Below are 114135 nucleotides of genomic sequence, written 5' to 3'. Positions count from 1 at the left end.
CTGCGCTGATTGCCATAGCCGTTATCGGCGGCGGGATCTGGATGATCAAAGATCTGATCGCTATTTTATCATCTAATCCGGATTCCGATGCTGTCTATCAGTTTGTACTCAATGCATTTAATCTTGTGATCTGCGTGGAGTTCATTAAGATGCTTTGCAGGCATACTGCGTCGACACTGGTAGAAGTACTGATGTTTGCGATTGCAAGACAGATGATCGCGCAGCATACCAGTCCGGTAGAAAATCTGCTCTGTATTTTTTCAATCGCGGTCCTCTTCATTATAAGAAAGTATTTTCTGGACCGTTTTGAGGACATTGACAAGACAGTATTTCTGCCGAACCAGAAGATTGCCAAAGTAAATGAGCTGGTCCATGTGAACATTCCGGAGGAATACAAAGGAGAGTCCATAGGAGAAGCAGTACTTAAGGGCATTGATTTGGAAAATGAAGAAGTAAAGTGCGGGCATTGTTATTATTTTCCGGGCGGGGCAGTCCGCGTATCTAAAGTTGCCGCAGGGCAGGTGAAGGAAGTGGAAGTCATCCGCAGCAGGAATGTAAATATCATGCCGAATTTATGATTTTAGATTGAAGCAGGTCCGATCAGTTCGGGCCTTTTTCGATATATATAGTTGCTGTACAGCAGAGCGAAAGGAGCACATAATGGAAAAAATATTATTTACATCAGAATCCGTAACTGAAGGACATCCGGACAAAGTCTGTGACCAGATTTCAGATGCTATTTTAGATGAACTGTTAAAACAAGACCCGATGAGCAGGGTAGCATGTGAGACTTGTACCACAACAGGACTCGTTATGGTCATGGGCGAGATCACAACCAATGCCTATGTGGATATCCAGAAAATCGTAAGGCAGACTTTGACGGATATCGGATATACGAGAGCCAAATATGGATTTGACGCGAGCACCTGCGGTGTCATTACGGCCATTGATGAGCAGTCCAAAGATATTGCCCTTGGTGTGGACAAGGCCCTGGAGGCAAAGGAATCTGATATGTCTGATGAGGAACTGGATGCGATTGGCGCAGGTGACCAGGGCATGATGTTTGGCTATGCCACAAATGAGACGGATGAGTATATGCCGTATCCGATTTCTCTTGCTCATAAGCTGTCCAAGAGACTTACGCAGGTGCGTAAGGATGGGGTTCTTCCTTATCTGAGACCGGACGGCAAGACGCAGGTCAGCGTGGAATATGATGAAAACGGCAAGCCTTTCCGTCTGGAAGCTGTAGTTCTGTCTGCACAGCACGATCCGGAAGTGGATCAGGAGCAGATTCACGAAGATGTGAAGAGAGAGATCTTTGATAAGGTTCTGCCGAAAGAAATGGTGGATGATCAAACAAAATTTTTCATCAATCCCACAGGACGTTTTGTCATCGGGGGACCGCAGGGTGATGCGGGACTCACGGGAAGAAAAATTATTGTGGATACCTACGGCGGATATGCACGGCACGGCGGCGGAGCTTTTTCAGGCAAGGACTGTACCAAGGTAGACCGTTCGGCTGCATACGCTGCGCGTTATGTGGCAAAGAATATCGTAGCTTCCGGACTGGCTGATAAATGTGAGATTCAGCTGTCCTACGCGATTGGTGTTGCACATCCGACATCCATCAATGTGGATACGTTCGGCACCGGGAAAATATCCAGCGAAGACCTTGTGGAACTGATCAGGAAAAACTTTGATTTAAGACCGGCAGGCATCATCAGGATGCTGGATCTGAGAAGACCGATCTACCGTCAGACATCAAATTATGGTCATTTCGGAAGAAATGATCTGGATCTGCCGTGGGAACGCCTGGACAAAGCCGATATGCTGAGAGAACAGGCCAGATAAGAGGATACAATAATGTCATACGACCTTGTGTTTAAAAACGGAACCATCGTAGATGTAAAGGCAAAGACAAGTTACAGGGCAGATCTGGCTGTGTCAGGGGGAGTGATCGCGGAGATCGGCGGACTTGACGGAGAAAGAGAAGTGGACTGCAGCGGAAAGGTGCTCTGTCCGGGATTCATCGATGCCCATGTCCATATTGAGTCCAGCATGGCATCACCGGCCGCGTTTGCAGAGGCAGTGCTGCCCCACGGGACTACGACAGTAATCGCTGATCCCCATGAGATGGTCAATGTCAGGGGAAATGAAGCTATGAAATATCTTCTGGATGTATCAGAGGATCTGCCGGTTTCCGTCTATGTGATGCTGCCGTCTTCCATTCCTTCCACACCATTTGAAACTAATGGGGCGGATTTCACGTCTAAAGATATGGAGGCGTGGATCGAACATCCAAGAGTGCTCGGCCTAGGTGAGGTTATGTGTTATCCGGATGTTCTTGCAGGGAGAAAGGAGATTATGGATAAGATCGCTCTCTGCAGGGGAAAAGTGATCGACGGTCATGCTCCCGGACTCTCGGGAACCGACTTGCATCGATATATACAGGCAGGGGTCATGACGGACCATGAGTGTACCTCCTTTGAAGAGGCAGAAGAAAAGCGGAGAGCCGGAATGAAAATTCTCATCCGGGAAGGAAGTGCGGCAAGAAATGTGGAGGCAATCGTTTCAGGAATCGTGAAGAAAGGCCTGGACACGGAAGGATTTCTTTTCTGTACAGATGATAAACATCTGGATACGATCGAGCACGAAGGTCATATCAGCTATAATATAAAGAAAAGCATCCGGCTGGGACTTAAGCCGGAGGAAGCAGTGGCCATGGGCACTTGGAATACGGCGCAGACATATGGTCTTGCCGGCGTCGGATGCCTGGAAAAGGGATTTGATGCAGATATCGCAGTCTTAGATTCTTTGGAGAATATGAAAGTGCTCGAAGTGTACAAAAAGGGTATCCCGTCCGGGCGTCTGCTGAAAGACAGGGCGGAACATGAATCGGATTACAGGGGAATGATGCACACAGTGAATCTGAAACCGTTCACTGAGGAACAGCTGAAACTGCACACAAAAGGAAAAGTGCCGGTAATCGGACTGGTGCCCGGACAGATTACGACAAGGTACCTAAAAGAAGAGGTGGCTGCTGAGAACGGTCTTTTTTGTCCCGATTCCACATATTCAAAGCTGTGTGTGTTTGAGCGGCACAGAGGTACAGGGAATATTAAGGCAGCTCCGCTGAAGGGATATGGGATCACTAATGGAGCAGTTGCCACATCGGTTGCCCATGACTCACACAATATTATTGCAGCAGGAGATAATGACAGAGACATTATGAAAGCTGTGGAGATGATACAAGAGATGCAGGGAGGCTATGCTCTGGTGCAGGACGGAAAAGATGTGGGGAGACTTCCCCTTCCGATTGCCGGACTCATGAGTACGCAGCCTGCAAAGGAGATACAGAGGCGTTTGGATGCCATGGTACAGAGAGCCAGGGAAATGGGAGTATCAGAGGACTGTGATCCTTTCACAACATTGTCATTTATGGCGCTCCCGGTGATACCGGAACTGCGCCTGACAGATAAAGGATTAGTGGATGTAAAAAACTTTCAGATGATAAAGGAAAAAGGTGAGTAGAATGAGCAGAAGAAGGAAAACAAGAAGGAAATGGAACAAAGCCGGTATTGCCGGATGGATTCTTTTACTGGCTGTAGTCATAGCCGGGGGTATCTGGTTTGTCCGTTCCGGAAAGACAAAATACACAAGTGTAAATGACGGGATCGGAGAGATGACTGCAAAGGCCAACGAAGGCGTCATGGACAAAGGAACAGGGGATGAATTAAAGGATTCACTTTATGTGCCGAGAAAAATTGATAAGACGAAGAAGCTGATCGCATTTTCTTTTGATGACGGTCCGGCCAGAGAGAATACGGACAGAATCGTCAAGGCTTTAGATAAAAATGACGCGAGAGCAACATTTTTTATGCTGGGACAGAATGCCAACCTGTATCCGGAATTGGTAAAGGAAGTCATGGATTCAGGAAATGAAGTGGCAGGACATTCATGGAATCATCCTCAGCTCACAAAAATCGGGGCTTCCGGAGTCCAGCTGCAGATGCAGAAGATGAACGCTGCCATCTCCAAGGTGACAGGAGCAGATGTGGGACAGCTTAGACCTCCTTACGGTGCCATCAATGACACAGTAAAAGCCAATGTTGATGCGCCTCTGATTTTATGGAGCATCGATACACTGGATTGGAAGACACTGAATACAAATGCCACGGTCAATACGATTTTAAAGCAGGCAAAGGACGGAGACATCGTATTGATGCATGATATCCATAAACCTTCGGTGGCAGCAGTGGAAAAGGTTCTTCCTCAGCTGAAAGCAAAAGGATTTGAAGTGTGCACGGTATCTGAACTGCTGGAAGCCAAGGGTATAAAGGTAGGCAAGGGCGATGTGGTCATAAGTGCAAACCAGATCAACAGGTATAAAAAATAGGTTACATAGGATCAGTGATTCACTCACCCGGGTGAGTGATTGACTGCAGAACTATTGCTTGAGCAGCAGAAAATTTTTATAATAGACCTATCACAAAAGACAGGTGTAGGTTGTAAGATTAAGGCAGGACCTTCTTTATGGTTTTGCCTTTTTCATTGATCCGAAATAATAAAAGGAGGCAAATGTATGAAAAAAGCAGTAATTTCAGTGGGCCACAGTATTTTGAAAAACGGTATGTGCACTTCAGCCAGCGGTGTTGTGAATGAATACCAGTATAACAAGGCGCTTGCCCCTCTTTTAAAGGTGTGCCTGGAGAAGAACGGGTGGAAAGCAGATGTTGTTGTATGTCCCGAAAAGAAATTTGCATCTAAGGAAGAGGAAAAATCATATAAACTACCTCTCATCAATCAGGGCGGCTATGATCTGGCTTTGGAACTGCATTTAAATGCCAGCGACGGAACAGGACATGGCGCGGAAGTGTACTACAAGACGGAGACAGGAAAAGCGTATGCACAGAGAGTTCAGAAAAAGCTGGCCGGTGTATTCAGGGACAGGGGAGCGAAAAAAGAGGATCATCTGTATTTTCTGAATGGAACAAAACCGGCGGCTATTCTTGTGGAAAGTTTTTTCTGCGATAATAAGGGTGACTGTGTATTGGGAAAAGATATGAAAAAGGTAGCGAAATTGATAGCAGACGGAATTGCAGGAAAATAGTCTGTGAGGCAGTTCTCTTTTTCGTGCACAGATTAAGAGGAATATTTTTTCATATGGCTGTATTCTTTTGTTGTAGGAGGGAGTTTAGAGATGGAATGGATGAAGCGGCTGAATCAGGCCGTATCGTATATTGAGGAACATCTGACAGAGGAAATCGATTATGGGGAACTTGCAAAGATTGCATGCTGTTCCACTTATCATTTCCAGAGAATGTTTTCTTATATTGCAGATGTGACGCTGTCGGAATATATCCGCCGCAGACGAATGTCTATGGCAGCGGCTGAGCTGAGCACCGGAAAGGAAAAGATCGTGGATATAGCACTTAAATATGGCTATGATTCACCGACCGCATTTAACCGCGCATTTCAAAGTGTTCATCACACAGCGCCTTCGGCGGCGAGAAAAAACGGTATCATATTGAAATCCTATCCTCCCATCAGTTTTCAGATCACAATAAAAGGAGATGCAGAGATGAATTACAGAATTGAGACAAAAGAGAGCTTCCGTATTATAGGGCCGTCTGCGCCGATGCACAAAGATGTGGAAAAAAACTTTCAGATGGTACCCGGACTGTGGACAAAAGCTGCCGCAGACGGATCTGTCCAGAAACTGGTTTCTAAGATTGGAAAAGAACCTCAGGGCATTTTGGGAGTCAGTGCATGTGACGATAAGTCAGAGCAGTGGAAATATCTCATCGCAGTTTCAAGCGATGATCCCGCAGAAGAAGGCTGGGATGAATATATGGTTCCGGCTGCCACCTGGGCAATCTTTGAAGGAGAAGGTACCATGCCGGAATCGATTCAGCAGCTGGAAAAGAGGATCGGGACGGAATGGCTGCCGAACTCAGGATATGAGTTTGGGGAAGCGCCGGACATTGAGGTATACTTGAATGCGGACCCTGAAAATGCAAAATATGAAGTTTGGGTTCCGGTAAAGAAGAAAAGTGAATAAACGGTAAATCAAAGATCCGGCAGCTGTAATAACTGCCGGATCTGCATTTTTACAGATCATCCACTAAGGCACTGCTTTTTGCATACGCAGTGCTTTTTGCCTCGAAAAAATCTGTTTTAATCATGTTGGCATTAGAGAACTGGCTGACCCAGGACATGGATTCCGGTTCAGTTTCACTGCCTGGATAGATGGGTTCAAAACCGAGATTTTGGCACCTCAGATTTCCAAGATAACGGATATATTCCTCCACCATTTCTTTTTTGAGACCCTGGATCTCATCGCCGATCACATAATGACCCCAGCGGATTTCCTGCTCACACCCCTTTTTAATCATCCGGCGGTAGTCATTGATACAGTCAGGATGGAACAGGGAGGGTTCTTCCTTCTTTAATTCCAGCAGAATATTTTTGAACAGCCACAAATGTGTATTTTCATCCCTGTTGATATACCGGATTTCCTGTACAGAACCAGGCATACGGTGATTTCTTCCAAGATTATAAAAAAACATAAAACCGCTGTAAAAGTAAATGCCTTCTAAGATGTAGTTGGCAACGAGTGTTTTTACGAATGTTTCTGTATTTTTATTAGTCTGAAAATCATTATAAAGGTCTCCGATGAATTGATTTCTCTCCAGCAGATGAGGGTCATTCTTCCACTGATACAGGATATCGTTTCTTTCCTGGGGCTCACAGATCGTATCCAGCATATAGCTGTAACTCTGACTGTGAACTGCCTCCTGGAATGCCTGGATCGACAGGCACAGATTGACTTCATTGGCTGTGATATATTCACTGATATTTGGAAGGTTTGCCGTCTGAATGCTGTCCAGGAAAATAAGAAAAGAAAGGATCTTATCATATGCCCGGCGTTCAGGCTCGGAAAGCTGCTTATAATCTTTGATGTCCGTCCCCAGATTGATCTCTTCAGGTATCCAGAAATTATTCATAGCCTGGCGGTACCAGCCGCTGACCCAGGGGTATTTCATATTGTTAAAATCATTCAGGTTCGTTGTATTTCCGTTGATCATCCTGCGCTTTCGGACATCCGTGTCACCGTAAGGATTAAATAAAGGTTTTTTTGTAAGTTCTGTCATCGTTTCTCTCTCTTTCTGTATTATGAAGAACAAACTTCGCAGTCTTCAACTTCAAGACTTTTGGACCGCGTGTAATAAATTGTTTTGACTCCCTGTTCCCATGCCAGAATATAGAGGTCCAGGACTTTTCGGAACGTGTATTCATTGGTGATATACAGATTCATGCTCTGTGCCTGGTCGATGTGTCTCTGACGGACACCGCATGCTTTCACAGACCAGGTCTGGTCAATATAGTGGGCATTTTTATAGTACCAGAATGTCTCCATGGACAGTTCAGGGGCAACTCTTGGGATCAGGCCGTATTTTTTTTCTTCAAGAAAGTAGCGGTTCATGACAGGGTCCAGACCTGCCGTGGTGCCGGCGATGATGCTTGTACTGCTTGTAGGTGCCGCGGCAAGCAGATAGCCGTTGCGCAGGCCGTGTTTTTTGATCCGGTCTTCAAGTGCTTTCCAGCGTCCTTTCGTGAGATCCCGCTTTCTGAAATAATCCCCGGTCTGCCAGTCACTGCCTGGGAAATACGGATAAGATCCTTTTTCTTCGGAAATTTTTGAGCTGGCTGCCAGTGCGGCATAATGGATATCGGAAAATACTTTTTCAGCAAATTTTAAATGTTCTTCGCTCTCCCATTGTATTTTATGCTTTGCCAGCATGTGGTGATATCCGCTGACCCCGAGTCCCACGGGGCGGTATCTTTTGCTGTTGATCTCGGCATAAGGTACGGGAAAAAAGTTCAGGTCGATCACATTGTCCAGGGCTCTTACCGCACTCTCTGTGACGTAGGACAGCTGTTCATAATCAGTGACACACAGATTCCCGAGGGAGAGGCTTGCAAGATTGCAGACGACAAAGTCTCCCGGTTTTGTGACAGTGACAACGACTTCTTCACCGCCGATCATTTCAATTTTCTGTTCTATCTGCCCTGAGGCACTCATATTCTGGGCGATCTCGGTACAGAGGTTGCTGCAGTAGATGATTCCTTTATGCCGGTTGGGATTTGCGCGGTTGACATGATCCCGGTTGAACGTAAAAGGCGTTCCAGTCTCTGCTGCACTTTTGATGATCATCCGTACAATATCTTTGATAGGGATCACACGCTTACTGATTCTTTCATCAAGGACACAGTCCAGATATTTTTCGGTCCACTCTGTTCCATAGCAGTCCTCCAGTGCATAGCCTTTGACTGTGAGTATCTCATGGGGGCACATCAGGTACCAGCTGCCTTCAATATTGTCTCTTGCCTGTTCCCAGAAATAGTCGGGATAGCAGACGGCAGGGAACACATCGTGGGCTTTCATCCGCTCATCTCCGTTGTTTGTCCGGAGACTAAGAAATTCGGGAAGGTCTCTGTGCCAGACGTCCAGGTAAACAGCCACGGCACCCTGCCGCATTCCAAGCTGGTCTACGGCCACAGCCGTATCATTTGCGAGCCGTATCCAGCGGATTACACCTCCTGCGGCTCCCTCAAATCCACGGATTGAACTTCCGCTGGCCCTGACTTTTCCAAAGTAAAGGCCCATGCCTCCTCCGAATTTGCTGACCTTGGCAAAGCTGTCGATACTCCGGTAGATTCCGTCCAGGCTGTCCGGAACCGTGTCGATGAAACAGGAAGAGAGCTGATGATAAGGTTTCCTGGCATTAGAAAGAGTCGGAGTGGCCATAGTGACCTGGAGGAGGCTTAACATATCATAAAATCGTTTGACCCATTGATTTCTGTCTTCTGTTTCCTTCATTGCCAGATGCATGGCGATGCCCATGAACATCTCCTGGGGAGTCTCCAGAGGATTCCCCTGCCGGTCCCGGATTACATACCGGCTGAGCAGAAGCTCCAGACCGGAATAATGAAACAGGCTGTTTCGTTCCGGCCGGATCCAGGATGAGAATAAATGAATCTCATCTTCAGCGTAATTTTTCAGGATATAATCTCCATATAAATTCTGCTGACTCAAAACGACAATTTTTTCATAGAAATTCCGGATCTGATATTCTTCTAAGTTGTTTTTAACCACAGATTCGAACTCCAGGATTTTGAGTCTTGCGGCAATATTCTCCCATTTGGGAGCCTCCTGGGAAGTGAGTTCGGCGGCTGCTTTAACAAGCAGAAGGAGTTTTTCATGATCCTCCATACCTTCCTTTAGAAAACTCTGAAACTTCTCATTCAGGATGTTTAAGCTATACTCCTCCTGTGGAAATTCATTCTGTATGGATTTGAGCAGGTCTCCGATCGGAAATTCCTCTGTCCGGAATGACTCAAGTATTGCCTGCCGTACGACGACAGCGTATTCGGAACCCTGTGCTGTTGTTATGTTTTTCATATAAATGTTCACCTTTCAACTATATGTAGGATGCTAAAAATTATATTAGCACAATATATTGATCTTGACAACGTATATCAAGAATAAAACTGATCCAAAAAGACACGGAAATTTATTCCTCCTGGGAAATTTCACAGGAATTGTGCAGCTTCATTGTTTGATAGCCCCTCTCCCTAAAGCCTTTGTATATATTGATTACATTTTCAAGGTCTGTTAGGATGAATTTGTTGAAAATAACAACACAGTAAAGACCATAAAATTCCGTCTGATGTGTTGTGCTCAATACCCAGGCGCCGGGCTTTGAGTCCAGTTGACAAAGAAAGGATGAAAAATTATGATGCAGAAAATTCAAAAATTCGGCGGGGCGATGTTTACACCGGTTCTCTTGTTCGCTTTCGCGGGAATTGTCATAGGGATCGGAACCCTGTTTACCACAGAGACTATTATGGGCAGTCTTGCCGCTCCGTCCAGCATGTGGTACAAATGCTGGAATGTGCTCTTACAGGGCGGCTGGACCGTATTTAACCAGCTCCCTCTCCTGTTTGTTGTCGGACTTCCGATTGGCATGGCGAAAAAACAGAATGCCCGGTGCTGTATGGAAGCTTTGGTTCTATATCTCACATTCCATTATTTCCTCAGCACGATCCTTTCCCAGTGGGGAGGAGTCTTCGGAGTTGACTTTGCACAGGAAGTCGGCGGTACAAGCGGTCTCACGATGATCGCAAATATAAAAACCCTGGATATGGGCATGATGGGAGCACTCGCTATTGCGGGAATCGTCATTTACTTACATAACCGTTTCTTTGACACGGAACTTCCGGAATGGCTGGGCACGTTCAGCGGCTCTACTTTCGTATTCATGGTCGGATTTTTTGTGATGATTCCTGTGGCAGTCCTCGCAGCATTATTATGGCCGAAAATCCAGCTTGGTATGTTTGCATTCCAGGGATTTGTCAAAGGAGCGGGAGCTCTCGGAATATGGGTCTTCGTCTTTTTAGAGAGAGCCCTGATTCCTTTTGGCCTGCACCATATCTTATATTCACCTTTTTATTACGACAATGTGGTGGTGCCAGGCGGACTTTATGCCTACTGGGCAACCAAGCTTCCTGAGATCGCAGCATCCAGTGCGTCTTTAAAATCGCTGGTTCCTATGGCAGGATTCACATCTACAGGGTTTTCCAAGATCTTCGGATGTCCGGGAATCGCACTTGCTTTCTACTCAACTGCGAAGAAAGAGAAGAAAAAGAAGATCTTAGGTCTGCTGATTCCGATTACTCTGACCGCGATATTCTGCGGTGTGACAGAGCCGATCGAGTTCACCTTCCTGTTTGTGGCGCCTGTACTCTTTGTAGTACACGCACTGCTGGCGGCAACCTTATCGACTACGATGTATCTGGCAGGAATCGTAGGAATTCACTCCGGAGGAGCGATCGAAATGGCTTCTTTAAACTGGATACCGCTGATGGGAAATCACTGGAAACAGTATCTGCTCCTGTTAGTCATCGGTCTTGCATTTACCGGAATTTATTTTGTGGTATTTAAATTCCTGATCCAGAAATTTGACTTTAAGACACCGGGACGGGAAGATGATGAAGAGATTAAATTTGGTTCCAAGGAAGAATTCAGAGAGAAGAAAGGTTCTAAGCAGGACCAGAAAATCGAGTTTGCGCAGCTGATTCTCGAAGGACTGGGAGGAAAGGACAACATTGAAGATGTGACCAACTGTGCCACCAGGCTCAGGGTCAACGTAAAGGATGAGACTCTTTGTAAAGATGACCCGTATTTTAAATCCATAGGAGCCCATGGCTGCTCTGTGAATGGAAAATCATTTCAGGTTATTATCGGCCTGAAAGTAGCAGGCGTCCGGGATGATTTTGAAAGTTTACTGTAATATATTGAGTTAAGAAAGCAGGGATGAAGATGATGAATGTAAAAAGCAGCAGATTAGACAGGTATTACAATATCGCCAAGGTCCTCCTTTGCCTGACGCCGTTTGTGTGTCTTGCATACCTTTCCATGGGGGCGGCCAGAGTGGGAGGCTCAGTCTCAGCCGCGATCGGGGAAGACCCGAAGCTTGCGGTGATGTTCTTGGTGTCTATGATCAATCCGTTTATCGCATACCTCATGACGTTTATGCAGAAGAAATTGCACATGGATGCTGCCTATGCAGCTGTCAATCTCACCCTGCTCATTGCAGCTGAAATCATGCTTCAGAATGTATGGTATATCCTGCTCCTTGGATTTATATTGTATAAGACTTTACGGGAGTATGGACTGACCATCAGGGAAAGTTTTAGGAAGGAATGGAGAGAAAACTTTCTGAGTATCATCTCGGGGAGCCTTGTAGTTATAGGACTTTGCTCTGTTTGTCTCTTCGCCACCATAAGAATTGCCCTGCACTGAACAGGAAAAGCCGCAGAACTTCTCTGATCTGCGGCTTTCCTTTATTATGATGAAATATCTGTTTACATATCTCCAATAGAGAAATTCACCAGACGAAAGTAGTCTTTTACATTCGGAATCTTCAGGCCAAGATGTAAACGTCCCCCATTCTCTCGGTGCTCTTGAAACAAATTCTTTTGAACACTGTAGCTGTTTCTGATATCCACAGACTTCCCGCCTTCAGACAAAAGATTCACAGGGCCGCTGCACCGGTCTGCAAGGCATAAAAATTCTTCCAGATTGAAAATATAAAGTTTTATCATTGTATCTGTCCTCCTTCCATAAGATCAAAGTTTTTAGGAGAGACAGAATCAGGGCCCTGTTTCTGTTCTGCTTATCTGTTAATATAATAATAACGAAAAAATACAGATAAAAATATAAGATTACCGCTGTTTTATATCAGGATTCTGCCATTTGCAGCGGTATTCCCTGGGCGTGCACCCCATGACTTCCCGAAAAGTTTTTCCAAAGTAGCTGCTGCTTCCGAGGCCGCAGGACTGGCCGATATAAGAAACAGACAGACTGGGATCAGAGAGCATGATACAGGCTTGCCGGATTCGGAAGTTTTTTACGTATTCTGAAGGAGTTATGCCAAGGCTCTGCCGAAATATACGGAAACATTCCCGCTCACTGATATAGGCGGCAAGTGCGATCCGGGGCACAGTAAGCTTCTCAGAATAATGATCCTGAATATATTCCATCATTGACTTTATCTTTTGGTCCGAACCGCTTTGCGGTTTCTTTTGGCCTAAAAGAGGCCGGGATAAAGAGAGCATAAGACACCAGAGTTTAGAGAGAGCCGACCGGAGCAGTATTTCATATCCAAATTCGTGGGGAGATAAGAAAAAGGAATCCCGGAGCAGCTTAAGAAGCCTCTTTTCTTTTGGAGTCCGGGGATAAAAGCTGAGTATTTCCGCCTGCGGGGAACCGGTGAACGGAAGAATATACTTTTGATCCAGCAGGCTGCCGTGTTGTCCGCTGATCAGTGAGGAATCAAAGATATGATCCAGCTGGATCGTATCTTTTTTTGGATCCAAAGACTTTGTGGAATGCAGAATATTGGAGTTGACCATGCCGCCGGAACCTTCCGGGAAGACTATTTTTCCCCCTGGAGTGTCATACTCCAGAGTTCCTTTTTCAATGTAAAATAATTCGATCTCTTTATGCCAATGCCACGGTATCTGTCCGCCGATGCACCGGTCAAACTCTACATAGGAACAGGTATATGGAAAATCCGGACCAAAATCGGGGAACAGTTCTTCTTTGGAATTGTTTTTATACTGGATTCCATGCACATGATTCATAGGTTCACCGCCTTTCTCTATTACTATATTAATACAGCTTTCTAAAGAACGCAAATCTCTGAAAAACAAGGAAATATCCCGTTTTCAGAGGCTGTGAAAATTCACAGCTTTTGTTCTGTGTCACGGAACCAATGACCACTCCCTAAACCCTGAAAATCTATTGTCACCGGATGCTTTTGGGGTGTACTATTTGGTCAGCGAAGAAAACAACAAAGCAAATAGCTAGGAGGATGTTGATTATGGCAAAGAAAAAATATGCAGTTACAGTGGCAGGCGGGGGCAGCACATTTACACCGGGAATCGCGCTGATGCTCTTAGAGCACATGGACCGCTTCCCGATCAGAAAGATTATGTTTTACGACAATGACGCCGAGAGACAGGAAGTAGTGGCAAAGGCATGTGAGATTTATCTGAAAGAGCACGCGCCGGAAATCGAATTCGGATATACGACAGATCCGGAAACTGCGTTTACAGATATTGATTTTGTCCTGGCACATATCCGTGTAGGAAAATATGCGATGAGAGAATTAGATGAGAAGATTCCGTTAAAATATGGAGTGCTCGGACAGGAAACATGCGGACCGGGAGGAATTGCCTACGGAATGCGTTCCATCGGCGGCGTTATCGAAATTTTAGATTACATGGAACAGTATTCTCCGAATGCCTGGATGCTGAACTACTCCAATCCGGCTGCCATCGTTGCGGAGGCGACCAGAAGGCTGCGTCCCGACTCAAAGATCCTGAACATCTGCGACATGCCGATCGACCTCGAAGAGAAAATGGCAGATATGTGCGGGCTGTCTTCCAGAAAAGAAATGCAGGTCGGATATTATGGGCTGAATCATTTCGGATGGTGGCATAAAATTTATGACAATAACGGAAATGATTTGATGCCGCAGATTAAAGAGCATATGAAAGCAAACGGTTTTGCAGATGCACTGTCCGATACAAACCAGCATGTGGATGAAAGCTGGGTACATACTTTCCAAAAGGCAAGAGATGTCTACGCAGTCGATCCGGAAACGATCCCGAATACCTACTTAAAATATTATCTTTTCCCTGATTATGTAGTAGAGACATCTGATCCGGATTACACAAGGGCCAATGAAGTCATGGACGGACGGGAGAAATTTGTGTTTGGAGAATGCAGGCGGATTGTAGAAAACGGCACAAGCAAAGGATGTGCGTTTGAGGCGGATGCGCATGCAACTTATATCGTTGACCTTGCCTGTGCCATCGCTGAGAATACACAGGAAAGATTCCTTCTGATCGTTCCGAATGAAGGGGCAGTGGAAAACTTTGACCGCACAGCCATGGTTGAGATTCCGTGTATCGTGGGCTGCAACGGTTATGAAAAGATCTGCCAGGGAGCGATTCCTCAGTTCCAGAAAGGATTGATGGAACAGCAGGTGAGTGTAGAAAAACTGACAGTGGAAGCGTGGATCGAGGGAAGCTATCAGAAATTGTGGCAGGCGCTTACTCTTTCAAAGACAGTTCCGAGTGCAAGAGTTGCAAAACTGATCTTGGATGATCTGATTGAAGCAAACAAAGACTTCTGGCCGGAACTGAGATAAGTCAAATGGGAGGTATGGGATGTTCGGATTTTTAAAGGGAAAAAGTAAAAAAGAGAAGGTATTTTATTCCATGGTAACCGGAAAGAGTATTGACCTTTCTGAGGTAGACGATGAAATGTTTGCAGGAAGGGTTCTGGGTGACGGAATCGCTGTCTGGCCGGAGGAGGATGTGTTTTCAGCTCCCTGCACCGGTACAGTGACTACGGTGACGGATACAAAGCATGCTATCGGACTTGAGAACGGTGACGGTGTTCAGGTGCTCATTCATATCGGTCTGGACACGGTAAAACTTGATGGAAAGGGCTTTGAAACTTATGTGGAGCCGGGGCAGAAGGTAAAAGCCGGTGATCCCCTTGTAAAGGTGGACCGTCAGATGCTCAGGGAAGAAAAAATTCCGGATGTCTCCATGCTGGTTTTCATAGAACCAAACGGACATAAGCTGACTAAATTTTATACAGGACAGACAGTGAAAGCGGGAACAAGTCCTCTGGTGGAATACGAGTAGGAAATTTCTCCATTATCGAAAGGCAGGTATCATGAGGATATCTGCCTTTCTGCATCAATGGACAAAATGTGGAAAATAGAGTAAAATTGGGGTAAGATTCAGGAACCAAAAGGCGGCGGACACATTTATGAGGTAGATGTCTTTATGAAATTAGATGAACTGGTGAACAAGCATTACGGACAGCTTAACGAGAATGATTTATACATATGGAATTACATATCTTCGCACAGGAAAGAGTGTGAAAAGCTTGCCATAGACCGGCTGGCATTTAAGTGCAGTGTGTCGAGGACAACCGTTCTGCGGTTTGCCCAGAAGCTGTCCTTAAAAGGTTATGGTGAACTAAAGGTCTTTTTAAAGCTTGATAATCAGGAGGCAAAGGAAAACATCGGGCATGTGGACATGGTCTGTGAGTCATACCGCCGGGTGATCGGCAGCATGAAAGAAAAGGACTGTACAGATATCTTTAGGAAGTTTGATCAGGCAAAGAATATCTACGTGTATGGGATCGGCATGATCCAGTCTTCCATTAAAAAAGAGTTAAAGCGGACCTTCATGATGAGCGGGAGGCTGATCTATGATCTGAGCGGATATGAGGAAGCGGAAAGGCTTCTCAGCATTGTTACGGAGGATGACTTGTTTATCATCATATCTGTTTCAGGAGAGAATGAATTTATCAACAATTTCACTAAAAATCTAAAGATCCGGGGCGTCTCTGTGCTGTCCATCACGAAGCTTCGGGAAAACACATTGGCACATATGGCAGATTATGCTCTCTATGTTACCGAGACAGTGTTTTCCCAGCCGTTCAGTCACATAGAGTATGATTCTCTCACATCATATTTCATTTTGATTGAGATTTTATTTTTAAAGTACATGGAGTATAAGACAAAAAAAGAGGAGATAGCGGATGAGGCTGGAAACCCTGATTGAAGAAAATTATGATAAACTGAATGAAAATGATTTGAGCATCTGGAACTTTATTCTGCGGCACAAGAAGGAGTGTCAGACTATGTCGATCCAGGAGCTGGCAAAACAGTGCCATGTGTCACACACAACCGTCTCAAGGTTTACTCATAAGCTGGGGATGGAAGGGTACGGGGAACTGAAGATTTTTCTGAAATGGGACAGCCGGGAGGAGGAATCCTTCGATGTAAGGGAGATCGAGCGGGTCTACCAGGATTACATAAAGACTCTGGATATGATGAAGGACAGGGACTGTTCGGATGTCTCAGAGATGCTCTCCAGGGCCGGAAGCATATATGTATACGGAACAGGAGCGGTCCAGAAAAATGCCGCGAGAGAGTTAAAAAAGAACCTGCTTTTTCTGGACTATCTTTGTAATCTGATCGAAGGCCGGGAAGAAATAAAGATGGTGCTGGAAATCGTAAAAGAGGGAGACGTATTTTTTCTGTTTTCTCTTTCCGGTGAAAATGCCTTTGTCAATGAACTTGCAGGCAGGCTGAAGGCAAAGGGTGTCAAAATCATCTCTGTGACAAAAGTGGGGAATAATGAATTGTCGAGGCTCAGTGATATCAGCCTTCAGTTTTATGCTCATCCGGTGCTGAAGGGAAGGTTTAATTCCGATGTATATATGACAGCTCAGTTTTTTGTGATCAATGAGTTCTTACTTTTAAAGGGATTGGAGTATGGAACAAGCGAAGAGTGATTAATGTAGATTTATTTTGTTTTGATATATGCGTGTCATAGGGTTAATAAAGGGAGTTTTATAACCTCCGATAAGAGAAAAATAACCAATATCCTTTAGTATTTGAAGAGCTTTCTCACGGTCAGTAATTATTAACTTTTTTTCGTTGGTAAGTTTGTAAAGTTGAGAATTATATGTTAGAAAAGGTTTTGTCAATTTACATATCTCCTGTAAAAGAAATGTTTGAAGAAAAAGGAGGGCCCTCAGGTCCTCCCCCGGTTTCAGTCCTCTCGAGTATCTGAAACCTGATCCCTGAAATTAGTTTAACATAATATTGTTTATAAGTAAATAAATTACATATTCTTCAAGACACTTTTTAAAAATAATCATAAGTAATCTTAACTTGCTTTATGTAAAGAGTGAATTTAAAAGGTACAATAGACGGTCTCTCTCTTTTCTGTTAAAATATAAAGAAAAATCAGGTGGTGACAGATCATGTTTGTAGAGGAAAGACAGCAAAAGATTCTTGAACTTTTGCAAGAAAACCAGAAAGTAAGAGTGAAAGAGCTGAGCCGGATGTTTGAGGTTACAGAGGACTGTATCCGGAAAGATCTGGCCAGTATGGAAGGACGCGGTCTTTTAAAGCGTGCCTATGGAGGCGCCGTTCTGACGGAAGGCATGCACCCCGGGCACAGCAACGCGGTTTCTTCCAGGAAAGAAAAAAACCTGAAAGAAAAGCAGAGAATTGCAAAAAAAGCGGTAAAGCTGATCAGTGACGGGGATGTGGTTTTTTTGGATACATCTACAACGAATCTGGAGGTTGCGAGGGAAATCATCCGTTCTAAACGAAACGTGACGGTCGTAAGCTGTATGCTGGATATCGCAAATTTGTTCGCAGCGGATGGAAACACCGGATTTATTCTTTTGGGAGGAGAGTTCAATCGGTCTCAAATTGGGTTTCTGGGTTCGCTGACCCTCTCTATGATGGAGAACTTCAGGTTTGACCTCTGCTTTATGGGAGTCGTCGGAGCGGACGTAAAAGGAAATGTGGTCACGACTTATGTTCCGGAGGACGGAGCTATGAAACAAAAAGCCATCAGTAAAAGCCGCAGAAGATATCTGGTCATGGAGACAAAAAAGTTTGATTTCCAGGCAAATTATGTCTTTACAGATTTTACACAGGTGGATGGGATAATCTGTGAGAAGGAGCCTCAGGAAGAGATAAGAGAAGTGCTGAGAGAATATGGAACAGAGATCATAGCATGACAGTTCCTGTATGATCTCTGCTCGATTTTTGAAATGTATGGATAGCAATACAAGGTTAAAATTATTTTTGGATTTGTATCATTCTGTCCACCCAGCCGCAGTAAAAATTCTCTTCATGAGATACAACCAGTACGGTTCCTGTAAAATCTTTCAATGCATTTTTCAATGCTTCTTTAGCCGCTGCATCCAGGTGATTTGTGGGTTCATCCATAATTAAAAAGTTACATGGTTTTAGTGTCAGCAGGCATAACTTTACCTTACACTGTTCACCTCCGCTCAATGATCCTATCTCCTGTCCGGCATGACAGCTGGAAATTCCGCACTGCGCAAGATGCTGCCGTACTTTTTTGATTGGGAGAGAGGGATAACAGTCAGACACGATCTGTAGCGGTGTCCTGGTTGTATCATCCCATATCAGATCCTGTTCAAAGTATCCGATGGTGACCTGTTCTGAAAATGAGAAACTGCCGTCTAAGGCAGGAATCTGATTCGTCAGAGTTTTCAAAAGGGTGGATTTGCCGATTCCGTTGAAACCTGTGATCACAATTTTCTGTCCTCCTTTTGCTGAAAATTGAAGGCCGGAGAGAAGCGGATATTGATACCCCACAGACAAATGTCTCACGGACAGGTGGTCAGCATTTGTCACCGGAAGCTGTGAAAAATTAAAACACGGTCGGTTCTCAGTTACGTCTGGATTTTCCATGCGTTCCATCCTGTTCAGCTGCTTCTTGCGTCCTCTGGCCATTTTTGACTTTCGCCCGGCCATGTTTTTTCTGATAAATTCTTCTGTTTCTTTAATCTTTTTCTGCTGGAAAGAATACCGTCGGATATATTCTTCCTGAAGAAACGTTTTCTTTTTTAAAAAATCAGAGTAGGTGCCGTAATATTTTGTAAGTCTGCCGTTATGAATATCGCATACGCGGTTGACACTCTGTTCTAAAAATTCATTGTCGTGGGAGACAACCAGAAAAGCGCTCGGAAGCCCTGAAAGGTAGTCTGCCAGCCAGGAGACGTGCTCCTTATCCAGAAAGTTTGTAGGTTCATCCAGCAGCAGGACAGAAGGCTGTTCCAGCAAAAGTTTAGCGAGGATGACTCTGGCTCTCTGACCTCCGCTGATTTTTTCTACCGGGCATTCAAGACCGATAGTGAGGAGTCCCAGTCCGGCAGCTGCCTGTTCAATCCTGGTGTCAATCTGATAAAAGTCATGGAGCTCTAATTGTTCCTGGAGCCGTGCGGCGGCAGGGAGGGCTTTTTCATCTCCGGCCGCTGCTTTTGAATACAGCAGATTCATTTGCTCCTCTTTTATAAAGAGAGACTGAAAAGCAGATTTTAAGAAATCTGAGATCGTTATATTTTCTTTCATCTGTGCGTATTGATCCAGACATCCGAAAGAAGCTGCAGGATGTCTGAAGATCTGTCCGCTGTCGGGAGTAATCTGTCCGGTGCAGATTTTGATAAACGTACTTTTTCCTGCACCATTTGGACCGACAATTCCTATATGTTCTCCTTTATTGAGCTGGAATTCTGTTTCTTTAAAAAGCTGTTTATCACCGAATGAATGTGATAAATCTTTAATATCTAATAAACTCATGATGATCTGATCCTTTCATATAAAAAAGACAGAAGACAAAATACATTTCTGTATCTGCCTTCTGCCGTATTGTCAGTGTGTTATAAAACAACAAAAGGCCGCGGACAAAACATTGTCCGCAGCCTTTTAGCATGGGATTCTTCGGGAAAACAGGTATCCAAATAAGGACTGCTCATGCAGCCGCAGATGATTCTGGATCTGTCTCCCGATGAAATCTTAAAGCGGATAAAATCCGCCGTACTCTGCACAATGTTTCATCGGTCTGAATTGTACAGAGTTTACTCGCCTTCTCGGCTGGTCTGATCTATATAAGCCCATGCTGGCTGCTCCTTTTGTTTCATAAAATTTTCTGAGTGGGTTTTGAGATTTCATTTTGCACACGCTTGTAGTGAGGCAATTCAAAGCCGAACAGAAATCGTGTGCAAAATGCCCTACATTCCCTCGTGGAACGTTCTTCTTACAACTTCTTCCTGCTGTTCTCTGGAAAGCTTATTAAAGTTTACCGCATATCCGGAAACACGGATCGTCAGTGTCGGATACTTGTCCGGATGTTCCATTGCGTCAATCAATGTCTCACGGTTGAATACGTTGACATTCAGGTGATGAGCGCCCTGCACAAAGTAACCGTCCAGAATGTTTGCAAGATTTTCTTCTCTCTGGTCCTGATCTTTACCTAAAGCTTCGGGCACGATAGAGAAGGTGTTGGAAACACCGTCCTGGCACACGTCGCGGTAAGGAATCTTGGCTACGGAATTCAGAGAGGCTAAAGCGCCGCTGTTGTCCCGTCCGTGCATTGGGTTTGCACCAGGAGCAAGAGGCTCCCCTAATTTTCTTCCGTCCGGCGTGGAGCCCGTTTTCTTTCCATACATAACATTGGATGTGATGGTGAGTGCAGATAATGTATGGATGGCATTTCTGTAGATCGGATGTTTCTTTAATTCCTCAGAGAATAAAGTGACAGTGTTGACAGCCAGGTCGTCTGCCCGGTCATCGTCATTGCCGTATTTCGGGAAATCTCCTTCAGTCTCAAAATCTACAGCCACACCGTTTTCGTTGCGCACCGGTTTTACAGTGGCATATTTGATTGCTGATAACGAGTCTGCCGCGATGGAAAGACCTGCCACGCCGTATGCTGCGATACGCTCCATATTGGTATCGTGCAGTGCAAACTGGCTCGCCTCGTAGGCATATTTGTCATGCATATAATGAATGATATTTACGGTATCAACGTATAATTCTGCTACATAAGCGAGAACTTTTTTGTAGTTAGCCCAAACTTTTTCGTAGTCCAATACTTCATCGGTGATCGGCTCGATACCCGGAATGACTTCAATCCCCTTTTTCTCATCGATGCCGCCGTTGATAGCATACAGCAGGGACTTGGCAAGGTTGCAGCGGGCTCCGAACAGCTGGGTCTGCTTTCCGACTTTCATGGCAGACACACAGCAGGCAATGGCATAATCATCTCCGTAGATCGGTCTCATGACATCGTCATTTTCATACTGGATCGAATCTGTGTCAATGGAAACTTTGGAGCAGAACTTCTTGAAGTTGGCCGGAAGCTTTTCAGACCAAAGCACGGTCAGGTTCGGCTCCGGAGCTGTTCCCAAATTATACAGTGTATGGAGATAACGGAAGGAGGTCTTTGTCACAAGCGGTTTGCTGTTGATTCCGATACCGCCGATGGACTCTGTGATCCAGGTAGGATCTCCCCCGAATAATTCATCGTACTCCGGTGTCCTTAAATGTCTCACGAGACGGAGTTTGATAATAAACTGGTCGATCAGTTCCTGAGCGTCTTTCTCTGTCAGCACGCCGTTTTCCAGATCACGCTGAATATAAATATCAAGGAAAGTGGAAGTACGTCCAAGGGATGTAGCCGCACCGTTGTTTTCTTTTACACCGGCAAGATAAGCCATATAGACCGCCTGGACCGCCTCTTTGGCATTGGATGCAGGTTTAGAGATGTCCACTCCGTAGGAAGCAGCCATTTCTTTGATTGCTCCTAAAGCACGGATCTGCTCGGAGACTTCTTCTCTTGCACGGATGCGCTCTTCGCTCATCGGTCCGTCTAAGGCATCCAGATCGCGTTTCTTTTCTTCCACGAGATAATCGATGCCGTAGAGGGCAGCACGGCGGTAGTCACCGATCACACGTCCTCGTCCATAGGCATCCGGAAGCCCTGTCAGAAGACCGGCTGTCCTTGCAAGCCTTGTGCGCTGCGGATAGGCATCAAAGACACCTTCGTTGTGTGTCTTGCGGTATTCATTGAAGTGACGGTCTATTTCCGGATTCAGTTTGTATCCGTACTGTTCCAGAGAAGAATGGGCCATTCTCTTGCCGCCGTATAAGTTTACGATGCGCTTTAAAGGAGCATCTGTCTGAAGACCTACAATGATTTCATTTTCTTTGTCGATATATCCGGGTGCAAAGTTAGTGATGCCGGAAATAATATTGGTCTCTACATCCAAAACACCGCCTTTTTTTGTCTCTTCAGAAAGCAGTTCTTCGCATTTGTTCCACACTTTTTCTGTTTTTTCTGAAACACCTGCCAGGAAAGAGTCATCTCCTTCATATAATGTATAATTCTTCTGGATAAAGTCTCTTACGTTGGTTTCCTTTGTCCATTTTCCTTCTTTAAAGCCGTTCCATTCTTTTAACATTGTTTTCCTCCATATTGATCAAAATAGGTTTTCTGAAGTTGTTTGGTGCGTTCCTTGTCCATTGCCGGAACTCCTTTGAGCGGGTAAGAAAGATTCATTACCTCATATTTGTTGGTGCCGAGCAGATGATAGGGGAGAAGCTCTACCTTTTCTACGTTCGGTATGCGGTCTATGTATTCTTTTAATTCCTGCATGTGCTCTTTGCTGTCTGTAAGTCCCGGAACTACGACATGGCGTATCCATAGTTTCGTGCCGTTTCGTTCCAATGCCTTTAGAAATTCGATGAACCGCTCCATAGGCCTTCCTGTCATAGACTCGTAAGCCGGCCCGGTTATTTCCTTGAGATCTAAAAGTACCAGATCTGTGTATGAAAGAATTTCATCGTAATCTCCCTGACCAAAGCCTGCGGTATCAATGCACGTATGGATGCCTTCCTGTTTACAGAGTTTCAGAGTCTTAAGCAAAAACTCTGGCTGCATCAGGGGCTCTCCCCCCGAAAAGGTCACTCCGCCGTTCTGTTTAAAGTAGGGCTTGAAGCGGGAAATCCTTTTCACCAGCGCCTCCGGAGTCATCTCTTCGCCGCCCTGAAATTCCCAGGTGTCAGGGTTATGGCAGAATTTACACCGAAGGGCACAGCCCTGGAAAAAAACTACGCTGCGGATGCCCGGGCCGTCGACTAATCCCATGGATTCCATGGAATGGATGTGTCCAACAATCATAGGAACCTCCTGTAAAAATGTTGATTGGCTGCCTGGGATACGAGTATCAGCGGCTCGTGGAAAGCCGTAGACTTTCCTAATGGAATAAAAAAAGCCGCACGTCCAGGCAGGGTGCCCAGACGGTCGGCTAAAAATTCGTTGTCATACTTCCTGTGGTAAACTCCACTTGTCCGTCAGTCATATGACTTATGACTTTAAAATACTATACATCGCACCGCAATGTCAACCCCGTAATTGAAATATTGTTTGTGAAATTTTTAGCCGGTTTCATCGTAACGTGAGGTTTCCTGCTTGTCTACCGGGTATGTGATAAAAGTTTTCATGTTTAAAATTCAGAAAATCCGGGCATGTTCATAGTATGAAGAAAAAATCAATCATCTGGATGTTTTTCCTTGCCGCCGCGGTAATCTTTTCTGTGGTATGGGCAAAAGAGAAAGACGGCAGAGCGGATCAGAAAATAAAACAGGGAGTCGTGCGGTTCCACATACGGGCAAACAGTGACAGCAGGAAAGACCAGGCAGAAAAACTCCTGGTCAGGGACCAGGTAGTGGCATATCTGAAGCCGTATATGGAACAGGCCAACACAAAAGAAGATGCAAAGAGAATTCTTAACAGCCGGAAAAAGGAGATTGCCAAAGTGGCAAAGTCCACGCTGCAAAAGAGGGGAAAGGATCTGCCGGTCAAAGTCTATCTGACCAGAGAGAAGTTTCCCGAAAAGGACTATGGCAGCTATGTGTTTCCCGAGGGAACCTACGATGCGCTGAGAATCGATCTCGGAAATGCCAGTGGACATAACTGGTGGTGTGTCATGTTTCCGGACCTTTGCATTACGAAAGAAAGCGAAGCGGCAAAAGACAAAAAGACCAGAAAAAAACTGGAGCAGCAGGTAGGAAAAAAAGGAGTGGAGAAGCTGGAAAAGAAGAAAGAGAAGCTGCCCTGGTTTTTGAAATGGCTGGAGTAATCAGGTAATATTTACTAAAAATCAGACATAAAAATTAACTAATTTATTCGTTGAAATTTGTTGCAAAAGAGGGTATAATAAAGTTACAAAAGTTTTAAAAATTTATAACAGTACAATTTATTTCCAACACGGCTGAGACGGGCAGAAAGTGAAGGAGATGGTATGGATGAAAAAGATTTCAAAGAGGCATACGGTCTGGGAGATTAATTATTTTTATAGGTCTCTGCTGCTCATAACAGCAGGGATTCTGATGATTTTGGTCTTCCTGCTGCTCCTCCGGTAACTGCAGACGATTACATATCAATAAAGAGGGAATTTTACAGGATAATTCTGTGAAATTCCCTCTTTCATTTTTCTTTGAACAAAGCAAAAGACATAAATTGTGCATCATCCGGGAACTATAAACAAATGATGGAACAGACACAACTTTTATGCTGTCCAAAACGTCTAATGATTAAATACAGATGTAAGGAGAACCTACGAATGAAGAGAAAAATAAGAAAAGACAAACTAAAAGAAATGAAGGACTTTTACCGTTCAGTCCTGCTGATTTCACTTGGCATTACTATGATCCTGATCTTCCAGGCAATGCTCATGTAGAAAAAAATAAAGACACGCCGCTAAAGCGTGTCTTACAGTATGTTTGGACTTTTTAATCCTCAGGCAAAGGTTTCTTAGCAGAGATCATCAGCAGTTTTTTCAGCTTATGTACACGAAACTTTGTGAGCCCCGCTGCCTTGAACATGCCAAGGATCTCATGGGTGGATGGCCGCTTCACCTTGCAGGAAGGAAGAAGCTTGTCCGCCACGTTGCCGGTGATCCTGATCACTTCAGGGAATGCAACGACACCGATGTAAAGCCTTCCGCCAGGAGTCAGGAGATCGGCCGCTTTCTGGATGAACTCCGCCTGATTGGGGAAGTGATGGAATGCGCTGCACACAGTTATGATGCGGAATGTATTGTCCTCAAAATCCAGATCATCACTGCTGCCTACCTGAAAATGCAGGTCAGGATAATCTTCACTGGCCCGGCGGATCATTTCTCCGGAGATGTCGACTCCATACCCTTCAGCATCTCTCCAGCGTGTGAGTCCGGCGAGCAGTGCTCCGGTCCCGCATCCCACATCCAGAATTTTATCATTGTCTCGGACACAGATCTTCTTGATCATCTCCTGCTCCAGAGAAGCCGCCATCCTGCCGCTGATGGTCTTTTCATACTTTTCAGCCTTTTTATCGTAAATTTTTGCAGAACGTTCTTTTACATTTTTCATAGGTACGTCCTCTCTTTCTTCATTTTACTCTATTATTCTTTACAATGATTATATCAGATAAACGAAAACATCCGCAACAGATAAACCCAAAATGTGAGACTGACAGATGAAAGTACGGTTGCGGCCACCACGATGCTGGAAGTCAGCACATGATCGTTGTCCATGGCCTTCGCCATTACATAGCAGCTCACGGTAGTCGGCGAGCCGAGCATGATCAGGATTGCGATCAGTCCTTCGTTCCGGAAACCGAAAAAAACGGCCAAGGGAAGAAAGATGAGCGGCAGTATAAAAAGTTTGATGACTGCGGCGGCCATCGTAGGTCGGATTTTCTTCAGAGCCTTTGCGCCTTCAAAACCTGCGCCGACACAGAGCAGCGCCACCGGCGTCGCCGTAACGGAAAGCTGATTTAGGCATTTATCGATGACCGGAGGAAAATCCACAGCCAGATAGGAAAACGGAAGTCCAGCAAGGATTCCCAGGATGATCGGGTTTTTTGCGATATTGATCAGGGCAGATTTGATACTGCCTGTGCCGGAACCCGGTCCCCTGACGGTCAGGACGATAACAGAAAAAATATTATACAAAGGCACGCTGGCAACGATCATCAGCGGTCCCATAGTGGAGTGTCCGTAAATATTCTCAATGAAGGCGATTCCCAGGATGGCGGCACTGCCCCGGAAAGAGGCCTGGACAAACGCTCCGGTCATGGATTTATCTTTTAAGAAAATTTCTGCAAGGATCCAGATGCCGGAAAACATCAGAGTGGTGACGATCATGCAGAACAGAAAGTATTTAAGATCAAAGGCCTGTTTCAACGGGGCGCCGGAAATATCCCGGAACAAAAGGGCCGGGAGAGCTGCGTTAAAGACAAATTTATTGGCCGTGTTTACAAAGTTTTCATTAAACCATCCCTTTTCCTTCAGAAACCATCCGAGAAAGATCATAAAAAAGATAGGGACTGTCGAATTTAAGCTGAAAATAAAATCATTCATAAGTATCCTCCGGGGGAGATTATAGCAAATAAAAAAGAACAATTCAAACATGCCAATTTTTCTTGCTAAATCCAAATTGAGGTGATATAGTACCCTTGGATGGTATTCCTTAGAGAAATCATACCAGTGAACGAATCTTATAAAGGACATCACCTCAGGAAAGCAGGTGATTATTCCGTATGAAAGCAGGGTTTATCGGGGCAGGCAAAGCAGGCTGTTCCCTTGGCAGGTATTTCGTACATTACGGCATCCCTCTGGCAGGGTATGCCAGCCGCAGCATGGCTTCAGCCCAGGCGGCGGCAGACGCAGCACACACACAAAGTTTTGATTCATTTGACAAATTATTATCAATGTGTGATGTTCTTTTCATTACGGCTCCTGACGGCCAGATCAAAGGCGTGTGGGAGCAGATCAGAGCTTTCCCGGTCCGGGGAAAGTTTATCTGTCACTGCAGCGGTTCCTTAAGTTCCGCTATTTTCTCTGAAATAACCGAAGCAGGGGCTTACGGCTATTCTATCCATCCAATGTTTCCATTTAACAGTAAAAAAACTTCATATGAGGATCTTTCCAAAGCCTTGTTTACCCTTGAAGGTGACAGGGAGCACAGAGATCAGATGCTCTCATTTTTAAGTGTTCTGCCCAACCCGGTCGTGGAGATCGGGGCAGAGGATAAGGTCCGCTACCATGCGGCGGCTGTCATGGCGTCCAACCAGATGGCGGCGCTGATGAACCGGGCTTTAAGAATTCTTGAAAGCTGCGGGTTCAGCGGGCAGGACGGCCTTACGGCACTTGCTCCGCTTGTTCGGACGAATCTTGAAAATATTCTTCGTTCGGGACCGAAAGAAGCTCTGACAGGACCGGTGGAGCGAAATGATGCAGCTACTGTGGAAAAGCATTTACGTGCTCTTTCCGGAGAAGAGAAGGAGATCTACCTTCCTCTGTGCAGGGAGCTGATAAGGATTGCAGAAAGTAAATATCCGATGAGAAGCTATGAACATATGGAGAGAATATTGGAGGAAGAACATTGAAGAACACAGTAAGTACATTTCAGAAGATGAAAGAAAACGGAGAAAAGATCTCCATGCTCACGGCTTATGACTATTCTACAGCCAAACTGTTTGATGAAGCCGGCATTCATTCAATTCTCGTGGGAGATTCCCTGGGGATGGTTATGCTAGGTTATGACACGACGATCCCGGTGACTGTGGAGGATATGATCCACCACGGCGCTGCAGTTGTGAGGGGAGCAAAGAATGCGCTTGTCGTAGTGGATATGCCGTTTATGTCCTACCAGACGTCTGTATACGATGCGGTGGTCAATGCCGGAAGGATCATGAAAGAGACAGAGGCCACGGCAGTCAAACTGGAAGGCGGAAAGGATGTGTGTCCGCATATTGAGGCCATCGTCAAAGCTTCCATCCCGGTTGTGGCCCACATCGGCCTCACGCCCCAGTCTGTCAATGCCTTTGGGGGATTTAAAGTGCAGGGCAAGAGCGAGGAAGCGGCGAAAAAGCTTTTGGAGGATGCCCTGGCAGTGGAAGCAGCCGGTGCATTTGCGGTCGTATTGGAATGTGTTCCCGCAAAACTTGCAAAGCTTATTTCTGAGAAACTCCGTATTCCGGCCATCGGCATCGGCGCAGGAGCAGACTGTGACGGTCAGGTCCTCGTTTACCAGGATATGCTGAATATGTACGGGGATTTTGTGCCGAAGTTTGTAAAGCAGTTCGGAAACGCAGGCCCGGTCATGAAAGAGGCGGTGCAGGAATATGTCAAGGCGGTAGGAGAAGGGACATTTCCGGAAGAACAGCACACATTTGCCATCAATGATGATATTATAGAGAAGTTGTATTAAGGAGAGGATCATGATAATTGTCAGTACAGTAGAGGAAGTCAGGAAACAGATAAAAGAGTGGAAGATGCAGGGGCAGAGCATCGGATTCGTGCCGACTATGGGATATCTCCATGAAGGGCATAAAAGTCTGATAGACTGTGCACGGAAAGAAAACGACAGAGTCGTCGTGAGTATTTTTGTAAATCCGATGCAGTTCGGTCCGGCGGAGGATCTGGCCGATTATCCGAGAGATCTGGAACATGATACACAGATCTGTGAGAGTGCAGGGACAGATCTGATCTTTCATCCGGAACCGGAGGAAATGTATGACGGTGACTTCTGCTCTTTCGTTGATATGAGCGTTTTGACGGAAGGGCTCTGTGGGAAAACAAGGCCGGTGCATTTCCGGGGAGTCTGCACGGTTGTCACGAAACTTTTCAATATTGTAACTCCGGACAGAGCCTATTTTGGGCAGAAGGACGGCCAGCAGCTGGCGGTGATCAGGCGCATGGTGAGAGACCTGAATATGGATATCTGTATTGTGGGCTGTCCGATTGTAAGAGAAGAAGACGGGCTCGCCAAGAGTTCCAGAAATACATATCTCTCACCGGAGGAGAGAAAGGCCGCGCTGGTTCTGAGTCAGGCGGTGCGGCTCGGCGCGGAGCTTGCCAAGACCGAAAAGGATGCCAAAAAGGTTGTTTTGGCCATGAAGGATAAGATACAGACAGAACCGCTGGCAAGGATTGATTATGTTGAGGCGGTGGACGCTCTGTCCATGCAGCCGGTGAAGACCCTGGAAGGCGGCTGTATGCTGGCGATGGCAGTTTATATCGGTAAAACAAGGCTGATTGATAATGTGTTAGTGTAAGGAGACGGACGATGAAGCTTACAATGTTAAAAGGAAAAATTCACAGGGCAACCGTAAGACAGGCGGAGCTGGACTATGTGGGAAGTATTACGGTGGACCCCGAACTTATGGAGGCGGCAGGCATTCTGGAATATGAAAAGGTGGCCATTGTTGACATCAACAACGGCAGCAGGTTTGAGACATATACCATTGCCGGAGAGCCGGGGAGCGGCATGATCTGTTTAAACGGGGCGGCGGCACGCTGTGTATCCCAGGGAGACAAGATCATCATAATGTGTTATGCTGAAATGACACCAAAAGAGGCAGAAGAACACAAGCCAAAAGTTGTGTTTGTAGATGACAATAACAAGATCACCCGCCTGACCAGCTATGAAAAACATGGCCGGCTGGAGGATATGTAGGAGAAGACTATGCTGAGTGGAAAAACAATCGTCCTGGGTGTCACGGGAAGCGTGGCGGCCTATAAGATGGCGAACATGGCGAGCATGCTCATAAAAAGGGGATGTGAAGTCCATGTGATCATGACAGAAAATGCAACCAACTTTATCAATCCCATTGCATTTGAATCACTGACCAATACAAAATGTCTGGTGGAAACTTTTGACCGGAATTTTCAATTTCATGTGGCGCATGTGTCACTGGCAAAGAAAGCAGACGCCATGCTGATCGCTCCGGCTTCTGCCAATGTGATCGGAAAGATCGCAGGCGGAATTGCGGACGACATGCTGACAACGACTGTGATGGCATGCAAAAGCCCTGTTCTGATCGCACCCGCTATGAATACAAATATGTATGAGAACCCTATTCTTCAGGACAATCTTGAGAAACTCAGAACCTACGGTTATACGGTCATTGAACCGGCCAGCGGACATCTGGCCTGCGGAGATACAGGCGCAGGGAAAATGCCCTCTGAGGAAGTTCTCATGGCTTATATTGAGCGGGCTGTGCACCGGCCAAAAGATCTTGCAGGGAAAAAGGTGCTGATTACTGCCGGACCCACGAGAGAAGCAATTTGCCCTGTGCGGTATATCACCAATCACTCCACAGGGAAGATGGGCTATGCCCTGGCAAAGACGGCAATGCTCCGGGGTGCTGATGTGACCCTGGTTACCGGCCCGACAGAGATTAAGCCGCCGATGTTCGTTACCACAGTGCCGGTTGTGAGTGCGGCCGATATGTATGAGGCTGTCATGAGCAGAAAAAAGGAACAGGACATCATCATTAAATCAGCGGCTGTGGCGGATTACACTCCGGCGCAGGTGAGCGATGAGAAGATGAAAAAGACCGATGGGGATATGTCTATTCCGCTCGTGCGGACAAAAGATATTTTACAGGAGCTGGGTCATACAAAAGAAGAAGGCCAGTTTATCTGCGGTTTTTCCATGGAGACTCAGAACATGCTGGAGAATTCCAGAAAGAAACTTAAGAAAAAGCAGATCGATATGATCGCAGCCAACAATCTGAAAGAGTCCGGAGCGGGATTCGGTACGGATACCAATGTTGTAACTTTGATCACCAAAGACCAGGAAAAACAGCTTCCGATGATGTCCAAAGAAGACGTGGCAGATGCCATTTTAGATTTTATTAAAACTTCATAAAACTTTATTCAAATACTCTTTTTCCCACTTTCCTATGATATAATAGAAGTACCAAAAGCAGCAGGAAGGTACGGGGTCATGAAAGTAGTGAACAAAGTAAGAATTATATTTTTGCCAGCGATTATACTGCCGATTTTCTTGATGGTAGTATCAATCGCTGCTTTAAGTGTAGGGTATATCCGGACAACCAACGAAAACATATATTCCAATGGAATCGAAGGATTCGCCAATCCGTTAAAGACGATGAACAATGAGACCAAGTCCTGTTTCAACGACTTGAAGAGGAGTGCCATTGAGAATCCCGCGGCCTTTGAGGATGCAGATTACTTAAAGAGGATCAATCAGAGGTTAAAAGAAAAAGAGTCCTATCTGGTCATCAGAAAGGGAAAGACGATCATATATAGGGGAACAAAAGAAGATCACACCGAGACGGAGAAGAAACTTCCCAGATTCGGGAGTGAAATCAGCAGCCAGGACAGCGGAGTATTTCTCGGGAAACCGGAAAATTTTCTTGTCAAGCAGCAGGACTTTCAGTATACCGACGGAAGCAAAGGCTCTGCGTTTATTCTGACAGATTTGGAGACGGTGCTGCCTCATTATAAGAATATCATAAGCCAGGTCTTCTTTTCGATTGTGGCCATCCTGATCCTCACCAGTTTTCTGCTCTCATGGTTTATGTACTCTGAGTTCATAAGGCCGTTAAAGAAACTCAAAGAAGGTGCAGACCGGATCAAGGAGGGCAACTTAGACGACGATGTGGAGATCAACAGCAAGGATGAGATCGGGGAACTCTGCGCTTCCTTTAATGCCATGCGGGCGGAATTAAAAGAGTCTATTGAGGCAAGAATTATCTATGAAAAGCAGAACCGCGATCTGATCAGCAACATTTCCCATGACTTAAAGACGCCGATCACGGCCATCAAAGGATATGTTGAGGGGATCATGGACGGAGTGGCGGACACGCCGGAGAAGATGGACCGGTACATTAAGACGATCTACAACAAGGCCAACGACATGGATGTGCTGATCAATGAGCTGTCCCTGTATTCCAAGATCGATTCCAACATTATACCTTATAATTTCAGGAAGATCGATATCAACGCCTACTTCAAAGACTGTGTGGATGAGATCGGTTCAGATCTGGAGCAGAAGGGAATGATGTTCTCATACAGCAACTACTGTTCCGCAAATGTAGCGGTCATGGCTGATCCTGAACAGCTGAAGCGGGTGATGAACAACATCATCAACAATGCCTGCAAGTATACTAATAAAGCAAAGGGCAAGGTCAGCATTACGTTAAAAGAGCTGGACCGCAAGATTCAGGTTGCGATCAAAGACAACGGTATCGGTATTTCCAAAGAGGATCTGCCGAATATTTTCCGCAGAACCTACCGCGCGGATATGTCCAGGAATTCTGCCGGAGGCAGCGGACTGGGCCTTTCTATCTGTAAGAAGATCATTGAAGAACATGGGGGAGAGATATGGGCGGAGAGCAGGCTGCGCTCCGGCACCACAATATTTTTTACATTAAATAAAATCGCAGACACCCAGGAGGAAGAGAGTAATGAGTAGAGTTTTAATTGTAGAAGATGAACTGGCCATCGCAGAGCTTGAGAAGGATTATCTGGAGCTGAGTTCTTTTGAAGTAGAGATTGAGACGGATGGAGAGAAAGGTCTGAAACTGGGCCTTACCGAGGATTTTGATATGATCATTCTGGACATTATGCTTCCAGGTGTGGACGGCTTTGAGATCTGCAAGCAGATCCGGGAGAAAAAAGATATTCCGATCCTGATGGTATCTGCCAAGAAGGAGGATATCGATAAGATCCGGGGGCTGGGTCTGGGAGCAGATGACTATATTACAAAACCGTTCAGTCCGAGCGAACTGGTTGCCAGAGTAAAGGCTCATCTTGAGAGATACCGCCGTCTGGTATCCAGCAACACCCAGGAAAATGATGTAGTGGAGATCCGGGGACTCAAGATTGATAAAACCGCACGAAGAGTCTACCTGAACGGAGAAGAAAAGGCATTTACGACGAAAGAGTTTGACCTTTTAACTTTTCTTGCCAGCCATCCAAACAGGGTATTTACAAAAGAGGAATTATTTAATAAAATTTGGGATATGGAATCTCTCGGAGACATTGCCACGGTCACTGTCCATATTAAAAAGATTCGGGAGAAGATTGAACTTAACACTGCAAAGCCGCAGTATATTGAGACCATATGGGGTGTCGGATACCGGTTTAAGATGTAGGAGCGGTCATGAGAAGAAAAAGAGAAGTAAAGGTACTTTACAAAGATCAGGATATTGCCGTCTGTGAAAAGCCGGCGGGGATGCCCACAGCCGATGACAAGAGCGGAGATATGGATGTATTTCACAGTCTTAAAAATCAGCTCTTTTTTGAGGAGAACCTTGACAGGGAGCCGGAGCTCTATGTGGTCCACCGGCTTGACCGTCCCGTGGGAGGCGTCATGGTGTTTGCCAGGACGAAGGAGGCTGCGGCAGAGCTGAGCCGCCAGATCAGAGAACATATATTTGAAAAGGATTATCAGGCCATTGTAAACGGCTGGCTCCCTGAAGAGGATGGGGTTTTTACGGATTATCTGCTGAAAGACGATAAGAAAAACACATCCTGCACCGTGCCGGAAGAAACGAAGGGGGCAAAGAAAGCGGAGCTGTCTTACGAGGTTTTGGATATGGTGGAGACAGGGGAAGGGAAACTTACCTACTGCCTGATTCATCTCATGACCGGGAGACACCATCAGATCCGGGTCCAGTTTGCCGTCAGAGGCTTTGGACTTTACGGTGACACGAAATACAATAAGAAGTTTCAAAAGACGAAGAAACAATATGAAGAGATAGGACTCTATGCTACCAGAATCAGTTTTCGGCATCCGGTGACCGGGGAGGCATGTACCTTTAAGGCGGAGCCGAAAGGGAAGGCGTTTTTTATGCTGGAAGAACTGGACGCCTGGTAGAAACACGAAAAGAGGGAAGGCGAAATGAAATTCAGGCCGTGCATTGATATTCATAACGGAAAGATTAAGCAGATTGTGGGAGGCAGCCTGCTGGACAAAGGAGACCAAGCAGATGAAAATTTTGTTTCGGTACATGACGGAGGCTTTTATGGTAAACTATACAGAAAGCACCGTTTATCCGGAGGCCATATCATCATACTGAATCCCAAAAGCTCAGAGTATTATGATGCGGATGTCCGGGAGGCATTGGCGGCACTGCGTGAATTTCCGGGAGGTCTTCAGGTTGGAGGCGGCATCACTGATGAGAACGCATCCTTTTTTATCGAACAGGGGGCATCCCATGTGATCGTCACTTCCTTTGTATTTTCCGCAGGTATGATCCGGCTTGAGAGACTGAAAAAGCTTTCGGATCTTGTGGGGCGGGAGCATCTGGTGCTGGATTTCAGCTGCAGGAAGAGGGACGGAGCGTATTATATCGTTACAGACCGCTGGCAGAAATTTACAGACACCATTTTTACAAAAGAGCGATTAGAGGAGATGGAAGAATACTGCTCCGAATTTCTCGTTCATGGGGTCGACGTGGAAGGAAAGGGACAGGGCATCGATGAGGAACTGGTCCGGATTCTTGGAAGCTACATGGGAAACCCTGTAACATACGCGGGAGGTATAAAAGATTTTGCCGACCTTGAACTAATCAAAAGAGAAGGAAGAAACAGAGTGGATGTGACCGTCGGCAGCGCTCTGGATTTATTCGGCGGACCTATGGAATTTGAAAGAGTCCTTGGCTATTGTGATTGATATTGGAGGAATATATATGAAACTATGGTATGAAGCCAGCAATTTTACGATACAGCCCCATTGGGTCATTCCGTTTGCAATTCTGGGAGTGATCGGGCTGATCCTTGTTTTAGCGTCAAAGAAATCTTTTTTTAAGCTGCTCGGAGGAGTCTGCCTTGTGATCTGTGCCGTGACGGCTCTCAGATTCTGCTATGGGTATGTGAGGATCATCCACACATATAAACAGGGGAATTACAAAACAGTCGAAGGTTATGTAGAGAATTTTGTTCCGGCGTCCAAGGGCGGAGAGACAAATGAAGATACGGAACAGGAGAGCTTCGACATCAAAGGGGTACATTTTTCCTACGGAGACCGCTTTATTAAGAAGTTTGGGTATCATCTGCCTTCTACTCAGGGAGGATACATTAAGAAAGATGGTCAGTATTTAAGGCTCGGCTACATTGACACCGAAGACCAGGGATATGTTATTGTAAAGATCGAAGAGCGCAGAGCAAAAAAATAAGAGAGTTAAGAAGCTGTGGCATCTGTAAAAAGGGTGACACAGCTTTTATATAATTATATGGGTTATTTCATGATCAGGAGGTGCTTATGAAAAAAGTAGTAGTTGCAGGATGCCTTTGTCTGGATATCACGCCTGAATTCCACGACAGCCAGGAAAAGAGAAAAACTGCTTCAGAGTGGTTTCTGCCGGGCAAACTTCTGCAGGTGGGCGAAGCGTCGATCCATACCGGGGGAGCCGTTGCAAATACCGGACTTGCGTTCAGACATTTTGGCGCGGATGTGTCGCTGATGGGAAAGGTGGGAAATGACGCTTTTGGGAAACTCGTGCTGGATATTTTAAATCGTCATGGGGGAAGCCGCGGAGCTGCGGTATCGGAAGAGTGTTCGACAGCTTATACCATTGTTCTTGCGCCTCCTGGAGTCGACCGAATCTTTTTTCACAATCCGGGAGCGAATGATACCTTTGGATTGAGAGACATAAATTTTGATGAAATTGCGGGAGCCGATCTCTTTCATCTCGGTTATCCCACGATCATGAGGCGTATGTTTGAACATCCGGAGGAACTTCTGGAAATCTATCGCCGTGTAAAAGAGCTTGGGGTGAAGACTTCTCTGGATCTGACACTGATCGAGGAAGACTGCGATGCGGCACATACTGACTGGAAGAAGCTGTTTCAAAAGCTGCTCCCAAGCGTAGACTTTTTTGTGCCGAGTGCCGAGGAAATTTGTTTTCTGATTGACAAAGAGAGATATCATGAATGGATAGAAAGGGCATCCGGAAGAGATTTGACAGAGGTGCTCGACATAGAGAAAGATATTACGCCGCTGGCAGACAGGCTTCTTCAATGGGGAGCAGGGTCCGTGCTGATAAAATGCGGTGTCAAAGGATTGTACCTAAAGACCGGGGAAAATTTAGAAATGCCGGAAGAATGGCAGGACAAAGAACTGTTTGAGCCAAGCTTTCAGGCAGACAGAGTCCGTTCTGCAACGGGGGCAGGAGATGTGACGATTGCCGCTTTCCTTACAGGCCTTCTGGAGGGAAAAGATCCCGGCCGATGTCTTCAGCTGGGTGCAGCGGCGGGAGCCTCCTGTGTCACAGAGTATGACTCGTTGAGCGGACTGCTGAGCATGGAGGAAATGGAACAAAAGATAGACAGAGGATGGGAAAAGATTTCTATAAAATAACAAAAACGGCCGGTCATATTTGATCGGCCGCTTTTGCGGGTATATGTCATATTTTTAATTCTTATGTTTCGATTCTGCCTATTTCCTGCCTGAAACATTACGGGATGCTTCTATCGTTTTCTTCTTAAACTTCTTGAAGAATCCTTTGGGTTCCTGCGGCGGCGCAACGTTGCGCAGATTGTGGATTTCGGTAATATATATGCCGCTGACTTTGGCTTTGATCTCGGCTTTGACAGGCACTTGATCGTAGATCAGCTCATCACATAACAATGGAGTGATCTTCGGCCCGATTTTTACTTTTACCACAGGTACTTTGGCAATCTTGCCGCGCTTCGGAATCTGGTCGATGACCATCTTCGGAAAACCTGCCTCTGTCATCTTCATCTTCTTTTTATCAATGACCAGCATTGAATACATCTGAGCTGCACTTTCCAACTGTGCCCGCTGGGCTTCCTGCTTCTTCTGAAGTTTGTTTCCTACAAAATACAGAATGGCAAGAACAGCAATAATGACGACAGCAATAATCAATAAAACCATCCATACTTGCATTTCTTTCTTCCTCCTGGCTTTTCACTTCTTAAACTTCATGCCTTCATACGGCACGCCTAAAAAACATTATATCATCTTTTCAGGCCATTGTCTTATGTTTTTTTCTCATTTCGATAATTTCTTCACGAACTGCCGCCCCCAGGTGTTTCTGGGCCTGGCGGTCCAGCTGGTCCGGATAGATCGGCCGGCCGAATGTGATATGGACCTCTGTAGGCTTCACAGTGTATTTTTTGTTGTTCTCCAGAATATCCGCTGTACCGCTGATAGCCATAGGGATGACCGGTACCTTTGCCTTGAGAGCTGGTCTTAAGCTTCCTTCTTTAAATGTATGGGGATCTTCATCCTGACTTCTGGTACCCTCCGGAAAGATGACCATGGAAAACCCATTTTTCAGGTATTCGGTGCCTTTGTTGATGGTTTTCATACCTTCTTTAATATTCTTTCTGTCCAAAAACAGGCAGTTGATGAACGTCATCCAGTGGCTGAGACAAGGGATCTTACCCATCTCATTTTTGGCGAAGAAGCCGGCGCCGTGGGGTGTTGCCACGTAGCTGCAGAGGATGTCATAATAACTGCTGTGGTTTCCAACATACAGGACTGCAGTGTCTTCGGGTATATTTTCACGTCCGTCCACGATGACTTTGGTTCCTGCAAACTTCAGACAGGTTTTAAAGGCATTCATGATCATAGATTGTGCCTTTTCGGTTCTGCGGTGTTCCTGCCCGGTTTTGTTCCAATGATCAAAGAGAGGATACAGCGGAAAGGTCAGAGTCAAAAAGAAAAACAGATATACGATATCAGCAAAAAAACGAATCATAAAGATTCTCCTTTCAATATTCTTTGGTTTTACGCCTTTTGGGACAGCAGCTGATTTTTTAAATCATACAAAGGTTTAGAGAGATCCACATAGACATTTTGAGGATTGACTAAACGCCGTGTCTCGTCCCACAGAGTGTTGAGCTCTCCGGTACAGTAATCTCTGATCTCCATAGCTGAAGGATTTTCGTAGACACACTGCCCTTTCAGAAACACGGGAACCAGAAGTTCTCTGAGTATATAGGTTCCGTCTATAATCGTGGATTTTTTCCAGGTAGCGATCGGGTCAAATATGACCAGGTCCTCTTTGCTGGAATAAACTTCGTCTGTCAGGCAGATCAAATCCGCACGGATCTTGCCTGTAGTCTTGTCATAAATCCGATAAACAGTTTTATTTCCCGGATTTGTAACTTTGGCGGGGTTTTCTGAGATCTTGATCTTTGCCGTAAAGTCTTTTTCACCCTGATGCTTTGCAGCTGCAAGCTTATATACACCACCGAAGGCAGGGCAGTCTGAGGAGGTAATAAGCTTGGTGCCGACTCCCCAGGAGGTAATCGGAGCGCCCTGGAGCTTTAAACTCTGAATGAGGTTCTCATCCAGATCGCTGGAGGCGGAGATAATGGCTTCGGGAAATCCTGCATCGTCCAGCATAGCCCTCGCTTTTTTAGAAAGGTAGGCAAGATCTCCGCTGTCTAAGCGGATTCCGATTTTTCTGGGATGCAGTCCCTCATCTCTTAATTCCTTAAAGACCCGGATGGCGTTGGGAACACCGGATTTTAATGTGTCATAAGTGTCTACCAGAAGCATACATGCATCCGGATACAGAGAGGCATAGGTCTTAAATGCTGTATATTCGTCCGGAAAACTCATGATCCAGCTGTGGGCATGGGTGCCCAGCACCGGAAGGTCAAACATTTTCCCGGCAAGTACATTGGAGGTGCCGTCACATCCGCCGATCACAGCAGCTCTGGCACCGTAAGTCCCTGCATCAGCTCCCTGGGCACGTCTCAGCCCGAACTCCATAACACCGCTTCCGCCAGCCGCATAGACGACGCGGGAGGCTTTCGTGGCGATCAGGCTCTGATGATTAATAATATTTAATATAGCAGTCTCAATCAGCTGGGCTTCCATCATGGGAGCGATCACCTTCAGGAGCGGCTCCATCGGAAAGACAACAGTGCCTTCCGGAATGGCATAAATATCACCGGTAAAATGGTATCCTGCAAGGTATTCCAGGAAATCTTCATCAAATATGTCAAGGCTTCGCAAGTAGTCAATATCTTCATATGAGAAAGACAGGTTTTTGATATAATCAATGACCAGCTCAAGTCCGCAGGCAATGGCATAGCCGCTGCCGGAAGGATTGTCCCGGTAAAAGACGTCAAAAATCACGGTCTCGTCATTGCCGGACTTGTAATATCCCTGCATCATGGTCAGTTCATAAAGGTCCGTCAGCAATGTAAAATTTCGAGTCATCATTCCCCGATATCTCCTTTGTGTAGTTAGATTTTGACTTATCGTCATTTTTATATATTATATCATAAAATGTAAAGTAAAAATCATGAGTTTTTACTGCAGTTTCCGTCGCGGGATGAATTTTAGAGTTCCGTTTCCAGTATATTCAGGAGCTGCTCTCCGACGGATTCTTCATTCGGTCCCTCAACCGTGACGGATATCTCATCCCCGCATCCGGCCCCAAGGGCCATGAGATCAATGGGATTTTCGGCAGCAGCCTCAATACCTCTGCAGGAAAGGACGATGGAGCAGCCGGAGTTTCTGGCTAAAGCAATGATAGACACGCAGGGACGGGCATGGAGTCCGTTCGGCGCCTCGATTTTATAAGAAAGTGTTTTCATGAGATAAAACCTCCAAATGTTACCTGATTTATTTTGGTATTTTGATATAATCTTATTACTATCTATGGTAACATATTGTGAAAGAGAAAATCCATAAATTTGTTTGGAGAAAAAGTTTTTTATGTCATTTCTTAAGATTTCATCATCCGGAGGAAGACGGAGGGAGGGCCATGGAGAGAGGGAAGAAGACAAACAAAGACAGGCTCTTTGAGCAGGTTGAAAAGAGGGCAAGAGGCGAGGCGCAGGGAGTTGATGCTACTCATCTCGCCCAAAGTCTTGGAATACCGAGAAATCTTGCAAGCAGTCTGCTCAATGAACTGGCCGCAGAGGGAAAGATCCGGAAGAAAAAGACGAGGCCGGTGTTGTTTTATTGTGACTGCAGGGAGGAAGATCAGGAGGAGGAAGATCCATTCCGTGAGTTTATAGGATTTGATAAGAGTCTGAGGGAACAGGTGGAGAAGTGCCGCCTGGCCGCCAATTACCCCAACAGGGGGATGCCGGTCATGATCCTCGGACCCAGCGGTGTCGGAAAGAGTCTGATGGCAGAATACATATTCCGCTATGCAAAATTTAAGAAACTGATCCCGGAAGATGCACCGTTTGTTGTTTTAAACTGTGCAGATTATGCGAATAACCAGGAACTTTTATCTTCCATACTGTTTGGATACAAAAAAGGGGCCTTTACCGGAGCAGCCGAGACGACAGAAGGTCTTTTCCAAAAAGCGGACAAAGGATATTTATTTTTGGATGAGTTTCACAGGCTCCCGCCGGAAGGACAGGAAAAGCTGTTCCGGTATATCGACAAGGGAGTGGTGGCAAAAATCGGTGACAGCAGCAGTGAATCCAGGGTCGATGTCCGCCTTATCTTTGCGACGACAGAGGATATCAGTTCGATGCTGGATACTTTTATCCGGAGAGTTCCGGTCATGATTGAGATTCCTCCGTTTGCGGAGAGAACGATCGAGGAGCGGTTTCAGATTATCTGCAGGCTGTTTTTCCAGGAAGCACAGACGATGGGCTGCGGCTTTCTGGTCAGCAGCAATGTGGTGAATCAGCTTTTAATGCTGGATTTAAAAGGAAACATCGGAAGCATTAAAAATGCGGTCAAGTTAAGCTGTGCCAGTGCATTCTGCCGGGAAAAGGCAGAACAGGTCAGGGTCAAAATCCGAGATTTAAGTGACCACTACCGGTTTGAGCGCGGAAAAACCCAAATACAGTATATTACGGAAGCGGTTTTGATAGATAAAGAATGGAGTCCGAAAAAGGGTTCCGGACCGAAGGGGGAAAAGATCCGGAACAATCTGGACTGGACGGAACTTTGCCGTCTTCTCGGGCGTTATCAAAATCACGGGATGACTCAGGAACGTTTCCGGTCCAAGATTTACAGGATGCTGGAAAAGTTTACGGGAAGTGTCATGGAATTAACCAGTGATGAAATGTCGGAGGCAATCTATCAGGGTGCGATCGAAAAGATCCTTGGTTACCTTCAGGAAAATTATGGACTCCAGTATAACGGCACAATGCTGACAGTATTAAGCAGGATACTGCTGCTGTTCAGCAGAGACGACGGATTTTCGGAAGAAGATGTCGAGGAACTGAGAAAGATCGAGGAGCTGATCAGAAGCCAGCTGTACAGATGCTATAAGATGAGTGCAATTTTTTATGAAATGGCCAGACAGACCATTGACTATGAGGCCTGTCCGCAGATGATCCGGGTATTTACGGCACTTTATTTTTACTGCAGGATGGATGTACAGAATGATTTGAGCAATGCGGTGATTGTTGCTCACGGTCACGCTACGGCTTCCAGCATAGCGAGTATGGCGAACCGGATGTTTGGACAGTACATTTTTGAGGCATTCGATATGCCGTTTGATATTTCTAAAAAAGAGGTCGTAAAGAAGATCAGAAATTATTTGAAAAGAGTCGATACGTCCAGAGGACTTCTGCTGTTTGTAGATACAGGATCACTCCTGGACATCGCGGAAGATATCCAAAACGACGTAGAGGGAGATCTGGGAATCATCAATAATATTACGACACAGATGGCAGTGGAGGCGGGAGAACGCATTCTCAAAAGAGAGGGAATTCAGTTTGTTGTGGAGCAGGTGGTGAAACATAATGTCACGAATTTTACTTATATCAAACAGCGCAGGAAGGCAGATGCCGTTGTGGTCTGCTGTATTACCGGCATTGGAACGGCACTGAAAATACGGGATATGTTAAGGGAAGGTTTCCGCGAGACAGAGGTTGAGATCGAAGCATGCGAATATCAGGAACTGGCGTCTGAAAAACTGCAGTGTGAAGTGTTTCACAAATATAATGTACTGTTTATTATTTCTACGATTGAACTGAATCTTCCGGAAAAGCCGGTGCTGCTCTTAAACGACCTTGTAACGGAGAAGGGGAAGGCTCTGATAGAAGACGGCTTAAGAGGCAAGTATACAGAGAGGGTGATCCGACAGGTGATGACAAATATCATTAAGGGTTTCAGTATGAGAAATATTATAGGACAGCTGACGATACTGAATCCCGATAAGATCATCGTGGATGTGGAAGAAGCCGTAGAGAAGATAGAGGATTTCAGCCGATCGGCATTTTCGGTGGATTTGAAAAAAATGCTGTATATCCATATCAGTATTATGGTGGAACGCCTGATTCTGGAAAAAGGGCGGCTGCCTTTAGAAGATGAATCACAATTTGCCAAGTGTCATTCTGAGTTTATTATAAACGCAAAAAACAGCTTTTCTGTCATAGAATCTAAATATAATGTGTCAGTAAATCAAAAAGAGCTGAAATTAATTTATGAATTAATCACCGGGAAAAGCGGAGGTCCTGCATGAAAATGCAGGGCTTTCTTTTTTCTCTGAAGTTTTTGCATTAAAAGTTGGCACAAAAATTGCTGTATAGCTTTATATAAACAATTTACAGCTGCATGCAAAAGGAGGGCCGAGATGATTGAAATGGTGATAGCAGCGCACGGAGGGTTTGGAAAAGAGCTGCTGAATAGTGTATCACTGGTCGTGGGACCGGTGGACAAATGTGCCGCATGGTCCCTGAATCCCGGGGATAATATTGAGAGAACAGGACTTCAGCTGAAAAAACTGCTGGATGAGATGGACGATGAGGAAGGAGGGATTGTCTTTACGGATATCTGGGGAGGGACTCCGGCCAATCTGTCACTTAAATACTCCAGAAATAAAAACATTAAAGTAATTTCCGGAGCGAGCCTGCCGATGATACTTGAGTTTATAAATGTGAGAGAGGAGCTGGGTCTTTCAGAAACTGCAGAGCGCTGTGTTGAAGCGGCGAGAAAAGGATCGGTTATCATCAGTGATCTTTTTAATGAAAGGAGGAAGGAAAATGGCTGAGATTCAAATTGCAAGGATCGACTACAGGCTGATTCACGGACAGGTAGTGACGAAATGGATGAAGGCTTATCCCGCAAAGCGCATTGTCATTGTGGATACAGAGCTGGCGCAGGATGATTTTATGGATGATATCTATGCGATGGCCGCGCCGGCAGGAACGAAAGTGGATGTGGTGGAGACAGACCAGGCAAAAAGTTTTTTGGAAGGAACGAAAGGGAGTGTGTTTTTACTGTTTAAGAATGTAGAATCCTGTTTTGAAGCTTTTTCTGACGGTGTGATATTCTCAAAGCTGGTCGTGGGAGGAATACCTACGGATGCGGGAAAAGCCCTTGTTTACAGCAGCATTTATATGAGTGCGTCTGAGTATGAGAAGCTGGAAAAGATCAGCGATACAGGGATACAGGTAATTCTTCAGTCCACACCGGACGACTCTTATGCAGAACTTTCAAAAATTAAAGAAAAACTATAAGGAGGATTTGTTATGGATGTACAGACGTTAATCATGGCCATCGCCATGGGTGTGCTCTATTGGATAGCCAACGGATATCTGGGATATACATTGTGGATATCAGTGGGAACGCCGTTTACCATGGGATTGGTCGCAGGACTGATCTACGGAGATATTGCAACAGGTATTATTTTGGCCGGCAGTATTAAATTGATCTACCTGGGAGTCTTCGCACCGGGAGGACAGCTGCCGGCGGATGAAGGAATAGCCGCAGCATGTGTCATCCCCATTGCCCTAAAGACCGGGATGGCACCGGAGGTAGCGATTTCTCTGGCCGTGCCGGTTGGGCTTCTGGGAGCATTCCTTTATAACTTTAAAAAGATTGCAAACTGCATGTTTGTTGTAAAGGCCGATAAGTATGCAGAGGAAGGCAACATGAAGGGGGTATGGCGGTGTGCAAGTATCTGGCCGTTTCTTCTCAGTGCACTGCTCTTTTTCCTGCCGGTATTTCTGGTAAATATTTTTGGAGCCGACGTAGTAAAACCTGTTTTGAATGCAATTCCCGAGTGGCTGATGCACGGGCTGGAAGTTGCCGGAGGAGTGCTGCCTGCCGTGGGATTTGCAATGATCATTTACATGATAGGAAAAGCAAAATATATCCCGCTGTTTCTCATCGGTTTTTACCTGGTGAAGATAGCAAATATCAATACACTGGTTGCGGGCGTGTTTGCAGTCTGCATTGCAGTCACAGCCATTGTACTGAAGAGGGAAGTAAAGGAGGAACTGGCTGATGAGTGAAGATATGAAGGTAAAAGAAGCAGTTGAATCAGAAAGCAGAGAAGGCTCAGTCCTCACCAAAAAGGATATTGACAAAGCCTACTTCCGCTGGTGGATGACGGCGGAAATAAGCGCCAACTATGAGAGGATGCAGGGCCTTGCATATGGGGCGAGCATGATCCCGATCCTGGAAAAGTTATATCCGGAGAAAGAGGATCTTTCCGAAGCGCTAAAGCGGCATCTTGCGTTTTTTAATACAGAGGCAACATGGGGCAGCATGATTTTCGGAAGCGCCATTGCGATGGAAGAAGAGAGGGCAAAACATAAGAAAATGCCCGGAGAAATGATCACCAGTTACAAGACCGGCCTCATGGGACCGGTTGCAGGAATCGGCGATACGGTGGATCTGGCGACGATCTTTACTCTTGTAAGCGCATTCTGCTGCAGCTTTGCGATGAAAGGAAGTCTGGCGGCTCCGATTATCATGTTCCTGTTAGGGGCGGCTATGTATGTAGAAGGGCTGATCTTCCACAGAGCCGGATACAAAATGGGACGTTCTTCTGTGAAGAATATCATGTCCTCCGGTAAATTAAAGGATATGATAAACGGTGCAAATATGATCGGTATGTTTATGATGGGTGCGTTATCCGCAGGTTTGGTCAGCCTGTCCACAGTAGTCAAAACAAAGTCTTTTAACCTGCAGGAGACACTGGACTCCATCGCACCCGGAATATTGCCTCTGCTGGTGATTTTTCTGGCATATTTCGGACTAAAGGGAAGGAAGATGTCTGCACCGAAAATTGTCATCCTGATTATTCTTGTGTGTGTAGTGGGATCTTTGCTGAAAGTATTATAAATATAATGAAAATAAAGAAGGTGGTATTATCAGTCTGATCAGCTGTAATTTTTACTCCAGGGCGTTGGGACGCAGTACCAGGTTCTATGCGGCTCTGCCGAAGGAAACGGTGGGAGGAAAGCTTCAGGTGCTTTACCTTCTGCACGGGGGAGGGGACAACGAGACAAAGTGGCACCGCAGAGTGCCTGTGGAACGGATTTTTTCCGGTCTGAAAGTTTTAGTCGTTATGCCGGACGGAGGCCTCAGCTATTACACCGATACAGTGTGCGGAGAAAACTACTGGACCTATCTGAGCGAGGAACTGCCGGAGGTCATAAGAAGTTATTTTCCGGTATCTGAAAAAAGGGAAGATACATTTACGGCTGGACTTTCCATGGGAGGATACGGAGCCATGAAACTTGCGCTGCTTAAACCGGAACGGTTTGCCAAAGCGGCAACATTTTCAGGGAGCCTTGACATGGTGAGAGAGATCGGGGTTGTCATGTCCGATACGAAGGAACGGGAAGAATTTCTTGGGGATTACGAAATGGATGAGACATTTTATACATCCATTTTCGGAGATTTAGACAAAATAAAGGGCAGTCCGGCAGACATTTATCATCTGCTGGAAATGCACCGGGGGAAAACAGAGCATCTGCCTGACATCTATCAATGCTGCGGTACGGAAGACTTTTTATACAGGTTTAATCTGCTCTTTAAGAATAAACTGAACCATATGGGGGCAGGGCTTACGTTCGAAGAATGGCCGGGAGGACATGACTGGGTATTTTGGGAAGAAGCCCTCCGCCGCTCAGTCAGATGGTTTTCATTTAAAAGAGAGTATATCTCAGACGGGGAGGTGTAGCTTTGGCGTACATACTCTGTGATTTTTATTCCAGGTCATTGGGAAAAGATACGGTTATTCATATGATTTTTCCGGAATATGGACAGATCGGTAAAAAGAAGATTAAGATCTGTACTCTGCTGCACGGCCAGAGCCAGGATGCTTCTTTCTGGGTCCGCAGAACAAATATAGAGCAGATTGCCGGGGAAGAGAATATGGCTGTTATCATGCCGGAGGCAGCGAGAAGCTTTTTTGTGCAAATGCCCAATGAAAGAAATTTTCAAAAATTCCTGCGGGAAGAGCTGCCGGAATTTTTGGACAATACGTTTCCTTTTTTATCAAAGAATCCGGAAGATCACATGATCGCATCCAGCGAAAAGTCTTGTGCAGGGAGAATGAAAGATATTGTGTCAGAGGGCTGTTCTTATTACGGACGGTGGAGCTGTCTTCCGCGTGATTTTACAGATGCGGACCTGCGGTTTCTGATGTCGGGAACAGAAATTCATGAAGATGGTTGACATTTAAAAATGCCTATACTAAAATAAACACAAATAAACATTTTCAAAGAGCGTTGACAGAGACAGTACTTATGCTGTAAAAGCAGAGAGCGAGTCAGGGGCGGTGGGAGCCTGATGCAAGTAGCACATAAGGAATATCACTCTTGAGCTGCAAGCTGAACAAAGTAAGCTGTGCCGGCATCCTCCGTTATCAGGATAACATATGTCAGTATGTGAAATAGGTGGTATAGAAGCAGCAAGTGTTGTCCTATTTTAGGACAGCACTTTTTTATTTTACAGGGAAGGCCGCAGAACTTCCCTATGAAATAAAAACGCCGTCTAAGAAAATCAAAATTAATAAAAAAGGAGAAATAGACGATGTACAAGAAAGTATCTTCCGACCTGAATTTTGTTGACCGCGAGAAGCAGACCGTTGAGTTCTGGAAAGAACACAAGATTTTTGAAAAGAGTATCGAAGAGAGAAAAGGGGATGACACCTATACTTTTTATGACGGGCCTCCGACAGCAAACGGAAAACCCCATATCGGCCATGTTCTGACACGCGTCATCAAGGATATGATCCCGCGCTATCAGACGATGAAAGGCCACAAGATCATCCGTAAGGCAGGGTGGGACACCCATGGTCTTCCGGTAGAACTGGAAGTGGAAAAGAAGCTTGGATTAGACGGAAAAGAACAGATCGAAGAATACGGACTGGCTCCTTTCATTAAAGAATGTAAAGAAAGTGTCTGGAAGTATAAAGGCATGTGGGAAGATTTCTCAGGTGTGGTAGGCTTTTGGGCAGATATGGATGATCCCTATGTAACTTATCACAACGACTATATCGAATCCGTCTGGTGGGCATTAAAACAGATCTGGGATAAAGGTCTCCTTTATAAGGGATATAAGATTGTACCTTACTGCCCTCGCTGCGGAACCCCGCTTTCTTCCCATGAGGTAGCCCAGGGATATAAAGATGTAAAAGAAAAATCAGCCATTGCAAGATTTAAAGTGAAGGATGAGGACGCATATATTCTGGCTTGGACCACAACCCCATGGACCCTTCCTTCTAATGTGGCACTCTGTGTGAATCCGAATGAGACTTATGTCAAAGTGGAAAATGACGGATATACTTATTATCTGGCAGAAGCGCTCTGTGACAGTGTACTCGAAGGTGAATACAAGGTGCTTGAGACATACAAAGGAACAGACCTGGAATATAAGGAGTACGAGCCGCTGTTCCCGTTTGTGACACCGAAAGAGAAGGCATATTACGTAACCTGCGATACCTATGTCACGCTGACAGACGGTACAGGAGTGGTCCACATCGCCCCTGCATTTGGTGAGGACGATGCTCAGGTCGGCAGAAAATACGGACTGCCGTTCGTACAGCTTGTGGATGAAAAAGGTGAGATGACAAAAGAGACACCTTGGGCAGGAACGTTCTGTAAAGATGCGGATAAACTGATCCTGAAAGATCTGGAAGAAAGAGGTCTCTTATTTGCGGCACTTGACTTTGAGCACAGTTATCCTCACTGCTGGAGATGTGATACTCCGCTGATCTACTATGCGAGAGAATCCTGGTTTATTAAGATGACGGATGTAAAAGACCAGCTGATCAAGAACAACAATACCGTCAACTGGATTCCGGAAAACATCGGAAAAGGACGTTTCGGGGACTGGCTGGAAAATGTCCAGGATTGGGGCATTTCCAGAAACCGTTACTGGGGAACTCCGCTGAATGTCTGGGAATGTGAATGCGGACATCAGCACGCCATCGGTTCTATTGAAGAGTTAAAGAGTATGTCTGACAACTGCCCGGAGGACATCGAACTGCACCGCCCATATATTGACGATGTGACTGTAAAGTGTCCGGAGTGCGGAAAAGAGATGCGCCGGGTGGAAGAAGTGATCGACTGTTGGTTTGACTCAGGTTCCATGCCGTTTGCACAGTGGCATTATCCGTTTGAAAATAAAGAAATCTTCGAGGAGAATTTCCCTGCTGACTTTATATCCGAAGCAGTGGACCAGACAAGAGGATGGTTCTATTCTCTCCTGGCAATCTCTACGCTGCTGTTTGACAAGGCTCCATATAAAAATGTCATTGTATTAGGTCATGTCCAGGATGAAAACGGACAAAAGATGTCCAAGTCCAAAGGAAATGCAGTCGATCCTATGGAGGCACTGGCAGAGCATGGGGCAGATGCCATCCGCTGGTACTTCTATACAAACAGCGCCCCATGGCTTCCGAACCGGTTCCATGGAAAAGCCGTGACTGAAGGCCAGAGAAAGTTCATGGGAACACTGTGGAATACTTATGCATTCTATGTGTTATATGCAGAGATCGATCAGTTTGATCCAACGAAATACAGTCTGGATCATGACAAGCTGCCGGTCATGGACCGCTGGCTTTTATCCAAGCTGAATTCTCTCGTGAGAACTGTGGATGAGAATCTGGGCGCTTACAGGATTCCGGAAGCCGCAAGGGCTCTACAGGAATTTGTCGATGAGATGAGCAACTGGTATGTAAGACGATGCCGTGAGAGGTTCTGGGCAAAGGGAATGGAGCAGGATAAAATCAATGCATATATGACTCTTTACACTGCGTTGACAACTGTCTGTAAGGCAGCGGCTCCGATGATTCCGTTTATGACGGAAGAAATTTATCAGAATCTCGTAAAAAGTGTGGATCAGGAGGCTCCTGAGAGCATCCATCTGTGTGACTTCCCGGCTGTGGATGAGAGTCTCTGCGACAAAGAGCTGGAAGAAAATATGGACGCCGTGTTAAAGATTGTCGTTCTCGGACGTGCGTGCAGAAACAGTGCCAGCATCAAGAACCGCCAGCCGATCGGACAGATGTATGTAAAAGCGCCATCAGAGCTGCCGGAATTCTATCAGGATATTATCCGTGAAGAATTAAATGTGAAAGCCATTGAGTTTACAGACGATGTTTCAAATTTCACCACATACAATTTCAAACCGCAGTTAAAGACAGTGGGACCGAAATACGGAAAACTATTAAACGGCATCCGCAAACATTTGACAGAGCTGGACGGAAACAAGGCCAAAGCAGAGCTGGATTCTAAGGGAATGCTTGAGTTCACTGTGGATGGCATGCCGGTGGAACTTTCCGAAGAGGATCTCCTGATCGAAATGGTGAAGCAGGAAGGCTTTGTGACAGAGGCGGACAGTGACTTTACGGTTGTGCTGGATACGAATCTGACAGAAGAGCTTCTCGAAGAAGGCTTTATCCGGGAAATCATCAGCAAGGTTCAGTCTATGAGAAAAGAGGCGGGATTTGAAGTGATGGATCAGATCACGATTTCTTATGAAGCAAATGAAAAAGTTAAAGAGCTGATCTCAAAAAATAAAAGTACTGTCATGAATGATGTGCTGGCTACGGGAATTGTGGCAGGAGAGGCAGCAGGCTTCATAAAAGAGTGGAACATCAATGGGGAAAAAGTAACTCTTGGAGTGAAAAAGAACGAAGAATAATTATTAAATAAAGATGAAAAAGAGATGGGCGGGATATCATCAGCAGATAGGTATTCCGCCCGCCTTTTGCAGATAAAAAGGAACAATATGTAAACGATAAAGTATTGTATAACTTTAACTTTTTTAGCATAGATAAAACGTCTGGCTGGGTAGGGGTAAATTTAACACCTCGTTTGAGCATACCTAGAACTTTTTTTGCTTTCGTTTGGACGATCTGAGCGGTATGTTAGCTGGTTAACTTTAAATGATTCCCGGAAATGGTATAGGGACGCTTGATATATTTTTCTGTTACAGGGAACATATCCTGTATTAAGAAAACACTTTCGCTGCCGGTATCCAATTTTGCGATATGCAGGATATCACAAGGCCGGCCATCAGAAATGCGCTGATCTATGAGGTTTTCATATTTCTTTATCTTACTGCTCATAGGAATCATCCAGTAAATTTCATGTGATGTATCTCGAAAACAGTAGTACTGCGGTCTGGATTCAAGTTTATTGCCTTTCAAATATGGATCGTTCATATCGTGGAAAAATTCATCTTTTATAATATAGAATCCTAAGATTTTTATATAAATATCCCTTTTTAGTATAATTATGTAAATATAGATTATAAAAACTTCCCACAATTTGTGGGAAGTTTACAACCCAACTATTTGTATACCGCATATTGGTCAGCGGTAAACTTTATATATTTATGATAACAAGGTTTTTATGCACTGTCAATATTTATTTCTATTTATATACAATTATTATGAATTATGTAAAGTGATTTTTGGAATACATTCTGCCTGTCCTGAATAAAATAATAAGACGGACAGGAAGGGGGATTTTAATGAGAAATAAATTGTCCTACCTTTTCTTTTTGCTGTTTCTGTTCTGCAGTGTTCCATATCTGCTGACAGTGGTGCTTTCAGGAAAAGAAGAAGCAAAACCTGTGGATTTTCAGACCCACACCAGCGGCTACACTGTGACAGTGAGCGGAAAACCGATGGATTTAGAAGCCTATTTGCTGGGTGTACTGCCGACACAGATTTCTATGGATGATGAAAAAGAGGCGTTAAAAGCCCAGGCGGTCATTTTGAGGACAGATATTCTGCGAAGAATCGGTGACAAAAAGAACATAAGCCAGGATTCTCTTCCATATAAATATGAGTCGGATGACAACTTGCAGGAAAAGTTAGGGGAACAAAAATATAAAATAACCGATCAGTCAAGAAAACAGGCAGTCGGGGAGACGACAGGAGAGGTCATTACATATGAGGGAAAATATATACAGCCGTATTTCCATGGCATCAGTGTCGGTACTACTTTGAGTGCCAAAGAATGGTTAGGAAAAGAGATCCCTTATCTTCAGGAAAAAGACAGCCTGAAAGATGTGGAATCACCGGAATATATGACTGGGATTCCAGTGACATATGGGCAGGTGGTGACTCAGCTGAAAAAGGAGAATAAGATCAGTCTGTCAGTGGAGGAAGCCAAGAAATCCATTCGGATCAAAGAAAAGACAGGAAACGGTTATGTCAAAAAAGTACAGGTCGGAAAATATGTTATGACCGGAGAGGCTTGGGCAAAATGCTTTCAGCTGAACTCTACGAACTTTTATCTGGAGCCGTATGACGGCAAGCTGAGGATGGTAGCGCTGGGAAAAGGCCTTGGGCTCGGACTGTCCCAATATGGAGCCAATGAGCTGGCCAAGGACGGAAAAAGTTATAAAAATATTTTAAAATATTATTATACAGGAATTCAAATTACAAAAATGTCTGATCAGTGAATAAAGCCTCAGAATTCGGTAAAACTATCACTGAGGTGATGAAAATGAAAGGACATAACCGGGACGTCTCTTCCCCATTAAAGAAATACTATGCGGTGATGCTGGTAGGACTGGCCCTTTTTATCGGGATCATGACATATTACAGCATAGAATTTAAAAATAAAAGAGACTTAGCAAAACAGCAGGTAGATTTAAACAAGGATTCCGTCGGTGTCAATAACGGGGCTACCGAGGGAACAACAGAAGCAACGACCACAGAAGCGACGGAGGCAGAGACTGAAAAGACCACAGAGACTATGAACCAGAATACGGTATCATATGATGGAAAAACAAAGCTTGCCTGGCCGCTGACAGGAAACGTTCTGATGCCTTACAGCGTTGACTCCACTATTTATTTTGAATCCCTGGACCAGTACCGGGTAAATAAGGGAATCATGATCGAGGCAAAAGAGGGAATGGCAGTAAAAGCTCCGAAAAACGCAAAAGTAGAAGAAATCCGCAAGACCGAAGAATATGGACAGACTGTACTCCTGGATTTAGGGAACGGTTACACCGCACTCTACGGACAGCTGAAAAATCTCGCTGTGAAAGAAGGAGATACAGTGACAAAGAACCAGATTCTTGGTAAGGTTGCGGCCCCTACTGACTGCTTTACACTGGAGGGTGCAAATGTATACCTGCAGATGGAAAAGGACAAGAAGACAATTAATCCAACCAGTTATTTAGAATAGTGGAACAAAGATCTGAAAATATCGTATACTATATAAGAAGCAAAAATAACAGTCAATGTACTTTTTACTTTACTTTGCTTTTAAGGGTATCTTACTTTTCACATCTTTGGCTGCTGTAGAAGAAAGGCTGCCGCTTCGGCAGCTTTTTCTTCGAATAAACGAAGGAGAAATTGAGATGAAGAACTATACATATGTTTTAAAGTGCAGCGACAAGAGTCTCTACACAGGATGGACCAATGACATTGAAAAACGGCTGAAGTCCCACAACGAGGGCAAAGGCGCCAAGTACACAAGAGGCCGGACACCGGTTGAGCTTGTGTACTTGGAGGAGTTTGATACAAAAGAGGCGGCGATGAAAAGAGAAGCCGCTATAAAAAAGATGAGCCGGGCAGAGAAATTAAAGCTGCCCGGCATAAAAGTATGAGTTATATGCGAATATAAAGAGAACGAAAATATACAGTAAATGTGGTGGTAGATGTTCCGTTATGAAGCCAAAAATGTATGGTTGTATTGGAGCAATAATAATTATAAACTGGTATTGATCTATTTCCAGCTGTTATTTGGAGAACTGCAATCATTTTATATCCTGGTACCGAAGACATTGAGTAGGTTCTTTCTCCAGAATAACTATTAGCGGCAACCGTGATACTTGTATTTGCTTCTCTCATAATACAATAGTCTTTTAGCTTATTTGAGTTCTCTGAGACTTTTGTATTTAACAAGTTAAAATCGGATTGATTAGTTTTTTTTATAATTTCTGATTTTAAATTATTTAAATTAGTATTTAAGTCATTAACTCTGTTTATTAATTCATTGATTGATTCCGTATGCTCTTGATAAGCTTCAATATTTACCAGTCCTTTGGAGTTCAGTAATACTTCAAAAGGTGCTGTATTGGAAGTGTTAAAATAAAAATCCCATGTAACAGAATAACCCGGACTTTCCGTCTCGGAAGGAATATGCTTCGCTTGCGATGCTTGTGAAATACAAAATAATAACTCACCTTCATCTGGGTCTTCTGCAAAAAATCCAATTTGCCATAAGTCATAACTTGCCTTTAAACCTGTGTTCTCAAGAAGAACCGGAAGAATTGATTTTTCACCTTCTGTCCTGGAGGGTTGAAGTGTAATGTCATATCCTCCTTCTGTGACATCTGTCTGCTGTCGAAGATCTACAACAGGGACCTGTTTGGCACCTGTTGTAACTCTTGTGATTTTTAAAGTCTGTCCCTGAAGTAGTTTCGCCTGCAATGCTTTTCCTTTGTCTGTTAATACTGTGTTTTCCCAAATATCCATAACATTACCTCCTGGTTTGTTATACTTTATAAAAACCAATGAAAATATGTGACAAATAACAGTTACTTTAAAAAGTATCAGACCATGATCTCTATAAAGAATATAACATGATAACCGAGGGTAATGTGGGCAAGTTAAGTTTGGAACAGGTGATAAAAATCCTATTTTTACACGGAATAATAATTTGCAGTAATTACAATTGCACTTCCTTTTGTGATGGTATTTGCAGTGCTTATACACAAATCTCCATAGGTATTTATATGTCCGCTTATAGCAAATCCTGAGTATTTTAATGAACATGATATTGCCACAGATCGATTACCGTCTCCGAGAGGCAGTCCGTTCAGTAATGTCCAGGAATTCCCACCGGAAAGATCCACAGATGTTATAATTACTATCTGTAAGCAAACCTTTTTTCCGTATGTAAAATATCCACCACCATCTATTGAACATCTATTAGAAGTAGGAGTGGGAACTGTCCAGAGCGGTGTATGGAATAAAGCTGAAATTAAATCATTAACCCTACGATTCACTTTACTAATCGCCTCTGTATGTTCCCGGTAAGCCTCGATATTTACCAACCCGCTGGAATTTAATACAACTTCAAAGGGTACTATATTGGAAGTATTAAAATAAAAATCCCACGTGACAGAATACCCCGGACTTTCCGTTTCTGAAGGAATATGTTTTGCCTGTGTTGCCTGCGCAAGACAAAACAATATCTCACCTTCATCCGGATCTTCTGCAAAAAATCCAACCTGCCATAAGTCATAACTTTCATTTAAACCTGTGTTTTCAAGCAGAACTGGAAGAATTGTTTTTTCACCTTCTGCTCTTGAGGGCTGAAGTGTTATATCATATCCCCCTTCTGTGACGTCTGTCTGCTGCCGAAGATCCACAATCGGGACCTTTTTGGCACCTGTCGTAACTCTTGTGATTTTTAATGTCTGTCCCTGAAGCAGCTTAGCCTGTAATACTCTTCCTTTGTCTGTTAATACTGTGTTTTCCCAAATATCCATAACATTACCTCCTGGTTTGTTATCCCTTAAAAAAGCCAATGATAATATGTAGCAAATAACAGCTACTCTAAAAACACCAGATCATGATCTCTATAAATACTATAACATGATGACCATGGGCAATGTGGGCGGGTTCTGTATGGGGCACTATAAAGAGAATAATGTAAGTTATAGTTTCACATAAATAAATCTTATTAAGGCAATTGCAGAAACAGCGCCAGTTCCATGATTCCAAAAATATACTTTTGAATTATCACAATAATGACAAGTAACTCTTGGGGAGTTTGTTATTGCACATTGTGTGAATAAAAGTTTATATCCAGATAAAGTTGGAGGGGATAAATTATAGTTTACTGATGAAGAGGCTCCAACACTATAAGACATCCACTGTTCTCTTATTGCAACATAATTTGTTAGCTTATTTGTAGTCTCGACTATTTTATTGTTTGCAGAACTTAATTTATCGTTGAGATCAGATATTCTGCTATTCACCTCATTAATCGCTTCTGTATGTTCCTGATAAGCCTCAATATTCACCAATCCGCTGGAGTTCAATACAATTTCAAACGGCACTGTATTAGAAGTATTAAAATAAAAATCCCACGTAACAGAATACCCCGGGCTTTCTGCCTCAGAAGGAATATGTTTCGCCTGTGATGCCTGTGAAATGCAAAATAATATCTCACCTTCATCTGGGTCTTCCACGAAAAATCCAACCTGCCATAAGTCATAGCTTTCTTTTAAACCAGTGTTTTCAAGCAGAACCGGAAGTATTGTTTTTTCGCCTTCTGTCCTTGAGGGCTGAAGTGTAATATCATATCCCCCTGCCGTGACATCCGTCTGCTGCCGAAGATCTACAATCGGCACCTTTTTGGACCCCGTCGTAACTCTGTTGATTTTTAGAGTCTGCCCCTGAAGCAGTTTCGCCTGCAGTGCTTTTCCCTGGTCGGTCAATACTGTGTTTTCCCAAATATTCATTTTCTTCTCCTTTGTAAAAAATTGATTTGTTAACTGCAGATATGAATATAGCATGATGACCGCGGGCAATGTGGGCAAGTTGAATTTGGGGCAAAAAAAAGAAACACAAAAATCTCTGTGTTTCTTTTTTTTGCCCCAATATGCTGTCTTCAAATATAGTGTTAAATAAAAAACATCATGATCAAATGGCAGGCGCTTCCTCCCATGACGAACAGATGGAATATTTCATGCAGTCCGAAATTCTTCCAGTGGTTTTCAAACCAGGAAAGCTTTAGGGCATAGATGATGCCGCCTACGGTATAGATGATACCGCCGGCCAAAAGCAGCCCGAAGCATACGGCAGACAATTTCTTAAATAACGGGGCAATGGCGATAACGCAAAACCAGCCCATGGCGATGTACATGACAGATGACACCCATTTAGGGCAAGTCACCCAGAACATTTTAAAAACAATACCTAAAATAGCAATGATCCAAATGGCAGTCAGCAGCCCGTAGCCCACTTTGCCGCCCAGTACAATGGTACAGATCGGTGTATAGGAACCTGCTATCAGGACAAAGATCATGGCATGATCGAGTTTTTTCAAAACCTTCATCACATGCTCAGAAGAATAAACGGAATGGTAGGTTGTGCTGGCTCCGTACAGGCCGATCATACTCAGTACAAAGATTGTCAGTGAGGCGATACGAATATAATCGTGAGTCTGAACACTGCTGACAATCAAGGGTATACCGGCCACAACGGACAGAACCATGCCAATAAAATGAGTGATTGCACTTCCGGGATCTTTCAGTCTAAAATTCATAGTGTATATACCTCCGATAAAAACTTGAGTCATTCATATATTATATGTAGTAATGAAAACTATATTCAGTGTATTTATATACTACTACTACAACGAAGCCATTTCAAGGACTTTTCTTATATTTATAAAAAGTTAAGATATTATTTGACATATGTCAGAAATATGGTATGATAATAAATGACATATGTCAGTAATTTACCAAAGGAGAAAACGGATGCCGAGACCCAGAAAATGCAGAAGAGTCTGTGCCATGCCTGAGAATCAGGGCTTTGAGCCGCTGGGAAAACAGGGAAAATGCTGCGGTAACAAAATTGTTAAGATGAGTATTGATGAATACGAAACTATTCGGCTCATTGATTGGGAAAAACTCACTCAGGTGCAGTGCGCAGAGCAGATGGGAATTGCCAGGACTACGGTCACAGGCATTTACGATTCTGCCAGAACAAAGCTGGCGGACGCTCTCATTCACGGGAAAATGTTAATGATTCAGGGCGGGGATTATACACTCTGTTCCGGAGATAAAGAAAATTGCAGCAGACGCTGCTGTAAAAAAGAAAAGGAGAAAGAAAGATGAAGATAGCAGTAACTTATGAAAACGGAGATATTTTTCAGCATTTTGGACACACAGAGCAGTTTAAGATTTATGAGACGGCCGATGGGAAAGTGTTAAACAGTGTAGTCGTATCTACTATGGGAAGCGGGCACGGTGCTTTGGCAGGATTTTTACAGGAACACGGGGCAGACACCCTGATCTGCGGCGGAATCGGCGCAGGGGCGCAGGAAGCTTTAAAGGAAGCAGGAATCACTCTGTACGGAGGAGTTTCCGGAAGCGCGGATCAGGCTGTTGAAGATCTGCTTAATAATGAACTCTCTTATGACGAAAATGTCATGTGCAGCCATCACGGTGAAGACCATCATCATGAAGGAAACTGCGGGGAACACGGCTGCGGCCGTCACTAATTGTCGAGAGACAGGCGCATTGTCTTCTTGACGCAGAACATGAAAATGTGTTATAGTTGATAACGTTGTTGCTCTGGATTGTCAGCATGCCTGACAACCCGGAGCATTATTTTTGATTGAATGAGAAAGATACAGAGGAATTTATGGACGCAGTAAGATTTGATGAGTTGAATATTAATGATAAAATATTAAAAGCAGTGAAAGAGATGGGCTTTGAGGCTGCCTCTCCGATTCAGGGGGCGGCAATCCCGGTGGTGCTTGAGGGAAGAGACATTGTTGGTCAGGCACAGACAGGAACCGGAAAGACCGCTGCATTTGGAATACCGCTTTTGGAAAAGATGGATACAAAGGTGAAAAAGCCTCAGGCCATGATTTTATGTCCCACAAGAGAACTGGCGATCCAGGTGGCGGATGAAATCCGTAAATTAGCCAAATTTATGCATGGAGCCAAAGTACTTCCGATCTATGGGGGACAGAACATTACGAATCAGATTCGGTCCCTGAAAACAGGAGCCAATATTATAGTAGGAACACCGGGCCGTATCATGGATCATATGCGCCGTCATACTCTGAAATTAGAAGATTTGAAAATGGTTGTCCTGGATGAGGCCGACGAGATGCTGAACATGGGATTCAGAGAAGATATCGAGAGTATTTTAAAAGAAGTACCGGAAGAAAGGCAGACTTTATTGTTCTCTGCCACGATGCCGAAGGCGATTCTGGACATTACGAAAAAATATCAGAAGGATTCCAAGCTGATCAAGGTAGTGCGCAAGGAACTGACAGTACCGAATATCGAGCAGTATTACTATGAGGTGAGGCCGAAACAGAAGGTTGAAGTGCTCTGCCGTCTGCTGGATATGCATTCTCCGAAGCTTTCCATCGTATTCTGCAATACAAAACGTATGGTAGACGAAGTGACGGGAGAACTGAAAGGCCGGGGGTACTTTGCAGAGGGGATCCACGGAGACCTGAAGCAGAGCCAGAGAGACCGTGTCATGAAAAGCTTCCGAGGCGGACGTGTGGATATCCTTGTGGCAACCGATGTGGCTGCGAGAGGAATCGATGTAGATGATGTAGATGCAGTCTTCAATTACGATCTCCCTCAGGATGATGAGTTTTATGTGCACCGGATCGGGCGTACCGGACGCGCAGGCAGGACTGGGAATGCATTTACTTTCGTGGCAGGAAAAGAAATTTATAAGCTGAGAGACGTACAGCGCTACTGTAAAACAAAGATCAAGGCAAGACCGATTCCGAGTTTAAATGATGTTCAGGCCACCAGAGCAGAAAAGAGTCTGGAGGAGATCACAGGACTGATTGAAGAAAACAATCTGGATAAATATGTAGATATGCTGGATGAATTCATCAATGAGACTGACTTCACAGCATTAGAGATCGCAGCGGCATTTCTGAAAAAACAAATTTCAGAGAATGAGGAACAGGAAGCACAGCAGAGTGAAGACTTTGGCGATACCGGAGCTGAAGCGGGAATGGTAAGACTCTTTATTAACATAGGAAAGAAAAAAGGAGTGCGCCCTGGAGATATCCTCGGAGCAATAGCGGGAGAATCCAGCATCTCCGGCGACCTGGTAGGTGCCATTGATGTGCATGATCAGTATACGTTTGTAGAAGTGCCGAAAGAGGTTGCAAAAGACGTTATGTACGGAATGAGACACGCAAAGATCAAGGGGAAGAGTGTCAGCATGGAGCCGGCGAACCGGAAATAAAATAATTAAGAAGCACTTTGGAAGGATTCATTTTCACCAAAGTGTTTTTTTTTGTATATTTCTCAGGGAAGGTCCTTGACAATACATGTATGGTAACTTATACTAAAAACAGTAACAATTATTATTATGAGAGGAGGACGCCTATGCAGCCTGCGACGAAAAGGAGCAAGCAGAGGGATGCGATCATTAACTTTTTGATGACGAGAAAAGATCATCCGACTGCGGATACCATTTATGTAAACATAAAAGAAGAATTTCCAAACATCAGTTTAGGTACGGTTTACCGCAATCTGGCACTGCTGTCAAGCCGCGGTGATATCCTAAAACTGAGTTATGACGGCGGGGCAGACAGATACGATGCCAATGTTGGTCCGCACTATCATTTTATATGCAAAGAGTGCGGGGAAGTCATCGATCTTAAGATGGACCCGATCGACCATGTAAATGCGATCGCAAGCGCCCAATTTAAAGGTCGTGTAGACGAGAATGTCACTTACTTTCGTGGAGTATGTGAAAAATGTTTAAAAAAAGATATTGACAATACAAAATAGCGGTGTTATGATTAGATCAACAAGAAAACAGTAATAGTTACTGATATCTTTACTGGGTTTCTTGAACACAGCAAAAACAGTAAAATAAATTCAAAGGAGATGTATAAGTATGAAGAAATGGGTTTGTACAGTATGCGGTTATGTTCACGAAGGAGATACTCCACCAGAAAAATGTCCAACATGCGGAGTACCGGCAGAAAAGTTTAAAGAGCAGACAGGTGAAAGAGAATGGGCTGCTGAGCATGTAGTCGGAGTGGCACAGGGAGCCAGCGAAGACATCATGGCTGACTTAAGAGCAAACTTTGAAGGAGAATGTTCTGAAGTAGGTATGTACCTTGCAATGAGCCGTGTGGCACACAGAGAAGGATATCCGGAAATCGGATTATACTGGGAAAAAGCTGCACTGGAAGAAGCAGAGCATGCAGCTAAATTTGCTGAACTGCTTGGAGAAGTGTTAACAGACAGCACAAAGAAAAACCTTGAGATGAGAGTTGATGCAGAGAATGGAGCAACAGCAGGTAAGTTTGACCTTGCAAAGAGAGCGAAAGCTGCAAACTTAGACGCAATCCATGACACTGTACATGAGATGGCAAGGGATGAAGCCCGCCACGGAAAAGCTTTTGAAGGATTATTAAAAAGATATTTCGGATAGAAAACATATAGAAAAGAGACTGCGCCCGCAGTCTCTTTTTGCATTTGTTAAAACGAAATCTAAGGATTCAGGATATTCTTTACAATATCCGCATCGCTTAAATAGACTATTTTGGAATCTTTCAGCTTCACATAGTAATTTTCTCCACTCTTATCTTTGGAGCCGATATACAAGGTGAGAGATTTTGATTTCTTTGTTTCTGTATCCTTATAGGTAATATCTACTGTGACACGGGATTCACTGTCCAGGCCGTATTTTGCGAGGTCTTTATCTTTGACGGAGTAGTTCTGACAGTCGCCGAAAGTGAACACTCCAAGTCCTCCGGCAATGCTGTCCATATCATTTTTGGATTTGGATGTGTAGGTTTTTACCTTGCTGCCGCTGGTTACAACAACTTTTTTCAGATTCCCGCTGCTCAGTGTGGGAAAAGTATCCGTCTGCATCATATCATTCAGAGAGTAAGATAAACCAGAGAGAAGGTCTGCGGATACAGTATAAACAGTCGATTTATCATCCAGCGTCAGATAATAGTTGTCTCCTGAGGCACTGCCGATATAATAAGTCGTCTGTGTTCCCTTTTTATCCTTTACCCTGATCGTATAGGCGGGGTGTTCCAGTCCGTAGTCTTCAAGGCTGTCTCCGTTTTTTAGTTTCCGGACGGCCTCGATCTTCTGAAACTGAGATGCCATGGAGGTGAGATAACTCTGTTCCACAGGAAATTCGCTGTCTTTTTCATAAAACCATGTACCGTTCCTTTTCACAAAAGACAGATCCTGCCCGTTGTTATAGGAAATAGAGGTGAGATCCGACATATCTTTAATGATCAGTTTGTCAGAAGAACTTTTTTGTGCAGACTGTTTTTTCTGATACATGCGGAGTCCGGCGTACAGGGCTAGAAGCCCTGCAAAGACCAGAATCAGAATGATCAATGTTTTTTTCTGTCTCATAGAAACCTCCTTACCTTCTTCTCCGGCGGAACCAGACGACAAAGCCTCCGGCAATGACCATGAAAGGAATGACAAAAATGATCAGGATACTGAAGATACCCGGGTGTGCGATGCTGTTATAAGTCACCTGGAGGCTCTTCGGCGAGACGGAAATATTATCTGTACTGTCCAGATTCGCTGTGACAGAATTCATGAACAGCGTAAGGTTTTCTAAAGTTGAAAAAGACTCTGTTACCTGTGCGTCGATGAGCATATTGCTTCCGTAGACGGTCAGACGGCTGTCTTTCTTTTTCTTCTTTCCGCCGCTGTCTTTTACAGTGACCGATTCTGTGGCTGCGGCACCCAGCATATAGGTTCCCTGTGTCTGTTTCTTCTCTGTGACGGCACAGCCGTTTTCAGAAGTGGCCATGAAAGATTCCACATTGATGGTATCCCGGACAGGATCTGTCTGCGTCATGCCTTTCGAGTTAATCATCAGCACAGAATTTGAGGAGATACCGGAGGCCATATCGCCGCTCACAGATAAGTTCGGTATGAGATAATAATAATTTCCCTGATAGCAGCGCTCTGCGTCGGCAATATATCCATTGGCAACTTTCAGGCCATAGTCTTCCAAAATACCATAGAGCCGTGTCATGCTCTTGTCTGTATAGGCCAGAAGGGACATGACGTTTCCTCCTTTTTTCAAATAAGTGGTCAGAACTTTGGCTTCATCTTTTGTGAGATCGCTGGTCGGGCCGTTGAGTATAAGAAGGTCACAGTCCTCCGGTATAGATGAGGCAGTCAGGAGATTCAGCTCTGACACAGAGATCCTGGATTTTTCCATCAGATCTGTGACAGAAGATGACAGGGCGGTTTCACCGTGTCCGGACGTGTAATAAGCCTTATATTCTTTTGTATTTGTCACATAATCTACTGCACTGGTCAGCTGTCCGTCTCCGTCAAACTTTGTGGCGGAAGAAGATGTATTATAATAGGAAGATTCCGTTACTAAAATATCGTCGAAGGAGATCGAAGTCTGCCGGTCTGTTGCTTTACAGGATACGACGATACTGTTTTTTTCCGTGTCATACTTTGTCAGTGCGGAAGGATGCAGTACGGGGTCGATCCATTCTACCCTGAGGCGGCTGGAGAGAGAGGCATACTTGGTGATAAAGGTCCTGATACGGTCATCGGTGTTCCCTTTTTCGGCGATTACATAAAGGCTGACGTCCTTATCTAAATTTTTAAGCAGCTTTTGGCTTGTTGATGAGATCTCATATATATTGGTGTCGCTGATATCAATCTGCCGGATCTTCTGAGGCAGCTGTGCCACAAGAAGATTAAACAGGATCACGATTCCTATGACAACGGCAGTAACAGCTATGCTGTATGAGCCTCTCCTGGAATTCTTTGTCTGAAATAATTGTTTTATTTTATCCACTTACAGTCCTCCTAACTCCATCGTCTTTTCTGAAATGCCTGCACGGTCAAAAATATAAAAAGAATGATGACGGAGAGATAGTATAAAAGCCCTCCGATATCAAAAATATAGTTCTGAGCGAAATTATAGAAAACACCGGTCAGGACGAAATGTTCCAGAATGTCATGAATGAAATTTTCAAATACAGACGATTTAATGAAATAAACCGCAATACTTAAGACCAAGCCGGCAATCTCGGCAATTCCTGCTATGATTTGGTTTTTTGTAATATGATAGATCAGTCCTGCGGCCAGTGACAGGAACAGGATGGTGATGATGACGCCGCTGAGTGCGCTGGTCGGCACATAGTTTAAGAGATTGTCAAGCATATACAAAAAGAATAAAACCCCGAAGGTGCTGATCGCCGCAATGACCGGGCTCTCTGTCAGAGAAGACAGAAACATTCCAATGCCGATAAAGACACAGCCCAGCAGATAAAAAGCCAGGATCGAAGAATAATCCACCAGAAGATGAGCATTTCCCTGAAACTTGATGATCAGAGGAAACAGGCAGTAGATCAGGCAGGGTATGGCGAACACGGTGATCATCGCAAAGTATTTGCCTAAAATGATCTTTGTCAGAGGCACAGGCGAGGTCAGAAGCAGCTGATCTGTCTTATTTTTTCTTTCTTCCGCAAAGCATTTCATGGACAGAACCGGGACCGTGATCAGAACGGCAAAGATGACGCCGGACAGCGAATAAGAAAAATAGGGATAGCCGCTGGTCAGGTTATATACCATAAAATATACACCTCCTATGACAGTGAGAACTGCCGCAAAGGCACAGCCAATCATGGAGGTAAAATAGGAGCGGAGTTCCCGCTTATAAATTGCTTTCATCTTTTTCGTCTCCTTCCTGTTCCTGGCTGTCTGTGTCGGTCAATTCCAGGAAAATGTCTTCAAGATTCGTCCTGGAAATATAAATCCGTGTGACCGGGATTTCTTCTCTTGCAAAAGCAAGGGAAATCTCCCGGCAGATTTTTTTACTGTCGCCGGTGAATTCCACTGAGATATCGCAGGAATCTCCCGTGTCTCCTTTCCAGCAGATTGTGTGTATGCCGGAGAGAGAATCCAGAACAGACTGTATTCGGGCCGGGTCCGACATGATGGTAAGCTCCACACTATCCTTTCCACGGGACGTTTCTTCCAGTTGTTTTGGTGTACCCTCGGCTGTCAGGCGCCCTTTTGAAATAATGAGGACATAATCGCAGATTTCCTGAACCTCCGCCAGGATATGAGAGCTGAGAATGATCGTATGATCTTTGGAGAGTGTGCGGATGAGCTGCCGGATTTCGATGATCTGCTTTGGGTCCAGGCCAACCGTCGGTTCATCCAGAATAATGATATCGGGGAAACCAAGCACTGCAGCCGCAAGACCGGTTCTCTGGCGGTATCCTTTGGAAAGATTGCGGATCAGGCGGCTGGAAACATCGGTAAGCCTGACGAGACTTAGAACTTCGTCTACCTGTGCCGCCCTTTCTTTTCCGGGGATCTCTTTTAGTTCAGATACGAAACTTAAATATTCCCGGACGGTCATATCGGGATAGAGGGGCGGAATTTCCGGAAGATATCCCACAGATCTTTTCGCTTTCTCCGGTTCTTTTAAAATATCGAATCCGTTGATCAGGACTTCTCCGCTGTCTGCACCGATATATCCGGTCATGATATTCATCGTAGTGGACTTTCCGGCGCCGTTAGGTCCGAGGAAACCGTAGACCCGGCCTTTCTCGATTGTAAATGACAGGTCATCCAACGCCGGATGGCCGTCATAGCTCTTGGTAAGATGTTTTACTTCAATCAATTTACTGCCTCCTTTTGTGTTGTCTCCTAACATAATAAAAAAGAAAACGAAACAAAATGTGATGAAAGTTTGATTCTTTTGTGTTCTCCTTCTGATCCTCAGTTACAAGTCTTTTTTTTTATTTCCATTTCTGTTATAATCTTAGAAAATAATTTCCATGTGACCTGCATTGTGTGAAAAGGGGCGGTGACTATGAAGGTAAAAGGCGTCAGACTTTATGGGGTAAAGGACATCAGGATGGAAGAATTTGAACTTCCCGGGATCAAAGAGGACGAGATCCTGCTCAAGATCCTCTGCAATGGAATTGCCATGTCTACTTTAAAAGAAATCACGCTTGCACAGAGGCATCTGAGGGTTCCGAAGAACATACGAAGATATCCGATCTTGATCGGACATGAATTCGCCGGTGTCATTGAACAGGTGGGTGAGAAGTGGAAGGATCAGTATTGTCCCGGAGACAAGTATGTAGTTGTTCCTGAGATACCCGGACAGATTGAGTCTCCCGGTTATTCCTATGAGTATTTCGGAGGAGCTGCCACCTACTGTATTGTCCCGGGAGAAGTGATTGAAAAGGGATGTCTGCTTACTTTTGAGGGGGAGAGCTTTTATGAGGCAACAGTGGCACAGGCACTGTACAGTATTGTGGGAAGCTTTCACTCCAATTACCACAGCAAACCCGGTTCCCACGACCACATTTCCGGTATCAAAGAAGGCGGCAATACAGTGATTCTTGGAGGATGCGGGCCCATGGGGCTGATGGCCATCCGCTATGTTCTGACTATGGAGAAGAAACCGAAAAGGCTTGTGGTGACGGATATTAACGAAGATCGGATTGCCAAAGCCAGAAGGCTGATTCCGGTGCAGGAAGCACAGCGAAATGGAGTGGAGCTTTACTATATAAATCCGTCCATGATGGTAGATCCTGCTTCCGCTCTGCTGGCACTGACCAATGAAAAGGGATATGACGATGTTTTCGTCTATGCCCCGCCGAAAAACGTGGCGGAGACAGGGAACAGGATCATGGCCATGGACGGCTGCATGAATATTTACGCGGCAACGGCGGACAAGAAGTACAGGGCGGGCATGAACATCTACGGCAGCCATTATCTTAAGACCAAGCTTATCGGCTCATCCGGGGGCCTTAGAAGCGATATGGAAGAAGCTCTTGAGCTGCTCCGTGACAAGAAGGTCGATGCTGCTATGAACATTACCCATATCGGAGGCCTTGATGCGGTTGTAGATACTACCTTGTATTTAAAGAAGATGCCGGGAGAGAAAAAGATCGTGTACACGCACATCTCTATGCCGCTGACGGCGATTGAGGATTTTCGGAAACTGGGAAAAGAAGACCCTCTGTTTGAACAGCTGGCGGATGCATGTGATGAGGCCGGGGGATTCTGGAACAAGAAAGCAGAGGAAATCCTGCTTGACTGGCATTCGGCGGAAGAATAGGGAAACAGATTTTTTTACCGTTATTTCCTAATAACTTCCTTGCATATTTGTATGTGAGTTAGTATAATATAGGAGTGAATTTACTTGACAAGTTCGGGTATAAGTAGGTATACTTTGATAATCAAACTATTATGAGGTATGAAGGAGATTAAATTATGTTAGAGAAAATGAAGGAAATCATTGCAGAACAGTTAAGCGTTGATGAAAGTGAAATTGCGTTAGAGACATCTTTCAAAGATGACTTAGGAGCTGACTCCCTGGACTTATTTGAATTAGTTATGGCATTAGAAGAAGAGTACGATGTAGAGATTCCGTCTGACGATCTGACAGAGCTTAATACTGTCGAAGATGTAATCAACTACTTAAAGAATAAAGGCGTAGAAGATTAAGATTGACAAAATATTGGCTTATAACTGATGATTTGAGGTTATAAGTCAATTTTTTAGAAACAGATATTTTGAAACTCAAAGTAATTGACGAGGTGATAACGATGGGTAAAATTGTTTTTATGTTTCCGGGACAGGGAGCACAGTATGTCGGTATGGGACAAGAGTTCTATGACTCTTTTGAACACAGCAGAGAAATATTTGAAAAAGCAAATGAAGTGTTGGATATTGATGTGAAGGCATTGTGCTTCGAGGAAAATGAAGACATTAACATTACGGAGTATACACAGGCGGCCATGGTGACAGCCAGTGTGGCCATTTTAAGAGAGATCGAAGCCATGGGTATAAAAGCAGATATGACAGCCGGTTTAAGTCTCGGTGAATACTGTGCCCTTGTTGCAGGCAATGTCATGAGCTTTGAGGATGCAGTCAAAGTTGTCCGCCAGAGGGGAATCCTTATGCAGGACACAGTGCCTGCCGGTGAGGGAGCTATGGCGGCTGTTCTTGGCATGAAGAAAGAAGAGATCGAGGCAGTGCTTCCCGGAGTGGACGGAGTTGTCTCCATCGCCAATTACAACTGCCCCGGACAGATTGTAATATCCGGGGAGGCGAAAGCCGTAGAGGCAGCGGCAGACGTGCTTCGCGAGGCAGGAGCCAAAAGAGTTCTTCCGCTGAAAGTCAGCGGACCATTTCACTCTCCTATGTTAAAACCTGCCGGGGAAAAACTGCTTGAGGTCTTAAAAGACGTGGATGTTCAGGATCCGGAGATTCCGTATGTTTCAAATACGACTGCAGAATTTGTTGCTTCCAAAGATCAGGTAAAAGACCTGCTGGGAAAACAGGTTTATTCTTCTGTCCGTTGGGAACAATCTATACATAAAATGATAGAAGCGGGAGCGGATACTTTTATCGAGATCGGTCCTGGAAGAACTCTGTCCGGCTTTATGAGAAAGATCGACCGGAAGATGAAAGTGATCAATATAGAGAAAAAAGAAGATTTGAAAAAGCTTGAGGAGGTCTTATCATGTTAGAAGGAAAAGTAGCTGTTGTCACAGGTGCAAGCCGTGGGATCGGCCGTGAAGTGGCACTGACCCTTGCGGGCTATGGGGCGAAAGTCATCGTCAATTACTGCGGGTCCAGAGAAAAAGCCGAAGAAGTGGTCGCTTCGATCAAAGAAAACGGCGGAGAAGCCAAAGTATATCAGGGAGATGTCTCCGATTTTGATACGGCCAAAGAAATGATGGCTTCCGTGAAAAAGGAATTCGGTTCCATCGACATCTTGGTAAACAACGCAGGAATCACAAAAGATAACCTGGCTATGAAGATGAGCGAAGAAGAGTTCGATCAGGTGATCAATGTCAATCTGAAGGGAACCTTTAACTGCATGAAACATGTGGCAAGGATTATGCTGAGACAAAAGTCCGGTCATATTATCAACATGTCTTCCGTTTCCGGTGTGATCGGAAATGCCGGGCAGATGAATTACTGTGCCTCCAAGGCAGGAGTCATCGGTATGACCAAATCTTTGGCAAGAGAACTTGGGTCCAGAGGGATCACGGTCAATGCGGTGGCACCGGGGTACATAGATACGGAGATGACGGAAGTGCTTCCGGAGGACGTGAAGAAGGGTATTATCGATACGATCCCGTTAAAAAAAGTAGGGACGACAAAGGATATCGCAGAGACAGTAGCATTTTTAGCATCTGACAAGGCGTCCTATATTACTGGGCAGACGATCAGTGTGGATGGCGGAATGGGAATGTAAAGGAGAGCAGTATGAAGAATTTAAAGAGAGTCGTAGTTACCGGAATGGGTGCGATTACTCCGATCGGAAACAGTGTGGAAGAGTTCTGGGACGGAATCAAACAGCAAAAGACTGGATTTGCTCCAATCAGTCATTTTGATGCCAGTGAATACAAAACTCATCTGGCAGCAGAAGTAAAGGATTTTAAAGCGAAAGATTATATAGACCCGCGTTCTGCAAGGAGAATGGAACTGTTCTCCCAGTACGCCGTGGCTGCGGCCAAAGAGGCTATCGAGGATTCCGGACTGGATCTGGAAAAAGAAGATACAGCGAGGATTGGTGTATCTGTCGGGTCGGGAACAGGAAGTCTGCAGATTGTAGAAAAAAACACCGAAGTCATCCGTACAAAGGGTCCTAACAGAGTCAAGCCTCTGGTGGTTCCGATGATGATCTCCAACATGGCTGCGGGAAATGTTTCCCTTGCGTTTGGGTTAAGGGGCAAGAGCATCAATGTAGTTACTGCATGTGCTACAGGCACGCAGTCTATTGGAGAAGCATTCCGCTCGATCCAGTGCGGCGAGGCAGATGTGATGGTGGCAGGAGGAACGGAAGCCTGCATCACGCCGGTAGCTGTGGCGGGATTTGCCTCTCTGACAGCACTGAGCAGTTCTGAAGATCCAAAACGTGCATCCATTCCGTTTGATAAGGAAAGAGACGGATTTGTTATTGGAGAGGGAGCAGGCGTAGTAGTGCTCGAGACATTGGAGCACGCCAAAGCCAGAGGTGCCAGGATCCTTGCGGAAGTCGTGGGATATGGTGCTACCAGCGATGCTTTCCATATCACATCTCCGGCAGAAGACGGAGAGGGTGCAGCGCGTGCGATGCAGTTTGCCATTGACGAGGCGGAGATTCGTCCCGATGATGTGGACTATATTAACGCCCACGGAACGAGTACACCGGCCAACGACAAGTTTGAGACGAAAGCGATCAAAACAACCTTCGGAGAGCACGCCAAAGACTTGAAGATCAGTTCTACAAAATCTATGATCGGTCACGGACTTGGGGCTGCCGGAGCCATTGAGTTTATCACCTGTGTAAAAACTGTTCTGGAAGACTACATTCATCCGACCGTAGGACTTAAGGTGCCGGATGAAGAATGTGACCTGGATTACACATTAGAGCCGGTCACAGACCGCACAGTCAATTATGCTCTGAGCAATTCACTTGGGTTCGGAGGACATAATGCAACACTTCTGATCAAAAAGTTTGCGGAATAGGGAGGATAGACTATGAAATTAGAGGAAATGAAAGAACTGATCCAGGCATTATCAGAGTCAGATGTCGATAAGTTTGAATATAAAGATGATGATTTCTCAGTGAAGCTGTCAAAGAAGAAAGAAAGAGTCCTGGCAGCACCGGAATTGGCGGTGCCGCCTGTGCCTGCGGCTGCACCTGCGCCGCAGAACACGCCGGAAGCTCTGCCGGAAGTAAAAGAGGCGGAAGGCAACGCCGTGACGGCTCCTTTGGTGGGTACCTTTTACGCGGCTCCGTCGGAAGGAGCAGATCCGTTCGTGCAGGTAGGCGATACGGTGACAAAGGGACAGATCATTGGAATTGTTGAAGCTATGAAGTTGATGAACGAAGTGGAGAGTGAGTTTGAAGGAACCGTAGTGAGCATCCCGGTTCATAACGGGGATATCGTAGAATACGGGGAACCTCTGGTCATTATCCGGTAAGAAAGGGGAAACATATGCTGAATATTAAAGAAATTATGAATATTATCCCGCACAGGAGCCCGTTTCTTTTGGTTGACCGGATTGAGGAAATGGAAGTCGGAAAAAGGGCAGTGGGCAAAAAATGCGTGACATATAATGAACCGTTCTTTGCGGGACATTTTCCGCAGGAGCCAGTGATGCCGGGTGTGCTGATCATCGAGGCTCTGGCTCAGGTCGGAGCCGTGTGCTGCCTTTCTGCAGAAGAGAACAAAGGAAAGATCGGATTTTTAGGCGGAGTCAATAAGGCAAAATTCCGCGGCAAAGTCGTACCCGGAGACGTGCTGAATCTGGAAGTAGAAATGATCAAGGTGAAAGGGCCGGTAGGAGTCGGCAAGGGAACCGCAACGGTGGACGGTAAGGTCGTCGCGTCCGGCGAAATCACATTTATGATCGGCTAGGAGGAAGCGTCGTATGTTTAAGAAAATTTTAATTGCAAACAGAGGAGAGATCGCGGTGCGAATCATCCGGGCATGCCGTGAGATGGACATCCTTTCTGTGGCAGTTTGCTCCGAGGCAGATAAAGATGCTCTGCATGCACAGCTGGCGGACGAGACCGTCTGTATCGGTCCTGCGCCTGCAAAGGACAGCTATCTGGATATGGAAAGGATCATTGGAGCTGCCATGGCGGTAGGGGCGGATGCCATTCATCCGGGATTCGGATTTTTATCGGAGAACAGCAAGTTTGTCCGCATGTGTGAAAAGTGCAACATATCCTTTATCGGGCCTTCCGCAGAAATCATTGACAAGATGGGGGATAAATCTTCTGCCAGAAAGACGATGATGGAAGCTGGTGTTCCTGTTGTGCCGGGGACCAAAGATGCGGTTTATGAAGCTTTGGAGGGCAGGAAGACTGCCGACGAGATGGGATATCCTGTCATGATCAAGGCATCCGCAGGCGGCGGAGGCAAGGGCATGAGGATCTGCGAAGATTCCGCAGAGTTTGAACATATATTTGAAACGGCAAAGCGGGAAGCAGAAAATGCTTTCGGAGACGGCACCATGTATATTGAAAAATATATCCGTGATCCAAGACATATCGAATTTCAGATTCTGGCTGATAAATACGGAAATGTAGTTCATCTGGGTGAGAGGGACTGTTCCATCCAGAGACGTCATCAGAAGCTGATCGAGGAGTCACCGTCACCGGCCATTAACAAAGAACTCAGAGAGAAGATGGGAGCCATTGCAGTCAAAGCGGCAAAAGCGGCCGGATATTACAGCGCAGGCACCATTGAATTCCTGAAGGACCAGGACGGGAATTTCTATTTCATTGAGATGAACACCAGAATTCAGGTAGAACATCCGGTCACGGAATGGGTCACCGGCATAGACTTGATCAGGGAACAGATTCGCATTGCGGCGGGAAGACATCTGACTTATCAGCAGAAGGATATCCATATCTCCGGACACGCCATCGAGGTAAGGGTAAATGCAGAGGATACGGAACACGATTTCAGGCCGAGTCCGGGAACCGTTACAAACGTACATTTTCCGGGCGGCAAGGGTGTGCGCATTGACTCTGCCCTGTTTACCGGTTATCAGATTCCTCCGTTCTATGATTCGATGGTTGCAAAACTGATCGTATATGACAAAAACCGTGAACTGGCATTGAGGAAGCTCAGAAATGCTCTGGGAGAGCTGGTGCTGGAAGGCATCAGGACGAACATTGATTACCAGTATGACATCATCAATCATCAGGATTTTATTGACGGAAATGTAGATACCGGATTTATTGAGAGGTTCCAGAAGGAACGGGAAGAAGAGACAGAAAGCCAGGGTGAAGCATCATGTTAAAAGAAATGTTTAAGAAAAGAACATTGACACCTCAGGAGAAAAAGCAGGCGGAACGGGTAAAAAAAGCCAAAGATACCCTGCTTGAATACCAGGCGCCGGAAGGGCTGTTCCAAAAATGCAGTGACTGCGGAAAGCCGGTCTATAACGAAGACATTATTGAAAATTATTATATCTGTCCCCACTGTGGAAATTATTTCAGAATACGGCCGAGAACAAGGATCGCCATGGTCCTGGACCGCAATACCTTTGAGGAGTGGGACACCGGACTTGCCACGTCCGATCCGCTGGAGTTTCCGGGCTATTTGAAAAAGCTGGAGCACCAGAAATCTGTGACCAATCTGGAAGAAGCGGTGATCACGGGAAAAGGAAAAATTGGGGGCAGTGAAGCGGCCATTGCAGTCATGAGCGCTGATTTTATGATGGGCAGCATGGGCCAGGTCGTCGGTGAAAAGATCACAAGGGCCATCGAGAGAGCAACTGATCAGAGAATCCCGATCATTATTTTTACATGTTCGGGAGGAGCCAGGATGCAGGAGGGAATCATTTCCCTGATGCAGATGGAAAAGACATCGGCGGCTTTGAGAAGACATGACCAGGCGGGACTTTTGTATATCAGTGTACTGACAGATCCGACGACCGGAGGAGTGACTGCAAGTTTTGCCATGCTGGGAGATGTCATACTGGCGGAACCGGGAGCATTGGTTGGATTTGCAGGGCCGCGAGTCATCGAGCAGACCATCGGTCAGAAGCTTCCGGATGGTTTCCAGAGATCTGAATTTCTGCTGGAGCACGGATTTGTGGATAAGATCGTTGAGCGGAAGAACCTGCGGAAAGTGCTTGCCACCATTATAAGGAGTTGTTGTTATGAGTCATAATAATTTAACACCATGGGAGAGAGTCGAGATCTCCAGGTCAGCGGAGCGGCCGACCAGCCTGGACTACATCACAACGATTTTTGACCGTTATATGTCTCTGCACGGAGACCGCTTATTTGGCGATGACGGGGCGATCGTAGGAGGGCTGGCATCCATAGACGGGATTCCGGTCACAGTTGTCGGACAGCAGAAAGGCCGTTCTACAAAAGAAAATATAAAAAGGAACTTCGGAATGCCTTCCCCGGAAGGCTACAGGAAGACTATGCGTCTCATGCGCCAGGCAGAGAAATTTCACCGTCCGGTCATCTGTTTTGTGGATACGCCGGGAGCCTTCTGCGGCATCGAAGCTGAAGAGGGCGGTATCGGTGAGGCGATTGCGAGGAACCTTTATGAGATGTCTTCCCTGAAAGTTCCGATCCTTTCAATTATGATCGGAGAAGGCGGCAGCGGCGGAGCCATCGCCATGGCTGTCGGCAATGAGGTGTGGAGTATGGAAAACTCCACTTACTCAGTCCTTTCCCCGGAAGGGTTTGCAAGTATTTTGTGGAAAGACGGAAGCAGAGCATCCGAGGCTGCAAAAGTAATGAAGATCACAGCGGCAGATTTAAAGGAACTCGGAGTGATCGAGAAGGTTATCAGAGAACCCGAACCTGCAAGCATTGATAATATTATCGAACTTTCAGAGGAGATCAGAGAGATGATTGTTGATTTCCTGAAACGATATAGGAAGAAAACGCCGGAAGAGATTGTAGAAGAGAGATACCAGCGCTTTAGAAAGATGTAAGTGAAAGAAAGACCACGGAGGTAATGGAAGTGAAACCATTAAAGATCGGGGATTTGGTTGCGAAAATCCCTATTATACAGGGGGGAATGGGCGTAGGTGTCAGTTTGAGTTCCCTTGCGGGAGCTGTTGCAAAAGAGGGCGGCATCGGTGTGCTGTCGGCGGCTCAGATCGGATACGACGAGCCGGATTTTGAGAAGGACCCTGAGGGGGCCAACATGCGTGCCATGAAAAAACACATCAGGAAGGCCAGAGAGATTGCGCCCGACGGTATCATCGGCATAAACATTATGGTAGCCACAAGGCTGTATGCCAACTATGTAAAGGAAGCGATTGCAAACGGCATTGACCTGATCATTTCAGGCGCGGGACTTCCGACAGAGCTTCCGGCTCTGGCAAAGGGAAGCAGGACAAAGCTTGTCCCGATCGTATCCCCGAAAAAGTCGGCGCGGGTGATTCTCAAGATGTGGGATAAAAAACATCAGACGGCGCCGGATGCGCTTCTGATCGAAGGTCCGAAGGCCGGAGGTCATCTGGGATTTAAATACGAAGAGCTTGTCAGCGATGAGACTTATGAAAACTATGACGATACGATCCGTGAGATCATTGACATGGTAAAACCATATGAAGAAAAGTATGAAAAAGACATTCCGGTTATCGTGGCGGGAGGAGTTTCTTCAAAAGAAGATATGGAGCACTGTCTTTCTATGGGAGCTTCCGGCGTGCAGATTGCCACTCCGTTTGTCACCACTGAGGAATGTGACGCTGATATCAGGTATAAAGAAGCTTATATTAACTGCAAAAAAGAAGATATCACAATCGTAAAGAGTCCGGTGGGAATGCCGGGGCGGGCCATCAAAAATAAATTTATGGAAATCGTCCAGAGAGAAGGCAGGATCAAGCCGAAGCACTGTTTTAACTGTATGTCTGCCTGCAATCCCGGTGAGACAGTTTACTGCATCACGGAGCGCCTGATCGAGGCTGTCAAAGGAAACATTGATGATGGATTGATCTTCTGCGGGGCTGATGCGTGGAAGTGTCATAAGATCAGCACGGTAAAAGATGTGATTGGAAGCTATATAAAATAAAAGATTAAACGAACAAAAAATCTCCGCAAAAGGATTCACTGCCTTTTGCGGAGATTTTTTGTTTCAAAGCAGTCTTCACACCAGGACTACATCGGTCATTTCCTGTATATTGCTCAGGACATCTCCGGGAATGTCGTTGTCGATGATCAGATGGTCAATATCATGCCAGCTTGTGTACTGTATGAGGGAAGATGCCTGAGCCTTGGAGCTGTCAGCGATCACTACATTGGTTCTGGCATTGGGTATGATGGCCTGTTTCGTCTGGGCGTCCTGAAAATCGGATACGGCCGGCCCTTTGTGCTGCTCAAAGCCGTTGGTGCCGAGGAATGCAATGTCGACCTTGAGAGAATTAATCAGGCTCGTGGCCTGGAATCCTTCGGCTGCCATACTGTTGGGATTCAGCATGCCTCCGGTGAGGATGACCTTGTTGCTGCTGTGTACCAAAGCATATGCGGCTTCCAGGGAAGTGGTCACGATGGTGTAGCCTGACTTTTTGCTGAGCATCCCGGCCAGGCAGAAGATCGTACTTCCGGAGTCCAGGAATATGACATTGCCGTCACCGATAAATTCCATTGCCCGTTCGCAGAGTTTTTCTTTTAATGGAAGCTTTTCCCGCACCCTGGATTCCCATGGAAGCGGCTGCAGTTCATAGACAGAAGTTGCGCCGCCGTGACTTTTTTTTACCGCTCCTATTTCATTTAAATGAAGTAAATCCCGCCGTATCGTTTCCCTGGATACCTGAAACTGCTTGGCCAGCTGGCTGATCTTTACGCTTCCATTGCTGTTTAATAATCTTATAATTTCTTTATGGCGTTCTGCCGCGATTAATTTGCCCATCCTGTATCTCCTTCGTGAATCAAGCTGTTTTAAGCATAGTTTACTTCATTTTTAAGTGAAAGTCAAATTTATACAGCACAAAATCATGCAAAACTCCAAAAAAAGCAAAATATTATGTTGACATTATTGGATTATGAATCTATAATGAAAGCATAAAGCAACAAAACGCCACAATATAAAAACATATTGCCACATAACAAGAAGAAGGAGAATAGGATGGAAGCAGTCAATTTAAAGATCATCACGGACGAACTTTCAAAGTTTTCAGGAATGGTTAAAGAAGAAGAAATCCAGGGTTTGGCAGATGAAATTAAGAAAGCAAATAAAATCTTTTTGGCAGGAGCAGGGCGTTCCGGGCTGGCAGCCAGAGGATTTACCAACCGTTTGCTGCATATGGGATTTGATGTACACTTTGTGGGAGAGATCTCCTGCCCGCCGATCAAAGAAGGAGATCTGATCATACTCGGATCCGGTTCCGGAACAACACAGAGCCTGATCGTTATGGGAGAAAAAGCAAAGAAGGTAGGGGCAAGGATTGCAACCGTTACTATGTTCCCGACTCATACCATCGGAGAGATGGCAGACGTTATCGTGACAGTTCCCGGCTCTACACCGAAGAAGGCAGAAGGAGAAAAGAACCTGGCAGAGTCCAATCAGCCGATGGGAAATCTGTTCGAGCAGATGAGCTGGCTGACCTATGACAGTATCATCATGAATCTGATGAGCGATCTTGGGCAGACAAGCGAAGAAATGATGGGAAGACATACAAACTTAGAATAAAAATTGTCCAGTTCATTTTGAAACTCAAAGAGGAGGAAAAGAATTGCAGAGATTTGTAAATAATCCGGATTATGTTGTTGAGGATATGCTGAAAGGCTTCTTGAAAGCCCATGATGATCTGATTGTAAAGAATGAAACAAATGACAGGGTAGTTCAGTATAAAAATACGCCGGTAGAAGGTAAAGTAGGTCTGGTAACCGGAGGCGGAAGCGGCCATGAGCCCGCATTCCTTGGTTATGTGGGAGAAAATATGATGGATGCGGTAGCTGTCGGAGAGGTGTTTTCATCTCCGTCTGCCCAGGCATTTTATGATGCATTTATGGCGGCAGACTCAGGAAAAGGTGTCGCATGCCTGTTTGGTAACTACGCCGGGGACAACATGAATGTAAAAATGGCAATCCGCAAAGCAAAAAAACAGGGAGTCACTGTAAAATATGTGACTGCGACAGACGATGTGGCATCTTCCCCGAAAGAGACAAAGGAAAAACGCCATGGAATCGCAGGCGGTGTCTTCATGTGGAAAACTGCGGGAGCGAAGGCTGCCATGGGAGCTGATCTGGATGAAGTGATCGAACTGGCTCAGAAAGCAGTGGACAACACCAGAAGTATCTGTGTGGGACTCAGTCCATGCGCAATACCGGCTGTGGGCCATCCGAACTTTGATATTAAAGAAGGCGATATGGAATTCGGAATCGGACATCACGGAGAACCGGGGATCAACGTTCAGAAACTAAAGCCTGCCAAAGAGATCGCAAAGGATATGGCAAAGGCAGTGATCGATGATCTGGAACCGGAAAACGGTGCTGAAGTGGCAGTGCTCTTATCCGGTCTGGGAGCAACACCGATCATGGAATTATACGTACTCTATGATGAAATTGAAGCGTATCTTAAGGATCAGGGACTTTCTATTTATAAGGTGCTGATCGGAGATTATGTGACATCACTGGATATGAATGGTGCGGCACTTACGGTTATGAAGCTTGATGAAGAGTTAAAAGAGCTTCTGGACTATGATGCCAAAGCGCCTGGTTTAAAATAAGTCATTGACAACATTATTTAGATAGGAAAGGAACCTGATTATGAAATTACAGTTAGCTTTAGACGAAATGCCGTTAGTAGATGCCTTGAGATTTGCAGATAAGGTTGCAGAACACGTTGATATCATTGAAATTGGAACGCCGTTTGTCATGGATGAGGGAATGCGCGGAGTGCGTGAATTCCACCGTTTCTTCCCGGATAAAGAAATTCTTGCAGACTTAAAGATCATGGACGGCGGATACCTGGAAGCAAGCTATGCATATGAAGCCGGTGCAGCTTATGCGACAATCCTTGGAGTATCTGACAATCTGACGATCGAAGGGGCTCTAAAGGCTGCCAGAGATTATGAGAGAAAGCTTGTTGTGGATATGATCTGTGTAGAAGACCTTCCGAACAGAATTGCAAAGATGGAAGAGATCGGAGTCGATATTTTAGCAGTTCACACCGGAGCTGACCAGCAGGCGGCAGGCAGAGAGCCGATTCAGGATCTTCAGGTTATGACTGAGCATGCAAAAAAAGCTCAGATTGCCGTAGCCGGAGGAATCAACAGTAAGACCATCGGCAAATATGTGGCATTAAAACCGGAGATCATTATTGTAGGATCAGCAATCGGCCATGCGGATGATCCGGTAGCGGAAGCAAAAGCAATCAAAGACGCAATGCTGTAAAATACATAAGTAGTGAGGTAAAGTACTATGGCTAGTTTTAAAAATGCAGATGCAGGTATTATTGTAGACCAGCTGATCAAGACCATTCAGGAGCAGAGAGATTATCTGAGCGAAATTGACGGGAAGATCGGCGACGGTGATCATGGTATTAACATGAACAAAGGGTTTACGATGTGCGAAGATAAACTCAAGGGAAAGACTTATAACCTGAGTGAAGGTTTATCGATCCTTGGGGAGACTCTTCTCGACGATATCGGCGGGTCCATGGGACCGCTGTACGGCATGCTGTTTGATGAGATGGCAATGGCCTGTGAAGACTCTGAGGAGATTGACGCCGAGGTGTTTGGCGAGATGGTTACCAACGCTGTGGAAGGCCTGCAGGAGATCAGTCCTGCGAAGGTGGGTGATAAATCTCTGATCGATACATTGGTTCCGGCCAAGGAAGCTTTTATCGCAGCAAAAGAAGAAGGGAAAGAGTTTGCGCAGTGCCTGGAGGCAATGAATGAGGCTGCCGAAAAAGGGTGGCAGTCTACAAAAGATCTCGTGGCAAAGATCGGACGGGCAAGCCGTCTGGGAGAACGGTCCAGAGGAGTTCTGGATGCAGGAGCCACAAGCTGTTATTTCATTGTGACGGGTATCGGCAAAGCGGCAATCGGGCTGCTCAAATAAATCTGTCTGAGATACACTATGTGAGAGATTGAGGGATTTCTTATTCAGGAAAGGCTGTCATGCCGGGAAACCGGCGGGCGGCCTTTTTGCAGCAGATTATAATAGATCTGCTGACTGCAATAAGTTATACTATTTATAGACCTAATAACCAAATATCATATATATGTGGGATAAGGAGGAAATCAAATGATACCAACAAGAAAATTGAGCAACGGTGTAGAGATGCCGTACCTGGGGTTTGGGACGTGGAAGCTGAAAGGTGAGGAGTGCTCTCAGATGGTGAAATATGCGCTGGACACAGGTTACACAGCGATTGATACGGCGCAGGTTTACTTAAATGAAGAGGCGGTCGGAGAGGGAATCCGCCGTTCCGGCAGGAAGAGAGAAGAGTTCTTTGTAACTTCAAAGGTGAGAAACCGTTTTCAGGGTTATGATAATACTTTATATGCCGTTGAGGCGTCTCTTAAGAGGTTTGGTTTAGAACAGCTGGATCTGTTTCTGGTTCACTGGCCCGGAGAGGACATGTACGTCCCTACATGGAAAGCTCTGGTCCGCATGTATGAGGAAGGGCTGCTCCGGGCAGTGGGAGCAAGCAATTTTTATCCGGAGCATCTGGAAACCTGTGCCCAGGAAACAGGCGTTATGCCGTTGGTAGATCAGATCGAGATGCATCCTTATTTTCAGCCGTACGAGATCGTTGAATACTGCAGAAGTCATGATATCTTTCCGGTTGCGTGGAGTCCGCTTATGGCAGGGGGAGAGAGCAGAAAGGACGCAAAGACTGCAAAAGCCGGTGAGACAGGAGTACAATTAAAAAGCCCGATGGAAGACCCGGTGATTCTAAAGATTGCAGAGAATCATGAAAAGACTCCTGCACAGGTGATCCTGCACTGGCTTGTGCAAAATGAATTCGGTGTGATACCGAAATCCTCAAATGAGGGAAGAATCAGGCAGAACATGGAGATCTTTGATTTCCGGCTGACGGATGAAGAGATGAAACAGATGCAGAAGCTTACCGAAAAGCAGATCCGGGTGGGAGACGATCCGAGAACCTACCGGTTCCCTCTTCTGGATGAGATGATCGCGGCAGGGAAAGAGCCGGAGAGAGACAGATTCGGAAATTACATGTGACATTTTCTTCATGATTTCCGTTCGGCTCTTAGAATGTCTTACTCCAATCATGAAGAAAATGGACGTAAAATAATGTAGGCAGAAGGACGGCACAGCCCGTCCTTCTTTTTTTGAGTTGTTAACTGCAGACTGCGAAGTGCAGAAATCAAAATCGTTAAATTGCATTCCTCAAATATATATGCTACATTAGTGGAAAAAGAGAAGACCATAAATAGGAATCACATACATGGATATAATGAAAATAAGCGGTATAAAGAAAAAAGTATTAGAAGAGATCAGACAATTAGCAGTGGATTACAATGTTCAAAAAGTAATCTTGTTTGGATCGCGTGCCCGTGGAGATTATCATGAGAGAAGTGATATTGACCTGGCAGTATTGGGTGGAGATACAAATAACTTTGCACTGGCAGTGGATGAGGAGACTTCTACGCTGCTGATGTATGATATCGTAGATTTAAGTCTGCCGGTACAGGAGGAACTAAAAGATAGGATTTATCAGGAAGGGATCGTGATCTATGAAAAAATTTGAAAACTTCTGTAAAGCGTTGGACAATCTTGAAGACATTTATAAATATGAAGAACCCTATGACAATGTCGTATTGACTGGACTGGTGGCGCTTTATGAAATTTGTTTTGAACAGTCTTGGAAGGCAGTCAAGGAAGTTTTATCTGAAAATGGAATAGAAGAGGCAGCCACAGGGTCACCCCGCAGTATTATAAAACTTGCTTATAGTGTGAATTTAATAAAAGATCAGGAAGTCTGGCTGGAGGCTCTGGTATCCGGAAACAATGTTGCTCATGCATATAATCAGGCGATTGCCATGGATATTGTAAAGAAGACCAAAGAACGGTATGTCGTCATGTTTCGGGAACTCAGATCGGAAATCAAAGAAAACTGGTTCTGATATTTGACCGTGTTTCTTCTATAATATATGTTTTTATTTTTGTTTCCTGAAAAAAACAAAAAAATCCCTTGCAATGGGAAAGAATATAAGATATAATCAAATCGTTGTGACCTTGATAGCGGTGAAGCGAGAGGTTGCTGTACCGGCAAAAGCCGGCGCAGGTTTTCCGTGGAGCGAATGTCAAGTTGTTAAAACTGGCGACAAGTCACTGTACGAATATTACAATCTATTTTTAATATTTAAAGATAGAGACGCAGTGTGTAAATCTTACGATACACACGGAGGAGTGTACAGTCACCACTTGTCGTGCTACAAGAAATTTATAGTGCGAAAAGGAGGCGGCTTTTTTTATGGCAGCAAGTCAAGTAATGAGAATTACATTAAAAGCGTATGATCATCAATTAATCGATGCATCAGCAAAGAGTATCATCGAAACAGTAAAGAAAACAGGATCTAAGGTGAGCGGACCGGTACCGATGCCGACAAAGAAGGAAGTAGTTACCATCATCCGTGCAGTACACAAGTACAAAGATTCCAGAGAACAGTTCGAGCAGAGAACTCACAAGAGATTGATTGACATCATCACACCAACACAGAAGACAGTCGATGCATTATCTAAGTTAGAAGTACCGGCTGGTGTTTACATCGATATCAAGATGAAAACAAAATAGGAAGTTATCCCGCAGGGTTATGAACAAATAAGGAATCCCCTTAAGCTTTCATAGCGTCTAGGATGATTTTAACGTCAAGCGTTATAATCCGCTGTAGATTAAATAGGAGGAAATATCAATGAAAAAAGCGATTTTAACAACAAAAGTCGGAATGACTCAGATCTTTAACGAAGACGGAGTTTTAACACCGGTTACTGTACTGCAGGCTGGGCCTTGTGTCGTTACTCAGGTAAAGACAGAAGAAAACGATGGCTACGAAGCAGTTCAGGTCGGATTTGCAGATAAGAAAGAAAAGTCTGTAAACAAACCGGAGAAGGGACACTTCGACAAAGCAGGTGTTGCACCTAAAAAATTCGTGAGAGAATTCAAATTTGAAAATGCTTCTGAATACACAGTAGGTCAGGAAATCAAAGCTGACATTTTTGAAGCAGGAGATAAAATCGATGCAACTGCTACATCCAAAGGTAAAGGATATGCAGGTGGTATCAAACGTCACGGTTTAAGTACTGGTCCTAAGACACATGGTTCTAAGTATCACCGTCATGCAGGTTCCAATGGTATGGCTTCTGATCCGAGCAAAGTTTTCAAAGGGAAGAAAATGCCGGGACAGATGGGTTCTGAAAGAGTTACCATCCAGAATCTGGAAGTAGTAAAGGTTGATGCAGAAAATAACATTATTTTGGTAAAAGGTGCTGTACCAGGACCTAAGAAATCTTTAGTAATGTTAAAAGAATCAGTGAAGGCGTAGGCCTAGGGAAGGAGGACAATCAGATGGCAGAAGTATCTGTGTTAAACATGGAAGGAAATGAAGTTGAGAAATTAAATCTTAACGACGGCATCTTCGGTGTTGAAATAAATGAGCATTTAGTGCATTTGGCAGTTGTAAGCCAGTTAGCAAATAACCGTCAGGGTACACAGAGCGCGAAGACACGTTCAGAAGTACGCGGCGGCGGAAGAAAACCTTGGAGACAGAAGGGTACCGGTCATGCAAGACAGGGATCTATCAGAGCTCCGCAGTGGACAGGCGGAGGAGTTGTATTTGCTCCGAAACCGAGAGAATATTCTAAGAAGTTAAATAAGAAGGAAAGAAGATTAGCTCTGAAATCCGCATTAACTTCCAGAGTCAATGAAAATAAGTTCATCGTAGTAGATGAGTTCAAATTTGACGATGTAAAGACAAAGAATGTTGCAAACATGTTAAACAACTTAAATGTAAAAAAAGCGTTGGTTATCATGGGAGATAAGAACGACAACTTAATCTTATCCGCAAGAAACATTCCTGGAGTAAAAACTGCTCTCACAAGCACCATCAACGTATATGATATCTTAAAATATGATACCGTTGTTGTTTCTAAAGAAGCAGTAGCAAATATCGAGGAGGTGTACGCATAATGGCAGACATCAAATATTATGACGTTATTTTAAAGCCGATTGTAACTGAAAAAAGTATGAATGCAATGGCAGAGAAAAAATACACTTTCTTAGTTCATCCGACTGCAACAAAATCTCAGATTAAAGAAGCAGTGGAAAAGATGTTCGAAGGAACAAAGGTTGCCAAAGTCAACACAATGAACTGCGACGGAAAGACAAAAAGACGTGGAATGACTTTTGGAAAGACCGCTAAGACAAAGAAAGCGATCGTACAGTTGACAGAAGAAAGCGCAGATATCGAGATTTTTGAGGGGTTATAGGCATTGAGCACTTAGAGAGTGCAAGTGAAAGCGCAGCATGAGCTTAGTGCGAAAGCCGTTACCGAGACTCAGTGAAGCCGAGCCGCAGGCGAAAGCTGAACGCTAGTCGAGTGTAACTACCTTAATATATTTTATTGAATCTATACGCAACAAAAGCGTGATATTAAATTGGAATTGAAAGGAGAAAGACATGGGAATCAAGACATATAACCCATATACACCTTCCAGAAGACATATGACCGGGTTAGATTTTACAGATGTGACAAAGAGCACACCGGAAAAATCTCTGACAACTTCTTTAAAGAAGACAGCCGGCCGTAATAATCAGGGTAAAATTACAGTAAGACACCGCGGAGGCGGAGTCAGAAGAAAATATAGAATTATCGACTTCAAGAGAAGAAAAGATGGTATTCCGGCAACAGTAACAGCTATCGAATACGATCCGAACAGAACAGCAAACATCGCACTGCTCACATACGCAGACGGTGAAAAAGCTTATATCATCGCTCCGAACAAATTAGCTGTAGGTGCTACAGTTATGAACGGTCCGGACGCTGAGATCAAAGTTGGAAACTGCTTACCGATGGCAAACATCCCGGTAGGTACAGAAATTCACAATATCGAAATGTATCCTGGAAAAGGCGGACAGTTAGTTCGTTCCGCAGGTAACTCCGCTCAGCTTATGGCGAAAGAAGGAAAGTATGCAACCCTTCGTCTTCCGTCAGGAGAGATGAGAATGGTTCCTGTTGTGTGCAGAGCTACGATCGGCCAGGTTGGAAACATCGAACATGACCTCGTAAACATCGGTAAAGCGGGACGTAAACGCCATATGGGATTCCGTCCTACAGTCCGCGGTTCTGTTATGAACCCTAATGACCATCCGCACGGTGGTGGTGAAGGTAAGACTGGTATCGGCCGTCCGGGTCCATGTACACCTTGGGGTAAACCGGCACTTGGTTTGAAGACACGCAAGAAACACAAACAGTCTAACAAGATGATCATTAGAAGAAGAGACGGTAAAAACGTTAAATAGTTTAAGGAGGTAACTTATGGCTCGCTCACTGAAAAAAGGACCATTTGCGGATGCAAGCTTATTGAAAAAAGTTGATGCAATGAACGAAGCTGGAGACAAAAATGTCATCAAGACATGGTCCCGCCGTTCCACAATCTTCCCATCCTTTGTAGGGCATACAATTGCCGTACATGACGGAAGGAAGCATGTGCCTGTATATATAACAGAAGATATGGTTGGACACAAACTCGGAGAGTTTGTTGCGACCAGAACATTCCGTGGTCATACAAAAGCAGAAAAGAAATCAGGAATCAGATAATCGATAGAGGAACGGAAGGAGGTTTCACAATCCATGGCTAAGAAATACAGCAGATCTCAGTACAAAAAAGAAAGAAATGCACAAAAAGATACGAGACCCAGCGCTACCTTATCCAATGCCAGAGTGTCTGTTACTAAGGCATGTTTCGTATTGGATGCGATCAGAGGAAAGAGCGTTCAGGAAGCACTTGGTATCTTATTATATAACCCAAGATACGCATCTAGTTTAATCGAAAAATTATTAAAGTCTGCAATTGCCAATGCAGAAAATAATAATGGAATGAATCCGGAAAACCTTTATGTTGCAGAGTGTTATGCAAACAAGGGACCAACAATGAAAAGAGTTAAACCTCGGGCACAGGGAAGGGCATACAGAATCGAACACCGTATGAGCCATATCACTGTTGTGCTTGACGAAAGATAGAAGGAGGCAATAATGGGACAGAAAGTTAATCCTCATGGTTTAAGAGTTGGTATTATCAAAGACTGGGATTCCAGATGGTATGCAGAAGGCAATTTTGCAGATAACCTGGTTGAAGATGATAAGATCAGAAAATATGTAAAGAAAAAATTATACAATGCAGGAATCTCCAGAATCGAAATCGAGAGAGCTTCCGACAGAGTAAAATTGATCGTTTATACAGCAAAACCTGGAGTAGTGATCGGAAAAGGCGGATCTGCCATTGAAGAACTGAAAAAAGAACTCCAGAAGATGACAGACAAGAAGCTGTTAATCGACGTAAAAGAAGTAAAAAGACCGGACAAAGACGCACAGTTAGTTGCAGAAAATATCGCACAGCAGTTAGAGAACCGTATCTCTTTCAGAAGAGCTATGAAGTCCTGCATGCAGAGAACGATGAGATCCGGAGCACAGGGAATTAAAACATCCGTTTCAGGACGTTTAGGCGGAGCTGATATGGCCCGTACAGAATTCTACAGCGAGGGAACAATTCCTCTGCAGACACTCCGTGCAGACATCGATTATGGATTTGCTGAAGCAGACACAACTTATGGTAAAGTCGGAGTTAAGACTTGGATTTACCATGGTGAAGTTCTTCCGACGAAAGAAAAGCAGGAAGGGGGAAATAAATAATGTTAATGCCTAAGAGAGTAAAACGCCGTAAACAGTTCCGCGGAAGCATGCGCGGAAAAGCGACTCGCGGTAATAAAATCACTTACGGAGAATTCGGTATCGTGGCAACAGAGCCGGCTTGGATCAGATCCAACCAGATCGAGGCAGCCCGTGTCGCTATGACCCGTTACATCAAGCGTGGTGGTAAGGTTTGGATTAAGATTTTCCCTGATAAGCCAGTGACAGCACAGCCTGCTGAAACTCGAATGGGTAAAGGTAAAGGTAACTTGGAATACTGGGTAGCAGTTGTAAAACCAGGACGCGTTATGTTTGAGATTTCTGGTGTAAGTGAAGAAGTTGCAAGAGAAGCTTTACGTCTTGCTGTTCATAAACTACCTGTTAAGTGTAAAATTGTTTCTCGTGAAGCTTTAGAAGGCGGTGACAACAGTGAAAACTAAAGAATTTGTAAAAGAGTTAAATAATAAATCTATTGATGAATTAAACAAAGAGCTAGTAGCTGCGAAAAAAGAATTATTCAACTTGAGATTCCAGAATGCAACAAATCAACTTGAGAACACAAGCAGAATCAAAGAAGTTAGAAGAAACATCGCTCGTATCCAGGGAGCGATTACAGCAAAGGCTAACGCTTAAATCGAAAGGAGGAATTTGTTGTGGAAAGAAATTTGAGAAAAACCCGTGTCGGGAAAGTTGTAAGCGACAAGATGGATAAGACAATCGTAGTTGCAATCGAAGATAATGTAAAACATCCATTATATAAGAAAATCGTGAAGAGAACTTACAAGTTAAAAGCTCATGATGAAAATAATGAATGCCGTATCGGAGACAGAGTTAAAGTTATGGAAACAAGACCTCTCTCTAAGGACAAGAGATGGAGACTTGTGGAAGTAGTCGAAAAAGCGAAATAGGATTGTTCCATTAGGAAAGGAGAAACAGCATGATTCAACAGGAGTCAAGACTTAGAGTGGCTGACAACACTGGAGCAAAAGAAATCCTTTGCATCAGAGTGTTAGGTGGATCCACTAGAAGATATGCTAACATCGGCGATATTATTGTAGCTACGGTCAAAGATGCAACACCAGGTGGCGTTGTAAAAAAAGGTGATGTAGTAAGAGCCGTTGTTGTTCGTACGAAAAAAGGTGCCCGCCGTAAAGACGGATCTTATATTAGATTTGATGAGAACGCTGCAGTTATTATCAAAGAGGATATGAACCCGAGAGGAACTCGTATCTTTGGACCAGTGGCAAGAGAGCTCAGAGACAAAAAATTCATGAAGATTGTTTCATTAGCACCAGAAGTATTATAAGGAGGAAACACTGTGTCAGGAATTAGAATTAAAAAAGGCGATCTTGTAAAAGTCATCGCTGGAAAAGATAAGGGTAAAGAAGGCAAAGTTGTTGCAATCGACCACAAGAAGAATACTGTCATCGTTGAAGGTGCTAATATGCTTACTAAACATACCAAACCAAGCGTACAGAACCAGCAGGGCGGTATTGTGACAGAAGAAGGCCCGATCCATATTTCCAACGTAATGTTCGTTCATAACGGAAAAGCTACAAAGATCGGCTACAAAGTAGAAGACGGTAAAAAAGTCCGTGTTGCAAAGGCAACCGGAGATGTGATTGATTAATAAAGAGAGGAGGTTTCGGACAGTTGAGTAGATTAAAAGAACAGTATACCAACGAAATCATGGAAGCCATGATGAAGAAATTCGGATATAAAAATATTATGCAGGTACCAAAGCTCGAGAAGATCGTGATCAACATGGGCGTTGGTGAAGCAAAAGAAAATAAAAAGCTCTTAGATGCTGCTGTTGCAGATATGGAAACGATCTCCGGACAGAAAGCGATCGTAACCAAGGCAAGAAAATCTGTTGCTAACTTCAAGTTAAGAGAAGGAATGCCGATCGGATGCAAGGTTACATTAAGAGGCGAGAGAATGTACGAGTTTGCTGATCGTCTGATCAACCTGGCACTGCCTCGTGTACGTGACTTCAGGGGTGTAAGCCAGAACTCTTTTGATGGAAGAGGAAACTACGCATTAGGAATCAAAGAACAGTTAATTTTCCCGGAAATTGAATACGACAAAGTGGATAAAGTCAGAGGTATGGATGTGATTTTCGTTACAACAGCCAACACAGACGAAGAAGCTCGTGAATTATTAACTTTATTTGGTATGCCGTTTAAGAAATAGTTAGGAGGGTTCCCATGGCTAGAAAGTCAATGGTATTAAAGCAACAGAGAAAACAGAAGTTTTCAACAAGAGAATATAGCCGTTGTAGGATTTGTGGACGTCCACATGCTTACTTGAGAAAATACGGAATCTGCAGAATCTGCTTCCGTGAGTTAGCGTACAAAGGACAGATTCCAGGCGTGAAAAAGGCCAGCTGGTAAGAATAGGGAAGGAGGAACAAACAATGACAATGAGCGATCCGATTGCAGATATGCTTACAAGAATCCGTAATGCAAACACTGCGAAACATGATACCGTAGAAATTCCTGCTTCTAAGATGAAGGTTGCGATTGCTGAAATCCTTTTAAAAGAAGGTTTCATCAAAGCATTCGACATTAAAGAAGAAGGTGCATATAACAACATCGTTATCACATTAAAGTACGGCCAGGATAAGAGTGAAAAGATCATTACAGGTCTTAAGAGAATCTCTAAACCAGGACTCCGTGTATATGCCAACTCAGAAGAACTTCCTAAAGTATTAGGCGGACTTGGAGTGGCAATCATTTCAACAAACAAAGGTGTTCTTACAGACAAAGAAGCAAGAAAAGAACACGTAGGCGGAGAAGTACTTGCGTTTGTATGGTGACCTAGAGCACTTAGCGAAGTCAAGCGTCAGCGCAGACTGAGGTTAGTGTGAAGGTCGTTCGGAGGAACTTAATGAGGGCGAGCTGCAGGCGAAGGCCGAATTTAGTGAACCGAACTTCCTTACAAAAGGCTTGCGTAAGCTTCAAACAAATTTTTTAACTTGAATTTATCTTATTGTTAAACTTTATACTATATAATAAAACGAATTCTGAAAACAGAAAGGACGCCCAGTCCTTTCCGACAATTTAAGGAGGTAACCTATGTCTCGTATAGGTAGATTGCCAATCGATATCCCTCAGGGAGTTGAGGTTAAGATTGAAGAAGGAAACAAAGTGACTGTAAAAGGTCCTAAAGGAACACTGGAAAAGAATCTTCCGGTGGAAATGGAAATTAAATTAGAAGACAACCAGATCGTGGTATCCAGACCGAATGACTTAAAGAAGATGAAATCCTTACACGGGTTGACCAGATCTTTGATCGCCAACATGGTGACTGGAGTGTCTCAGGGATATGAAAAGAAGCTTGAAATCAACGGTGTTGGTTACAGAGCACAGAAAAAAGGAAAAGAAATCACTTTCAACCTTGGATTTTCACATCCGGTAGCAATGACAGATCCAGAAGGCATCGAAACTGAAATGGACGGTCAGAATATCATTATCGTTAAAGGTATTGATAAAGAAAAAGTTGGACAGTACGCTGCGGAAATCAGAGAATTAAGAAAACCTGAGCCTTACAAAGGAAAAGGTATTAAATATGCTGATGAAGTTATCAGACGTAAAGTCGGTAAGACTGGTGCGAAGTAAAGGAGTGAGATAGGATGATTAAAAAACAGTCAAGAAGCAAAGTTCGTGCGAAAAAACATTTAAAGCTTCGTAATCATATTAGCGGAACAGCGGAGAAACCGCGTTTAAGCGTATTCAGAAGCAATAATCATATGTACGCTCAGATCATTGATGACACCGTTGGAAATACTTTAGTATCAGCATCCACTTTACAGAAAGACGTAAAAGCTGATTTGGAGAAGACTGACGATGTAAAAGCGGCAGCTCACTTAGGAAAAGTGATTGCTGAGAGAGCAGTTGCAAAAGGTATCTCCACCGTTGTTTTTGACAGAGGCGGATTTATTTATCAGGGAAAAGTAAAAGCATTAGCAGACGCAGCACGTGAAGCTGGTCTTAAATTCTAACAGGAGGAAATCAAATGAAGCGTACAATGATCGACCCTAGCCAGTTAGAGCTGGAAGAAAAAGTTGTATCTATCAAACGTGTTACCAAAGTAGTAAAAGGTGGACGTAATTTCAGATTCGCAGCATTAGTTGTTGTTGGAGATAAGAACGGACACGTTGGTGCAGGATTAGGAAAAGCAATGGAAATTCCAGAAGCGATCCGCAAAGGAAGAGAAGCGGCTGCTAAGAAATTAGTGGAAGTACCGATTGACGAAAAAGGAAGTACACCGCATGATTTTACAGGTAAATTCGGAAGTGCGTCTGTATTATTAAAGACATCTCCGGAAGGTACCGGAATCATCGCAGGAGGACCTTCCCGTGACGTATTGGAGCTTGCAGGATACAAGAATATCCGTTCTAAATCTTTAGGATCCAACAACAAGCAGAACGTTGTTCTCGCTACGATCGAAGGACTTAAAAACTTAAAAACTCCAGAAGAAGTAGCAAAGCTTCGCGGAAAATCTGTAGAAGAGCTCTTAGGTTAGGAGGAACATGAAAATGGCAGATAAATTAAAAATTACTTTAGTAAAATCTACAATCGGTGCCATTCCAAAGCATAGAAAAACAGTGGAAGCTTTAGGACTCAAGAAGTTAAACAAAACTGTTGAAATGCCGGATAATGCAAGTGTCAGGGGAATGATTCATCAGGTTCAGCATTTAGTAAAAGTAGAAGAAATTTAATTGTAGATTAGGAGGTGCGAAGGATGGAATTATCAAACTTACGCCCTGCAGACGGATCTAAGCACAGCGACAACTTCAGAAGAGGTCGCGGACATGGTTCAGGAAATGGAAAAACTGCAGGTAAAGGACATAAAGGACAGAAAGCCCGTTCCGGCGGCGGAGTAAGACCGGGATTTGAAGGCGGACAGATGCCTTTATACAGACGTATTCCAAAGAGAGGCTTCACTTGCATTAACTCTAAAGAAATCATTGGAATCAACGTATCAGCATTAGAAAGATTTGAAGACGGAGCCGAAGTTTCTGTTGAGACTTTAGTAGAAGCGGGAATCGTTTCTAATCCGAAAGACGGAGTCAAAATCTTAGGCAGTGGAGAACTCACAAAGAAACTTACAGTAAAAGCAAATGCTTTCAGTGCAGGGGCAAAAGAAAAGATCGAAGCTCTTGGAGGAAAAGCCGAGGTGATTTAGTATGGCGAATGCATTGACAAATGCGTTTAAAAACAAAGAACTAAGGAAAAAGCTTGCGTTTACGGTGATCATTCTGATCGTCGTGCGCTTCGGGTCACAACTGCCGATTCCAGGAATCGATACTGCCCAGGTGACTGCATATTTAAAGAGTACATTGGGAGATTCATTCAATCTCCTGAACTCTTTTACCGGCGGGTCCTTTTTGCAGATGTCTGTATTTGCACTGAGTGTTACGCCATATATTACATCTTCCATCATCATGCAGCTGATGACGATCGCTATCCCTGCATTGGAGGAGATGCAGAAAGACGGCGAAGATGGAAGAAAGAAAATAGCTAAGATTACGAGATACGTTACGGTTGTATTAGGACTCATTGAGTCCGCCGGTATGACCATAGGTTTCAGCCGCAGCGGTGCGCTGGGACCGGAACACACAAATTTTACCATTGTAACGATGATCATTGCCCTGACAGCGGGTGCGATCCTCGTTATGTGGCTTGGTGAGCGTATCACGGAAAATGGTATTGGAAACGGTATTTCTATCATCCTGTTGATCAACATCGTATCAGGAATGCCGAAAGATTTTTATGCGCTCTATAATCAGTTTATGAAAGGCAAACAGATCGGACCGGCACTGATTGCCGGATGTGTGATCGCAGCCGTTGTGCTGTTCACTGTCGTGTTCGTTATCATTCTTTCAGACGCTGAACGCCATATTCCGGTACAGTATTCAAAAAAAGTTCAGGGAAGGAAAATGGTCGGCGGCCAGTCAAGCCATATTCCGCTGAAAGTGAATACAGCCGGAGTTATCCCGATTATCTTCGCCTCATCTATCATGCAGTTCCCGCTGATTATTCAGCAGCTGTTTAAGTATGAGAGCAATGGATTTATGGGAAAGGTTCTGCACAGTTTAAGTTCGTCCACATGGTTTGACGCAAATCATCCGAAGAGATCGCTGGGTCTTCTTATATATATTGTACTTGTTGTTATTTTTGCATATTTCTATACATCGATTACTTTTAATCCTCTGGAAATTTCAAATAACATGAAGAAACAGGGAGGATTTGTACCGGGTATCCGTCCGGGCAAACCGACAGTAGATTATTTAAACAAGATCTTAAAATATATTATTTTTATAGGTGCAGCTGGACTAACAATTGTAGCAGTCATTCCGTTTTTCTTTAACGGTGTATTTAGTGCTCAGGTTTCTTTTGGCGGAACTTCTATCATCATCGTGGTTGGAGTCATATTAGAGACGATCAAGCAGATTAAATCTCAATTGTTAGTGCAAAACTATACTGGTTTTTTAAATGACTAATGTGCGATAAGCTGTAGGGAATTCTACAGCTTATTTGTGCATTACATAATGTAAGGAGGATTCATTATGAAGATTATTATGTTGGGGGCTCCAGGAGCAGGAAAGGGAACTCAGGCAAAGCAGATTGCAGAGCAGTATAACATTCCGCATATTTCGACCGGTGACATTTTCAGGGCGAATATCAAGAATGGAACCGAGCTTGGCAAAAAAGCCAAAGAGTATATGGACCAGGGACTGCTGGTTCCGGATGAGCTGGTAGTTGATCTTGTGGTTGACAGGATTGAGAAAGACGACTGCCAAAAGGGCTTCATTTTAGATGGATTCCCAAGGACGATTCCTCAGGCAGAAGCGTTGGATGCGGCTCTCGCCGCAAAAGATATGAAAATTGATTATGCGCTGGATATCGAGGTTCCCGATGAGAATATCATCGACCGGATGTCCGGAAGACGTTCCTGCAGGGAATGCGGTGCGATCTTCCACGCAAAATATAATCCTCCGAAATCAGAAGGAATCTGTGATATATGCAGCGGCGAGCTGATCCTCCGAGATGACGACAAGGAAGAGACAGTGAAGAAAAGGCTGGATGTTTATCACGAACAGACCGCACCGCTGATTTCTCACTATAAGAGTGCAGGCAGCCTGCATGAGATCGACGGCACAAGGCACATTGATGTAGTATTTGATGAGATCAAAAGCATTTTAGAGGCATAAGATTAACATGGCAGTGACGATCAAATCAAAAAAAGAAATCGAACAAATGAGAGAGGCCGGTAAGATCTTGGAAGAGACGCATGACCGTTTGGCCGAGATCATCAAACCGGGAATTTCTACTTTAGAGATTGACCAGTTCGGGGAAAAGATCATAAGGGAATACGGGTGTATTCCTTCTTTTCTGAATTACAATGGTTACCCGGCATCCATCTGTGTGTCTGTCAATGACGAAGTGGTCCACGGCATCCCAAAGAAGGAGCGGATTTTAAAGGACGGAGATATTGTCAGCCTGGATGCAGGGGTCATCTATCAGGGATACCACTCTGACGCCGCCAGGACCTATGGCGTCGGGGAGATCTCAGAGGAAGCAGCCCGCCTGATCAGGGTCACAAAGGAAAGCTTTTTTGAAGGTATGAAGTTTGCCAAAGAAGGGAATCATCTATTTGACATTTCCGAGGCAATTCAGAGATACGTAGAGAATAATGGCTATTCTGTGGTGAGAGACCTGGTGGGCCATGGGATCGGAACTCATCTCCATGAGGACCCCCAGATCCCAAACTTCAAGGAACGAAGAAAAGGCATGAAGCTCAGGGCAGGAATGACACTGGCTGTAGAACCGATGGTGAACGCCGGAACATGGAAAGTGGAATGGCTTTCTGATGACTGGACCGTTGTAACGGCAGACGGAAGCCTTGCCGCCCATTATGAAAATACAATCTTAATAACCGAAGATGGTTACGAATTATTATCATTATCAAAGTAGAAAAAGGAGTCGGAAAAATGGCAAAGTCAGAAGCAATTGAAGTAGAAGGAATCGTATTGGAGAAACTGCCGAATGCGATGTTTAAGGTAGAGATCGAGGGAGGACATGTGATTTTGGCACATATCAGCGGAAAGCTCAGAATGAATTACATCAAGATCCTTCCGGGTGACAAGGTTACTCTTGCACTTTCTCCGTATGACCTGTCAAAGGGAAGAATTATTTGGAGAGATAAATAAGAAAAGCCTTGAAAATCAGATAGCATGATGATATAATTGAATCCGAACGTTTTGAGAAAGGAGAATTACAAGTGAAAGTTAGAGCATCTGTAAAACCTATGTGTGAAAAATGCAAGGTAATTAGAAGAAAAGGTTCTGTCAGAGTGATCTGTGAGAATCCGAAGCACAAACAGAGACAGGGATAATTTCTATTTCACGTAGCAAGGATTCCTATCTTTGTTCTTTGTGTGTTTATATTACTGTATCCAAGGTACCATACAGTAATACTTTTTGTTAGGCGGCTGCAGTATGGAACGCAGATTCCATGCTGATATTTATATAGATAAAATCGTAGTCAGGCTAGAGACATATATATCATTTCACCGTACGCGGATATATGGATTGCCCCTGAACAACATTAAAATGAATAATTTTTGGAGGAAGAAAAAACATGGCTCGTATTTCAGGTGTTGATTTACCAAGAGAAAAACGTGTGGAGATTGGACTTACCTATATTTATGGAATCGGTCTTACAAGCTCTAAACGTATTTTATCAGAAGCAAATGTAAACCCGGATACTCGTGTACGTGACCTGACAGATGATGAAGTTCGCAGAATCAGCGAAGTTATCTCTGAGTCACAGACAGTAGAGGGAGACTTAAGAAGAGAAATCGCTCTTAATATCAAGAGATTAAAAGAAATAGGATCTTACAGAGGAAAACGCCATAGACAGGGACTGCCTTGCCGTGGACAGAAGACAAAGACAAATGCCAGAACATGTAAAGGTCCTAAGAAAACTGTTGCAAACAAGAAAAAATAACAGCTTACACATGGGCCATCATATCTTTGATGGTATACTTTGGACGGAAACACATGACACGCCCCGTTGGGTTGTCAGGTTTTCTGGCTGTTTAGTGGATATGGTTTAGTTTAAAGAAAGGTAAAGAGTTAATTATGGCTAAAGTTACAAAAAAAGCGGCTAAAAAACGTGTGAAAAAGAATGTTCAGCACGGACAGGCACACATTCAGTCATCTTTTAATAATACAATCGTTACATTAACTGATGCTCAGGGAAATGCTCTTTCTTGGGCCAGTGCAGGTGGATTAGGATTCAGAGGATCCAAAAAATCTACTCCTTATGCGGCACAGATGGCTGCTGAGACAGCGACAAAAGCAGCATTAGTACACGGTTTGAAAACAGTGGACGTTATGGTGAAAGGACCGGGATCAGGAAGAGAAGCAGCAATTCGTGCTTTATCAGCTGCTGGTCTGGAAGTTACAAGCATCAAAGATGTAACACCGGTACCTCACAATGGATGTCGCCCACCAAAACGCAGAAGAGTTTAATTTAGGAGGAATTTGAAAGATGGCAATTGACAGAACTCCAGTCTTAAAAAGATGTAGATCCTTAGGCCTCGATCCTGTATTTTTAGGAATCGACAAAAAGTCTAACAGAACCTCAACAAGAGGAAATAGAAAAAAGAGTGAGTACGGACTTCAGCTCCGTGAAAAACAGAAAGCGAAGTTTATCTACGGTGTATTAGAAAAACCGTTCAGAAATTACTACGCAAAAGCAGAAAAAATGAAAGGTCAGACAGGTGTAAACCTTATGACACTTCTGGAACTGAGACTTGACAATGTATTATTCCGTCTCGGATTCGGAAGAACAAGAAAAGAATGCAGACAGATCGTTGACCACAAGCATGTGCTTGTAAACGGCAAAACTGTCAACATCCCTTCTTACAGAGTATCAGTAGGTGATGTGATTGAGATCAAAGAAAACCACAAAACTTCTCCTAGATACAAAGAAATCTTAGAAGTAACCGGCGGAAGAATGGTTCCTTCTTGGTTAGAAGCAAACCAGGAAGCACTGAGCGGAACTGTAAAGGAATTACCTGCAAGAGAAGAGATCGACGTTCCTGTAAATGAGACACTGATCGTCGAGTTATATTCTAAATAATCGTAATAACCCTCAACAAATTCCTAACCCAGAAGGAGGGCTTAAATGTTTGAATTTGAAAAGCCAAATATTGAGATTAGTGAGATTTCTGAAGATAACCGTTTCGGGCGTTTTGTAGTCGAGCCGTTAGTGCGCGGCTACGGAACGACACTCGGAAATTCCTTAAGGAGGATCATGCTCTCATCTCTGCCGGGCGCTGCAGTCAGTGCTGTAAAGATCAAAGGTGTACTGCATGAGTTCAGTTCCGTTCCGGGAGTGAAAGAGGATGTCCCTGAGATCATCATGAACATCAAGTCCCTGGCGATTAAGAATAACAGTTCTACGGACGAACCAAAACAGGCCTTTATTGAGTGCTCCGGAAGCGGTGTCGTGACTGCCGGTGACATCAAGGCTGACAGTGATATCGAGATTTTAAATCCTGATATGGTCATCGCGACATTGAGCGGAGATGACGCACATCTGGATATGGAACTTACGATCACAAAAGGCCGCGGTTATGTCGGTGCCGACAAAGCAGACAAGGAAGGCAACTCTATCGATGAGATTGCAGTCGATGCAATCTATACTCCGGTAGAGCGTGTGAATCTAAAGGTGGAAAATACCCGTGTGGGACAGGTGACAGACTACGATAAACTTACTTTGGATGTCTTTACAAACGGAACCCTTTCACCGGACGAGGCGGTCAGCCTCGCTGCCAAAGTATTGTGCGAACATCTGAACCTGTTCGTAGATCTCTCCGAGAATGCCAAGACAGCAGAAGTCATGGTTGAAAAGGAAGATGACGAGAAAGAAAAGGTTCTGGAGATGAGCATTGATGAACTGGAATTATCCGTTCGCTCTTATAACTGCCTGAAGAGAGCAGGAATCAATACTGTGGAAGAACTGACCAACAAGACTTCAGAAGATATGATGAAGGTCCGCAACTTAGGACGTAAATCATTGGAAGAAGTTCTAGCGAAATTAAATGAACTTGGATTGGCATTAAATTCAGGGGATGAATAAGAAATCATAAAAAGACCCGCCTAGGCTGAAGGTATGAAGTAAGCATGGCGAAAAATCACAGGAGGTCATTATAATGGCAAAGTACAGAAAATTAGGAAGAACATCTTCTCAGAGAAAAGCATTACTGCGTTCACAGGTAACAGATCTTTTATACAGAGGCAAGATTGTTACGACTGAAGCAAAGGCAAAAGAGATCCGCAAGATCGCTGAGAAACTGATTGCAATGGCAGTCAGAGAAAAAGACAACTTTGAGACAGTCACTGTTGACGCTAAAGTAGCAAAGAAAGACAGCGACGGAAAACGTGTCAAAGAAGTTGTTGACGGAAAGAAAGTTACTGTATACGAGACAGTGAAAAAAGAGATCACAAAGGATATGCCTTCCCGTCTTCATGCAAGAAGACAGATGTTAAAGGTATTATACCCGGTGAAGGAAGTTCCGACAGAGCTTGCAGGCAAAAAAGCCAATACAAAGACTGTTGATCTTACAGAAAAGTTATTTAACGAATATGCACCGAAGTATGCCGATAGAAATGGTGGGTATACAAGGATCGTAAAGATCGCACAGCGTAAAGGTGACGGTGCCTTAGAAGTATTGATCGAATTAGTATAATAAGAGCCATATTTTGAAAAAGAAGCAGATTTTATCCTGCTTCTTTTTTTGCCATGAATTTTGGGCCGGAGACGCTTTCTCTGAATGCTCAGCACCATCACAGAAAAACCGGATGAAATCATGTAAATATAATTTCATCCGGTTTTTGAATTGCTTTTTTATAAGCCTGTGCGTTTTTTAAGCAGGAAGCTGCCACAGATCAGGCTTCCGGAAAGGATTAGAAGAAGAGAAGGGAAACTGCGGTGTGTATCGGCTGTATTGGCCGTACTGCCGACGTAGCCCTGTCCTTTGGAATCTGATTTAGAGATTTTTTTATTGGACGCGGTTTTTTGTACAATGTCTTTTTTCCCTATAGCAGTTTTGCTGCGGGAAGTGTTCTTTTTATCAGAGGTATTCTTATCTCCCCCGGCAGAAGTTGTATTGACAGCAGACTCTGAGGCTGCTGAAGCCTGGTCCTTATATACAAGGGTATAAACAGAAAACCGGTCAGTTTCGACAGTTACCTTGTCAGGCTCTGTACTTAAATTATTCAGAGTGTCAGCGCTGTAGCTTCCGTCAGATTCTTCATGAATGCGGATAACCTGAAACTGTCTGTTTTCTTTTCGGTATTCCTCAGGTACATCGAAGGTAAGTTTTAATGGTGAGGTTAAAGTATGAATACTTTCCGGCACATCGTCAATGACCTTCATGAGATTGAGATCCAAGATGACCGCAGGCTGAGTCTGGGTGCGGTCCATTTCCTTCTCCAGGAGTTTGCTGATATCTGTAGGCGGATCAGATACGGGAGAAGAATTCAGGACAATTTCTATACTGCTTCCGGTGTTTATTTTTTCCCGGTCTTCCTGCGTCAGAAAATGGCCTGCATCGCTGTTTTCCAAGGCCACTCCAGGGGCTTCCGGGGGCTGCTGTACGGCGATGGAGCCGGAAGGTGTATTATAGGACGCGATCTTCCAGACCGCAGATTCCGCTGTTTCATTGTAGTTTAAAGTTCCGTTTCTCAGTGCAAACCAATTTTGTTCTGCACCGCTGCCATGGAACGTCACTGCAGTTTTTCCGGCTGAAAGTCCTGTAACTTTTAAAAGTGTCGGGACACCGTCAGATTTTGGTTCAAAGGAACTGACCGTAATCGGATGGCTTACTGATAAAGTATCAAAATGAGCAATACCGTCAAAAGTTGATGCGCTGTCTTTTATGATAAGATCAGATCCTGTTTTGCAGGACAGGGAATTTCCCTTGAGCAAAAGGCCTCCCCAGAGAAATTCTGTTTTACTGTTAGTGACGGTCATAGCGGCCTGTGAGGACTCTGCAAGACTCCTGGAACTCTCGTCATCCACCTCCCCGACTAAGATGTAGTCGCCGTAGTACATGGTTCCTTTATATTCGTTTCCCTTTACATTTTCGAGGGAAAAAGAAATTTTTCCGGATCTGGCAGAACCTCCGCTGACGGATTCTCCGCCTCCCACAATCGTGCCTACGATTTCACTGTCTTTGTAAAGTGTAGAGCAGGTACCTTTTACATCTGCGCTGGAGCCCTGACCTGAAGCCTGACCGCCGGTGTGAAAAGCGGCAGCCACCAGATTACCCCACTGCTCTCCTACCGGAGACACAGAATTGACTACATTCAGGGAAACAGAACCGTTTACATCGGCAGAACCTCCGCCGGAGGCTGTACCTCCTGCCGTGACATAGCCATATATATTGGAACAGTTGCTCAGATTGGCAGTGATACTGCCGGAAACATCGGCGCAGGCCTGATTGCTCGCATCCCCGCCGCCGTGGAAGATCATGACTTCATTTCCGCTTCCTGCAAAGGAAGAGGTGATGGAGCCGCAGCTTGCATGAGCGTTGGCTCCGCTGGCATAACCGCCCGAATATACTTCACGGATGTCTACACTTTTCATTGTACAGGAAACAGAACCAGATACATCTGCAGAGGCTTTACCGTCCCCGTTTGCTGTGGCATAGCCGCCTCCGCGCAGAGAATATGTCCTGCTCGTGACACTTATGTTTACTGAGGCTACATCCGCTGAGGCATTATATGCTCCGGTGGTATACGCATAGCCGCCTCCGTATAGGTTGCCATGGTTGCTGGACGGGACAGAGGGAATGTCAACAGTGACAGATCCGGATACATTGGCACTGGCATTTCCCTTGGATGCATTGGCATATCCTCCTCCACACACTGAAGAAGCATTCACAGTACCTGAGACTTTAATGGAGACATTTCCACTCAGATCCGCATTTCCGGTACCATCGGAAAAACCTCCTCCATATATTCTGGACACCTGTACATTTTGGATGTCAATCGTTACATTTCCTTTTGCGGGTTTATTCTTTCCTCCGCCATAGATTGTAAAACCGCTCGTAACCGGTGTGTCAGACAGACGGGAATTACCGGAGGCATCAAAGACATAGGCTTTGCCGTCGGAATCCTTCTTGATCACGATGGAAGTGCCCTGAGCATAGAGTGTACTGCCTTCGATCATGATTTCCTGATCACTTGCAGCAGTTTTTTTCATTTTCACGTCTTTTTCAGATACTCCTTCATTGGAAATTTTGGCTGCAGCTGAGTTTTGGGCTTCTGTCGTCTCTTTCTTTGAGGTCTCGGTAACCTCTGGTTCAGGTGCTGTAGTTGTCTGCTGACTTTCGGCTGTCTCTGTCGGCCTGTCAGCAGATGCAGGTTTTTCTTCCTCAGATGCAGCCACATTCTCTGAAGAGGATGCCGCCTGAAGGTCCTTCTTTGCTTCCAGTGGTTCCTCCGCCGCATAACTTAAGTTGCCCAGAGTTGCAAGGCCGAGTGCAAGAAATATTGCGGTCAGCCACGCAGCAGGCTTTTTCAAGCGTTTCATAGTAATCTCCCCCTTATTTGATATGTTGTCATGATACTAAAATAAAAAACTCCGGCGGTATCCTGCCGGAGTCGATTTTATCTTAAAAAATGCAACGTAAGTCAAACTGCATAGAAAATATGCAGTACAAAATCCATCGAGAGGGCTATGAAAGTACAATAGTCCCGTAGGTAAAATGGAGCAACCGGCTGCCGTACCAGTAAATGGTTTAGGCCCTTGGCTTTGCGTCACCGGATTTCCCCGGTTTTGCCAAAATATAAAGACCGTTTTAAGCGGTGCTTATTTCTACCCTAAGTATATGGTCTAACCGTGGGAATGTCAATGAATACCTATTGTTTCCAGAGAATTTTATTGATATAATGGAGCATATGTCAAAGGAGAAACCAATGTCAATATTACAGATCAAAGATTTAATTCATCAATATATAACGTATGGGGAGAAGGAAGAGGAAACTCAGACAATAAATGCCGTAAATGGTGTGGATATGTCGGTGGAAAAAGGGGAGTTCATTGCCATTCTTGGACACAACGGCTCCGGCAAATCTTCCCTGGCAAAACATATCAACGGACTGCTGCAGCCCACATCCGGCTCTGTCTGTTTAAAGGGTATGGATACAAGAGACCATGAAAAGCTCCTGAAGATCCGCCAAAGTGCAGGAATTGTATTTCAAAACCCGGACAACCAGATTGTCGGTTCTGTAGTAGAAGAAGATGTAGCCTTCGGCCCGGAAAATATCGGCGTTCCCACAAAAGACATCTGGAGCCGCGTGGCAGGGGCACTGGAGGGCGTCGGAATGACCGCTTACCGCAGTGCAAGCCCCAACCATTTATCCGGCGGACAGAAACAGCGCATAGCCATTGCAGGGATCATGGCTATGGAACCGGAGTGTATTATCTTGGACGAGCCCACCGCGATGCTGGATCCTAAGGGAAGGCAGGATGTTTTGTCCCTGTCCAGGGAACTAAACAAAGAAAAAGAGATCACGATCATTTTAATCACACATGATATGGAAGAGGTACTGTTGGCTGACAAAGTGTTTGTCATGGATCAGGGAAAGGTCGTAATGAGCGGAACGCCAAAGGAAGTGTTTGCCCATGTTAAGGAGCTGAAAGGGTACGGGCTTGAAGTTCCGTTTGCCACAGAGCTTGCTTACGAGCTTAAAAAGGAGGGTATCAGGCTTTCTGATGCGATAACGACAAGGGAAGAACTGGTGGAAGAGTTATGTCAATTAGTTTAGAAAAAGTAAGTTATATATATGAAGATAATTCGGATATAAAGAAGCCCGCGCTGATCGATATAGATTTAGAGATCGGAGAGGGAGAATTTATCGGCATCATCGGACACACGGGATCGGGTAAGTCTACGCTGATCCAGCATCTGAACGGTCTCATGGAACCTACAAAAGGAAGGGTGTATTTTGAGGGAAAGAATATCCACGATGACAATTATGATATCAAGAGCCTCCGGGGAAAGGTCGGCCTGTGTTTTCAGTATCCGGAACACCAGCTGTTTGAGACAACCATACTGGAGGATGTCTGTTTCGGCCCTATGAACTTTGGGGCATCCAAAGAAGAAGCTGTCAAAGCCGCGAAGGAGGCACTCAAAGACGTGGGGATCTCAGAAGAACTGTTCGGAAAGTCGCCGTTTGAACTGTCCGGAGGACAGAAGCGCAGAGTAGCTATCGCAGGCATTCTGGCAATGAAGCCTGAATATTTTATTCTGGATGAACCGACCGCCGGTCTGGACCCTGAGGGAAGGGTACAGCTTTTAGAACTGCTGAAGCGTCTCAATCAGGAACAGGGTATCACGATCATACTTGTATCCCACAGTATGGAAGACATTGCATCCTATGTAGACAGGATGATCGTCATGAACCGTGGGCGGCTGGAATTTGACGGGGATAAGGAAGAGGTGTTTTCCCATCAGGAAGAACTGGAGCAGATGGGACTGTCCGTACCGTTTTTCAGACTCCTGGCCAATGATCTGAAAGAAAAAGGATTTCCTGTTGAGGGAGAGATCCTGACCCTTGAAGATGCCAGGAGGGCAATCCTAAAAACATTAAAGAAGGAACAAACATATGATTAAAGACATCACCATAGGACAATATTACAGATCAGATTCTATTCTTCACCGGCTGGACCCGAGGGTAAAGCTGGTGGGGACATTGATTTTTGTCATAACCTTGTTTTTCTCAAAGTCCCCGCTGACTTATGCGGCTTCTCTGCTGTTTTTGGCTTTGATGATCGGCCTTTCCACTGTACCTCTTTCTTTTATTGTCAGGGGGCTGAAAGCCGTTGGCGTTATTTTGCTTTTCTCCGTTGTCATCAATATTTTCTTCATACCGGGGGAGGCGATCGTACATTTCGGTGTTATCAGGATCACCAAAGAAGGAGTCATCACAGCCGTTTATCTGGGCACAAGGCTGGTGATGCTTGTATTGGGCACTTCCCTTATGACCTTTACTACCACACCCAATGAGCTCACAGACGGGCTCGAAAAGTCCCTGGGATTTTTGAAGCTGATCAAAATTCCTGTGCATGAGATTGCGATGATGATGTCGATTGCCCTAAGGTTTATCCCGATCCTCACAGAGGAGCTGGACAAGATCATGAAGGCCCAGACTGCAAGGGGAGTGGATTTTAAAAATGGAAGTTTTCTGCACCGGATGAAGAGCATGGTGCCGATCGTAGTGCCGCTGTTTGTGGCGGCGGTAAGGAGAGCCAATGACCTGGCCCTGGCCATGGAATCCAGGTGCTACCACGGAGGGGACGGACGGACGAAGATGAAGCCTCTCAAATACTGCAGAAGAGACCTGCTGGCCTATCTGTTTTTGGCTTTGTTTTTGGCACTGATGATTTACCTGGGATTTTTCTGTCCGGTCGGAAGATAGGCGTGAGGTATTCTATGAAACGGATAAAATTAGAAGTGGCATATGACGGGACAAATTACTGCGGCTGGCAGATACAGCCAAAGGATACGACCATAGAAGGGATTCTCAATGAGAAGCTTGGCAGTCTTTTGGGAGAAGAGATTACGGTGATCGGTGCCAGCCGCACCGACTCCGGGGTACATGCCCTCGGGAATGTGGCAGTGTTTGACACGGAGACGGAGATTCCGGGTGAAAGGATCGCCAGGGCTCTGAACCAGAGGCTGCCGGATGATATTGTCATACAGTCTTCCAGTGAAGTAAAAGACGATTTCCATCCCAGATATCAGGATACGAGGAAAACTTACGAGTATACGATTTACAATGCAGAATTTGATAACCCGGTCACGGCAAGGCACCATCACTTCGTGTATGTGCCGCTGGATGCGGAGCGTATGCGCACAGCTGCCCGCTGCTTTTTAGGTGAGCATGACTTTTTAAGCTTTTCTACCACAGGGAGTCCTACAAAGACCACGGTGCGCACGATCTATGAGTGCGAAGTGAGGCAGAACGGCCGGTATATTACCATGAGAGTCACGGGAAACGGATTTTTATATAACATGGTGCGGATGATGGCAGGAACTCTAATCTCCATCGGAAGGGGCAGGAAGGATCCGGAGTGGGTCAGGGAACTTTTCCTGCATCCGAAGAGAGGAAAGGCAGGTCCAAATGCTCCGGCAAAAGGACTGACACTCATCAACATACATTACATGGATGAAGAAAAGGAAGCGGATTAGATGAAGATTATGGGACTGCAAAAGTCAACACTCCTGGATTATCCGGGAAAAGTCGCCTGCACGGTATTTACCGGCGGGTGTAATTTTTTTTGCCCGTTCTGCCACAATGCTGAGCTGATCTCTCCGCGGAAGGAGGAGCCGGGGCTTTTAGAAAAAGATTTGCTGGCCTTTTTAAGGAAGCGGAGAGGAATCCTGGACGGAGTCTGTATTTCCGGAGGAGAACCGCTGCTTCACACCGGACTTTCAGGGCTTATCAGAGAGATGAAGGAACTCGGCTATCTGGTGAAGCTGGATACCAACGGAAGCTTTCCGGAAAGGCTCAAAAGGCTGGTCGGAGAGGGCCTTTTGGACTATGTGGCCATGGACATAAAAAATTCCAAAAAGAAATATGCTGCCACGGCGGGAGTGGAAGCATTTCAGATAGAACCGGTGGAGGAGAGCGTCAGATTCCTCATGGAAGGAAATGTACCGTTTGAGTTTCGTACCACGGTGGTGAGGGAACTTCACAGCGGGGAGGATATCGAAGAGATCGGAGAGTGGATTTCCGGAGATGAACCATATTTCCTTCAGAGTTTTGAACCCTCTGATCATGTACCGGATTTGAGACTCAGTGCCTATGGGAAGGAAGAAATGGAGACACTGGCGGATATTTTGAGAGAAAAAGTGCCGAATGTAGAATTAAGGGGATTATAACAATATATTGTGCCTGTATAGATAAAAACATACAATATGTTGACTTTGTTTTATATGGTGCTATAATTTTAAGTGTTGAACATATAGAAAGAATGGGGTGTGTGAGTCATGTATTATGTAATAAAGAGAGACGGAACCAAGGCAGAATTTGATATCCAGAAGATATCCACTGCCATCACAAGGGCATTTGAAGCCAAAGAAAAACAGTATCATCCGAGTGTGATCGATCTGCTGGCGCTTAAAGTCACATCAGATTTTGAGCCGAAAGTAAAAAATGATGTGATCGCGGTTGAAGACATTCAGGACAGCGTGGAGTCTGTGCTGATCCAGGCAGGCTATGCCGATGTGGCAAAAGGATATATTTTATACAGAAAACAGAGAGAAAAGATCCGGAATATGAAGTCTACAATTCTGGATTATAAAGAGCTGGTGGACAGTTATGTGAAAGCCAGTGACTGGAGGGTAAAAGAAAACTCTACCGTGACATATTCCGTCGGGGGACTGATTTTAAGCAACAGCGGGGCCATCACGGCGAATTACTGGCTTTCCGAGATCTATGATGATGAGATTGCCGATGCCCACAGGAATGCGGACATTCATATCCACGACCTTTCTATGCTGACCGGTTACTGCGCGGGCTGGTCTTTAAAGCAGCTGATCCAGGAGGGGCTGGGAGGCGTGCGCGGTAAGATTACCTCCGCACCGGCGAAGCATTTGTCCACACTGTGCAATCAGATGGTCAATTTCCTTGGCATCATGCAGAATGAGTGGGCCGGAGCCCAGGCATTCTCCTCTTTTGATACATATCTTGCACCGTTTGTAAAGGCAGACAATCTGTCCTACTATGAAGTGAAAAAATGTGTGCAGTCCTTTATTTTCGGTGTTAATATTCCGAGCCGATGGGGCACCCAGGCTCCTTTTTCTAATATTACTTTGGACTGGACCGTGCCGGATGATCTGGCGGAGCTCCCTGCGATCGTTGGCGGCAAAGAGATGGACTTCCGGTATAAAGACTGCAAAAAAGAGATGGACATGGTGAACAAGGCCTTTATCGAAGTCATGATCGAAGGGGATGCCGAAGGACGGGGCTTCCAGTATCCGATCCCTACCTATTCTATTACAAAAGACTTTGACTGGTCTGACACGGAAAATAACCGGCTTCTGTTTGAAATGACCGCCAAATACGGAACTCCGTATTTTTCTAATTATATCAACAGTGAAATGCAGCCGAGTGATGTGCGCAGTATGTGCTGCCGTCTGCGCCTGGATTTAAGAGAACTGCGTAAAAAAGCAGGGGGATTTTTCGGCAGCGGAGAGAGCACCGGATCTGTAGGAGTGGTTACGATCAATCTGCCTAAGATTGCTTACCTTTCTAAAGATGAAAAAGAGTTCTATCACAGGCTGGATCATTTGATGGATGTGTCAGCACGATCCTTAAAGATAAAAAGAACGATTATCACGAAATTGTTCGATGAGGGACTGTATCCTTATACGAAACGTTATTTGGATTCTTTTAACAATCACTTTTCTACCATCGGGCTGATCGGAATGAATGAAGCGGGCCTCAATGCCGGCTGGATCAAGGCGGATCTGACCGAAGAAAAGGCACAGGAATTTGCTAAGGAAGTATTGAATCATATGAGAAACCGCCTGTCAGATTACCAGGAAGAATACGGTGACCTTTATAATCTTGAAGCGACTCCGGCCGAATCTACGACATACCGCTTGGCGAAGCATGACGTGGCAGAGTTCCCGGACATTATCACAGCTTCAGAAGACGAAGGAACACCGTTTTACACGAACAGTTCCCATCTGCCGGTGGGATATACAGACGATGTTTTTGATGCGCTGGATATTCAGGATGAATTACAGACATTATATACGTCAGGGACAGTTTTCCACACTTTCCTTGGAGAGAAACTTCCGGACTGGAAAGCAGCCGCGGCTCTGGTGAAAAAGATCGCAGAAAATTACCGCCTTCCATATTATACGATTTCACCGACCTATTCTGTGTGCAGCAACCACGGTTATATAAACGGGGAGGTTTATGAATGTCCTGACTGCGGACAAAAAACGGAGGTATACAGCAGGATTACGGGTTATTATCGTCCGGTCCAGAACTGGAACGATGGAAAACGGCAGGAATATAAAGAAAGGAAACTGTACGATCCCAAAAATTCTGTTCTGAAGGCATCCAAGACTCCGAAAAAAGACATAAGCTTTGCCTCAGAGGCGGAAAAGAAGATGGAAGAAGCCCAGAAGATGCTTCTGTTTACAACCAAAACTTGTCCGAACTGTAAGATGGCCGGAGAGGTCCTTAAAAGTTCCCGGATTCCGTTTGAAATCGTGGATGCCGAGGAACATCAGGAATTGGTGCAGGAATACGGGATTATGCAGGCTCCGTCTCTGGTCGTACTGCGTGGGGACGAATTCGAGACGCACTGTAATGTTTCCAATATTAAGAAGTATGCAGAACAAAATCACTGCGGCTGATCATAGGGTATGTCCAATTTTGTTTCATAATTTTTGGAGAAAATTTATTGACACACCCCGGTCAGTGTTATATAATATGAAAATGTGACATAAAAGAAAATGCTTACCCCAATGCCCCGGAGGGAGTATTTTATATAGAAGACACATTGATTGAGAAATTTAGGAGGAAGAACCATGAAGAGCTTTATGGCAAGCCCATCAACAATTGAAAGAGAATGGTATGTAGTTGACGCCACAGGACATACATTAGGACGTTTAGCATCAGAGATCGCAAAAGTTTTAAGAGGAAAGAATAAGCCGACTTATACTCCTCACATCGACACAGGCGATAACGTGATCGTTGTGAACGCAGATAAAATCCAGGTAACTGGAAAGAAATTAGACCAGAAGATCTACTACAATCACTCTGATTATGTAGGCGGAATGAAAGAGACGACTTTAAAAGAAAAAATGGCGAAAAAGCCTGAAGATGTTATTTATCTTGCAGTAAAAGGTATGCTTCCAAAAGGTCCTTTGGGAAGAGCAATGATTAAGAAACTTCACGTATATGCAGGCGCAGAGCACAACAATCAGGCTCAGCAGCCAAAAGCATTAGAGATCAAGTATTAAGAAGGAGGACGATTAAGTGGCTACAGCAAAATATTACGGAACTGGTAGAAGAAAAAGCAGTATCGCTAGAGTATATTTAGTACCAGGAACAGGAAAAATCACAATCAATAAAAGAGATATCGACGAATATTTAGGATTAGAGACATTAAAAGTAGTCGTACGCCAGCCATTGGTTGCTACTGACACTCTCGGAAAATACGATGTTTTAGTTAATGTTATCGGCGGTGGATTTACAGGACAGGCAGGAGCAATCCGCCACGGTATTTCCAGAGCTTTATTACAGGTTGACGGAGACTTCCGCCCGGTATTAAAGAAAGCAGGATACTTAACCAGAGATCCACGTATGAAGGAAAGAAAGAAACCGGGACTTCGTTCTGCACGTCGTGCCCCACAGTTCTCAAAGAGATAGTAAAAAAATATATAAGAGAATTAATCAGCCCCATGAAAACAGCAAGTTTTCGTGGGGTTTCTGTTTTGTTGAAAAATATAAAGTTTTACTAAAATATACAATTTAGAAATTGTAATAATTAAAATGATGTGATAAAATTTGGTTATGGAACAACCGTGTTACAGGGTGGTTTGACCTTCATTCTACATAGAATGGAGGTGGTGCCAATGAAGAACAAATTCAGTTTTAATGACTTGATGCAGTTCGGATTATTTTTGATTGCACTACTGACCTTCATATATTTGATTAGTCATTAGTTACGCATAGAAAAACCACCCTTGAGAACTTTGGCAAGTAATAGGGTGGATTTCCTGCTTTTATTATTAGGTCAAACCGCTTTGGACGGTTGTTCCTTTTTCTACTTAAAATATACCACTAATTTAAAAGTTTGTAAAGAATTCATTGCTGATGAAGATGAAATACAGGATCACGATTGATCATATTAATCATGTTAGAAATATCTTCACAAGCCATCTGAAACTTCGACTTTTCAATCAGTATGTTTTTTCCTGTCATAATATAGGAGGGCATTAGCCGTATATTTTTATAGTATATTTCGCTGTGGCGCAGTTTGTATGTTGAAACAGCAGGAATCACATTTCTTTTCGTTGTTCTTTTAGCGATCATATTCATTGCTTTTTTTGCCACATCCCCCATCAGCATGACTACCTGAACGTTAGGAAATAAGGCGAGCTCCTTTTCAAGAAAAGGCAGGCTTTCTTCGATCATGCTTCTTTCAAGGAAAGTGTGAGATTTTGGTTTCTTTACTGCATTTGTAATATAAATACCTAAGTTCAGAAGTTCCTCTGACGTGTTTGCTTCTATTCCTGCGTTTTGGAAAAGACGGACAGCAGCAGAAAGATATTCTCCATCCTGTTTTCCATAGAAATCGTTCTCAGGATCTTTGGGGACGACTTCATTAATAAGTACAGCATTGATATTCTCTGGGATAACATCGACGTCATTGAAATAAAAATTACTGCCCGAAGCATCTATGCTTTGTAAACTCTTTTTTATATTCATGATTCTGCTCCTTTGTGATGGTTGAGAGCTTTTTCGCAGCGCTCTATGATTTCTTCTTTTAAGCTGATCGGACGTACAATTTCGACATTTTCTCCGAAAGATAACAGCATTTCATACAGCCATTCGTTCCGGGGAAGTGATGCTTTTACAATAAACTGTTGATCGTTTTGTATGATCGCCTCTTCACTGAAAATATCTAAAACCCTATGCCCCATGTCTAATGGAAACCGAAGTTCTATTTCATTTAATACTTCCATGTCCTCAGGCAGCGGCAAAATGTTTAAGTTATCATGAGGAATTTCATCAAACATAACTTCTGTGAGCTTCAGACTCCTCATCCTTGAGACACGGAATAATCTGTAATCATTTCTTTTGCAGCAGAATCCAAACAAATACCACGATCTGTCTTTATATAATAATTTTATCGGACGGCACCGCCTTTCACTGACCTCTCCCCTGGAATTATAATAACAAAATACAATTTCCTGCCTTTTTAAAACAGAAATTTTCAGCAGAGAAAAGATTTCATGTTCTTTTTGAACGCAGGCTCCCCAGCGGGAAAAATCAATTTCAATCCAGTCTGTATTTGTCTTCTTAAAAAGAGCACCTAGTTTTTCTAATGTACCTTCATGATCGGAATATTGGGCAGCGGATAAGCTCTGAAGACCGATAAAGATATCCTGAATATCAGACTCAGACAGCAAAGCTTTGCTGATGATAAAATCATCATACAGTTTAATACCGCCGTCCCTTCCCGCGGCGGCATACACTGGAATACCTGCACTGCTCATTACATCAATATCGCGGTAAATGGTTCTCACAGATACTTCAAATTTTGAGGCCAGTTCAGGTGCAGTTGCCTGTCCTTTTTCCAACAGATAGTAAAGGATTTTGAATAAGCGGCTTTCATGCAATCGTTTCACCTCCTTGTCTCTCTATTATATCAGACAAACCCTGACAACGTGTGTCAGGATACAGAATAAACAAAATGGGGCGATAATTGTAAGTGTAAAATTATGATAAATTTTCCTTTTCAAATCCGTGAAAATATATTGACTATTTTTGATAAGATGTTATAATGAGGGCATAGATAGGATTGTAACTCTTCGAGGCATTACCTTTAGTGTATTAGGTGTGCTGAGAAGAGTTTTTTATTTTATAGGAAAGTTCTGCGGTCTTTCCTAATAAAATAAAAACGCTCTGCGGGTTGTACACAGATGCGCAGGGAAATCATTTGCCTTCGGCAAATCGTATATGGCACGCAAAGTTATCAAGCCCTCAAAGATTGAGGGTTGGGAGTTGAGGTGTGGGCTTGCCCACTTTGTTCTTTGTGGAAAGGGGAAATATGTTTAACTTTTTTAATAAGAATAAAAATTCAGATGGTGTTATGATGTCACCAGTCAATGGATTGTGTATAGATTTATCAGAAGTTCCGGATAAAGTGTTTTCAGAGAGAATGATAGGGGACGGTGTGGCATTCATTTATGAGGATGATATGATATGTTCTCCATGTAACGGGACAGTAGTTATGGTTGCGGATACCTCTCATGCAATTGGCATAAAAAGCGGAGAGATTGAAATAATTATACACATTGGATTAGATACTGTGGAGCTTAATGGGGAAGGCATTAAAGTATTCGTTAAGACGGATCAAAAGGTAAAAGTAGGAACACCATTAGTTAGAATCGACAGGAATTTTATGAAAGAGAAGTCAGTGAATTTAACTACGCCGATGATTATAACAAATACTGGGGATTTTAAATTAGAGTTTAAAAATACAGGGAAAGAAGTAGAGCGCAGTAAGTCAGAAGTGATAAAGTATACCAAGAGTGAATAGATAAGCATTAAAATTATTTATTTTAAGAAGAAGGGGGGGATTTCTTTGTGAGGATTACTAAAAAAATTAATAACAACGTTGCATTAGGGGTAGATCCTAAGGGAAAAGAAGTAGTAATTTTCGGGAAAGGAATTGGATTCCACGAAATTCCTTATGAATTAAACGACTTGTCTTTGATTAGTAAAACTTTTTATGATATTGATCCAGGCTATTTGGAATTATTATCTGAAATTCCTGAAGATATTTTTAATGTTTCATCTAAAATTGTTGATTATGCAAGAAGTAAAGTCGGTTGTGAACTAAACCCAAGTCTGGCATTTATGTTAGCCGACCATATTAATTTTGGTGTTATAAGATTAAAGAAATCCATAGATATTACCAATCCATTAACCAATGATATAAAATATTTATATAAAACAGAAATGGAGATTGGATATAAAGCTCTGGATATGATAGAGGAGGATTTACAGATTCGCTTTCCGAAAGGGGAGGCAGCAAGCATTGCACTGCATATTATCAATGCAGAAGGAATGCAAAACGATATGAATAATACAATAAAAGTTACGAAGATTCTTAAAGAGATAACTAAAATCGTGGAAGAAAGCTTTGATTTTAAAATTGATCAGGATAGTATTGACTATTCCAGATTTGTGATTCACTTAAAGTATTTTGTACAGCGTGTGAAAGAACCAAAAGAGAAAGTTTCAGATTCTACAAAATTGCTTCTTAAATCTATAAAGGCTCAATTTCCGGATACGTATGGATGTTTTAAGAAAATAGAAAGCTATTTAAAAAAAACATTAAAGTTGAAATACAGCGAAGAGGATCAATTATATTTATTGGTTCATATCAATAGGATTTTAGATAACTAAAGAACGCATGTCACGTATTACCCTAAAATTTATATATTTTTCCGCATTGGATTGTAACTCTGCCTTGAGGCATTACCAATGATAAATATTAGTATATTTATCATTTGCTGCCTTGAGGCTTTTTTATTTAATTGATGTCAATTATAAGGGGGGATAAAGATGTAAACAATAAAAATAATTTATGTATACAAGTTTCATTCAAAAATGGAGGTGAACATGATGTCAGCAAGTAAATTAAGTAAGAACATTATTTCTAATGTAGGTGGTGTGGAAAATATCAATTCATTAACGCACTGTGTAACAAGATTAAGGTTTGTTCTTAAAGAGAAAGAAAAAGTAGATAAAGATACCATTGATAACCTGGACGGAGTAACAAGTTCATTATATTCCGGGGGTCAGTATCAAGTTATTATTGGACAAGATGTGGCAGATGTATTTGAAGATATTATTAGTAATTATGAATTGAATGGTACTAAAAAAGGCGCTGCTGATACAAATCAGGGGGAAGATAAAAAGAGTATTTTGGGGCGTTTAGATCAATTGTTCAGCATATTAGCATCAATCTTTACGCCATTAATTCCTGCGATGCAGGGTATGGGATTTTTGAAAATAATTTTGGTCTTAGCAAAATTTATGGGTGCGTCACCGGAAAGCACTACTTATCAGTTGGTCAATACATTATCAGATTCTTTTTTCTATTTCCTTCCGTTTCTTGTGGCGTGGTCCGCAGCGGAAAGATTTAAGGCTAATAAGGCACTGGCTTTGATGTTAACCGGATTGCTGCTGCATCCAGGTTTTATGGAATTATTCAAGGCAAATGAACAGGTTTCATTTTTGGGGATTAATGTCCCGAATATAAATTATACCGGAAGTATATTGCCGCCAATTCTGACAATACTTTTGTTATCATATGTTCAAAAATTATTAAATAAATTACTGCCAAAACTTTTTAAGACAGTATTTTCATCTGTGATCGCTTTGATTATTACAATGCCGATTGCAATCTTAATTATTGGACCGATTGGGAATTGGGGCGGTGCTGTATTAGTAAATTTATTCAATAGTTTATATCAGTTTAGTCCATTGCTGTCTGGTGCAGTAATCGGAGGACTGTGGCAAGTAATCATAATTGTTGGTATGCACTGGCTGGTACTGACATTGATTCAGTTCCCGAATATAGATAGTTTGGGAGTGGACAGAGTTACAGTTGCGTTTGCTCCTAGTATAATGTGTCAAATTGCAGCAGGACTTGCCGTTGCATTAAAAGTTAAAAATAAAGCGGTTCGGCAGAATGCGTTATCTTTAACAGTAACAAGTTTACTCTCCGGCGGAGTAATTGAACCGGTAATGTATGGGGTAAATATAAAATATAGAAAGCCTTTCTACTTTGTATTAGTAGGAGGCGCAGTAGGCGGAGCTATTACAGGAGCATGTGGAGCAGGGATTACCGCTCCGGTTATGTTTGGTATATATACGTTGCCGGCTTTCTTTGGCAAAGGATTTACGGGGTTGATGATAGGAACATTAGTTGGTTGTTCCATGACATTTTTATTAACCTATTTCTTCGGAGTTGACAAGGCAATCGAAGAAAAACAAAAGAAAGAATTAGAAGCTTACACAGCAGAAATTGTATGAGAAGGAGATAGATTTTATGGAAAAACAATATTTATATAACAAGATTAAAGGGACTTTAGTAGCTGCGGGAATGGGAGATGCAATGGGGGCGCCTTCAGAGGCTTGGAGCAGAGATGAAATTATTAAAAACTATGGGGGACCAATTACTGATTTTATAGATCCAAGTTTAAATCTTTATGTGAAAGATAACCTGATGGGTGAAGTTACAGATGATACATCTCAGATGTATGAAATGGCATTGGCAGTCATTAAATCTAAAGGAAATTTTACGGTAAATGATGCAGCAAATGCTTTGATAGAATGGTCGGAAAAATATCCGAAGTATTATCCAAGAAATGCAGGACCAACAACAAGGTATTTGATAGAAGACTTAAAATCAGGTAAAGATCCTGTTGAATTGGGGAAAACGGGCGGAACATATGACCGTGGAACTTCCAATGGTGCAGCGATGAGAATTGCTCCGGCGGGATTGCTGTTTCCTGGAAATTTGGAAAAAACCATAGAAGTTGCAATTACCATGACTAAGCCGTCCCATGGAACACAGCATGGATATTCGGGCGCATGTGCAATTGCATGTGGTATCTCAAATGCTTTAATGGAAGATTCTGATTTATATTCTATTGTGAAAGCTTGTCTTTACGGAGCGAAACGTGGAGAAGAAATTGGAAGGGAAGAAGCCAGAATTGCTCCGGGATTTGCAGTTTATGAAAAAATTGTTAAAAGTATAGAAATTGCTTTAACCTCAGATCACATGGACGAAGCGATGGAAAGATTGGAAAGAAGTGTTGGAAATGACGGATCTATTCAAAGTTCTGCTGCATGTGCCATTGGTCTTTTCTTAGCAAGTTCCGGAGATGTATTGAAAACAATCATCGGCGGCGCAAATATTGGCGGAGATACCGATACGATTGCATGTATTGCGGGAATGTTAGCCGGCGCATATACAGGATTTGAAGGGATAGACAGTGATAAATTTGAAGTGTTTAAAAAGGCTAATACAGGATTTGATTTTGATAAAGTATCTGAAGAACTGACAGATTTAGCTCATAATAATTATTTGAATGCCAAGTAATTCTTTAAACTTCTTAGGATGTTGTTTTGATTCTTATAGCGGTCTCCTTTAGAACTGTCTGATATGATAGAGACTTAAAGGAGGCTGTTTTTTTATTTCCTGATCATGCTCAGACA

Annotated in this window: 126 protein-coding genes, 1 pseudogene and 2 riboswitches (1 of these 129 only partly in view); of the genes and pseudogenes, 101 read left to right on the top strand and 26 right to left on the bottom strand. The window is 44.3% G+C overall.

Annotated elements, in window-relative coordinates:
* The 6 genes from ANCC_RS16225 to ANCC_RS16200 form a co-directional block, all read left to right on the top strand.
* Positions 1-578, top strand: partial view of a hypothetical protein gene (locus ANCC_RS16225; protein ID WP_006568390.1) — the 3' portion only. Its footprint begins 61 nt before the window's first position; the window shows 578 of its 639 coding nt (coding positions 62-639); its start codon lies beyond the left edge, outside the window; the stop codon is at positions 576-578.
* Positions 579-660: 82 nt separating this feature from the next.
* Complete coding sequence (metK, locus tag ANCC_RS16220; RefSeq protein WP_156340714.1) at positions 661-1851, top strand: methionine adenosyltransferase; 1191 nt, start codon at positions 661-663, stop codon at positions 1849-1851.
* A gap of 12 nt (positions 1852-1863) precedes the next feature.
* Positions 1864-3531 carry an adenine deaminase gene (ade, locus tag ANCC_RS16215; RefSeq protein WP_006568392.1) on the top strand — a complete coding sequence of 556 codons (1668 nt, stop codon included), beginning with the start codon at positions 1864-1866 and terminating at the stop codon, positions 3529-3531.
* 1 nt (position 3532) lies between these two features.
* The gene (locus ANCC_RS16210) at positions 3533-4396 is read left to right on the top strand and encodes a polysaccharide deacetylase family protein (protein WP_006568393.1); all 864 of its coding nucleotides are present in this window, start codon (positions 3533-3535) and stop codon (positions 4394-4396) included.
* 186 nt (positions 4397-4582) lie between these two features.
* Positions 4583-5110: an N-acetylmuramoyl-L-alanine amidase gene (locus ANCC_RS16205; protein ID WP_006568394.1), complete on the top strand. Its 528-nt coding sequence runs from the start codon at positions 4583-4585 to the stop codon at positions 5108-5110.
* Positions 5111-5200: 90 nt separating this feature from the next.
* Positions 5201-6061, top strand: a complete 861-nt coding sequence (locus ANCC_RS16200; protein WP_006568395.1) for an AraC family transcriptional regulator — start codon at positions 5201-5203, stop codon at positions 6059-6061.
* A gap of 49 nt (positions 6062-6110) precedes the next feature.
* Here the strand turns inward: ANCC_RS16200 and ANCC_RS16195 are convergent, their stop codons facing one another.
* Positions 6111-7154: a ribonucleotide-diphosphate reductase subunit beta gene (locus tag ANCC_RS16195; protein WP_009290011.1), complete on the bottom strand. Its 1044-nt coding sequence runs from the start codon at positions 7152-7154 to the stop codon at positions 6111-6113.
* Positions 7155-7174: 20 nt separating this feature from the next.
* Positions 7175-9466, bottom strand: coding sequence for a ribonucleoside-diphosphate reductase subunit alpha (locus ANCC_RS16190; protein WP_006568397.1), 2292 nt, complete (start codon positions 9464-9466; stop codon positions 7175-7177).
* Between the two features lie 334 nt (positions 9467-9800).
* Between ANCC_RS16190 and ANCC_RS16185 the strand changes: the two genes are divergently transcribed.
* Complete coding sequence (locus tag ANCC_RS16185) at positions 9801-11357, top strand: alpha-glucoside-specific PTS transporter subunit IIBC (RefSeq protein WP_006568399.1); 1557 nt, start codon at positions 9801-9803, stop codon at positions 11355-11357.
* 29 nt (positions 11358-11386) lie between these two features.
* Positions 11387-11869 (top strand): hypothetical protein, encoded by a 483-nt coding sequence (locus ANCC_RS16180; protein ID WP_009290007.1) that lies wholly within the window; start codon positions 11387-11389, stop codon positions 11867-11869.
* Between the two features lie 62 nt (positions 11870-11931).
* Here the strand turns inward: ANCC_RS16180 and ANCC_RS16175 are convergent, their stop codons facing one another.
* Both ANCC_RS16175 and ANCC_RS16170 read right to left on the bottom strand, forming a co-directional pair.
* Positions 11932-12171, bottom strand: coding sequence for a hypothetical protein (locus tag ANCC_RS16175; protein ID WP_182483067.1), 240 nt, complete (start codon positions 12169-12171; stop codon positions 11932-11934).
* 120 nt (positions 12172-12291) lie between these two features.
* Positions 12292-13212: an AraC family transcriptional regulator gene (locus ANCC_RS16170; RefSeq protein ID WP_006568402.1), complete on the bottom strand. Its 921-nt coding sequence runs from the start codon at positions 13210-13212 to the stop codon at positions 12292-12294.
* Between the two features lie 239 nt (positions 13213-13451).
* Here ANCC_RS16170 and ANCC_RS16165 point away from each other — a divergent pair, with 239 nt between their 5' ends.
* The 5 genes from ANCC_RS16165 (at position 13452) to ANCC_RS16145 (ending at position 18202) form a co-directional block, all read left to right on the top strand.
* Positions 13452-14786, top strand: coding sequence for a 6-phospho-alpha-glucosidase (locus ANCC_RS16165; protein ID WP_009290004.1), 1335 nt, complete (start codon positions 13452-13454; stop codon positions 14784-14786).
* Positions 14787-14805: 19 nt separating this feature from the next.
* Entirely contained in the window at positions 14806-15291 is a 486-nt protein-coding gene (locus ANCC_RS16160) for a PTS sugar transporter subunit IIA (protein ID WP_006568404.1), read from the top strand.
* 144 nt (positions 15292-15435) lie between these two features.
* A complete protein-coding gene (locus ANCC_RS16155) occupies positions 15436-16221 on the top strand; it encodes a MurR/RpiR family transcriptional regulator (protein ID WP_187649139.1) in 786 nt (261 codons plus the stop codon).
* Complete coding sequence (locus ANCC_RS16150; RefSeq protein WP_006568406.1) at positions 16199-16957, top strand: MurR/RpiR family transcriptional regulator; 759 nt, start codon at positions 16199-16201, stop codon at positions 16955-16957. Before ANCC_RS16155 ends, ANCC_RS16150 begins: the two co-directional genes overlap by 23 nt.
* Positions 16958-17431: 474 nt before the next feature.
* The gene (locus tag ANCC_RS16145; RefSeq protein WP_006568408.1) at positions 17432-18202 is read left to right on the top strand and encodes a DeoR/GlpR family DNA-binding transcription regulator; all 771 of its coding nucleotides are present in this window, start codon (positions 17432-17434) and stop codon (positions 18200-18202) included.
* 61 nt (positions 18203-18263) lie between these two features.
* Here the strand turns inward: ANCC_RS16145 and ANCC_RS16140 are convergent, their stop codons facing one another.
* The 3 genes from ANCC_RS16140 to pflA all read right to left on the bottom strand — a co-directional run bounded on the left by ANCC_RS16140 (position 18264) and on the right by pflA (position 23175).
* Positions 18264-19793, bottom strand: a complete 1530-nt coding sequence (locus tag ANCC_RS16140) for an ABC-F family ATP-binding cassette domain-containing protein (RefSeq protein ID WP_006568409.1) — start codon at positions 19791-19793, stop codon at positions 18264-18266.
* Positions 19794-20224: 431 nt separating this feature from the next.
* Positions 20225-22456: a formate C-acetyltransferase gene (gene pflB / locus ANCC_RS16135; RefSeq protein ID WP_006568412.1), complete on the bottom strand. Its 2232-nt coding sequence runs from the start codon at positions 22454-22456 to the stop codon at positions 20225-20227.
* Positions 22450-23175, bottom strand: a complete 726-nt coding sequence (gene pflA / locus ANCC_RS16130; protein ID WP_006568413.1) for a pyruvate formate-lyase-activating protein — start codon at positions 23173-23175, stop codon at positions 22450-22452. The genes pflB and pflA overlap by 7 nt, the downstream gene beginning before the upstream one ends.
* 106 nt (positions 23176-23281) lie before the next feature.
* Positions 23282-23366, bottom strand: a riboswitch (ZMP/ZTP riboswitch).
* A gap of 167 nt (positions 23367-23533) precedes the next feature.
* On the opposite strand from pflA, the gene spoIIR reads away from it, so the two are divergent.
* Positions 23534-24136, top strand: coding sequence for a stage II sporulation protein R (gene spoIIR / locus ANCC_RS16125; RefSeq protein ID WP_129700379.1), 603 nt, complete (start codon positions 23534-23536; stop codon positions 24134-24136).
* A 652-nt stretch (positions 24137-24788) separates the two neighbouring features.
* Here spoIIR and ANCC_RS16120 read toward each other — a convergent pair.
* The gene (locus tag ANCC_RS16120) at positions 24789-25406 is read right to left on the bottom strand and encodes a class I SAM-dependent methyltransferase (RefSeq protein WP_006568417.1); all 618 of its coding nucleotides are present in this window, start codon (positions 25404-25406) and stop codon (positions 24789-24791) included.
* Positions 25407-25459: 53 nt separating this feature from the next.
* Positions 25460-26398 carry an AEC family transporter gene (locus ANCC_RS16115; RefSeq protein WP_156340718.1) on the bottom strand — a complete coding sequence of 313 codons (939 nt, stop codon included), beginning with the start codon at positions 26396-26398 and terminating at the stop codon, positions 25460-25462.
* A 179-nt stretch (positions 26399-26577) separates the two neighbouring features.
* Here ANCC_RS16115 and ANCC_RS16110 point away from each other — a divergent pair, with 179 nt between their 5' ends.
* From ANCC_RS16110 to ANCC_RS16060, 11 genes are all read left to right on the top strand, one after another.
* Positions 26578-27426, top strand: a complete 849-nt coding sequence (locus tag ANCC_RS16110) for a Rossmann-like and DUF2520 domain-containing protein (RefSeq protein ID WP_006568419.1) — start codon at positions 26578-26580, stop codon at positions 27424-27426.
* Positions 27423-28250: a 3-methyl-2-oxobutanoate hydroxymethyltransferase gene (gene panB, locus ANCC_RS16105; RefSeq protein ID WP_006568420.1), complete on the top strand. Its 828-nt coding sequence runs from the start codon at positions 27423-27425 to the stop codon at positions 28248-28250. Before ANCC_RS16110 ends, panB begins: the two co-directional genes overlap by 4 nt.
* Before the next feature lie 10 nt (positions 28251-28260).
* Positions 28261-29097: a pantoate--beta-alanine ligase gene (panC, locus tag ANCC_RS16100; protein ID WP_006568421.1), complete on the top strand. Its 837-nt coding sequence runs from the start codon at positions 28261-28263 to the stop codon at positions 29095-29097.
* A gap of 11 nt (positions 29098-29108) precedes the next feature.
* A complete protein-coding gene (panD, locus tag ANCC_RS16095; RefSeq protein WP_006568422.1) occupies positions 29109-29498 on the top strand; it encodes an aspartate 1-decarboxylase in 390 nt (129 codons plus the stop codon).
* A gap of 9 nt (positions 29499-29507) precedes the next feature.
* Positions 29508-30695, top strand: coding sequence for a bifunctional phosphopantothenoylcysteine decarboxylase/phosphopantothenate--cysteine ligase CoaBC (coaBC, locus tag ANCC_RS16090; protein WP_006568423.1), 1188 nt, complete (start codon positions 29508-29510; stop codon positions 30693-30695).
* 78 nt (positions 30696-30773) lie between these two features.
* Entirely contained in the window at positions 30774-32267 is a 1494-nt protein-coding gene (locus ANCC_RS16085) for a sensor histidine kinase (protein WP_006568424.1), read from the top strand.
* A complete protein-coding gene (locus tag ANCC_RS16080; RefSeq protein WP_006568425.1) occupies positions 32260-32949 on the top strand; it encodes a response regulator transcription factor in 690 nt (229 codons plus the stop codon). The genes ANCC_RS16085 and ANCC_RS16080 overlap by 8 nt, the downstream gene beginning before the upstream one ends.
* An 8-nt stretch (positions 32950-32957) precedes the next feature.
* Positions 32958-33674, top strand: a complete 717-nt coding sequence (locus tag ANCC_RS16075; protein WP_006568426.1) for an RluA family pseudouridine synthase — start codon at positions 32958-32960, stop codon at positions 33672-33674.
* A gap of 24 nt (positions 33675-33698) precedes the next feature.
* On the top strand, positions 33699-34472 hold the full coding sequence (hisA, locus tag ANCC_RS16070) for a phosphoribosylformimino-5-aminoimidazole carboxamide ribotide isomerase (RefSeq protein WP_006568427.1): 774 nt from the start codon (positions 33699-33701) through the stop codon (positions 34470-34472).
* Between the two features lie 16 nt (positions 34473-34488).
* A complete protein-coding gene (locus ANCC_RS16065; protein WP_039946946.1) occupies positions 34489-34974 on the top strand; it encodes a hypothetical protein in 486 nt (161 codons plus the stop codon).
* An 86-nt stretch (positions 34975-35060) separates the two neighbouring features.
* Complete coding sequence (locus tag ANCC_RS16060) at positions 35061-36158, top strand: carbohydrate kinase family protein (protein ID WP_006568429.1); 1098 nt, start codon at positions 35061-35063, stop codon at positions 36156-36158.
* A gap of 78 nt (positions 36159-36236) precedes the next feature.
* On the opposite strand, the gene ANCC_RS16055 is transcribed toward ANCC_RS16060, so the two are convergent.
* The 4 genes from ANCC_RS16055 to ANCC_RS16040 form a co-directional block, all read right to left on the bottom strand.
* Complete coding sequence (locus ANCC_RS16055; RefSeq protein ID WP_006568430.1) at positions 36237-36707, bottom strand: hypothetical protein; 471 nt, start codon at positions 36705-36707, stop codon at positions 36237-36239.
* A gap of 79 nt (positions 36708-36786) precedes the next feature.
* A complete protein-coding gene (locus ANCC_RS16050) occupies positions 36787-37524 on the bottom strand; it encodes a lysophospholipid acyltransferase family protein (protein ID WP_006568431.1) in 738 nt (245 codons plus the stop codon).
* A 29-nt stretch (positions 37525-37553) separates the two neighbouring features.
* Positions 37554-39002, bottom strand: coding sequence for a nicotinate phosphoribosyltransferase (locus ANCC_RS16045; protein WP_006568432.1), 1449 nt, complete (start codon positions 39000-39002; stop codon positions 37554-37556).
* A gap of 119 nt (positions 39003-39121) precedes the next feature.
* The gene (locus ANCC_RS16040; RefSeq protein WP_006568433.1) at positions 39122-39379 is read right to left on the bottom strand and encodes an HPr family phosphocarrier protein; all 258 of its coding nucleotides are present in this window, start codon (positions 39377-39379) and stop codon (positions 39122-39124) included.
* 170 nt (positions 39380-39549) lie between these two features.
* Between ANCC_RS16040 and ANCC_RS16035 the strand changes: the two genes are divergently transcribed.
* From ANCC_RS16035 to ileS, 8 genes are all read left to right on the top strand, one after another.
* Positions 39550-42222 (top strand): sigma 54-interacting transcriptional regulator, encoded by a 2673-nt coding sequence (locus ANCC_RS16035; protein WP_156340719.1) that lies wholly within the window; start codon positions 39550-39552, stop codon positions 42220-42222.
* A gap of 111 nt (positions 42223-42333) precedes the next feature.
* Positions 42334-42750 carry a PTS sugar transporter subunit IIA gene (locus tag ANCC_RS16030; protein ID WP_006568436.1) on the top strand — a complete coding sequence of 139 codons (417 nt, stop codon included), beginning with the start codon at positions 42334-42336 and terminating at the stop codon, positions 42748-42750.
* Positions 42743-43219 (top strand): PTS sugar transporter subunit IIB, encoded by a 477-nt coding sequence (locus tag ANCC_RS16025; RefSeq protein ID WP_006568437.1) that lies wholly within the window; start codon positions 42743-42745, stop codon positions 43217-43219. Before ANCC_RS16030 ends, ANCC_RS16025 begins: the two co-directional genes overlap by 8 nt.
* A 12-nt stretch (positions 43220-43231) precedes the next feature.
* A complete protein-coding gene (locus ANCC_RS16020; RefSeq protein ID WP_006568438.1) occupies positions 43232-43996 on the top strand; it encodes a PTS sugar transporter subunit IIC in 765 nt (254 codons plus the stop codon).
* Positions 43989-44831, top strand: a complete 843-nt coding sequence (locus ANCC_RS16015; protein WP_006568439.1) for a PTS system mannose/fructose/sorbose family transporter subunit IID — start codon at positions 43989-43991, stop codon at positions 44829-44831. Before ANCC_RS16020 ends, ANCC_RS16015 begins: the two co-directional genes overlap by 8 nt.
* A 64-nt stretch (positions 44832-44895) precedes the next feature.
* Positions 44896-45675, top strand: a complete 780-nt coding sequence (locus tag ANCC_RS16010; RefSeq protein ID WP_006568440.1) for an alpha/beta hydrolase — start codon at positions 44896-44898, stop codon at positions 45673-45675.
* Between the two features lie 2 nt (positions 45676-45677).
* Positions 45678-46172 (top strand): alpha/beta hydrolase, encoded by a 495-nt coding sequence (locus ANCC_RS16005; RefSeq protein WP_050754304.1) that lies wholly within the window; start codon positions 45678-45680, stop codon positions 46170-46172.
* Between the two features lie 357 nt (positions 46173-46529).
* Complete coding sequence (ileS, locus tag ANCC_RS16000; protein WP_006568442.1) at positions 46530-49646, top strand: isoleucine--tRNA ligase; 3117 nt, start codon at positions 46530-46532, stop codon at positions 49644-49646.
* Positions 49647-49872: 226 nt separating this feature from the next.
* On the opposite strand, the gene cptIN is transcribed toward ileS, so the two are convergent.
* The gene (gene cptIN / locus ANCC_RS18085; RefSeq protein ID WP_006568443.1) at positions 49873-50274 is read right to left on the bottom strand and encodes a type III toxin-antitoxin system CptIN family toxin; all 402 of its coding nucleotides are present in this window, start codon (positions 50272-50274) and stop codon (positions 49873-49875) included.
* A gap of 206 nt (positions 50275-50480) precedes the next feature.
* On the opposite strand from cptIN, the gene ANCC_RS15995 reads away from it, so the two are divergent.
* From ANCC_RS15995 to ANCC_RS15985, 3 genes are all read left to right on the top strand, one after another.
* Positions 50481-51419, top strand: coding sequence for a SpoIID/LytB domain-containing protein (locus ANCC_RS15995; RefSeq protein ID WP_006568444.1), 939 nt, complete (start codon positions 50481-50483; stop codon positions 51417-51419).
* 44 nt (positions 51420-51463) lie between these two features.
* Positions 51464-52150 carry a M23 family metallopeptidase gene (locus tag ANCC_RS15990; RefSeq protein ID WP_022260824.1) on the top strand — a complete coding sequence of 229 codons (687 nt, stop codon included), beginning with the start codon at positions 51464-51466 and terminating at the stop codon, positions 52148-52150.
* Positions 52151-52325: 175 nt separating this feature from the next.
* Positions 52326-52574, top strand: a complete 249-nt coding sequence (locus ANCC_RS15985; protein WP_039946949.1) for a GIY-YIG nuclease family protein — start codon at positions 52326-52328, stop codon at positions 52572-52574.
* Between the two features lies 1 nt (position 52575).
* Here ANCC_RS15985 and ANCC_RS15980 read toward each other — a convergent pair whose 3' ends face one another.
* The 4 genes from ANCC_RS15980 to trhA all read right to left on the bottom strand — a co-directional run bounded on the left by ANCC_RS15980 (position 52576) and on the right by trhA (position 56248).
* On the bottom strand, positions 52576-53445 hold the full coding sequence (locus ANCC_RS15980; RefSeq protein WP_006568447.1) for a hypothetical protein: 870 nt from the start codon (positions 53443-53445) through the stop codon (positions 52576-52578).
* A gap of 167 nt (positions 53446-53612) precedes the next feature.
* Positions 53613-54464 carry a hypothetical protein gene (locus tag ANCC_RS17735; RefSeq protein WP_006568448.1) on the bottom strand — a complete coding sequence of 284 codons (852 nt, stop codon included), beginning with the start codon at positions 54462-54464 and terminating at the stop codon, positions 53613-53615.
* A 168-nt stretch (positions 54465-54632) separates the two neighbouring features.
* Positions 54633-55442, bottom strand: a complete 810-nt coding sequence (locus ANCC_RS15970) for a hypothetical protein (protein WP_039946950.1) — start codon at positions 55440-55442, stop codon at positions 54633-54635.
* Between the two features lie 161 nt (positions 55443-55603).
* Positions 55604-56248, bottom strand: coding sequence for a PAQR family membrane homeostasis protein TrhA (trhA, locus tag ANCC_RS15965; protein ID WP_330367906.1), 645 nt, complete (start codon positions 56246-56248; stop codon positions 55604-55606).
* 214 nt (positions 56249-56462) lie between these two features.
* Here trhA and ANCC_RS15960 point away from each other — a divergent pair, with 214 nt between their 5' ends.
* The 5 genes from ANCC_RS15960 (at position 56463) to ANCC_RS15940 (ending at position 60141) form a co-directional block, all read left to right on the top strand.
* The gene (locus tag ANCC_RS15960; RefSeq protein WP_022260822.1) at positions 56463-56822 is read left to right on the top strand and encodes a DUF134 domain-containing protein; all 360 of its coding nucleotides are present in this window, start codon (positions 56463-56465) and stop codon (positions 56820-56822) included.
* Entirely contained in the window at positions 56819-57208 is a 390-nt protein-coding gene (locus ANCC_RS15955) for a NifB/NifX family molybdenum-iron cluster-binding protein (RefSeq protein ID WP_006568452.1), read from the top strand. Before ANCC_RS15960 ends, ANCC_RS15955 begins: the two co-directional genes overlap by 4 nt.
* A gap of 143 nt (positions 57209-57351) precedes the next feature.
* Positions 57352-58938, top strand: coding sequence for a DEAD/DEAH box helicase (locus ANCC_RS15950; protein ID WP_129700420.1), 1587 nt, complete (start codon positions 57352-57354; stop codon positions 58936-58938).
* A gap of 143 nt (positions 58939-59081) precedes the next feature.
* Positions 59082-59489 carry a Fur family transcriptional regulator gene (locus ANCC_RS15945; protein ID WP_118475611.1) on the top strand — a complete coding sequence of 136 codons (408 nt, stop codon included), beginning with the start codon at positions 59082-59084 and terminating at the stop codon, positions 59487-59489.
* A 109-nt stretch (positions 59490-59598) separates the two neighbouring features.
* Positions 59599-60141 carry an NADH peroxidase gene (locus ANCC_RS15940; RefSeq protein ID WP_006568456.1) on the top strand — a complete coding sequence of 181 codons (543 nt, stop codon included), beginning with the start codon at positions 59599-59601 and terminating at the stop codon, positions 60139-60141.
* Positions 60142-60200: 59 nt separating this feature from the next.
* Here the strand turns inward: ANCC_RS15940 and ANCC_RS15935 are convergent, their stop codons facing one another.
* From ANCC_RS15935 to ANCC_RS15920, 4 genes are read right to left on the bottom strand one after another with little or no spacing between them, the layout of a single operon-like run.
* The gene (locus ANCC_RS15935) at positions 60201-61088 is read right to left on the bottom strand and encodes a DUF4340 domain-containing protein (protein ID WP_006568457.1); all 888 of its coding nucleotides are present in this window, start codon (positions 61086-61088) and stop codon (positions 60201-60203) included.
* Positions 61089-61098: 10 nt separating this feature from the next.
* On the bottom strand, positions 61099-62511 hold the full coding sequence (locus tag ANCC_RS15930; protein WP_006568458.1) for a GldG family protein: 1413 nt from the start codon (positions 62509-62511) through the stop codon (positions 61099-61101).
* An 11-nt stretch (positions 62512-62522) separates the two neighbouring features.
* A complete protein-coding gene (locus ANCC_RS15925; protein WP_006568459.1) occupies positions 62523-63389 on the bottom strand; it encodes an ABC transporter permease in 867 nt (288 codons plus the stop codon).
* Positions 63373-64383: an ABC transporter ATP-binding protein gene (locus ANCC_RS15920; RefSeq protein WP_006568460.1), complete on the bottom strand. Its 1011-nt coding sequence runs from the start codon at positions 64381-64383 to the stop codon at positions 63373-63375. The genes ANCC_RS15925 and ANCC_RS15920 overlap by 17 nt, the downstream gene beginning before the upstream one ends.
* A 159-nt stretch (positions 64384-64542) precedes the next feature.
* On the opposite strand from ANCC_RS15920, the gene ANCC_RS15915 reads away from it, so the two are divergent.
* The 10 genes and pseudogenes from ANCC_RS15915 to ANCC_RS15865 all read left to right on the top strand — a co-directional run bounded on the left by ANCC_RS15915 (position 64543) and on the right by ANCC_RS15865 (position 74245).
* A complete protein-coding gene (locus ANCC_RS15915; RefSeq protein WP_006568461.1) occupies positions 64543-65802 on the top strand; it encodes a zinc-binding dehydrogenase in 1260 nt (419 codons plus the stop codon).
* Between the two features lie 155 nt (positions 65803-65957).
* Complete coding sequence (acpP, locus tag ANCC_RS15910) at positions 65958-66191, top strand: acyl carrier protein (RefSeq protein WP_006568462.1); 234 nt, start codon at positions 65958-65960, stop codon at positions 66189-66191.
* 101 nt (positions 66192-66292) lie between these two features.
* Positions 66293-67219, top strand: coding sequence for an ACP S-malonyltransferase (fabD, locus tag ANCC_RS15905; protein WP_039946952.1), 927 nt, complete (start codon positions 66293-66295; stop codon positions 67217-67219).
* On the top strand, positions 67213-67953 hold the full coding sequence (fabG, locus tag ANCC_RS15900; RefSeq protein WP_006568464.1) for a 3-oxoacyl-[acyl-carrier-protein] reductase: 741 nt from the start codon (positions 67213-67215) through the stop codon (positions 67951-67953). Before fabD ends, fabG begins: the two co-directional genes overlap by 7 nt.
* An 11-nt stretch (positions 67954-67964) precedes the next feature.
* Positions 67965-69209 (top strand): beta-ketoacyl-ACP synthase II, encoded by a 1245-nt coding sequence (gene fabF, locus ANCC_RS15895; protein ID WP_006568465.1) that lies wholly within the window; start codon positions 67965-67967, stop codon positions 69207-69209.
* 12 nt (positions 69210-69221) lie between these two features.
* Complete coding sequence (accB, locus tag ANCC_RS15890; protein ID WP_006568466.1) at positions 69222-69668, top strand: acetyl-CoA carboxylase biotin carboxyl carrier protein; 447 nt, start codon at positions 69222-69224, stop codon at positions 69666-69668.
* Between the two features lie 14 nt (positions 69669-69682).
* The gene (fabZ, locus tag ANCC_RS15885; RefSeq protein ID WP_006568467.1) at positions 69683-70105 is read left to right on the top strand and encodes a 3-hydroxyacyl-ACP dehydratase FabZ; all 423 of its coding nucleotides are present in this window, start codon (positions 69683-69685) and stop codon (positions 70103-70105) included.
* Positions 70106-70118: 13 nt separating this feature from the next.
* Entirely contained in the window at positions 70119-71501 is a 1383-nt protein-coding gene (locus ANCC_RS15880; RefSeq protein WP_006568468.1) for an acetyl-CoA carboxylase biotin carboxylase subunit, read from the top strand.
* Positions 71495-73160: pseudogene (locus ANCC_RS18020) on the top strand (acetyl-CoA carboxylase carboxyltransferase subunit alpha). Before ANCC_RS15880 ends, ANCC_RS18020 begins: the two are co-directional and overlap by 7 nt.
* Positions 73161-73183: 23 nt before the next feature.
* The gene (locus ANCC_RS15865; protein WP_006568471.1) at positions 73184-74245 is read left to right on the top strand and encodes an NAD(P)H-dependent flavin oxidoreductase; all 1062 of its coding nucleotides are present in this window, start codon (positions 73184-73186) and stop codon (positions 74243-74245) included.
* Between the two features lie 75 nt (positions 74246-74320).
* Here the strand turns inward: ANCC_RS15865 and ANCC_RS15860 are convergent, their stop codons facing one another.
* Positions 74321-75082, bottom strand: coding sequence for a DeoR/GlpR family DNA-binding transcription regulator (locus ANCC_RS15860; protein ID WP_006568472.1), 762 nt, complete (start codon positions 75080-75082; stop codon positions 74321-74323).
* Positions 75083-75298: 216 nt separating this feature from the next.
* Between ANCC_RS15860 and hxlB the strand changes: the two genes are divergently transcribed.
* The 38 genes from hxlB to ANCC_RS15670 all read left to right on the top strand — a co-directional run bounded on the left by hxlB (position 75299) and on the right by ANCC_RS15670 (position 96824).
* Positions 75299-75862 (top strand): 6-phospho-3-hexuloisomerase, encoded by a 564-nt coding sequence (hxlB, locus tag ANCC_RS15855; protein WP_006568473.1) that lies wholly within the window; start codon positions 75299-75301, stop codon positions 75860-75862.
* Positions 75863-75905: 43 nt separating this feature from the next.
* Entirely contained in the window at positions 75906-76901 is a 996-nt protein-coding gene (locus tag ANCC_RS15850) for a dihydroxyacetone kinase subunit DhaK (RefSeq protein ID WP_039946954.1), read from the top strand.
* A 40-nt stretch (positions 76902-76941) separates the two neighbouring features.
* The gene (gene hxlA, locus ANCC_RS15845) at positions 76942-77568 is read left to right on the top strand and encodes a 3-hexulose-6-phosphate synthase (RefSeq protein ID WP_006568475.1); all 627 of its coding nucleotides are present in this window, start codon (positions 76942-76944) and stop codon (positions 77566-77568) included.
* Positions 77569-77595: 27 nt separating this feature from the next.
* The gene (gene dhaL / locus ANCC_RS15840) at positions 77596-78237 is read left to right on the top strand and encodes a dihydroxyacetone kinase subunit DhaL (RefSeq protein ID WP_006568476.1); all 642 of its coding nucleotides are present in this window, start codon (positions 77596-77598) and stop codon (positions 78235-78237) included.
* 186 nt (positions 78238-78423) lie between these two features.
* Positions 78424-79368 (top strand): aldo/keto reductase, encoded by a 945-nt coding sequence (locus ANCC_RS15835; protein ID WP_006568478.1) that lies wholly within the window; start codon positions 78424-78426, stop codon positions 79366-79368.
* 226 nt (positions 79369-79594) lie between these two features.
* Positions 79595-79897, top strand: a complete 303-nt coding sequence (locus ANCC_RS15830; RefSeq protein WP_006568480.1) for a nucleotidyltransferase family protein — start codon at positions 79595-79597, stop codon at positions 79895-79897.
* Positions 79884-80273 (top strand): HI0074 family nucleotidyltransferase substrate-binding subunit, encoded by a 390-nt coding sequence (locus tag ANCC_RS15825; protein ID WP_006568481.1) that lies wholly within the window; start codon positions 79884-79886, stop codon positions 80271-80273. Before ANCC_RS15830 ends, ANCC_RS15825 begins: the two co-directional genes overlap by 14 nt.
* 350 nt (positions 80274-80623) lie before the next feature.
* Positions 80624-80944, top strand: a complete 321-nt coding sequence (gene rpsJ, locus ANCC_RS15820) for a 30S ribosomal protein S10 (protein WP_009289945.1) — start codon at positions 80624-80626, stop codon at positions 80942-80944.
* 118 nt (positions 80945-81062) lie between these two features.
* The gene (gene rplC / locus ANCC_RS15815) at positions 81063-81692 is read left to right on the top strand and encodes a 50S ribosomal protein L3 (protein ID WP_006568485.1); all 630 of its coding nucleotides are present in this window, start codon (positions 81063-81065) and stop codon (positions 81690-81692) included.
* Positions 81693-81715: 23 nt separating this feature from the next.
* Positions 81716-82336 carry a 50S ribosomal protein L4 gene (gene rplD, locus ANCC_RS15810; RefSeq protein WP_006568486.1) on the top strand — a complete coding sequence of 207 codons (621 nt, stop codon included), beginning with the start codon at positions 81716-81718 and terminating at the stop codon, positions 82334-82336.
* Positions 82336-82635, top strand: a complete 300-nt coding sequence (gene rplW / locus ANCC_RS15805) for a 50S ribosomal protein L23 (protein ID WP_006568487.1) — start codon at positions 82336-82338, stop codon at positions 82633-82635. The genes rplD and rplW overlap by 1 nt, the downstream gene beginning before the upstream one ends.
* Positions 82636-82825: 190 nt before the next feature.
* Positions 82826-83668 (top strand): 50S ribosomal protein L2, encoded by an 843-nt coding sequence (gene rplB, locus ANCC_RS15800; RefSeq protein WP_022260817.1) that lies wholly within the window; start codon positions 82826-82828, stop codon positions 83666-83668.
* 16 nt (positions 83669-83684) lie between these two features.
* Positions 83685-83966: a 30S ribosomal protein S19 gene (gene rpsS, locus ANCC_RS15795; protein WP_006568489.1), complete on the top strand. Its 282-nt coding sequence runs from the start codon at positions 83685-83687 to the stop codon at positions 83964-83966.
* Between the two features lie 33 nt (positions 83967-83999).
* Positions 84000-84389, top strand: a complete 390-nt coding sequence (rplV, locus tag ANCC_RS15790) for a 50S ribosomal protein L22 (RefSeq protein ID WP_006568490.1) — start codon at positions 84000-84002, stop codon at positions 84387-84389.
* Positions 84390-84401: 12 nt separating this feature from the next.
* Entirely contained in the window at positions 84402-85058 is a 657-nt protein-coding gene (gene rpsC, locus ANCC_RS15785; protein ID WP_006568491.1) for a 30S ribosomal protein S3, read from the top strand.
* A complete protein-coding gene (gene rplP, locus ANCC_RS15780) occupies positions 85058-85495 on the top strand; it encodes a 50S ribosomal protein L16 (protein WP_006568492.1) in 438 nt (145 codons plus the stop codon). The genes rpsC and rplP overlap by 1 nt, the downstream gene beginning before the upstream one ends.
* Complete coding sequence (gene rpmC / locus ANCC_RS15775) at positions 85485-85688, top strand: 50S ribosomal protein L29 (protein ID WP_006568493.1); 204 nt, start codon at positions 85485-85487, stop codon at positions 85686-85688. The genes rplP and rpmC overlap by 11 nt, the downstream gene beginning before the upstream one ends.
* Before the next feature lie 20 nt (positions 85689-85708).
* Positions 85709-85963: a 30S ribosomal protein S17 gene (rpsQ, locus tag ANCC_RS15770; protein WP_006568494.1), complete on the top strand. Its 255-nt coding sequence runs from the start codon at positions 85709-85711 to the stop codon at positions 85961-85963.
* Between the two features lie 29 nt (positions 85964-85992).
* Complete coding sequence (rplN, locus tag ANCC_RS15765) at positions 85993-86361, top strand: 50S ribosomal protein L14 (RefSeq protein WP_006568495.1); 369 nt, start codon at positions 85993-85995, stop codon at positions 86359-86361.
* 12 nt (positions 86362-86373) lie between these two features.
* Entirely contained in the window at positions 86374-86685 is a 312-nt protein-coding gene (rplX, locus tag ANCC_RS15760; protein WP_006568496.1) for a 50S ribosomal protein L24, read from the top strand.
* A gap of 23 nt (positions 86686-86708) precedes the next feature.
* On the top strand, positions 86709-87248 hold the full coding sequence (rplE, locus tag ANCC_RS15755) for a 50S ribosomal protein L5 (protein WP_009289943.1): 540 nt from the start codon (positions 86709-86711) through the stop codon (positions 87246-87248).
* 14 nt (positions 87249-87262) lie between these two features.
* Positions 87263-87448 carry a type Z 30S ribosomal protein S14 gene (locus tag ANCC_RS15750; protein WP_006568498.1) on the top strand — a complete coding sequence of 62 codons (186 nt, stop codon included), beginning with the start codon at positions 87263-87265 and terminating at the stop codon, positions 87446-87448.
* 23 nt (positions 87449-87471) lie between these two features.
* Positions 87472-87873 (top strand): 30S ribosomal protein S8, encoded by a 402-nt coding sequence (gene rpsH, locus ANCC_RS15745; protein WP_006568499.1) that lies wholly within the window; start codon positions 87472-87474, stop codon positions 87871-87873.
* A gap of 259 nt (positions 87874-88132) precedes the next feature.
* Complete coding sequence (gene rplF / locus ANCC_RS15740; protein ID WP_006568500.1) at positions 88133-88675, top strand: 50S ribosomal protein L6; 543 nt, start codon at positions 88133-88135, stop codon at positions 88673-88675.
* Positions 88676-88689: 14 nt separating this feature from the next.
* Entirely contained in the window at positions 88690-89058 is a 369-nt protein-coding gene (gene rplR / locus ANCC_RS15735) for a 50S ribosomal protein L18 (protein WP_006568501.1), read from the top strand.
* Positions 89059-89072: 14 nt separating this feature from the next.
* Complete coding sequence (gene rpsE, locus ANCC_RS15730) at positions 89073-89582, top strand: 30S ribosomal protein S5 (protein ID WP_006568502.1); 510 nt, start codon at positions 89073-89075, stop codon at positions 89580-89582.
* A 13-nt stretch (positions 89583-89595) separates the two neighbouring features.
* Positions 89596-89778, top strand: coding sequence for a 50S ribosomal protein L30 (rpmD, locus tag ANCC_RS15725; protein WP_009289941.1), 183 nt, complete (start codon positions 89596-89598; stop codon positions 89776-89778).
* A 23-nt stretch (positions 89779-89801) separates the two neighbouring features.
* A complete protein-coding gene (gene rplO, locus ANCC_RS15720) occupies positions 89802-90245 on the top strand; it encodes a 50S ribosomal protein L15 (RefSeq protein ID WP_006568504.1) in 444 nt (147 codons plus the stop codon).
* 1 nt (position 90246) lies between these two features.
* The gene (gene secY, locus ANCC_RS15715) at positions 90247-91563 is read left to right on the top strand and encodes a preprotein translocase subunit SecY (RefSeq protein ID WP_006568505.1); all 1317 of its coding nucleotides are present in this window, start codon (positions 90247-90249) and stop codon (positions 91561-91563) included.
* Positions 91564-91629: 66 nt separating this feature from the next.
* Positions 91630-92274 carry an adenylate kinase gene (locus tag ANCC_RS15710; protein WP_006568506.1) on the top strand — a complete coding sequence of 215 codons (645 nt, stop codon included), beginning with the start codon at positions 91630-91632 and terminating at the stop codon, positions 92272-92274.
* Between the two features lie 7 nt (positions 92275-92281).
* Complete coding sequence (gene map, locus ANCC_RS15705; protein WP_006568507.1) at positions 92282-93037, top strand: type I methionyl aminopeptidase; 756 nt, start codon at positions 92282-92284, stop codon at positions 93035-93037.
* 17 nt (positions 93038-93054) lie between these two features.
* Positions 93055-93273, top strand: a complete 219-nt coding sequence (gene infA, locus ANCC_RS15700) for a translation initiation factor IF-1 (protein ID WP_006568508.1) — start codon at positions 93055-93057, stop codon at positions 93271-93273.
* A 71-nt stretch (positions 93274-93344) separates the two neighbouring features.
* Positions 93345-93458: a 50S ribosomal protein L36 gene (gene rpmJ / locus ANCC_RS15695; RefSeq protein WP_024729360.1), complete on the top strand. Its 114-nt coding sequence runs from the start codon at positions 93345-93347 to the stop codon at positions 93456-93458.
* A 245-nt stretch (positions 93459-93703) separates the two neighbouring features.
* Positions 93704-94072, top strand: a complete 369-nt coding sequence (gene rpsM, locus ANCC_RS15690) for a 30S ribosomal protein S13 (protein ID WP_006568509.1) — start codon at positions 93704-93706, stop codon at positions 94070-94072.
* A 134-nt stretch (positions 94073-94206) separates the two neighbouring features.
* Positions 94207-94599 (top strand): 30S ribosomal protein S11, encoded by a 393-nt coding sequence (gene rpsK, locus ANCC_RS15685; protein WP_006568510.1) that lies wholly within the window; start codon positions 94207-94209, stop codon positions 94597-94599.
* 19 nt (positions 94600-94618) lie between these two features.
* Positions 94619-95212: a 30S ribosomal protein S4 gene (gene rpsD / locus ANCC_RS15680; RefSeq protein ID WP_006568511.1), complete on the top strand. Its 594-nt coding sequence runs from the start codon at positions 94619-94621 to the stop codon at positions 95210-95212.
* A gap of 45 nt (positions 95213-95257) precedes the next feature.
* Positions 95258-96214: a DNA-directed RNA polymerase subunit alpha gene (locus tag ANCC_RS15675; RefSeq protein WP_006568512.1), complete on the top strand. Its 957-nt coding sequence runs from the start codon at positions 95258-95260 to the stop codon at positions 96212-96214.
* Positions 96215-96287: 73 nt separating this feature from the next.
* Positions 96288-96824 carry a bL17 family ribosomal protein gene (locus ANCC_RS15670; protein ID WP_006568513.1) on the top strand — a complete coding sequence of 179 codons (537 nt, stop codon included), beginning with the start codon at positions 96288-96290 and terminating at the stop codon, positions 96822-96824.
* Between the two features lie 158 nt (positions 96825-96982).
* Here the strand turns inward: ANCC_RS15670 and ANCC_RS15665 are convergent, their stop codons facing one another.
* A complete protein-coding gene (locus ANCC_RS15665) occupies positions 96983-99673 on the bottom strand; it encodes an autotransporter outer membrane beta-barrel domain-containing protein (RefSeq protein WP_156340720.1) in 2691 nt (896 codons plus the stop codon).
* A gap of 176 nt (positions 99674-99849) precedes the next feature.
* A riboswitch (cyclic di-GMP riboswitch) is annotated at positions 99850-99934 on the bottom strand.
* Positions 99935-100059: 125 nt separating this feature from the next.
* Between ANCC_RS15665 and ANCC_RS15660 the strand changes: the two genes are divergently transcribed.
* The 8 genes from ANCC_RS15660 (at position 100060) to rpsI (ending at position 107541) form a co-directional block, all read left to right on the top strand.
* Positions 100060-100911: an energy-coupling factor transporter ATPase gene (locus ANCC_RS15660; RefSeq protein ID WP_022260815.1), complete on the top strand. Its 852-nt coding sequence runs from the start codon at positions 100060-100062 to the stop codon at positions 100909-100911.
* Entirely contained in the window at positions 100896-101759 is an 864-nt protein-coding gene (locus tag ANCC_RS15655) for an energy-coupling factor transporter ATPase (protein WP_006568518.1), read from the top strand. The genes ANCC_RS15660 and ANCC_RS15655 overlap by 16 nt, the downstream gene beginning before the upstream one ends.
* The gene (locus ANCC_RS15650; protein WP_006568519.1) at positions 101752-102564 is read left to right on the top strand and encodes an energy-coupling factor transporter transmembrane component T family protein; all 813 of its coding nucleotides are present in this window, start codon (positions 101752-101754) and stop codon (positions 102562-102564) included. Before ANCC_RS15655 ends, ANCC_RS15650 begins: the two co-directional genes overlap by 8 nt.
* A gap of 14 nt (positions 102565-102578) precedes the next feature.
* Positions 102579-103337 carry a tRNA pseudouridine(38-40) synthase TruA gene (gene truA, locus ANCC_RS15645; protein WP_006568520.1) on the top strand — a complete coding sequence of 253 codons (759 nt, stop codon included), beginning with the start codon at positions 102579-102581 and terminating at the stop codon, positions 103335-103337.
* Positions 103338-104030 (top strand): anaerobic ribonucleoside-triphosphate reductase activating protein, encoded by a 693-nt coding sequence (locus tag ANCC_RS15640; RefSeq protein WP_006568521.1) that lies wholly within the window; start codon positions 103338-103340, stop codon positions 104028-104030.
* Between the two features lie 108 nt (positions 104031-104138).
* Positions 104139-106523: a ribonucleoside triphosphate reductase gene (locus ANCC_RS15635; protein WP_006568522.1), complete on the top strand. Its 2385-nt coding sequence runs from the start codon at positions 104139-104141 to the stop codon at positions 106521-106523.
* A 174-nt stretch (positions 106524-106697) separates the two neighbouring features.
* Positions 106698-107132: a 50S ribosomal protein L13 gene (gene rplM, locus ANCC_RS15630; protein ID WP_006568523.1), complete on the top strand. Its 435-nt coding sequence runs from the start codon at positions 106698-106700 to the stop codon at positions 107130-107132.
* Between the two features lie 16 nt (positions 107133-107148).
* Entirely contained in the window at positions 107149-107541 is a 393-nt protein-coding gene (rpsI, locus tag ANCC_RS15625; protein WP_006568524.1) for a 30S ribosomal protein S9, read from the top strand.
* Positions 107542-107979: 438 nt separating this feature from the next.
* Here rpsI and ANCC_RS15620 read toward each other — a convergent pair whose 3' ends face one another.
* Both ANCC_RS15620 and ANCC_RS15615 read right to left on the bottom strand, forming a co-directional pair.
* A complete protein-coding gene (locus ANCC_RS15620) occupies positions 107980-108603 on the bottom strand; it encodes a uracil-DNA glycosylase family protein (protein WP_006568526.1) in 624 nt (207 codons plus the stop codon).
* Complete coding sequence (locus ANCC_RS15615) at positions 108600-109517, bottom strand: helix-turn-helix transcriptional regulator (RefSeq protein ID WP_039946959.1); 918 nt, start codon at positions 109515-109517, stop codon at positions 108600-108602. The genes ANCC_RS15620 and ANCC_RS15615 overlap by 4 nt, the downstream gene beginning before the upstream one ends.
* Before the next feature lie 431 nt (positions 109518-109948).
* On the opposite strand from ANCC_RS15615, the gene ANCC_RS15610 reads away from it, so the two are divergent.
* From ANCC_RS15610 to ANCC_RS15595, 4 genes are all read left to right on the top strand, one after another.
* Positions 109949-110440, top strand: a complete 492-nt coding sequence (locus tag ANCC_RS15610) for a PTS sugar transporter subunit IIA (protein ID WP_006568528.1) — start codon at positions 109949-109951, stop codon at positions 110438-110440.
* Between the two features lie 47 nt (positions 110441-110487).
* On the top strand, positions 110488-111312 hold the full coding sequence (locus ANCC_RS15605; RefSeq protein WP_006568529.1) for a PRD domain-containing protein: 825 nt from the start codon (positions 110488-110490) through the stop codon (positions 111310-111312).
* Between the two features lie 216 nt (positions 111313-111528).
* Positions 111529-112947, top strand: a complete 1419-nt coding sequence (locus ANCC_RS15600) for a PTS transporter subunit EIIC (protein ID WP_233458289.1) — start codon at positions 111529-111531, stop codon at positions 112945-112947.
* A 16-nt stretch (positions 112948-112963) separates the two neighbouring features.
* Positions 112964-114019 carry an ADP-ribosylglycohydrolase family protein gene (locus ANCC_RS15595; RefSeq protein WP_039946961.1) on the top strand — a complete coding sequence of 352 codons (1056 nt, stop codon included), beginning with the start codon at positions 112964-112966 and terminating at the stop codon, positions 114017-114019.
* The last annotated feature ends 116 nt before the right edge of the window (positions 114020-114135 follow it).

The organism is Anaerostipes caccae L1-92, assembly GCF_014467075.1.
Lineage (GTDB): Bacteria > Bacillota > Clostridia > Lachnospirales > Lachnospiraceae > Anaerostipes > Anaerostipes caccae.
The sequence above is the reverse complement of the archived record's forward strand: the minus strand, read 5'-3'. Positions and strand labels throughout refer to the sequence as shown.

Bases quoted from the DNA above. Each gene is read 5' to 3' on its own strand.
- rpsC (WP_006568491.1), top strand. From the start codon at position 84,402: ATGGGACAGAAAGTTAATCCTCATGGTTTAAGAGTTGGTATTATCAAA.
- ANCC_RS15600 (WP_233458289.1), top strand. From the start codon at position 111,529: ATGATGTCAGCAAGTAAATTAAGTAAGAACATTATTTCTAATGTAGGT.
- ANCC_RS15860 (WP_006568472.1), bottom strand. From the start codon at position 75,082: ATGGGCAAATTAATCGCGGCAGAACGCCATAAAGAAATTATAAGATTA.
- rpsK (WP_006568510.1), top strand. From the start codon at position 94,207: ATGGCTAAAGTTACAAAAAAAGCGGCTAAAAAACGTGTGAAAAAGAAT.
- ANCC_RS15830 (WP_006568480.1), top strand. From the start codon at position 79,595: ATGGATATAATGAAAATAAGCGGTATAAAGAAAAAAGTATTAGAAGAG.
- hxlB (WP_006568473.1), top strand. From the start codon at position 75,299: ATGGAAGCAGTCAATTTAAAGATCATCACGGACGAACTTTCAAAGTTT.
- ANCC_RS15920 (WP_006568460.1), bottom strand. From the start codon at position 64,383: ATGTTAGGAGACAACACAAAAGGAGGCAGTAAATTGATTGAAGTAAAA.
- ANCC_RS16085 (WP_006568424.1), top strand. From the start codon at position 30,774: ATGAAAGTAGTGAACAAAGTAAGAATTATATTTTTGCCAGCGATTATA.
- ANCC_RS16035 (WP_156340719.1), top strand. From the start codon at position 39,550: ATGGAGAGAGGGAAGAAGACAAACAAAGACAGGCTCTTTGAGCAGGTT.
- rplP (WP_006568492.1), top strand. From the start codon at position 85,058: ATGTTAATGCCTAAGAGAGTAAAACGCCGTAAACAGTTCCGCGGAAGC.
- ANCC_RS16055 (WP_006568430.1), bottom strand. From the start codon at position 36,707: ATGCAAGTATGGATGGTTTTATTGATTATTGCTGTCGTCATTATTGCT.
- ANCC_RS16080 (WP_006568425.1), top strand. From the start codon at position 32,260: ATGAGTAGAGTTTTAATTGTAGAAGATGAACTGGCCATCGCAGAGCTT.
- map (WP_006568507.1), top strand. From the start codon at position 92,282: ATGGCAGTGACGATCAAATCAAAAAAAGAAATCGAACAAATGAGAGAG.
- ANCC_RS16165 (WP_009290004.1), top strand. From the start codon at position 13,452: ATGGCAAAGAAAAAATATGCAGTTACAGTGGCAGGCGGGGGCAGCACA.
- panC (WP_006568421.1), top strand. From the start codon at position 28,261: ATGATAATTGTCAGTACAGTAGAGGAAGTCAGGAAACAGATAAAAGAG.
- ANCC_RS16020 (WP_006568438.1), top strand. From the start codon at position 43,232: ATGGATGTACAGACGTTAATCATGGCCATCGCCATGGGTGTGCTCTAT.
- ANCC_RS16120 (WP_006568417.1), bottom strand. From the start codon at position 25,406: ATGAAAAATGTAAAAGAACGTTCTGCAAAAATTTACGATAAAAAGGCT.
- ANCC_RS16115 (WP_156340718.1), bottom strand. From the start codon at position 26,398: ATGAATGATTTTATTTTCAGCTTAAATTCGACAGTCCCTATCTTTTTT.
- trhA (WP_330367906.1), bottom strand. From the start codon at position 56,248: ATGAATTTTAGACTGAAAGATCCCGGAAGTGCAATCACTCATTTTATT.
- ANCC_RS15985 (WP_039946949.1), top strand. From the start codon at position 52,326: ATGAAGAACTATACATATGTTTTAAAGTGCAGCGACAAGAGTCTCTAC.
- ANCC_RS15865 (WP_006568471.1), top strand. From the start codon at position 73,184: ATGGAAGTGAAACCATTAAAGATCGGGGATTTGGTTGCGAAAATCCCT.
- ANCC_RS16195 (WP_009290011.1), bottom strand. From the start codon at position 7,154: ATGACAGAACTTACAAAAAAACCTTTATTTAATCCTTACGGTGACACG.
- ANCC_RS15970 (WP_039946950.1), bottom strand. From the start codon at position 55,442: ATGAATATTTGGGAAAACACAGTATTGACCGACCAGGGAAAAGCACTG.
- ANCC_RS15950 (WP_129700420.1), top strand. From the start codon at position 57,352: ATGGACGCAGTAAGATTTGATGAGTTGAATATTAATGATAAAATATTA.
- ANCC_RS16050 (WP_006568431.1), bottom strand. From the start codon at position 37,524: ATGATTCGTTTTTTTGCTGATATCGTATATCTGTTTTTCTTTTTGACT.
- ANCC_RS15750 (WP_006568498.1), top strand. From the start codon at position 87,263: ATGGCTAGAAAGTCAATGGTATTAAAGCAACAGAGAAAACAGAAGTTT.
- ANCC_RS15945 (WP_118475611.1), top strand. From the start codon at position 59,082: ATGCAGCCTGCGACGAAAAGGAGCAAGCAGAGGGATGCGATCATTAAC.
- ANCC_RS15835 (WP_006568478.1), top strand. From the start codon at position 78,424: ATGATACCAACAAGAAAATTGAGCAACGGTGTAGAGATGCCGTACCTG.
- ANCC_RS15655 (WP_006568518.1), top strand. From the start codon at position 100,896: ATGTCAATTAGTTTAGAAAAAGTAAGTTATATATATGAAGATAATTCG.
- rpsS (WP_006568489.1), top strand. From the start codon at position 83,685: ATGGCTCGCTCACTGAAAAAAGGACCATTTGCGGATGCAAGCTTATTG.
- pflB (WP_006568412.1), bottom strand. From the start codon at position 22,456: ATGTTAAAAGAATGGAACGGCTTTAAAGAAGGAAAATGGACAAAGGAA.
- rplV (WP_006568490.1), top strand. From the start codon at position 84,000: ATGGCTAAGAAATACAGCAGATCTCAGTACAAAAAAGAAAGAAATGCA.
- ANCC_RS16145 (WP_006568408.1), top strand. From the start codon at position 17,432: ATGTTTGTAGAGGAAAGACAGCAAAAGATTCTTGAACTTTTGCAAGAA.
- ANCC_RS15915 (WP_006568461.1), top strand. From the start codon at position 64,543: ATGAAGGTAAAAGGCGTCAGACTTTATGGGGTAAAGGACATCAGGATG.
- ANCC_RS15670 (WP_006568513.1), top strand. From the start codon at position 96,288: ATGGCAAAGTACAGAAAATTAGGAAGAACATCTTCTCAGAGAAAAGCA.
- rpmD (WP_009289941.1), top strand. From the start codon at position 89,596: ATGGCAGATAAATTAAAAATTACTTTAGTAAAATCTACAATCGGTGCC.
- ANCC_RS16075 (WP_006568426.1), top strand. From the start codon at position 32,958: ATGAGAAGAAAAAGAGAAGTAAAGGTACTTTACAAAGATCAGGATATT.
- rplB (WP_022260817.1), top strand. From the start codon at position 82,826: ATGGGAATCAAGACATATAACCCATATACACCTTCCAGAAGACATATG.
- ANCC_RS15825 (WP_006568481.1), top strand. From the start codon at position 79,884: ATGAAAAAATTTGAAAACTTCTGTAAAGCGTTGGACAATCTTGAAGAC.
- ANCC_RS15675 (WP_006568512.1), top strand. From the start codon at position 95,258: ATGTTTGAATTTGAAAAGCCAAATATTGAGATTAGTGAGATTTCTGAA.
- ANCC_RS15955 (WP_006568452.1), top strand. From the start codon at position 56,819: ATGAAGATAGCAGTAACTTATGAAAACGGAGATATTTTTCAGCATTTT.
- ANCC_RS15960 (WP_022260822.1), top strand. From the start codon at position 56,463: ATGCCGAGACCCAGAAAATGCAGAAGAGTCTGTGCCATGCCTGAGAAT.
- ANCC_RS16025 (WP_006568437.1), top strand. From the start codon at position 42,743: ATGGCTGAGATTCAAATTGCAAGGATCGACTACAGGCTGATTCACGGA.
- ANCC_RS16045 (WP_006568432.1), bottom strand. From the start codon at position 39,002: ATGATGACTCGAAATTTTACATTGCTGACGGACCTTTATGAACTGACC.
- panD (WP_006568422.1), top strand. From the start codon at position 29,109: ATGAAGCTTACAATGTTAAAAGGAAAAATTCACAGGGCAACCGTAAGA.
- rplO (WP_006568504.1), top strand. From the start codon at position 89,802: ATGGAATTATCAAACTTACGCCCTGCAGACGGATCTAAGCACAGCGAC.
- secY (WP_006568505.1), top strand. From the start codon at position 90,247: ATGGCGAATGCATTGACAAATGCGTTTAAAAACAAAGAACTAAGGAAA.
- ANCC_RS16060 (WP_006568429.1), top strand. From the start codon at position 35,061: ATGAAAAAAGTAGTAGTTGCAGGATGCCTTTGTCTGGATATCACGCCT.
- fabZ (WP_006568467.1), top strand. From the start codon at position 69,683: ATGCTGAATATTAAAGAAATTATGAATATTATCCCGCACAGGAGCCCG.
- ANCC_RS15640 (WP_006568521.1), top strand. From the start codon at position 103,338: ATGAAGATTATGGGACTGCAAAAGTCAACACTCCTGGATTATCCGGGA.
- rplF (WP_006568500.1), top strand. From the start codon at position 88,133: ATGTCTCGTATAGGTAGATTGCCAATCGATATCCCTCAGGGAGTTGAG.
- rpsJ (WP_009289945.1), top strand. From the start codon at position 80,624: ATGGCAGCAAGTCAAGTAATGAGAATTACATTAAAAGCGTATGATCAT.
- ANCC_RS16190 (WP_006568397.1), bottom strand. From the start codon at position 9,466: ATGAAAAACATAACAACAGCACAGGGTTCCGAATACGCTGTCGTCGTA.
- fabD (WP_039946952.1), top strand. From the start codon at position 66,293: ATGGGTAAAATTGTTTTTATGTTTCCGGGACAGGGAGCACAGTATGTC.
- rpsM (WP_006568509.1), top strand. From the start codon at position 93,704: ATGGCTCGTATTTCAGGTGTTGATTTACCAAGAGAAAAACGTGTGGAG.
- coaBC (WP_006568423.1), top strand. From the start codon at position 29,508: ATGCTGAGTGGAAAAACAATCGTCCTGGGTGTCACGGGAAGCGTGGCG.
- ANCC_RS15660 (WP_022260815.1), top strand. From the start codon at position 100,060: ATGTCAATATTACAGATCAAAGATTTAATTCATCAATATATAACGTAT.
- spoIIR (WP_129700379.1), top strand. From the start codon at position 23,534: ATGAAGAAAAAATCAATCATCTGGATGTTTTTCCTTGCCGCCGCGGTA.
- acpP (WP_006568462.1), top strand. From the start codon at position 65,958: ATGTTAGAGAAAATGAAGGAAATCATTGCAGAACAGTTAAGCGTTGAT.
- ANCC_RS16040 (WP_006568433.1), bottom strand. From the start codon at position 39,379: ATGAAAACACTTTCTTATAAAATCGAGGCGCCGAACGGACTCCATGCC.
- ANCC_RS15710 (WP_006568506.1), top strand. From the start codon at position 91,630: ATGAAGATTATTATGTTGGGGGCTCCAGGAGCAGGAAAGGGAACTCAG.
- ANCC_RS16185 (WP_006568399.1), top strand. From the start codon at position 9,801: ATGATGCAGAAAATTCAAAAATTCGGCGGGGCGATGTTTACACCGGTT.
- hisA (WP_006568427.1), top strand. From the start codon at position 33,699: ATGAAATTCAGGCCGTGCATTGATATTCATAACGGAAAGATTAAGCAG.
- ANCC_RS16015 (WP_006568439.1), top strand. From the start codon at position 43,989: ATGAGTGAAGATATGAAGGTAAAAGAAGCAGTTGAATCAGAAAGCAGA.
- ANCC_RS16140 (WP_006568409.1), bottom strand. From the start codon at position 19,793: ATGAGTTTATTAGATATTAAAGATTTATCACATTCATTCGGTGATAAA.
- ANCC_RS15925 (WP_006568459.1), bottom strand. From the start codon at position 63,389: ATGAAAGCAATTTATAAGCGGGAACTCCGCTCCTATTTTACCTCCATG.
- ANCC_RS16210 (WP_006568393.1), top strand. From the start codon at position 3,533: ATGAGCAGAAGAAGGAAAACAAGAAGGAAATGGAACAAAGCCGGTATT.
- ANCC_RS15995 (WP_006568444.1), top strand. From the start codon at position 50,481: ATGAGAAATAAATTGTCCTACCTTTTCTTTTTGCTGTTTCTGTTCTGC.
- rplW (WP_006568487.1), top strand. From the start codon at position 82,336: ATGGCAGACATCAAATATTATGACGTTATTTTAAAGCCGATTGTAACT.
- hxlA (WP_006568475.1), top strand. From the start codon at position 76,942: ATGAAATTACAGTTAGCTTTAGACGAAATGCCGTTAGTAGATGCCTTG.
- rplC (WP_006568485.1), top strand. From the start codon at position 81,063: ATGAAAAAAGCGATTTTAACAACAAAAGTCGGAATGACTCAGATCTTT.
- ANCC_RS15940 (WP_006568456.1), top strand. From the start codon at position 59,599: ATGAAGAAATGGGTTTGTACAGTATGCGGTTATGTTCACGAAGGAGAT.
- ANCC_RS16110 (WP_006568419.1), top strand. From the start codon at position 26,578: ATGAAAGCAGGGTTTATCGGGGCAGGCAAAGCAGGCTGTTCCCTTGGC.
- rplN (WP_006568495.1), top strand. From the start codon at position 85,993: ATGATTCAACAGGAGTCAAGACTTAGAGTGGCTGACAACACTGGAGCA.
- truA (WP_006568520.1), top strand. From the start codon at position 102,579: ATGAAACGGATAAAATTAGAAGTGGCATATGACGGGACAAATTACTGC.
- ANCC_RS17735 (WP_006568448.1), bottom strand. From the start codon at position 54,464: ATGGATATTTGGGAAAACACAGTATTAACAGACAAAGGAAGAGTATTA.
- ANCC_RS16160 (WP_006568404.1), top strand. From the start codon at position 14,806: ATGTTCGGATTTTTAAAGGGAAAAAGTAAAAAAGAGAAGGTATTTTAT.
- dhaL (WP_006568476.1), top strand. From the start codon at position 77,596: ATGGCTAGTTTTAAAAATGCAGATGCAGGTATTATTGTAGACCAGCTG.
- ANCC_RS16200 (WP_006568395.1), top strand. From the start codon at position 5,201: ATGGAATGGATGAAGCGGCTGAATCAGGCCGTATCGTATATTGAGGAA.
- rpsH (WP_006568499.1), top strand. From the start codon at position 87,472: ATGACAATGAGCGATCCGATTGCAGATATGCTTACAAGAATCCGTAAT.
- ANCC_RS16065 (WP_039946946.1), top strand. From the start codon at position 34,489: ATGAAACTATGGTATGAAGCCAGCAATTTTACGATACAGCCCCATTGG.
- rplD (WP_006568486.1), top strand. From the start codon at position 81,716: ATGGCAGAAGTATCTGTGTTAAACATGGAAGGAAATGAAGTTGAGAAA.
- ANCC_RS16150 (WP_006568406.1), top strand. From the start codon at position 16,199: ATGAGGCTGGAAACCCTGATTGAAGAAAATTATGATAAACTGAATGAA.
- rpsE (WP_006568502.1), top strand. From the start codon at position 89,073: ATGAAGCGTACAATGATCGACCCTAGCCAGTTAGAGCTGGAAGAAAAA.
- rplR (WP_006568501.1), top strand. From the start codon at position 88,690: ATGATTAAAAAACAGTCAAGAAGCAAAGTTCGTGCGAAAAAACATTTA.
- accB (WP_006568466.1), top strand. From the start codon at position 69,222: ATGAAATTAGAGGAAATGAAAGAACTGATCCAGGCATTATCAGAGTCA.
- ANCC_RS16155 (WP_187649139.1), top strand. From the start codon at position 15,436: ATGAAATTAGATGAACTGGTGAACAAGCATTACGGACAGCTTAACGAG.
- rpsD (WP_006568511.1), top strand. From the start codon at position 94,619: ATGGCAATTGACAGAACTCCAGTCTTAAAAAGATGTAGATCCTTAGGC.
- infA (WP_006568508.1), top strand. From the start codon at position 93,055: ATGGCAAAGTCAGAAGCAATTGAAGTAGAAGGAATCGTATTGGAGAAA.
- ANCC_RS16180 (WP_009290007.1), top strand. From the start codon at position 11,387: ATGATGAATGTAAAAAGCAGCAGATTAGACAGGTATTACAATATCGCC.
- fabF (WP_006568465.1), top strand. From the start codon at position 67,965: ATGAAGAATTTAAAGAGAGTCGTAGTTACCGGAATGGGTGCGATTACT.
- ANCC_RS15990 (WP_022260824.1), top strand. From the start codon at position 51,464: ATGAAAGGACATAACCGGGACGTCTCTTCCCCATTAAAGAAATACTAT.
- fabG (WP_006568464.1), top strand. From the start codon at position 67,213: ATGTTAGAAGGAAAAGTAGCTGTTGTCACAGGTGCAAGCCGTGGGATC.
- ileS (WP_006568442.1), top strand. From the start codon at position 46,530: ATGTACAAGAAAGTATCTTCCGACCTGAATTTTGTTGACCGCGAGAAG.
- ANCC_RS15665 (WP_156340720.1), bottom strand. From the start codon at position 99,673: ATGAAACGCTTGAAAAAGCCTGCTGCGTGGCTGACCGCAATATTTCTT.
- ANCC_RS15635 (WP_006568522.1), top strand. From the start codon at position 104,139: ATGTATTATGTAATAAAGAGAGACGGAACCAAGGCAGAATTTGATATC.
- rplM (WP_006568523.1), top strand. From the start codon at position 106,698: ATGAAGAGCTTTATGGCAAGCCCATCAACAATTGAAAGAGAATGGTAT.
- ANCC_RS16030 (WP_006568436.1), top strand. From the start codon at position 42,334: ATGATTGAAATGGTGATAGCAGCGCACGGAGGGTTTGGAAAAGAGCTG.
- ANCC_RS16175 (WP_182483067.1), bottom strand. From the start codon at position 12,171: ATGATAAAACTTTATATTTTCAATCTGGAAGAATTTTTATGCCTTGCA.
- ANCC_RS15650 (WP_006568519.1), top strand. From the start codon at position 101,752: ATGATTAAAGACATCACCATAGGACAATATTACAGATCAGATTCTATT.
- ANCC_RS15980 (WP_006568447.1), bottom strand. From the start codon at position 53,445: ATGGATATTTGGGAAAACACAGTATTAACAGACAAAGGAAAAGCATTG.
- ANCC_RS15595 (WP_039946961.1), top strand. From the start codon at position 112,964: ATGGAAAAACAATATTTATATAACAAGATTAAAGGGACTTTAGTAGCT.
- ANCC_RS15620 (WP_006568526.1), bottom strand. From the start codon at position 108,603: ATGAATATAAAAAAGAGTTTACAAAGCATAGATGCTTCGGGCAGTAAT.
- ANCC_RS16205 (WP_006568394.1), top strand. From the start codon at position 4,583: ATGAAAAAAGCAGTAATTTCAGTGGGCCACAGTATTTTGAAAAACGGT.
- ANCC_RS15935 (WP_006568457.1), bottom strand. From the start codon at position 61,088: ATGAGACAGAAAAAAACATTGATCATTCTGATTCTGGTCTTTGCAGGG.
- metK (WP_156340714.1), top strand. From the start codon at position 661: ATGGAAAAAATATTATTTACATCAGAATCCGTAACTGAAGGACATCCG.
- ANCC_RS15610 (WP_006568528.1), top strand. From the start codon at position 109,949: ATGTTTAACTTTTTTAATAAGAATAAAAATTCAGATGGTGTTATGATG.
- ANCC_RS15880 (WP_006568468.1), top strand. From the start codon at position 70,119: ATGTTTAAGAAAATTTTAATTGCAAACAGAGGAGAGATCGCGGTGCGA.
- ade (WP_006568392.1), top strand. From the start codon at position 1,864: ATGTCATACGACCTTGTGTTTAAAAACGGAACCATCGTAGATGTAAAG.
- pflA (WP_006568413.1), bottom strand. From the start codon at position 23,175: ATGATTGTTGGACACATCCATTCCATGGAATCCATGGGATTAGTCGAC.
- ANCC_RS16170 (WP_006568402.1), bottom strand. From the start codon at position 13,212: ATGAATCATGTGCATGGAATCCAGTATAAAAACAATTCCAAAGAAGAA.